The following is a 112,895-nucleotide window of genomic DNA, read 5'->3' as shown; positions in this document are numbered from 1 at the left end:
GGGCGTGGCTCCCCCGGCTCGCGGAGGGAGGCATCGCCCGCCTCGTGGTCGCGAAGCACCTCGGCGCGGACTCGCTGCAGCGCTGGATCGCCGCCGAGTTCCCCGAGCTCGACGTCGATCGGGTCGCGCGCGACAAGGGCTTCCACGTGATCCGGGCGCAGCGACCCTAGGCCGGGCGCAGCGACCCTAGGCCGGGCCACGGGCGGATTCCCGAGGGCGGGCCGGAGACCTCAGCGCTCGCTGACCCGGCCGAAGACGCTCGCGATGGGGGCGAGCACGAGGGGACGGGCGGCCCAGGTGGCGAGCGCGGTGACGAGCAGGCCTGCCGCGAACCACCAGAATCCGGTCCAGGTGGCGGCGTCACTGCCCGCGAACATGTGGTTCAGATTGCGCAGCGCACCGGTCGCGAACACGAGGAACACGTGCACGACGATGAACAGCACGAAGAACAGCATGACCGGGAAGTGGAGCGCACGCGCCAGCGGCGCCGGGTAGATCCGGTTCAGCCGCTCCGCCCGCTCGGGCCACCACGCGCTCATCCGCACCCCGGTGATCGCCGCGAGCGGGGCTGCGAGGAACACGACGACGCAGTACATCAGCTGCTGCAGCGCGTTGTAGTTGACCCACCCGTTCTCGAGCGGCCAGTCCAGCGTCAGATACTGGAGCCCCGCGGAGAGCGCGTTCGGGAACACCTCCCAGCTCGTGGGCACGATCCGCGCCCAGTGCCCCGTCGCGAACAGCAGCACCACGAAGACGACGCCGTTCGCGAGCCACAGCACGTCGAGCGAGGTGTGCATCCAGAGGTGGATCGACACCTTCCTCCCGCCCCGCCTCGGCGCGAAGAAGGCGTCCGGCCGCTGCTTCGTGCGCACGAGCAGGCCGGAGCGGATGATCAGGACCATCAGGAAGAAGTTGAGGAAGTGCTGCCAGCGCGCCCATGCCGGGAAGCCCTCGTCCACGGGCACGGCGGGGTGGTATTCGCCGGGGTAACGCTCCAGGAACGCGGGCACCCCCGGCAGGGTGGTCACCCCGCGCGCGGCGAGCACGATGATCGCGGCCGCGACGACCGCGCCCACCGCCCACAGCACCACGAGCTTCGCCCACTGGCCGAGCGTGCGCGAGCCGATCGTCACCGGCTCCCGCTTGGTGGCCGGTGCGGCAGCGGGAGCCGGTTTCCCGGTGGCCGCCGCCCGGGGTCCGGGATCGGAGATCTGAACGGCCCGGGCCTCCGCCTGCGGCGCGGACGACGGTCCGGGCTCCGGCGCAGCGGCGAGGCTGGCCGGGGCCTGCGCGACGGCGCGCTGCACGGTGACCGTGCCGGCGGGCGGCCAGGGCTCCCCGCCCGGCTTCCGCGGCAGTCCGCGCCGCAGCACGAGCTCCTCTGCCACCGTCGTGAAGCCGGCTCCCGGCTCCACGGCCGACACGCTCGCCGAAGCGGCGGGAGCGGGAACCGAAGACGGGGGCGCTGCGGCCGTGGCCGGAGCGAATCCGGGATCCGGCGAGACATCCTCACCCGGGGCGGTGACCGCGTGGGGCGCGGGCGTTCCGCGATCCCCCGCGACGGCACCGGCGGGCGGCCACGGCTCCCCGCCCGGCACCCGCGGCAGTCCCTGGCGGACACGTCCAGCCGCGTACCTCGCCACGGTCAGGCCCTCAGCTTCTCGATCTCGGCCAGCAGCGCGGGCACCACCGTGAAGAGGTCCCCCACGACCCCGAAGTCGGCGAGCTCGAAGATCGGCGCCTCGGCGTCCTTGTTGACGGCCACGATGAACTTGGCGGTCTGCATGCCCGCCCGGTGCTGGATCGCCCCCGAGATGCCGAGCGCGATGTACAGATTCGGCGACACCGAAACCCCTGTCTGCCCCACCTGATGTGACTGCGGGATCCAGCCCGCGTCCACCGCGGCCCGGGAGGCCCCCACGGCCGCCCCCAGGGCGTCCGCGAGCTGTTCGACCAGTTCGAACTGCTCCTTGCCGCCCAGCCCGCGTCCGCCCGACACCACGATCTTCGCGCCGCGCAGCTCGGGCCTGGAGCCTCCGGTGGCCGCCGGCTCCACCGACAGCACCTCGGCCGCCGGCGCGCCGCGCTCGGGCACCTCCAGCGGCACGACATTCACCGGCTGCGCTGCGGCACGGGCGTCGATCACGCCCTGCCGCACCGTGATCACCGGCGCCCCGTGGGTGACCGCGGACTGCACGGTGTACGCCCCGCCGTAGGCCGAGTTCGTCGCGACCACGCCCTCCGCATCGCGGGCGACCGCCACCGCGTCGGCGATGACCGCGGAGCGGGTGCGGGCGGCGAAGCGGGCCGCGGCCTCGCGCCCCTCGATCGAGTGCGAGACGAGCACCGCGTCGGGGCGCACGACCGCGGCGGCGGCCACGAGGGCGTCCGCTGCTCCCGCGCCGACCACGGCTGCGGCGTCGGCCCGGAACACGGCCGTCGCTCCGAACTCCGCTGCCTGCTCGGCGGCGCTCTCGGGTCCGACGACCACGGCGACCGGGGTCCCCAGCTCCGACGCCGCACCCAGCAGCGCCGCCGCCGACTTCGCCGGCTCGCCCTCAGGGGTGACGTCCACCAGCACCAGGATCGCGTCTGCCGCAAACTCCGTCATCGTCATGTTCCCTTCGGGCTCGTCAGATCAGCTTGTTCTCGGCCAGGAACGCTGCGAGCCGCTGCGCGCCGTCTCCCTCGTCGACGATCTTCACCCCGACCGTGCGCGGAGGCCGCTCCGCGAGCGAGAGCATGATCGCCCGCGAGGGACCGAGGTCGTTCGCATCGATGCCGTAGTCGCCGAGGCTCTTCACCTCGATCGGCTTCTTCTTCGCCGCCATGATGCCCTTGAAGCTCGGGAACCGCGCATCCGGCAGCGCCTCCGTGATCGACGCGACCGCGGGGAGCGGCGCCGTGACCCGCTGGGTCGCGCCGTCGCTCACCCGCGCACCGCTCACGCCATCGGCGCCGATCGTCACCTCGGACAGATTCGTCACCGCCGGCACCCCCAGCAGCTCGGCGAGCCACACGGGCACCATGCCGCCCATGCCGTCCGTCGACTGGTTGCCCGCGAGGACCAGATCGAAGCCCTCGGCCCGCAGCGCGGCGGCGAGCACCTCTGCCGTGAGACCGAGGTCCGCGCCCGCGAGCCCGTCGTCCACGATGTGCGTTGCGGCGTCCGCTCCCATCGCGAGCCCCTTCCGCACCGATGCCGTGGCGCCCTCCGGCGACATCGCGAGCAGCGTCACCTCGACGCCGTCGTTCGCGTCCGCGTGCGACAGCGCCACCTCCAGCGCTCGCTCGCAGATCTCATCGAGCACGTTCTCGCCGCCGGCGCGCACCGCGAGGCCGGTCTCCAGGCTCAGCTCGCGCTCGCCGTAGGTGTCGGGCACTTCCTTCAGCAGGACGACGATCTTCATCGGGCGCTCCACTCTGTTCCGTCAGGGCTCGGGGGTCACTTGGGTCACTTGCGGCCGGTGACCGCGCGGGCGACGATCTCCCGCATCACCTCGTTGGACCCGCCGTAGATGCGGTGGACGCGCGCGTCGAGGAAGGCGCGGGTGATCGGGTACTCGGTGATGTAGCCGTACCCTCCGTGCAGCTGGACCCCGGCGTCGAGCACCTCCCACTCGCGCTCGGTGCACCAGAACTTCAGCTTGGCCGCGTCGTCGGCGGTGAGCTCGCCGCGGCTGTAGAGATCCATGGCCTGATCGACGTAGGCCCACATCGCCTCGACCGTGGTGGCCATGTCGGCGAGCCTGAAGCGGCTGTTCTGGAAGTCGGCGACGGCCTGTCCGAAGGCGGTGCGGTTCGAGGTGTACTCCAGCGTCCATTCGAAGCCGGCCTGCGCGGCCGCGGCCGCGCAGACGCCGATGGAGAGCCGTTCGAGCGGCAGGTTCTGCATCAGCTGGACGAAGCCCAGCCCCTCCCGGCCGCCGAGGAGATTCGCCTCGGGCACGAACACGTCGCTGAAGCTCAGCTCCGCGGTGTCCTGACCGTGGAAGCCCATCTTGTCGAGCTTCTTGCCGTGCTCGAAGCCCTCCATGCCGTGCTCGATGACCACCAGGCTGAAGTCGCCCGCGCGATTGCCCTCGCCGGTTTTCACGAAGGTGACGACGACGTCCGCGGTCTTGCCGTTCGAGATGAAGGTCTTGGCCCCGTTGACGAGATACCCGCCATCGACCTTCTTCGCGGTGGTCGTCGCGCCGCGCAGATCGCTGCCCGCGCCTGGCTCGGTCATGGCGAGGGCGCCGAGCGCCTCGCCGGAGGCCATCTTCGGCAGCCACTTCTGCTGCTGCTCCTCGGTGCCGAAGTGCACGAGATAGGGCACTGCGAGATCCTCGTGGACGCCGAAGGTGCCCGCGAGCGAGCCCAGACCGGCTCGGATCGTCTCCTCGTTCACGACGGCGCGGAAGCGGTAGTCCCCGATCATCCCGGCACCGCCGAACTGCTCGGGCACCGACAGCCCGATGATCCCCTGCTCTCCAGCGGCGAGGATCGTCTGCCGGTCGATCTCTCCGTCGCGGTTCCACTGCTCCGCCCGCTCGTTTGTGGCGTACCGGCGGAGGAACTCCTTCACCACGTCGCGGAACGCCTCGTGATCCTCATCGTAGATTCTGCGCTGCATTGCGGTTCCTTTCCTTCTGCCCATCTTCGCATGCGGAACGCACACTCGGTTCATGCCGCACACATGAAGTATGACTGAGACGGAGTCTCACATCAAGAGCGAAGCAAGCGCCGGAACACTCGAAACCGTCGATACGATAATGATCGGCGTGCCTGACACCGCGTCGCATGAAGAGGGCGGGGCGGAGCTCCGCCCCGGAGGCTCAGTTCCACGGGCGAAGCTCCGCCCCGGAGGCTCAGTCCCGCGGGCGGAACAGGGCGCGACCGAGCAGCAGCGCCCGACGGCGGAGCTCCTCCGCGTCGGCCGGCACGAGGCCGGCTCCCATGTCGTACTCGTAGCCGTCGAAGAAGGCGAGGTACACCGCGACCGCGTCCTCGAGCTCGCCGAGCGGCGACAGCTCACCGCTGCGCACTCCCTCCCGGACCGCGCTCCGCACGTACTCCTCCCAGGACCGGTACACCCGCTCCAGGTGCGGCCGCAGCTCCGGATGCCCGGCCACGGCGGCGCCGAACGCGACCCACATGAAGCTGTGCTCCTGCAGCCCGGGGACCGAGCACAGCCGGTCGACCAGCAGCTCGATCCTCCCCCAAGCGCCGACGGGCGCGGCCGGAGGCTGCGCGAAGGCGGCGAGCAGTTCCTCGCTGAGGTGCCGGATCGCCTGCGCGAGCAGCTCGTCGCGCGTCTCGAAGTAGTGCTGGATGAGTCCGATGGAGACGCCGGCGCGCTTGCCGACGTCGCGCAGCCGCACCCCGTCGTACCCTTGCAGGGCGATGCACTCCGAGGCCGCGGCGAGGATCGCCTGGCGGCGCTCCTCGGCGACGGGATCGAGCGCACGCCCCTCCTCGCCCGTGGCCGCCTCGGTGAGCGACGTCGTCGACATAGCCTCACTCCTCACCGTCGCGGCATGCGCACCGCCCACTCCGTCCCAGACTACTCGTGCAAGCCCGCGAGCCGGGATCCGAGGCGGGCGAAGATCGAGGTCCGCGTCGCCCCGCGCCGCTCCTCGTCCCAGTCCGCGAAGGCGAACATCCGGTACATCGCGTGCACGCCGGCCCAGCGGATCGGCTCCGGCTCCCAGTTGCGCGTCTGGCGTCCCGCCCACGGCAGCGCGGCGTCTCCGTCGCGCTCCCCCAGCACCCGCTCGGCGAGGGTCTTCGCAGCGAGGTACGCCGAGGTGACGCCGTGACCGGCATAGCCCTGCGCGTGGCCCAGCCCGCTGGACGGGTCGAAGCGCACCGAGGCGCACCAGTCGCGGGTCACGCCGAGCACCCCCGACCAGGCGTGCGCGATCCCGTGCGCTGCCGTTGCCGGGAACATCGCGTGCAGCCGCGAGGTGAGCGCCTCGACGGTCGCGCGGTCCACGCGGCCGTCGCCGCCCGTTCCCGAGCCGAAACGGTAGGGGTTGCCCCGGCCGCCGAGCAGGATGCGCCCGTCGTCGGTGCGCTGCGAGTAGCTGAACACGTGCGCCGCATCGCTGAAGAGTTCCCTCCGATTCCAGCCGATCTCGTCCCAGACCTGCTGCGGCAGCGGCTCCGTGATGATGATCGAGCTGTTGATGGGGATGATGCGGCGCGGGTCATCGGCGAGGTCGACGGAGTATCCCTCGGTGCAGCGCAGCACCACACGGGCCCGCACCGATCCGGAGGCGGTGCGGGCCACGCCGGATGCGATCCCCGTGACCTCGCTGTGCTCGTGGATCACCGCGCCGCGGCGCTCCACCAGCGCCGCCAGCCCGCGCACCAGCCCGCCCGGGTCGATGCGGCCCACCGTCGGGTAGAACAGCCCTCCCACGGCGCCCCGCACGCGAATGCGCTCGGCGAGCTCCGCGGCGGAGAGCTCGGCGCCCTCGGCGACCGTATATCCCCAGGCGCGATCAGCGGCCAGGCGGTCCCTGAGGCGCTGCATCGCCGCCGGATTCCGCGCCACCACCACATTGCCGCTGCGGATGGCCGCAGCGTCGATGGACTCGCGTTCGACGATGCCGAGCACCTCGTCGACCGCCTCCAGCATGCGCCGCTGCAGCCGCACGCCCGCCTCCCGAGAACCGGCAGAGCGGGAGAACACGCGGCGATTCCCCGGGACCAGCGGCGAGAGCCACCCCGCATTGCGGCCCGAGGCCCCGTATCCCGCGATCTCGCGTTCGAGGATCACGATCCGGAGGGCCCGATCACGCAGCAGAAGGTGGTAGGCGGCCCACAGCCCCGTGAACCCGGCGCCGACGATGCACACATCGGCGTCCACATCGCCGTTCAGCTCGGCGCGAGCACCGTCGCGACGGCCGGAAGCGAGTCCGCGGGACTGCATCCAGTACGAGATCTCCCCGTTCCTCACGGCGTCCTCACCTTCCCGGCGCGAGGAGCTGGCGGGTCGCGAGCTCCTCCTCGCCGCCACGCGTCGCGCGCTCGTCCTCCGGGACGACGACGGCATGCTCCGGTCGCCAGTGTACGCGGACCCGGTCGCCACCGCGCACCGCGAGCGCGGCCTCAGAGCGCGGCGTGCGCACCTCCAGCTCCGCTCCGTCGTCGGTGCGGACGAGCGAGATCAGCGCCGATCCGACATAGATGACGTCGGCGACGGTGCCGGCGATGCTGTTCGCCGCGCCCGCTGCTCCCCCGGTGGCATCGTCGGGGGCGATGGTGAGGTCCTCGGGGCGGAGCACCAGCACGCCGCGTCCCTCGCGCAACTCCGCCCGCTTCGGCAGCGTGCCGTGCCAGCCGAGCCCGTGGCAGCTGCCGTCGGGCTCCGCGACGCAGGGCAGCAGCACGGACTCGCCGATGAAGTCGGCGACGAACCGGGTCCGCGGCGTTTCGTAGAGCTCGCGGCTCGTCCCCAGCTGCTCGATGGCGCCGTTGTTGTAGACCGCGATGAGATCGCTCATGACGAGCGCCTCCTCCTGATCGTGCGTGACGTACACCACCGTGGAGCCGAGCTTGCGGCTGATCCGCATGATCTCGATCTGCATCTGGGTGCGCAGCCGCTTGTCGAGAGCGCCGAGCGGCTCGTCCATGAGCAGCAGCGGCGGCTCGAACACGACCGCGCGGGCCAGTGCGACGCGCTGCTGCTGCCCGCCGGAGAGTTCGCGGGGCTTCGAGCCCGCGCGCGTGCCGAGCTCCACCATCTCCAGCGCCTCGCGAGCTTTCGCGAGGGCTTCGCGGCGGCGCACGCCCTGCATTTCGAGGGGGAAGGCGACGTTCTGCTCCACGCTCAGGTGCGGGAACAGCGCGTAGTTCTGGAAGACGACGCCGATGCCGCGCTGGTGGGGCGGGACGGCGGAGATGTCGCGCCCGGCGACCGTGATCGTGCCCTGGTCCTGCTGCGTGAATCCGGCGATCATGCTGAGCGTGGTGGTCTTGCCCGACCCCGAGGGGCCGAGCATGGTGAGGAAGGTGCCGGGTTCGAGTGCGAAGGAGACGTCGTCGACGGCGGCCTGCGAGCCGTAGCGCTTCGTCACCCCGCTCACTTCGAGCGCGAAGCGGGAGGCCTCGGTGCCGGGGCCGGGTCGGCCCCGCTGCGAATCTGGGGACATCAGTCGTTTCCCTTCTGGAGTCGGCGCATCGAGACGAGCGCGACGATGGAGAGGACGGTCAGGAACACGCCGACCGCGGCGAGCGTCGGCGTCAGCTGCGTGCGCACCTGCGTCCACATGAACACCGGGAGCGTGCGCGTCTGGGCGTCGGTGAGGAAGATGGACACCACGACCTCGTCCCAGCTCATGACGAAGGCGAAGAGCGCGCCGGCGAACATGCCGGGGGCGATCAGCGGCAGCGTCACGCGCCGGAAGCGCGTCCAGGGGCCGGCACCGAGGCTCGCCGCGGCCCGGTCGTAAACGGGGTCGAGCTGGCTCAGCGTCGCCGTCACGGTCACCACGACGAACGGGAGCGCGAGCACGGTGTGCGCGAAGATCAGGCCGATGACGGATCCGTCGAGGTACCACTTCAGGTAGAGCACGTAGGTGCCGATGCCGATGATCACCGGAGGGATGATCATCGGGCTGACGATCACGGCGGTGATCGGGAGCCGCCACCTCGCGGACACGCGCTGCAGTCCGAGCGCGGCCGCCGTGCCGATCGCGGTGGCGAGCGCGACGGTGCCCAGCGCGACCTGCAGGCTCGTCAGCGCGGTCCGCCCCCAGCTCGGCTCGGTGAGGATCTGCGAGAACCAGTCGAGCGTCCACCCCTCGCCGAAGACGCCGAGCACCGAGGACGCGTTGAGCGACATCGGGATGACGATCAGCGTGGGCAGCATGAGGTAGACGCCCACGAGCGCGGCGAACACGCCCAGCAGCACCCAGCGCGCATGAATCCGCTTCATCGTGCACTCCTTCGGCTCGATCCGAGGCGCTGCACCGCGAAGAGCAGCGCGAGCGAGATCAGGGTTCCCACGAGCAGGACCAGGCCGAGCGCGCTGGCCGTCACCGGGCCGTAGCGGGTGACCTCCTGCACGATCGTCTCGCCGATCATCGCGTCACGGGCGTCGCCGAGCAGCGCCGGCGTGATGTAGAAGCCGAGCGACAGCACCAGCACCAGCACGCAGCCCGAGAGGACGCCCGGCAGGCTCAGCGGCAGGAAGACCCGGACGAAACGACGCCACGGGCCGGCTCCGAGGCTGCCGGCGGCGCGCAGCACCGAGGGCTCGATCTGTCCCATCGTCGTCACCAGCGGCAGGACCATGTAGGGCAGCAGCACGTGCACCATGCCGATGAGCACCCCCAGCGGCGTGCGGATCAATTGCAGCGGCTCGTCGATCAGGCCGAGTGCGCGCAGGGCCCCGTTCACGATCCCCGAGTCCTGCAGCAGCCCCACCCAGGCGAAGCTGCGCACGAGCAGGCTCGTCCAGAACGGGAGCAGCACGACGCCCAGCATGACGAGCCGCATGCGCGGGCCCACCCGCGTCAGCACATAGGCGTAGGGGTAGGCCAGTAGCAGGCAGAGGAGCGTCGTGAGGACGGCCGTGCGGAGCGTGTTGCCGAGCACCAGCCGGTAGATCGGCGAGGTGAAGATCTCCGCGTAGGTGTCGATCCCGTCGCGCAGGCTCGTCTGGACCATCAGGCCCAGCGGGATCACGAAGAAGAGCGCCAGCAGCAGCGCGGCGGGGAGCAGCAGCAGCCACCCCGCCGACCGCGCCGCCGCCGGCCGGCGCACCGTCAGCTCAGCAGCCATTCCTGGAACTTCCGGTCGGTCTCCTCCTGGTGCTCGCCCCACCACTCGTCATCGATGGGCACCTGCGTGTCCAGGTGGTTCGTGGGCCGGTTCGCGTTTTCCTGCACCTCGGGGTTCTCGGCCGCCGCCGCGTTCACCGGGCCGTAGTCCGAGAGCTTCGCGAAGGCGAGCTGCGGATCCTCCTGCAGCAGGAAGCCGAGGGCCCGCTGGGCGTTCGCGGCGTTCGGCGCGCCCTTCGGGATGACCCAGTAGGCGTCGACCTGCAGCCAGGAGTCCCAGCTGATCCCGACCGGGGCCTCTTTGCCGGCGTCGACCGCGCGGCCGACCCAGGCGAGCCCCATCGAGGCCTCCCCGGAGGCGAGGAGCTGCTGCGACTGCGCCGAGGTCTCCCACCAGACGATGTCGTCCTTGATCGTGTCGAGCTTCTTCAGGGCCCGGTCCACGTCGAGCGGGAAGAGGTCCTCGGGGGCGACGCCGTCCGCGAGCAGGGCGGCTTCGAGGACCCCGCCCGAGACGAGCTTGTTGAACATGCGCTTGCCCGGGAACTTCTCGGTGTCGAAGAGGTCTTCCCAGCTGCTGGGGGCGGATGCGTACTCGTCCGTGCGGTACGCGAGCACGGTGGCCTCCACGTCGGCGGCGACGCGGTACTCCTGGGCGGCCCCGTCGATCAGCTGATCCGCATCGACCACCTCGTAGTCGATCGGCTCCAGGTAGTCGGCGTCGGCGGTGGTGCCGAAGTCGTTCGCGACGAGCACGAGATCCCAGGCGGGCCGCTCGCTCTCCACCATGCTGCGCAGCTGCGCGTAGTCGGTGGGACTGTCCTCGACGACCTCGATGCCGCTCTCCTCGGAGAACGGGGCGAAGAACGCGCTCGACTGCGCTTCCTGATAGGGGCCGCCGTAGGAGACGACGGTCATCGTCGTGCTGTCTCCGCCCTCCGCGGCGGGCCCGCCCGCGCAGGAGCTCAGGGCGAGCGCGCCGGCCGCGACGAGCGCGGTCGCCGTGAGGGCTCTGCTGATGGTGTTCATGGTGTTCTCCTTCATCACTCCGGTGTGGTGGGGATCGTGGTCGTGGCTGAGGTGGTGCGGATCGGGGGGGGCGGATGGGGGGCTGATCAGGTGCGCATCCGGTCTGGATCAGCTGCGGATCCTGCTGCCGGTCGAGGCAGCTGCGGGGGCGTCCGGCCGGCTCGGGGCCGGCGGAACCTCCGCTTCGGCGCGCGAGGAGGCGGGCGCCGAGCGGGAGGCGCGCGCTGGCCGGGCGCCGCGCGACAGGGCGGCGAGCCGCACCCCGGCGGCGCTGGCCTCGTCGAGCGAGTAGGCGGCCTCGCCGCGCGCCGAGCCGACGACGACGATGCGCTCGCCGCCCGCCCGGCTCACGGCGTCCGGAGCGGCCTCGGCGTCACTGCGGATCTCGTCGTGCGAACCCGAGTCGCCGTAGACGGCGTGCAACGAGAGCTCCTCGGCGGCGCGGCGCGGGCCGACGGCGCAGACCAGCTCGGCGCGGATGCGCCGGGGCAGCACCGCGTCTCCGGGCCCGGCTGCGCCGCGCAAGCGCACGCCGGTGGCGCGCGACCAGCCGGTGATGCGCTCCACCCGCTCGGCGGGCACGGTCGCGACGATCCGCACGCCGTGCGCGCCCAGCGCCGCGGCCACATCGCCGGCGCGCGGGTCTCCGTCGATCACCACGGCACGTCGCGCCGGGCGCACGCCCTCCACTTCGGCGAGCCTGAGCGCGCCGTCGGGGAGCATCACCCCGGGGAGATCGTGTCCGGGGATGAGCAGCGGCGTCTCGTAGCTTCCGGTGGCCAGCGCGATCGAGAACGGACGGACCTCGTGGCGCACCGGCCGATCCGCGTCGATCACCGGCACCAGCCCGTCGATGAGCCCGATCGCGGTGCCGCGCAGCATCGTGATCCGTGCGTGCGCCGAAGCCCGGCGCAGCAGTTCGCGCACCACATCTGCCGGGCGGGAGGCGGCGGATCCCACGCGCACCGCTTCCGTGCGCACGCGGCTGCGCCCGCCGATGAGCTCCTGATCGACGAGCAGCACGCTCGCGCCTGCGTCTGCGGCGGCGAGCGCCGCGGTGAGCCCGCTCGCACCCCCGCCGATGACGAGCACCTCCGGCTCGTGCCGCTCCACGCGGGCGATCTTCGCGGCGGCGGCGGCGGCCGCGTCGGGGGCCCGGCCGCCGCCGGCGAGCACGGCGAGCACGGCTCCGGCGAGCCGGGAGAGCCGCGGCTGCCGGGCGAACAACGTGAACTGGAAGCCCGCCCTGAGGAAGGGGCGCATGAGGTCGGCCGTGCGCAGCAGGTCGAAGCGGGTGCTCGGCAGCCCCGTCTCGCGCCGGACCCGCTCCCCGCCGCGCACCGGCGTGGTGCAGGACACCGTCGAGGGCATGCCATCGACGCGCAGCGGGCAGTCCCCGCACGCGCCGAAGCCGCAGGTGTATCCGCGCGGCCGGTGATACTTGATGCCGCGCGACAGGGTCCGGGTCCCCGTGGCGTGCAGCGCCCCCGCGATCGACTGCCCGGAACGCGCCGGGATCCGTCGGCCCTCGAAGGTGAAGCTCAGTTCTCGTTCGGTGCTCACGCGGTCTCCTCCGCAAGATCCATGTCCACCACAAGCGAGCCCTCGCGGATCCACGCGCCGCTCCGGGTGCGCTCGATGCCGAAGGGGGCCATCCGCGGATCCGTGTCACCGGACACGATGTGCCGGGCGAGCAGCTCCGCGGCGCCGGGGGCGCCCATGAAGCCATACACCCAGCCGACGCTCAGCACCAGACCGGGCACTTCGGGCACCGGGCCGAGCACCGGGGCGAGGTCGGGGGTCTGGCTGACGGTGCCCGCCCAGTGCCGCAGCAGGCGGACGCCCGCGAGCATGGGGAAGAGCCGCACGAACTTGCTCGCCATGTCCTGCAGCACCGTCCAGGTCCCGTTGAGGCTCGTGCTCTCGTCGACCCGGGCCAGCTCGGTCCCGCCGACGAACTCGCCGCGTCCGGTCTGGTGGCAGTAGCCGAGCAGTTCGAGGGCGGCGACCCCGGGCTTGAGGAAGGGGCGCACGGGCTGCGTGACGAGCATCTCCAGGCGGGCCGCGACGAGTGGCATCCGGAGGCCCGCCATCGCGTTGATCTCGAGCGCCTGCCCGCCGGCGGCGTTCACGACGGTGCTCGCGCGCACCTCCTGCCCCCGCGCGGTGCGGACGCCGATCACGGCGTCGCCGTCGCGCAGGAGCTCCACCACCTGCTCACCGGCCACGATCTGCACGCCGAGGCGCGCCGCGTTCTCCAGGTACGCCGCCACGACCGAGTCGTGGTGGGCGAAGCCGGCCTGTTCCTGCAGCACCGCACCGCGCACGAGATCGGGGTTCGCGGCGGGCAGCGCGCGCCGCGCCTCGCGCTCGTCGAGCAGCTCGGTGCGGATGCCGAGACCGTGCTGGAATCGGTGATCGGCGCGGCACTGATCCCACTGCTGCTCGGTCGAGGCGAGGACGGCATAGCCGCTCCGGTTGAAGAGCACGTTCATGTCGAGCTCCTGGGAGAGCCCGAGCCACTTCCGGCGGGAGAGCTCGAAGAGCTCGCACCACTCGCGGGAGCCGAATGCCGAGCGGATGAGTTCCCCGTTTCGGCCGCTCGCGCCGCCGCCCGGCCAGGAGCGATCCAGGACGAGCACGTCGCTGTGCCCGCGCTTCGCGAGCTCGTAGGCGATGGCGACGCCCTGCACCCCCGCTCCGATGATGATCGTGTCGTATCCGGAGCGGAGCGGGCTCGTCGAGACACCGGGCAGCGCCATCAGGCCGCCTCGCCCTCGGGGAGCTCGCGGGGAGCGGGTGCGCCGGTTCCTTCGCGCTCCGCGCTCGGGTCGACCTCGATCAGCGCACCCAGGGCGACCGGGGCGACGGGCACGCGGGCGGCGGGGCGGCGCTGCTCGCCGACACGCTCGACGCCACGCTCGGCGAGGAGTCGCTGGACGAGGGGCGAGCAGAACTTGCCCTGGCACGCCCCCATGTACACGGCCGTCGCGCGCTTGATCGTCTCGGGATCGGTGTGGCCATGCGCGATGGCGTCCTCGATGTCTCCGACCGTCACGTCGTGACAGGGGCAGATCACCGCCCTGCGCGCTTCCTTGCGTGTCATGTTTCCTGCTTCGTCGTCGATGCCTTCGCCCGGTATCACCATAATACAAACTTATTGCCAGTGCGCAAGAGGATCTTCGCGCAGGGCCACGGCGCCGCCCACGGCGGCGTGAACGGCAGCCCCGCCGAGTCAGGGAAGGGCGATCTCCCCCGAGAAGACGAGCTCGGCGGGCACCTCGCGGCCGCGAAATGCACAGCATTTCGCAGCGAGGTGAAAGCGCCGCCCACGGCGGCGAGAACGGCAGCCCCGCCGAGTCAGGGAAGGGTGATCTCCCCTGAGAAGACGAGCTCGGCGGGTCCATTGAGAGAAACGTGCTCCCCCTCCTCCGTGGGGAACATCCGCACCGCGAGGCGGCCTCCGGGCACCTCGACGCTCCAGTGGTGCGGCATGCCCTCGCCACCCCAGTGGCGGAAGGCGAGCGCGGCGGCCGCCGTGCCGGTGCCGCAGGAGAGCGTCTCGCCGGAGCCCCGCTCGTGCACGCGCATGCGGATGCGAGCGACGCCGTCGCGGATCAGCGGCTCCTCGGGGACGACGAACTCCACATTGGCGCCCTGGGCGGGGGCGGGCTCGATGGCCGGCGGACGGTGCAGATCGAGTCCTTCGAGCTCCCCGAGGTGGGCGAGCGCGACGACGAGGTGCGGGTTGCCGAGGTCGATCCCGAGCCCCGGCCGGGCCACGTCGAGGCCGTGCGCGGCGACGAGGCGCTCCTCGGAGAGCCGCCAGCGCCCGAGGTCCACGGTGTAGCCGCTGACTCCCGCCAGGACGTCCTTCACCCCGGCGCGGGTGCCGATGGGCAGCGTGTCGCGGCGCTCGGGCGCGACGAGCCCCTCGGCGATGAGGTAGTGGGCGTAGACGCGGATGCCGTTGCCGCACATCTCGGCCGGCGTGCCGTCGGCGTTCCAGTAGTCCATGAACCACTCGGCTTCCGGCTCCTCCTCGAGAATCGCGGCGCCCTCGGGGAGGGATCGGGAACGGACGGCGCGGATGACTCCGTCGGCGCCGACCCCGAAGCGGCGGTCGCAGAGGAAGCGGATCTGCTCGGGGGTGAGCGGCCGTTCGCCCTCGGGGTCGGTGAAGAGCACGAAGTCGTTGCCGGTGCCGTGGCCCTTGGTGAAGGAGAGCGTCGTCATCCCTCCAGTCTAGGGCGGGGCTCGCACGGGGCGTCAGCGCGCGTCGATCCACTCCACGCCGGGGTAGCGCTTGAACCAGCCGATCTGGCGGCGCGCGTAGCGGCGGGTGAGCGCCTGCGTCTGGGCGATGGCCTCGGCCTCGCTGAGGCGGCCGTCGAGCTGCGCGAGGGCCTGCGCGTAGCCGATGGCGCGGCTCGCGGTCCTGCCCTCGGCGATGCCGCGCGGGAGGAGGCCGCGCACCTCGTCGAGCAGGCCCTCCGCCCACATGCGCTCGACGCGCCGGTCGAGTCGTTCCACGAGCGCTGCGCGATCGCGGCGCAGGCCGAGGAGGCTGGTGTTCGGGTGCCACAGAGCGGGGGCGCTGGGCAGCGTGAGCTGCGGGTCTCCGCCGAGCAGCACGACCTCCAGCGCCCGCACCACGCGCCTGGGGTTGCGGGCGTCGACCTGTTCCGCGGCGGCGGGGCTGAGGGTGCGGAGCCGTTCGAGCAGCGGTTCGGTGCCGCCTGCAGCGAGCTCGGCCTCGAGCTCGGCCCGCAGGGCGTCGTCGCGAGGCGGGAAGCGGAAGTCGAAGATGACGCTCGACACGTAGAGTCCCGAGCCTCCGACGAGGATGACATCGGATCCGGAGGCCATGAGCTGGCCGATGACGGCGCGGGCGAGCGGCTGGTACCAGGCGACCGCGGCCTCCTCGGAGGGTTCGCGCACGTCGAGGAGGTGGTGCGGGATCCCGCGGCGCTCTCCGGGCGGCAGCTTGGCGGTGCCGATGTCCATGCCGCGATAGAGCTGCATGGCGTCGGCATTCACGATCTCAGCGGGCCGTCCCGAGGCTGCGAGCTCTTCGGCGAGATCGAGCGACAGCTCCGATTTGCCGGTGCCGGTCGCGCCGACCACCGCCCAGAGGCGCGGGCCTGCGTCGGCGGCTGCGGTCCCGTCCACGTCAGTTCGCGGCGACGGCGCGGATCGCGGGCATGCCGAGTCCGACCGCGCGTGGCGTCCCGGACGGCGCGGGCACCCCGCAGCTGTCGGCCTGGCGGCGATCCCAGGCGTCGCCGGCGCGGGTGCGGCGGACCGCGTAGCTGCCGCTGAGGTCTGCGATGAGGAAGTGCGGGGCGGCCGAGGTCACGGCGACGGTGACGACATCGCCGGGACGGGGCTCCGCGCCCCCTTCGGGGACGGCGAAGTGGACGAGGCGGTTGTCCTCCGCTCGCCCGGAGAGGCGCCGCGTCTCCGCGTCCTTCTTGCCCTCGCCGACGGAGACGAGCACCTCGACGGTGCGGCCGATCTGCGCCTGGTTCTCTTCGAGCGAGATGCGCTCCTGCAGCTCCATGAGTCGCTCGTAGCGTTCCTGCACGACGGCCTTGGGCACCTGCTGCTCCATGGTGGCTGCGGGGGTCCCGGGGCGGATGGAGTACTGGAAGGTGAAGGCGCTGGAGAAGCGCGACTGCTCGACGACGCGCAGGGTGTCTTCGAAGTCGGCGTCGGTCTCACCGGGGAAGCCGACGATGATGTCGGTGGTGATCGCGGCGTGCGGGATCCGCTCGCGCACGGCGTCGAGGATGCCGAGGAAGCGACGGGAGCGGTAGGAGCGGCGCATGGCCTTGAGCACCGTGTCGGAGCCCGACTGCAGCGGCATGTGCAGCTGCGGCATGACGTTCGGGGTCTCGGCCATTGCGGCGATGACGTCCTCGGTGAAGGCGGCCGGGTGGGGGCTGGTGAAGCGCACCCGCTCGAGCCCGTCGATGTCGCCCATGGCGCGCAGCAGCTTCCCGAATGCGAACCGGTCCCCGAACTCGACGCCGTAGGTGTTCACGTTCTGGCCGAGCAGGGTGACCTCGATCGCGCCGTCGTCCACGAGCGCCTGCACCTCCGCGAGCACGTCGCCGGGGCGCCGGTCCTTCTCCTTGCCGCGCAGCGAGGGCACGATGCAGAAGGTGCAGGTGTTGTTGCAGCCGACGGAGATCGACACCCATCCGCTCGAGGACGAGTCCCGCTTGGTGGGCAGCGTCGAGGGGAACACCTCGAGCGCCTCGAGGATCTCGACCTGCGCCTCGGCGTTGTGGCGGGCGCGTTCGAGCAGCTGTGGCAGGGAGCCCATGTTGTGGGTGCCGAAGACCACGTCCACCCAGGGGGCCTTCTCGACGATGACGCCCTGGTCCTTCTGCGCGAGGCAGCCACCGACGGCGATCTGCATGCCGGCCCGCTCGCGCTTCACGCCGGCGAGGTGTCCGAGGTTGCCGTAGAGGCGGTTGGCGGCGTTCTCGCGCACCGCGCAGGTGTTGATGACGACGACGTCGGCGTTCTCGGGATCGTCGGCGGCGACGTAGCCGGCGGCTTCGAGCGAGCCCGACATGCGCTCGGAGTCGTGCACGTTCATCTGACAGCCGAGGGTGCGCACGGTGTAGCTCCGCGGACTCCCGTCGGGACGCAGCGCGGCGGGCGACGGTGCGATCTCGGTGGGTGCGGAGGTGGCGGCAGTCATGCGATCCAGTCTACCGAGGGGAGCCTGGGCCGAGCCCCGCGGACGGCGCCGGGGACACGGCTGCAACGCTCCCGGCCGCGAGGCGCGCGAGCGGAACCGGCTCAGACGAAGCGCACTCCGCCTGCGCAGCCGCCGCGGCCCTCGCCTCCGACGCCGTCGAGCGCGTCGCGAGCTGCGCGGAGGGCCGGCTCACCCGACCAGCCGCGGCGGGCGAGGTAGCCGAGCAGTCGGCGCTCGGCGGTCTGGCGGTCCACCCCACCCAGCTTCCGCGCCCGCTCCGCGGCGGTCTCGCGCAGGATCGCGAACTCCTCTTCGGCATCGAGCTCGCCGACGGCCTCCTCGATGACCGCGTCGGGCAGCCTGCGCTCGCGGAGCTTGACCCGGATCTGGGATCGGCTCGCACGCTTGGCGTCGCGCAGCTTCTCGGTGAGGGCGCGGGCGAGACCGAGGTCGTCGAGATAGAGGCTGTCCGCGAACTCCGCGATGACCGCCTCCACCTCGCCCGGCTCGTGGTCGAGGCGCAGCAGTTCCTCCCGGAGCTCTCCGCTCGATCGCGCGCGGCGCGCCAGAATGCGCACACCGTCCGCTTTCGCGGTCGGCCGCTCGACCGAGCCGGGGGCCTCGCCGAGTTCCTCGGCTTCCTCCGCTTCGGAGGCAGCGCCGACGCGCTCGGGCGCCGTCGCCGCCTCGCCCGCCGACGACTCGCCGTCGTGGCCGGGCTCCCCCGCCGGCCGGTCCTCGGCCTCCCGGCCGCGGCGGCTGAGCAGCGACCGCAGTTCGATCACCTCGGCCAGGTCTTCCCGGTCCGGCGCGCCGTGCGCGGGTCGCTCGCCCGGGTCTGGCAGGAATCGGACAGCCATGCGCTCAGGCGCTCGCGCGCTGCGGGGCGGGCGCCACGGCCGGGGCCTCCGCCGCAGCCGCCTCCTCTTCGCCGCGGCCGTTGACGCCGAGCTTGGTGAGGATCTTCTCCTCGATCTCGGCTGCGACCTCCGGATTCTGGATGAGGAAGCGCCGCGCGTTCTCCATCCCCTGCCCGAGCTGATCGCCGTCGTAGGTGAACCAGGCGCCGCTCTTCTTGATGAAGCCGTGCTCCACGCCGTAGTCGATCAGCGAACCCTCGCGCGAGATGCCGACCCCGTAGAGGATGTCGAACTCGGCCTGCTTGAAGGGCGGAGCCATCTTGTTCTTCACGACCTTGACCCGGGTGCGGTTGCCGACCGCGTCGGTGCCGTCCTTGAGGGTCTGGATACGGCGGATGTCGAGTCGCACCGAGGCGTAGAACTTCAGCGCCTTGCCGCCGGAGGTCGTCTCGGGGCTGCCGAAGAACACGCCGACCTTCTCGCGCAGCTGGTTGATGAAGATACAGGTGGTCTTCGTGGCATTGAGGCTGCCGGTGATCTTGCGCAGCGCCTGCGACATGAGCCGCGCCTGCAGGCCGACGTGGCTGTCGCCCATCTCTCCGTCGATCTCCGCCTTGGGTACGAGGGCCGCCACGGAGTCGATGACGACGAGGTCGACCGAGCCCGAGCGGATCAGCATGTCCGCGATCTCGAGCGCCTGCTCGCCGGTGTCGGGCTGCGCGACCAGCAGCGCGTCGATGTCCACGCCCAGCTTGCGCGCGTACTCGGGGTCGAGGGCGTGCTCCGCGTCGATGAAGGCGGCGATGCCGCCCGCGCGCTGCGCGTTGGCGATCGCGTGCAGGGTCAGCGTGGTCTTGCCCGAGGACTCCGGGCCGTAGATCTCGATGATGCGCCCGCGCGGCAGGCCGCCGATGCCGAGCGCCACGTCGAGCGCGACCGAGCCGGTGGGGATCACCTCGACGGGCGCGCGCTCGACGCTGCCCATGCGCATGATCGCGCCCTTGCCGAAGTTCTTGTCGATCTGGGCGAGCGCGGCCTCGAGCGCCTTCTCGCGGTCCTTCGGTGCTGCCATGGTCCTGCTCCTTCGTCTCTGCGCGGCGGTCGCCGCCGGGTTGCTGCCTACCGACTGTCTCGACCCCGGTGCGGGGCAGACAAGGCATCGATGGCCGATTGCTTCTCACCCTAGGAGGGACCACTGACACTGACGATGCCGAGGGATCGATCTGTGGATGGGGAACAGTTCAGCTCACCTGTGGACGAAGATACCACCACTCGAACACATCTTCGAACACCGCTGCTCGGAGTGTCGGGGCGTGGCGCCGGCAGGGACAGGGGCGAGCACTGCGCAGAGGGCACCTCCCTTACCGCCGGGCGACCCACCGGGGCCGCAGGCCCGGCTCGGTCAGTCGCGCGGGTCGCGCAGGCCCCTGCCGTAGCGACGCTGCTCGGGCACCCCGAGATCGACGCAGAGCGCCTCCCACACCTCTCGGGCCGGCACCCCCCGCTCCAGCGCCTCCTCGGGGGTGCCCTGGAGACTCGCGAGCCAGTGATCCCGCAGCAGCACGCCGGAGTAGTCGGCGCCGAACTCATCGGCGCAGGCGCGCCGGAACTCGCTCAGCTTCACCGGGCGGCCCACCTCGCAGCGAGGTGCGGCGCCCGGGAGGAAACGCGCAGCCCTCCGGCGCCCCGCGGAGCGGACAGCGGAAGGGCGCCCGCATCCCGGAGGATCGAGCGCCCTGATCGCGGCGCCGCCGAGCGGCCGCCGCCGTTCACGCGCGGGACGTGCACCGCCCTACGACACCAGCTCGGTGGCGTACCCCGAGACGAGTTCCGCGGGAACCGTGTCGGGCACCCGGTCGCCGAGCGGCATCGTGAGCCCCTCGACCACGGCGAGACGCTCGCTCACCTCGCCCATGATCACCGAGAGCGGCGTGTCGAGGGCGTCCGCCACGGCGGCGAGGATCTCGCTCGACGCTTCCTTCTGCCCGCGCTCGACCTCGCTCAGATACCCGAGCGCGACGCTCGCCTCACCGGCGACCTGACGGAGCGTGCGGCCCTTCTGCAACCGGAAGTCCCGCAGCACATCGCCGATCTCCTGACGCATCAGCACCATGTGGGCCCTCCTTCACTCGCACGAACCCCTCGTGCGTCCACCATACCCGCTCACCGGCGGGAGTGCCGCTGCGGGGACACCGTCCAGTCTGACGGGCGTCACTGAGAGTAACCCCGGCGAGAGCGGCGGTATTCCTGATATTTCGCTGAACCTGAGCCGGGTCGACTCAACTATCCAGGAGCGCGGATACTTCGGCGGCGAGCAGTTCGACGGCGGCCCGGACGCTGGCTTCCCTGATCTCATCGCGATCGCCGGAGAAGTGGAACAAGCGCGCGAAGGTGCGGGCTTCGGAGCTCAGTCCGATCCACACGGTGCCCGCCGGTTCGCCCGTCTGGGGGTCGGGGTCCGGCCCGGCCACACCGGTGGTCGCAATGCCGAGCTCGGCGGGGCGGGGATCCTCCTCCCCCTCACCGGGCAGCGCGCAGGCGGCGCGCACGCCGGCGGCCATCTGCCGCGCGACCTCCTCGTCCACGGGGCCCGTCTCGCGCAGGCGGTCGGCGTCGACGCCGAGCATGCTGTGCTTCAGAGCCGTGTCGTAGGCCACGACCCCGCCCGAGAACGAGCGTGAGGCGCCGGGTACCGTCACCAGCGCGTCGGCGAGCAGCCCGCCCGTCAGCGACTCGGCGGTGGCGATGCGCAGCCCCCGCGAGGCGGCCCACTCGATGGCCGCCGCGGCAGCAGCGCGGTAGGCGTCGTCACTGACTCCGAGTTCGCTCATCGCCTTCCCTTCCCCGCCCGCGCGAAGGCGAGCACATAGTCGATGCCGCTCAGGATCGTGAGCAGCACGGCCGCCGTCATCGTCACGATGTTCGCCCATACGGCGAGCGGGGCCGCAGAGCCGAGCACGCTTGCCAGCGGGAGCAGCGCGAGCGTGATCGCGACCGACTGCGCCACCGTCTTCAGCTTGCCCATCCACGCCGCCGCCACGACGACGTCGCGGGCGACCATCAGGCGGTGGACGGTGATCCCGATCTCCCGCACCAGTACGACGATCGTCACCCACCACGGCAGCTCGCCCAGGACGGAGAGCGCGACGAGGGCCGCCCCGGTGAGCAGCTTGTCCGCGATCGGATCGAGCAGCTTGCCGAGATCGGTGATCAGGCCGCGCGAACGCGCGAGGTAGCCGTCCCACGCGTCGGTGGCGATCGCGACGACGAAGAACGCAGCCGCCGCCCAGCGCCAGGGCCCGTTCCGCCCGTCGTCGGCCAGCAGCATCCAGACGAAGAACGGCGTCGCGACCATCCGCGCGATCGTGATGAGGTTCGGCGCGTTCCAGTTGCTCGGCTTGGCTCGGGGCGCGCTCGCTCCAGGAAGGCTCACGGCGTCAGTCCCGTCCCGTCAGCTGCCACGCGTCCTCGTCGCCGTCGCCGTCGACCTCCTCCAGCGCGTCTTGATGACGCGCGATGGGATCGTCGTAGCGATCGTCGCCGAAACCGCCGTCGAAGGCATCCGTGGGGCTGTCCGCCCCGAGAGGCTCGATCACGTCGGTGGCCTGCTCGCCGCCGCTCACCGGGCCGGCCGCCGCCTGCGGCGCCGGCGTCGCCGGTGCTGCTGCAGACGGCGCTTGCGCGGCTGCGGGAGCCGCGAAGGGCGCCGGGGCCGCAGAACCGCCCTTGATCCGGGCCAGCACCTCGGGCAGCTGCTCAGGGGTGACGAGCACATCGCGCGCCTTCGAGCCCTCGGAGGGACCGACGATGTCGCGCGACTCCATGAGGTCCATGAGGCGCCCCGCCTTCGCGAAGCCGACGCGCAGCTTGCGCTGCAGCATCGAGGTCGAACCGAACTGGGACGTGACCACGAGATCGATCGCGGCGAGCAGCACCTCGAGGTCGTCGCCGATGTCCTCGTCGATCTCCTTCTTCTCCGCGGACTGCGCCACATCGGCACGATACTCCGGCTGCGCCTGCGCCTTCACGTGCGAGACCACCTGGGCGATCTCGGCCTCGTTCACCCACGCGCCCTGCACGCGCATGGGCGTCGATTCGCCGTTGAGCAGCAGCAGCCCGTCGCCCTGGCCGATGAGCCGCTCGGCGCCGACCTCGTCGAGGATGACGCGCGAGTCGGTCCCGGAGGCCACCGCGAAGGCGTAACGGCTCGGCACATTCGACTTGATCACGCCCGTCACCACGTTCACCGAGGGACGCTGCGTAGCGAGGACCAGGTGGATTCCTGCGGCGCGGGCGAGCTGGGTGATGCGCTGGATCGAGTCCTCGACGTCGCGCGGGGCGACGAGCATGAGGTCCGCGAGCTCGTCGACGACGACGAGGAGGTACGGGTAGGGCTTGAGCACGCGCTGGCTTCCCTCCGGAAGCACGATGGAGCCGGATCGCACCGCCTCGTTGAAGTCGTCGATGTGACGGAAGCCGAAGCTCGCCAGATCGTCGTAGCGCATGTCCATCTCCTTCACGACCCACTGGAGGGCCTCAGCGGCCTTCTTCGGGTTCGTGATGATGGGGGTGATCAGATGGGGCACCCCCTGATAGACCGTGAGCTCGACGCGCTTCGGATCGACGAGCACCATCCGCACCTCGGCGGGCGTGGCCCGCATGAGGATGCTCGTGATCATCGAGTTGATGAAGCTCGACTTGCCCGAGCCGGTGGCGCCCGCGACGAGCAGGTGCGGCATCTTCGCGAGGTTGGCCACGACGAAGCCGCCCTTCACGTCCTTGCCGACGCCGATCGTCATCGGGTGGGTGCTGCGCTGCGCCTTGTTCGAGCGCAGCACGTCGCCGAGCGCCACGTTCTCGCGATCCTTGTTGGGAATCTCGATGCCGATGGCGCTCTTGCCGGGGATCGGCGAGAGGATGCGCACCTCGTTCGAGGCCACCGCATAGGAGAGGTTCTTCGAGAGCGCCGTGACCTTCTCGACCTTCACGCCGGGGCCCAGCTCCACCTCGTACTGGGTGACCGTGGGACCGCGGGAGAAGCCGGTGACCTGCGCATCGACCTTGAACTCCGCGAAAACGCGCGCCAGCGCCGCCATGATCTGATCGTTGGCCTCGGTGTGGGCCTTCGGCGCGTCACCGGCCGACAGCGCGGACTGATCGGGCAGCCGGTATTCGGCGCGGCTCGCCGAGGGGTCGTGGGGAGGCGCGACCGCGAACGGCGTGGTCTGCGCCGGCTCTGCCGCGCGGGGCACCTCCTCGGCAGGCTCCGCAGCGGCGTCCCACGAGTCGTCGCCGAGCCCGGAGGCGCGCGGCGTCCCGGCGGCCTGCACGGCGGCCTCCGCCTGGTCCAGCTCGTCGAAGAGATCGGAGGGGAAGACGTCGGTGGCCGGGTCGGGGGTCAGCGCCGACTCGAAGGCGCCATCAGCGGGCTCCTGCGCGCCGCCGAGCGCGGAATCGAGCCCGGCACGGTCGCCGGCGTAGGCGGGGTCCTCCTCCCGGCCGGTCTCCGTCCGCCGCCACCACGGGAGCGAGCCGCCCTCGGGCTCCTGGTCCTCCAGGTCGAACAGCGCGTCGTCCTCGCGCTTCTTCCCGCGGCGCGGCTTCTTGCTCTCCGCCTGCTCCTGAGCAGGCGCGGGCTCCGGGCGATCGACCACGCCGAAGAGGAAGTCATAGGCCTCGCGCAGCCGCCGGAGGATCCTCCCCGGAGGCGTCTTGGTGACGATCAGCACCGAGAGCGCGAGCAGCAGCGAGAGCACCGGGACCGCCGCCCAGATCGTGAGGGCCAGCAGCGGCGTGCCGATCATCCAGCCGAGCAGCCCGCCCGCCTCCGCGAGCGCGGGCATGCCCTCGCGCGGCACCGGCTGCCCGCCGTACACGTGGCTCAGACCCGCGATGCTCGTGACCGCGAGGAAGAGCCCGATCGCGATCCGCCGGTTGTCGTTGACGCTCGACGGGTGGTTGAAGAGCCACAGGGCGAAGCCGGCCATGATGATGGGCAGGCCGAAGGCGACCCGCCCGAACAGACCGCCGAAGGTCCAGGCGTCGAGCTGCACGGCCACCGGCTGGCCGATGAAGAACCACTCGACCACCGCGCCCACCACGGCCAGCAGCACGAGCAGCATGGGGATGCCGTCGCGCCGGTCCTCCGGGGCGAGCGGTTCGACGCGGAAGGCTCGCGCGGCACCGCCGACGGCGTGCGAAAGCCCGTTCCAGGCGCGGACGATCACGCCGTCCGTGGGCTCGGGCTCGGCGAGCACGCGCGTCTTCGCGGTCGACCGGGTGGCCGTGGAACGGGTTCCCCGTGCCGCGGTCTTGCCCGATTTTTCGCGCGGTGAAGCTTTGCTGGCCATGCTACGAGGGTACGTGCGCCCTCCGACATTCGCGAGGTGACGCTCCGAGCCGGGGCGATTCGACGGTGCTCCAGCCGGGCGGCGGCGCACGGCTGGAGCCGGGAAGCGGCCGGAACGGGGCCGGAGCCGGGAAGCGGCCGGAACGGGACCGGAGCCGGGAAGCGGCCGGAACGTGCGCTCGCCGGGAAGCGGCCGGCTCAGCGCCGACGCAGCGCGCGGACCACCTTCTTGGCGAGCGGCAGGCCCTCCGTCCACAGCGTGTAGCCGGAACCCGGCCGATCCCAGGATCCCGCCAGCAGATCTTCGTGCGAGGCCCAGCCCTTCTTGAAGGTGGTCACGCCGTCGTTGATGAGCCCGCCGAAGTCGTAGCGCTCGATCCCGAGCTCCCGCATCTGCCGGATGACGTGCCACTTGAGCGCGTAGTTGGCCCGCAGCCGCTGACCGGTCTCGTTCATGCCGCCGTACAGCTCGAAGGCGGTGCGCGCCGACTTCGCCATGAACAGGAACGCGACGGGCCGCTCCTCGACGTAGGCGGCCCACACGGGCGCGTCGTCACCGAGCATGGTGAAGGCGTCGTGGTAGTAGGAGTCCTCGTGCAGCCCGAAGTCGGCCCGCTCGCTGGTCTCGCGGTACACCTCCAGGCACGCGTCGAGCTGCTCGATCGACTCGACGGGGCGGATCGACAGGGCCTCCTCGCGGCCGGCCTTGCGCACGTACTGCCGGTGCTTCTTCGACATGTCCGCGAGCAGCTCCTCCTCGCTGCGGCGGAGGTCGAGGATCAGGGTCCGCGCCGGGAGCACGGGCGTCTTCGCCTCCCGCCACCGCCCGTCGAGCGGGAAGGTCCCCGCCGGCTCGTCCGGCTCGATCGACACGGCGACCGCGCGCCGGGATCCGAGCACGTAGTCCGCCACCGCATCCGCCACCGCGCCCGCGCCAGGCGCCTCGGCCAGACGCGAAGGGTCGGCCTCCGAGCGCAGCACCACCGGCCCGCGCGGCGCATACACGAACCCGCCGAGCGGGCCGGGAAGGGCGCGGGTGAGCAGCTGACAGGCGCCGACCACGGGCGCCGAGACATCCGATCCCGAGCGCACCAGGACCCGCTCCGCGCTCCAGCGGTGCGCCGACTTCAGCTCGCCCCACCCCCAGAGCTGCAGCGGGTGGCCGCCGAGGGATCGAACGGTGGCGTCCCACTCGGCGCGATCTGCGCAGGGGGTCACGGTGAGGGTCACGTGCGGTTCCTTCCGAGTTTGCGGGAGACGAAGGCGGTCAGCTCGCCGAGCTCGGGCGACCGCAGCAGCGCGAGGAGCACGGCGTACACGGCCCCCGAGACGGCGGCGACGGCGAGCGCGAAGGGGATGGCGACGATCGCGTCGAAGCCCGGCACGGCCAGCCGGAGCAGCCAGCCGACGAGGAGGCCGGCGAGCAGGGCCGGGATGGCGGCCAGCACGAACTTCACGAGGCTCTGTGAGATCCGGCGCCCGTCGATCGCCCCGATCTTCCGGCGCAGCAGCCACGTCGCGAGCACGGCCTGCACGATCGTCGCGAACGACCAGACGAGCGCGAAGAGCATGCCCACCCGGGCCGGTGGCGCGAGGAGGAGCAGCAGCGACAGCGCCACGACCAATCCCATCTGCACGGAGGTGAAGAGGAAGGGGGTGCGCGTGTCGGAGAGCGCGTAGAAGGCGCGCTGCACCATGAACAGGAAGCTGTAGGCGGCGAGGCTGATGACGTACCCCTGCAGCGCCTCCGCGAACTGCTCGACCTGGAGCGGCGTGGCGCCGAAGTTGATGATGCGCGCCACGAACGGCGCCGCGGCGAAGAGCGCGACGGCGGCGAAGACCATCACGAGGGCGATCTGCCGGGCCGAAGCCGAGAAATCGGCGATGAACTCGCCCATCCGGCCGCTCTGCCCCCACTCGGAGAGCCGCGTGAAGTAGGCGGTGGCCAGCGACACCGCGATCACCGAGTGCGGCATCATGAAGATCAGCCAGACGTTCGCCATCGCGCTCGTCGAGGGCCCGGCACCCGATCCCGTCGCCACGATGTTGTTCGTGATGAAGCCGCCCAGCTGCATCACCGCGATCGTCGCGAGGCTCCAGGCGGCGATGCGGGCGGTCGCGCCGAGCCCCATGCCGCGCCACCGGAAGTCGGGACGGTAGCGCAGCCCCGCCTTCCGCCAGGAGACGAACAGGATGAGCGCCTGCGCGGCCACCCCCAGTGTGGCACTGCCGGCGAGCACCGCGATCGAGGCGGCGTTCCAGTCGAGGGTGGTGCGCGCCTCCCCCGTCGGGTCGCTCCCGAACATGAGCATGAACACCACGATGCCGGCGATCGCGATCACGTTGTTGAGCACGGGCGCCCAGGTGAACGGCCCGAAGACGCTGCGTGCGTTCAGCACCTCGCCGAGCACCGTGTAGAGGCCGTAGAAGACGATCTGCGGCAGGCACCAGTAGGCGAACGCGGTGGCGAGCGCCAGCTGCTCCGGCGGCCACGCGAGCGCCGTGGCCCACACGATCCAGGGCGCGGCGAGCATCGCGATCGCGGTGATCGCGAACATCCCGACCGAGATCAGCGTGAGGATCCGGTTGATGTATCCGGCGCCGCCGTCGGGGTTCTGCGCGGCCTTCACGATCTGCGGCACGAGCACGGCGTTCAGCATGCCGCCGAGCAGGATCATGTAGAGCGTGTTGGGCAGCAGGTTGCCGTTCTGGAACGCGTCGGCCGACTGCGAGCCGACGGAGCCGATGGCGTAGGCGAGCAGGATCGCCTTCACCAGTCCGAGCACCCGGGAGACCATCGTCCCCGAGGCCATGACCGCGCTCGCGCGCATGATTCCCGATGCCATCAGTAGTACGGATCCTTCTGCAGCGCCAGCGAGGCGCGGCGCGCGATCCGGTCGCCCAGCCGCACCCAGAACGCGTAGGCGGCGGGGCGCAGCGGCAGATCGAAGGCTCCGGCGTAGTCGGTGATCTCCGGCGAGAACGAGCGCTTGAACTGCCCCACCCCGAAGAGGGGGTGCTCGCGGTCGTCGGCGCGGTCCGCGGGGGGTGCACCGCACAGGTCGTGCACGCGCGCACCGCGATCCCGGGCCCAGCGGATCACCTCCCACTGCAGCGCGTGCGAGGCGCCGTAGGCGGTCTTGGCCCGTATCGAGGCGCCGTCCTTGTAGGTGGTCTTCTCGCCGAGCGCCATCGCGAAGGCCCCGGCAACGAGCTCCCGCGACCCCTCGCCGCCGTCGCGGCCGTCCCCCACCCGGTAGGCCAGGAACATCTGCCCGGCCCCCGCCGCTTCGAAGGACTGCCAGAACTCCCGGTAGTAGCGCTCGCTGCGCAGCACGAAGCGCCCCTCGGCGGTCTCGCTCAGCAGCCCGAAGAGCGCGGCGCAGTTGGCGTCGGTGGCGGGCACCCGCTCCGCCACGATGCCGTCGCGCCCGGCGCGGGTGATCGCGTTCCGGGCCTTCTTGCCGAGCCGCCGCAGCAGCTCGGCGTCGTCGAGGCGGGAATCGGGGCCGGATCCCTCGCCGGAGCCGAGGCCTGCCTCGCTGCCGGGATCGCGGGGATCCCCCAGCTCGACGAGCACCGTGGAGGGGTTCGGGATGATCCGGACCGTGTCGCGGTAGCCCGCGGCGTGGATCGCGTCGCGGGCGGAGGGATCGAGGCGCGGCTCGATCTTCAGCAGGAACGCACCCCGGGATCGCGCCAGGCGCGCCACCGCCGAGGCGAGCTCCAGCACCGCCTCGACGTCCTCACCGGCCGGGCCTGCGGGCAGATGCCACCACTCCCCCAGGAGCGGCACGCGCTTCGCGAGCACCCCGACCGCGACCGGCGGCAGCCCGTCACGCTCGACGATCACGCGATAGTCGCGGTATCGCCCCTCGCGTCGCTTCAGCGAGAGATAGGCATCGCCCATCCAGACCTCGCCGCCGCCGGGGTTCGCCGCGACGAGCGCGTCCCAGCGGGACGCCTCCCCCGCGCTCGCGAGGCGCGCGCGAGCCCCGCCCGGGGCCTGCGCCCCCGGCGAGCCTGCCCCCGAGCGGGATCCCGGCACTCGCTACACCACCACCACGACGGGCACGATCATCGCCTTGCGGCGCAGTTTCGTGCCGACCCAGCGGCCCACCGTGCGGCGCGTGATCTGCTGCAGCTGGTGATGATCGGTGACGCCGTCCTTCATGGCGGCCTCCAGGGCGTCGGCGATCTGCGGCTTGATCTTCTCGAAGACCTGCGCCTCCTCGGCGACGCCCTTGGCGTGGATGTCGGGGCCGGAGACGATGTGCGCGGTGGTGGGCTCGACCACGGTGATCACCGAGATGAAGCCCTCCTCCGCGAGCGTGCGGCGGTCGCGGAGGTCGTCGTCGGTGACCCGGCCGACGCTCTTGCCGTCGACGTAGATGAACTCGGTGTCGAGCTGGCCGACCGCACGCGCGACCCCGCCGGCGAGGTCGACCACGGTGCCGTTCTCGGCGATGACGGTGCGGTTCTGCGGCACGCCCGTCTCGATGGCGAGCGCCGCGTTGGCGACGAGCATGCGGTACTCGCCGTGGATGGGCATGACGTTCCTGGGGCGCACGATGTTGTAGCAGTAGAGCAGCTCGCCCGCGGCGGCGTGCCCGGAGACGTGCACCTTCGCGTTGCCCTTGTGCACGACGTGCGCGCCGAGCTTGATGAGACCGTCGATCACCCGGTAGACGGAGGTCTCGTTGCCGGGGATCAGGCTGGAGGCGAGGATGACCGTGTCGCCCGTGCCCACCTCGACCTGGTGCTCGCGATTGACCATGCGGCTGAGCACGGCCATCGGCTCGCCCTGGGATCCGGTCGACATGTAGACGATGCGGTGGTCGGGGATGTCCCCGCTCTTCTTCAGGTCGACCAGGACTCCCTCGGGCACGTCGAGATAGCCGAGGTCCGAGGCGATCTTCATGTTGCGCACCATGGAGCGGCCGAGCAGCACGACCCGTCGCCCGTTGGCCTGGGCGGCGTCGAGCACCTGCTGCACGCGGTGGACGTGGCTGGAGAAGCTGGCGACGACGACCTTGCCCGGCGTCTTCGCGATGACCTGCTCGATGACGGGGCCGATGTCCTTCTCCAGCGGCGTGAAGCCGGGCACGTCGGCGTTCGTGGAGTCGGTCATGAAGAGGTCGACGCCCTCCTCACCGAGCTTCGCGAAGGCGCGCAGATCGGTGATGCGCCCGTCGAGGGGAAGCTGGTCCATCTTGAAGTCGCCGGTGCCGATGACCAGGCCGGCCTCGGTGCGGATCGCGACCGCGAGCGCATCGGGGATGGAGTGGTTGACGGCGACGAACTCCAGGTCGAAGGGGCCGTACTCCACGCGGTCACCCTCGGCGACGACGCGCGTGACGGGGCGGATCCGGTGCTCCTTGAGCTTCGCCTCGACGAAGGCGAGGGTGAGCTTGGAACCGACGAGGGGGATGTCCTCCCGCATCTTCAGCAGGTAGGGCACGCCGCCGATGTGGTCCTCGTGCCCGTGGGTGAGCACGACCGCGACGATGTCGCCGAGGCGGTCCTCGATCTTGGTGATGTCGGGCAGGATCAGGTCGACCCCGGGGTGCTGGACCTCGGGGAAGAGCACGCCGCAGTCGACGATCAGCAGCTTGCCGTCGATCTCGTAGACGGTCATGTTGCGGCCGACCTCTCCGAGACCGCCGAGCGGCGTGATGCGAAGGGTGCCCGGTTCGAGCGCGGGCGGGGCGTAGGGAGGATTCGTCATGTGTTCTTTCCCCGCCGGCAGCGCCGGGGCGTGGGCCAGGGATCGTGCGGCCCGACGGCCCCGATCCCCTCCCCTGCTCCCGAGCTGCACGGCGGTTTCATTGTTAGCGGGTGGTGCCTGCGATCTTCGGCAGGGCACCGCCGGCAGCCGCGTTGCGGTCCGGCCTGAAGTTGGAGAGCTCGATGCCGGGCACGTCGCCGACGAGCGCGAGTTCGTCCTCGATGAGGGCCGCCTCCCACTCTTCGGGTCCGACGAGCGGCAGACGCACGCGGGGGCTGCCGATGCGGCCCAGCCCGTGCAGGATGTACTTGGCGGCGACCGTGCCCGGCACGTGGGTCATCACGGCCCGCACGAGCGGCTCCAGCCGCTGGTGCATGTCGCGCGCCGTGCGCAGATCGCCGGCATTGACGGCGTCGATGATCGCGCGGTAGGGGGCGGCGGCGATGTTCGCGGTGACGCCGATGAGGCCGGTCGCCCCGATGGCGAGGTGCGGCAGCACATTCGCGTCGTCGCCGGAGAAGTACATGAGATCGGTCTGGTTGAGCACCCGGCTGACCTCGCTGAAGTCGCCCTTGGCGTCCTTCACGGCGAGGATGTTCGGGTGCTTCGCGAGGCGCAGGATCGTCTCGTAGGTGATGGGGACGCCGGTGCGGCCGGGGATGTCGTAGAGGATGACGGGCAGCTCGGTCGCGTCGGCGACCATGCGGAAGTGGGTGAGCAGGCCCGCCTGCGTGGGCTTGTTGTAGTAGGGGGTGACGATCATGACGCCGTCCGCCCCGGCCTTCTCGCTGGCCTTGTAGAGCTCGATGGCGTGCGCGGTCTCGTTGGATCCGCCACCGGTGATGACCTTCGCCCGGCCCCCGGACACCGACTTCGCGACCTCGACCAGCTTGATCTTCTCGGGGTCGGTCAGCGTCGAGGTCTCGCCGGTGGTGCCGGTGACCACGATGCCGTCGGCTCCGCTCGCGATGCAGTCGTCGATGTGCTGCTCGGTCGCGGCCCAGTCGACCTCGCCGTCCGCCTGGAACGGCGTGACGAGGGCGACGAGCACCTGACCGAAGGGGTTCTCCTGGTTTGCCACCTCACTAGGCTACCGGACTCCCCCGCAAAGACCGCTTCGCGTCCGCGACGGAGCCGCGAAGCCCGCGCGGTGCCGGGGGCTCCCTCAGTCGCGCGTCCAGCGCTGGAAGCGATACCGGAGACCGGTGGCCGAGCGCGCTTCCTCGCTCTCCTCGACGTGAGCGAAGGCCCCGGGGATCTCGGGCGCGAAGGTGTCGGCGTCGGGCACGTCGAGCTCGATGCGGGTCACCGAGAGCTCCGCGGCGAGCGGCATGGCGGCACGGTAGAGCTGCCCGCCGCCGATGATCCAGGCGCGCTCGGCCCCGCGATCCCGGACCACTCCGAGCGCGCCGTCGAGGGAGCGCGCGATCTCCGCTCCGGGCGCCGCGAGGGCCGCATCACTCGTGACGATCACGTTCTCGCGGCCGGGCAGCGGCCGGAAGCGCTCCGGCAGGGATTCCCAGGTGCGCCGGCCCATGATCACCGGCGCGCCGCTCGTGACGCGGCGGAAGTGCGCCAGATCCTCCGGCAGATGCCAGGGCATCTCCCCGCCGCGGCCGATCGCGCCGCCGCGGGCCTCGGCCCAGATCATCCCGATGCGCATGAGCGCGCCCGCAGCCTAGACCGCCACCGGGGCCTTGATACCCGGGTGGTGCTGGTAATCGAGCAGCTCGAAATCCTCGAGGGTGTAGTCGAAGATCGAGGCGGCCTTGCGGATCTCGATGCGCGGGTAGGGGTACGGGGCACGTGCGAGCTGCCGTTCGACCTGCTCCACGTGGTTGTCGTAGATGTGGCAGTCGCCGCCCGTCCAGACGAACTCACCGGGCTCCAGGCCCGTCTGCTGCGCGAGCATGAGCGTGAGCAGCGCGTAGCTGGCGATGTTGAACGGGACGCCGAGGAACATGTCCGCCGAGCGCTGATAGAGCTGGCACGAGAGCTTGCCGTCGGCCACGTAGAACTGGAAGAAGGCGTGGCACGGCGCCAGGGCCATCTGATCCAGTTCGGCGACGTTCCACGCCGACACGATGATGCGCCGGGAGTCGGGCGTGTCGCGCAGCTGATCGACCACCTTCGCGATCTGGTCGATGTGCTCGCCGTTCGGCGCCGGCCACGAGCGCCACTGCACCCCGTAGACGGGGCCGAGCTCGCCCTGCTCGTCCTCCCACTCGTCCCAGATCGTGACGTCGTGCTCCTTCAGGAAGGCCGTGTTGCTCTCCCCGCGCAGGAACCACAGCAGCTCGATCGCCACCGACTTGAAGTGCACCCGCTTCGTGGTGATCAGCGGGAACGACTCTGAGAGGTCGTAGCGGATCTGACGTCCGAAGAGGCTGCGGGTGCCGGTGCCGGTGCGGTCGGATTTCGCCGCTCCGTGCTCGTAGACCTCGCGGAGCAGTTCTTCGTAGGGGGTCGGGATCGCGTTCGCACTCACACCCTCGAGTCTACCTTCCGAGCCCGCGCGATCCGGCGCGCGGGCCCGAGGCGGCCCGCCACACCCTAGCTGCCGAGCCCGTCGTCGAAGAGCTCCACGGCAGAGGTGTCGCTGCTCGCGTCGGCCTTGGCCAGCACGCGCCCGCGGAAGAAGTCAGGAGCGATGCGCGAGTAGATCAGCATGAGCACCACGCCGAGACCCAGCACCACCACGCCGATGATGCCCACGAGGCCGACGCCGCCGATGTTGCTGCCCGAGCCGAAGGCCGGATCCATGCTGTCGATCGTGGTCTGCACGAAGACGATGAGCAGCAGGACGCCGCCGATGAGCGGCAGCACGATCTTCGAGAGGCCGGCGCCCAGGCCCTCGCGGAACGCCGTCTTGCGGAAGTACCACGGGCTCGCGAGGGCCGTGATCCCGTAGTAGAAGCAGACCATCATGCCGAGCGCCGTGATCGTGTCCCACAGCACGTCCTCGCTGATGAAGCGCATCACGGCGTAGAACGCCGAGGCGATGATCGAGGACCACAGCAGCGCGACGTAGGGCGACTTGTACTTCGGGTGGATCCGCTTCATGGACTTCGGCAGCGCCCCGTAGTGCGACATGGCGAGCAGGGTGCGCGCGGGCGAGATCGCGGTCGAGTTGATCGAGGCCATCGCGCTGACGAGGATCGCGATGGAGAGCAGGATCGCTGCCGGACCCATCACCGGGTGAGCGAGGGCCGCGAAGACGTTCTCGGCGATGTCGGGGTTGTTGAGACCCGTGGGACCGTCGCCCAGGCCGGCGAAGGCGACCGTGGCGGCCGCGGTGCCCACGTAGAGCACGACGAGGATGAGCACGAGGATCATCGCGGCCTTGCTCTCGGTCGAGAGGCGGCCCTTGGAGGGCTTCGTCTCCTCGCCCATGGTGAGCACGGTGTCCCAGCCCCAGTAGACGAAGATGGAGACGGCGATGCCGGCGGCGAAGGCGCTGAAGCTGTCCACCTCGAGCGGGTTGAACCAGGACAGCTCGGGCAGCTTGCCCTCGGTGTTGGCGGGATCGCCGGCGCCCACGAACATCGCGATGATGAACCACACGAGCACCGCCATCTGGAAGATCACGGTGATGTACTGGAACACCTTCGTGGAGGTCATGCCGCGGTAGGAGATGACCGTCGCGACGGCCATGAAGCCGAGGCACACGACGATGTTGATGAGGCGGTTCGAGGCGATCTCCGCGATCGCGGGATCCCCCACGGCGATGCTGATCGACTGGAACAGGAACTCGACGGCGATGCCCGCGAGATTCGAGAGCACGAGCACGGTGGCCGCGATGAGGCCCCAGCCCGCCATCCAGCCGATCCACGGGCCGAAGGTGCGGGTGGCCCAGGTGAAGGAGGTCCCGGAGTCGGGCATCGCCGAGTTCAGGGCGCGGTAGCCGAGCGCCACCAGCAGCATCGGGATGAAGCCCATGAGGAAGATCGCGGGCGTCTGGTAGCCCACCTCACTGGCGGCCGGGCCGACGGCGGCGGTGAGGGTGTAGGCGGGGGCGCAGACCGACAGCCCGATCACCAGCGCTCCCAGCACGCCGACGGTGCCGGAGGGAAGCCCCTTCTTGCTGATACCTGTGACGGAGTCGAGGGTGCGCGTCGCCGGTTCCGGGGACGTCAGGTCGTATTTGGTCATGTGTTTCCCGTAGCTTTCCCCGGCGAAGCCGCCCGTTGCGCATCGCGATCTCGCGTTCCCCCGTGGGGGTCATACGGACCCCCAGCGACGATCGTCCGCCGATGATTGTAGGCCGGGGGTGCGGTGAGCACCTAACCGGCCGCAGAATCTTCAGCCGGCGCCCGCACCGGCGCCCGCACCGGCACCCGAGCCTTCGGCGCCGTCAGAGTTCCCGCGCGCCGTCGGCTGCGCGGCGCTCCGCGCGCTCCCGCGCGATCGCCTCGCGGATCGCGGCTCGTGCGCGACGCCGGTCCCCGCACGCGTCGTACACGATGCCGAGGCGCAACCAGCTCTGCCACGCCTCCGGCTCCGCCTCGGCCTCCGCCCGGTAGCGGGGGAAGGCGGCCTCCGCATCTTCCCGCATCGCCCGTCCGGAGGGGTGCGTGGCGACGGGCTCGTCGGGCATGCGGCCCTCGGCTTCGAGCCGGTCGGCGAGCCGCGTCGACTGCACGCCGAATCGCAGCTCACGCACCAGGGCCCAGACCCCGATGAGCGGGAGGACGAGCAGCGCGGCCCCCATCACGACCGCCAGCGCCTCGCCGCTCGCGAGCAGCGTGAACGCGAGGACACCCGCGAATACGAAATAGAGCGCCAGCAGCGCGCTCATGATCGCGACGCCGAGGATCGCCCGGAGGCGCGGCGTCACGCGCCGATCCCCAGCACGCGGTCGAGGCCGACGGTGAGCCCCCGCTGCGCCTCAGCGGCTTCGAGCGCGGCCCGGATCCCCGCCCGGTAGGCCTCGTTCGAGTGCGTGTCGTGCGTGATCGTGAGCACTTCGCCGGCTCCGCCGAAGCGCACCTCCTGCTTCGCGACGACGCCCGCGAGCCGCAGGCTGTGCACGGGGATCCCGGCCACCAGCTCGCCGCGCGCGGGCTGCTCGGCGAAGGGGGCCTCGACGGGACGCCCGGCGCGCGCCTCGGCCATGAGCTCCGCGGTGCGCACCGCGGTGCCGCTCGGCGAGTCGACCTTGCCGGGGTGGTGGGCTTCGATGACCTCGATGGCGTCGAAGTAGCGGGCGGCGAGCGCGGCGAGTGCCGTGCCCAGCACCGAGCCGAGCGAGAAGTTCGGCACGACGATGACGCCCGCACCCGGGGTGGCCGCGATCCGCTGTTCGATCCGCGCGAGGCGATCGGCCGACCAGCCGCTCGTGCCGACGATCACCTTCTGGCCCCGGCCGATCGCGCGCTCGACGATGCCGGGTGAGGCGTCCGGGTGGCTCACGTCGACGAGGATCCCGGCACCGGCTCCCTCCTCCGGCCCCGAGGCGCTCGTGAGGCGCGCGACGAGTTCGAACCCGGGGTGCTCCTCGACGACCTCGCAGACGAGGCGTCCGAGCCGGCCGGTGGCCCCGGCCACCGCAACACTCACAGACATGCGTCCAGCCTAGGGCACGGCGCCCGGGGCCCTCGGGGAGGCGCCTCAGGCGGAGAGGCCGGAGCGGCCGAGCTCTCCGACCCCGACCACGGTGAGCGGCCGCGCGGCGAGCACGCCCGCGATCTCCCGGATCTCCTCGGCGGTGACCGCGGCGAAGCGTTCGAGCGAGGCGTCGAGGTCGTAGAGTTCGCCGCTGCCGAGTTCCGCCCGGGCGAGACGGCCCATCCGCGTGTCGGAGTCCTCGAGCGCGAGCGCGGAGGAGCCGGCGATCTGCCCGAGCGCGCGCTCGCGCTCCTCCTCGGTGATGCCCTCTGCGGCGACCCGTTCAAGTTCGAGCCGGGCGAGCTCGATCACCTCGGACGCCTTCTCGGGCGCGGTCCCGGCGTAGATGCCGAAGACGCCGCCGTCCGAGTAGCTCGCTCCGAAGGAGTAGGCGGTGTAGGCGAGGCCGCGCTTCTCGCGGATCTCCTGGAAGAGCCGGCTCGACATGCCGCCGCCGAGCACGGAGTTCATCACCCCGAAGGCGAAGCGCCGAGGGTCGGCCGAGCACAGGCCGCGCGTGCCGATCATCAGGTTCAGCTGCTCCGAGGGCCGGTCGGTGAGGTGCAGGGCGGGGGCGGCCGCGTCCTGCCCGGCGGACACCGCTTCCGTGGCCGCGGCGTCGTCGAGCCGCTGGACGCGGCGCGCGGGTTCGGCGCTGCGGTCCGTGCGCCAGCGCTCGTCGGGCGCCAGCTGCAGCGCCGCGAGGACCTGGGCGACGAGACGGTCGTGATCGACGGCGCCCGCCGCAGTGATCACCAGCGTGGACGGATCGTAGCGCTCGCGGTAGTGCAGCTCGACGTCGTCGCGCCTGGCGGCGCGGATGGTCTCGGGGTTGCCGCCGATGGGTCGGCCGAGCGGGTGCTCCCCCAGCACCGCCTCGAAGAAACGCTCGTTGGCGACGTCGCCGAGGTCGTCTGCGGCCATCGCGAGCTCCTCGAGGATCACGCCCCGCTCGGTCTCGAACTCGCCGGGGTCGAGCACCGAGTTGGTGACCATGTCGGCGAGCACGGTGACGGCGTCTTCGAGGTCGGCGTCGCGCACCTTCGCGTAGTAGCAGGTGTACTCCTTGGCGGTGAGCGCGTTGTGCTCGGCGCCGATGCGGTCGAAGCTGGTGGCGATCGCGTAGGCGTCGCGCGTGGGCGTGCCCTTGAACAGCAGGTGCTCGAGGAAGTGCGTGGACCCGAGGCTTCCGGGAGCGTCGTCGCGCTCGGCCTGCTCGTCGCGGGAGCCGACGCCCACCCAGAAGCCGATGGAGGCGCTGCGCGCGCCGGGCATGCGCTCGGTGAGCACGCGCAGGCCGCTCGGGTGGACGGTGCGCCGGACCTGGCCGCCGCTCAGGTCGACGTCGAGCTCGGGGAGATCGAGGGGCAGCAGGATCGGTTCGCGCATCCCCTCACACTATCGCCGCCCGCCTGTGCGCCCACTGGCTCCCCCGCCGGGCGACGGACCGCGCCGGGTCAGCGGGCGGCGCGGCCCGCGAGGCGGGCGCGGCGCAGCAGCAGGTAGAGCTCGCAGCCGAGGCAGAAGGCGAAGGCGGCGTTGAGGAACGCCGCGATGAAGGCGGCGGCCGCGGCGACGGGCAGCGCCCAGGGCACCCCGGCGAGGTGCAGCGCGAGACCCGCACCGGTGACGACCGCCCCGACGCCCTGCGCGAAGGTGGGCGGCGCCGCGGCCTCGAACTCAGCCGGCGGTGCGAGCCGGGGACGCACGAGCCGGGCGAAGATCAGCCCGAAAGGATGCCGTTTCACGCCGGCCGCGGCGCCCCAGACGAAGAGCGCGAAGAGCACGAGCAGCAGCAGGGAAGCCGGCTCGACGAGGCGCTGCAGCGGGCTCAGGGCGGCGAGCGCGGCAGGGTCCGTCGCGGTGCCCGTCAGCAGCGCCAGGGCGACGGCGGCGAAGAGCAGCGTCGCGGTGATGGCGGCGGCGAAACGCGGGCCGCGCGGATCGACGGCGTCGGCGGGCGGGGTCTTCGTCGCCGGCGCCTGGCCCCCGCTCCGAGGGCCAGTGCGGCCTGCGGCAGCGGTCGAACGGTCGGTCATCTCCGGCTCCCTTCGAGGGCGTGCGGCGCGGCGAGGTGTTCGTCGAGCAGGGCACGGGCCTGCGCGGTGCCGACGGGCCCCGAAACCCGCGTCAGCGGGCGGCCGTCCGCGTCGAGCACGAGCAGCGTGGGGGTGCGCATGATCGAGAACCGCGCGATGAGCTCGTCCCGGCGGGTCACGTCGATCTCGACATGGGCGGCCCCGTCGCGCTCGGCCACGGCCGCGGCGAGCACCCGGGCGGTGCCGGGGCAGCGCGCGCAGCTCTCCGTGCTGAACTGCAGCACCGTGAGCTGCTCGCCGAAGCGCGGCGCGGGCTCCCCGGCGGCCGCGAGCTCAGCGGGGACGACGGGATCCGGCCCGCTCGTGGCGCGCGGAACCCCGCCTCCGTCACCGTCCCGGCGACCCGGGGCAGTCTGCGGCGCCAGCCGTCGCACGCGGGTCTGGGTCCGGCGGAGCACGACGCCGAGCGCCGATGCGAACGCCACCAGTCCGAGCAGGATCAGCGCAACGACCACAGGATTCATAATGCGACCCATTATGCCCCCGAATGCGTCGAGCGTCGTTCTCGTCGCCCGGATATGACGCCGCATGTCGCATCTCGCTTCGGCGCGCTCCTTCGGAAGCGGCGCACACCGCCAGGAACGACGCAGCGCCCGCCGCACCTTCTCGGGTGCGGCGGGCGCTGCGGGAGCCGGTCAGGCTCCGACCGGCTCGGGGGCCGGAGCCGTTTACTCGGCTGCGCTCTCCACGGTCTCAGCAGGCGCGGCCTCGGCGGCCGGGGCCTCCTCGGCGGCGGACTCCTCGATCACGGGCTCCAGCGAGAGCTTGCCGCGGTCATCGACCTTCGTGATCTTCACGAGGATCTTCTGGCCGATCGAGAGCACGTCGTCGACCGAGTCGATCCGCTTGCCGCCGGCGAGCTTGCGCACCTCGCTGATGTGCAGCAGGCCGTCCTTGCCGGGCAGCAGTGAGACGAAGGCGCCGAAGGCGGCGTTCTTCACGACGGTGCCGAGGTACTGCTCGCCCACCTCGGGGTTCTGCGGGTTCGCGATGGCGTTGACCTGGGCGCGGGCGGCCTCTGCCGAGGGGCCGTCGACAGCGCCGATGTACACGGTGCCGTCGTCGTCGATCGAGATGTCGGCGCCGGTCTGATCCTGGATCCCGTTGATCGTCTTGCCCTTCGGGCCGATCAGCTCGCCGATCTTGTCGACGGGGATCTGCACCGTGATGACGCGGGGCGCGGTCGGCGCCATCTCATCGGGAGCGTCGATCGCCTGCGAGAGCACGTCGAGGATCGTCGTGCGCGCCTCCTTCGCCTGCGAGAGCGCACCCGCGAGGACGTCCGAGGGGATGCCGTCGAGCTTCGTGTCGAGCTGCAGCGCGGTCACGAACTCGGAGGTGCCGGCCACCTTGAAGTCCATGTCGCCCAGCGCGTCCTCGGCGCCCAGGATGTCGGTGAGCGTCGCGTAGCGGGTCTCGCCGTCGACCTCGTCGGAGACGAGGCCCATCGCGATGCCTGCGACGGGGGCGCGCAGCGGCACGCCCGCGTTGAGCAGCGACAGCGTCGAGGCGCAGACCGAGCCCATCGAGGTGGAACCGTTGGAGCCGAGCGCCTCGCTGACCTGGCGGATCGCGTAGGGGAACTCCTCGCGGCTGGGCAGCACCGGCACGAGCGCGCGCTCGGCCAGGAAGCCGTGACCGATCTCGCGGCGCTTCGGGCTGCCGACGCGGCCCGTCTCACCGGTCGAGTAGGGCGGGAAGTTGTAGTGGTGCATGTAGCGCTTCGACGTGGTCGGCGACAGCGAGTCGATCTGCTGCTCCATCTTGAGCATGTTCAGCGTGGAGACGCCCAGGATCTGGGTCTCGCCGCGCTGGAAGATCGCCGAGCCGTGGACGCGCGGGATGACCTGCACCTCGGCGTCGAGCGCGCGGATGTCGCGCAGGCCGCGGCCGTCGATGCGGGCGCCCTCGGAGAGGATGCGGCCGCGCACGATCTTCTTCGTGACCGACTTGTAGGCGGCGGAGACCTGGCCCTCTGCCTCGGCCGGCAGCTCGCCAGCGGCGACCTTGGCGGCGATGGCCTCCTTGACGCGCGCCTTCAGCGCATCGTCGGCGTCCTGGCGCTCCTGCTTGTCGGCGATCTGGTAGATGCCCGAGAGCTCGGCCTCGGCAAGCTCGGCCACCGCGGCGTAGGTCTCCTCGGCGTAGGGCAGGAACACGGGGTACTCCTGCACCTCCTTCGCCGACTGCGCGGCGAGCTGCTCCTGTGCCTTGACGAGCTGGGTGAGGAACGGCTTGGCGGCTTCGAGGCCCTGGGCCACGACCGCCTCATCGGGCTTGGTGGCGCCGCCCTGGATGAGGTTCCAGGAGCCCTCGGTGGCCTCGGCCTCGACCATCATGATCGCGACGTCCTCGGAGCCGTCGGCCTTCGTGACGACCCGGCCGGCGACCATCAGGTCGAAGACGGCCTCCGTGAGCTGCTCCTCGTTGGGGAACGCAACCCACTGATCGCCGATGAGCGCGAGGCGCACGCCCGCGATGGGACCCGAGAACGGCAGGCCCGAGATCTGGGTCGACGCCGACGCCGCGTTGATCGCGAGCGCGTCGTAGAACTCGCCGGGGGCGATCGAGAGCACGGTCACGACGATCTGCACCTCGTTGCGCAGGCCGTCCACGAAGGACGGGCGCAGGGGGCGGTCGATGAGACGGCAGACGAGGATCGCCTCGGTGGAGGGACGGCCCTCGCGGCGGAAGAACGAGCCGGGGATCTTGCCCGCGGCGTAGGAGCGCTCCTCGACGTCGACGGTCAGCGGGAAGAAGTCGAAGTGATCCTTCGGCTGCTTGGAGGCGCTGGTGGCCGAGAGGAGCATCGTCTCCTCGTCGAGGTACGCGGCAACGGCGCCCTGCGCCTGCTGCGCGAGGCGACCGGCCTCGAATCGGATGGTGCGCTTGCCGAACTTGCCGTTGTCGAGCACGGCCTCGGCGAACTTGATCTCAGGACCCTCCACGGGTTCTCCTTCGCGTCGGTGAGCGCGCGGCGGCAGCTCGAAGTGCTGCGAGCCTTCGCTGCGGAGCACCGCGGGTGCTGATGTTCAGTAGAAGGTCACCCTGCGCCTTCCCGACGCCTGAGCCATGCGGATCACGCGCGGGCGGTCAGGGGAATCCACTACCGAAGACCAGCCCGCCGGCCGGCGCGCTCGGTTCTTCTGTGCGGGCGGATGCCCGCAGTCCCCAGGATAGCACCGGAGCAGCCGGATGCCGGGGAATACGGCTCGCGGGCGGGATCGCCCGGCGCCCGTGGCCGCTACTCCCCCAGGGGCCGCTGCTCGCCGACGAGGTTGAGGCGCAACAGCAGCGCGAGCCGCTCGCCGGTATAGCCCGCGCGCAGCAGCGCGCGGAGTTTCGCGATCGCCGCCTCGGCGGTGAGATCGGAGCCACCGATCACCCCGGCCTCCGCGAGCGCCGCCCCCACGGCGTAGCGCTGCAGCTCGACCGCGCCGTGCGCGCAGCGGGTGATCGCGAGCACGGGCGTGCCACGATCCCTGGCGCCGAGCAGCACCTCCCTCGCGTCACGGCCCGAGAGCGGGGCGGTGCCCGCCCCGTAGCACTCGAGCACGAGTCCGTCGGGGAAGGCCAGCAGGGCCGCCTCGACGAGCGCGGGAGGCAGGCCCGGCACGGCGGTGAGCATGCCCACCCGCGGCGGGATCGCTCCCGCTGCTCCGGCGAGCGCTGCGGCGAGGCCCGGCACGGAGGTCGTGGGCTCGGCGAGCGGGCGCGTGGCGGCGAAGGCCTCATCCGCCTCACTCGAGCGCTTCACCGCCCGCACGGCGGGCAGATCCGCGCTCCCGAACACCAGCCGCACGCCGGGACCGCCGCCGGCGAGCGCGGCGGCGAAGGCGCGCGCGAAGTTCCGCTCGGCGTCGCCGCCGGGCGTGCCCAGAGGGTGCATCGCGCCCGTGTAGACGACGGGGGTGCGCAGATCCGCGAGGGCGAACGCCGCCTGCGCGGCGGCGTGGGCGAGCGTGTCGGTGCCGTGCACCACGAGCACCCCGGCGAACGGCGAGCCGGCACGGTCGGCTGAGCCGAGCCGCTCGCGGATCAGGTCGGCGATGGAGAGGGCGGTCCCGTGCCCGGCCTCGGCGCTGTCGATGATCTCCGGCGGCTGCGCCAGCTCCCAGTCGACGTCCCGGCTGCGCTGCGCGGAGCACTCGCGCACGAGCTCGCCCAATACGCCGCCGAGATCCCGCTGCGCGACGAGCCCGCGGCCAGAGTCGCGCATGCCGAAGGTTCCGCCGCAGTAGACGAGGAGCAGCCTCTCGGCTCCGTCGGCCCCGGTCATCGGGGCCTGTGCTCCGAGCCCGGCTCGCCCTCGCCCGAGCCGGCGGTGCCGGGTCCGGCCCCGGTGGAGGATCCCGGTCCCGATCCCGATACGGATCCCGATGCGGACGCGGATCCGGCGTGCGGCACGGCCCCCGCGCCCGCCCAGACGGGCTCGGCCGCGTCCTCCGGGATGGTGAACACCGAGGTGAAGGCCTCGGGGTTGATGCGTCCGCGCACCGCGAACCAGCCGACCACCATGAGCACGACGACGCCCAGGAAGACGAGCAGGGTGATCCGGCCGATCGCGGCGTCGAGGGCCATGAGGATCACGATTCCCGCGAGGAAGACGAGCGTGACCGCATTCGTGAGCGGCGCGAAGGGCAGCCGGTAGCCGGGTCGCTGCTCGCCGGTGCGCCGGGTGCGGCGCACGTACAGCCAGTGGCAGAGCATGATGGCGGCCCAGGTGCCGACGATGCCGATGCCCGCGAGGTTGAGCACGATGTCGAAGGCGCGCGCGGGGACGATGAAGTTGAGGCCGACCCCGGCGACGCCGATGGCGGCGGTGATCATGATGCCGCCGTAGGGGGCGCCCGCGCGGTTGAGGCGCTTGGCGAAGGCGGGAGCGGTGCCGGCGACGGCCAGGGAGCGCAGCGTGCGACCGGTCGCGTAGAGGCCCGCATTGAGGCTCGACATCGCGGCGGTGAGGACGACGAGGTTCATGATGTCTCCGGCGTAGGGCACGCCGATCGAGTTCATCACGGTGACGAAGGGGCTCTCGCTGCCGGAGTAGGCGTTCCACGGCAGCAGCAGCGTGAAGAGGATCACCGATCCCGCGTAGAAGAGGATGATGCGCCACATGATCGAGTTCACGGCGCGAGGGATCGCGGCCCGCGGATTCTCGGACTCTCCCGCGGCCACGCCGACCATCTCGGTGCCGCCGAAGGCGAAGACCACGCCGAGGGCGATCACGAACATGGCGCCGACGCCGTTGGGGAAGAATCCGCCGTTCTCCGCGATGAGGTGGAAGCCGGGGGTCTGACCGCCGACCGGCGTCTGGGTGACGAGGAGGAAGATGCCGATCAGCCCGAAGATCACGATCGCGCCGACCTTGATGATCGCGAACCAGTACTCCATCTCGCCGAAGAGCTTCACCGAGGCGACGTTCATGGCGAACACGATCGCGAGCGCGATGAGGGCGAGCACCCACTGCGGGATCGGCACGAAGACGGCCCAGAAGTGCATGTAGAGCGCGACGGCGGTGATGTCGGCGATCACGGTCGTCGACCAGTTGAGGAAGTAGAGCCAGCCCACGGTGTAGGCGCCCTTCTCCCCCATGAACTCCCGCGCATAGGAGACGAAGGCGCCCGATGAGGGGCGGTACATCACGAGCTCGCCGAGCGCCCGCACCACGAGGAAGGCGAAGAGCCCGCAGATGATGTAGACGAAGGCGAGGGACGGGCCGGCGATCTCCATGCGCCCGCTCGCGCCGAGGAAGAGGCCGGTGCCGATCGAACCGCCGATGGCGATCATGGTGAGGTGCCTGCGCTTGAGGCCGCGGTGGTAGCCGTGGTCGCCCTGGTCCACGGCAGTGGCGGGCGCGGTGCCCTCGGGATCCCGATGCGGGAGAACTCCGTCGTTCATGTGTGAGGTCCTTCTGTCTGGCGTGGGCCGGAGCACGAATGATCTGTCCGGCTGTCCGACAGATTACCCGAATCTTCGAAAATCTCAATACGCTGTTCTCGGAAGATCCCGCCCTCGACGACGCCGGCCTCGCGCGGCGCTCCGACACCGCGCCCCCGAAAGGCCCACGCCATGCACTCCCCCGTCCAGCGCGTCAGCGCCACCGAAGCCGCATTCCAGGCGATCCGCGCGCTCATCGACGACGCCGAGCTCACAGTGGGCGACCGCCTCCCAGGCGAGATCGCCCTCGCCCGCCAGTTCGGCGTGAGCCGCTCCGTCGTGCGCGAGGCGCTGCACGCCTGCGCCACGCTCGGACTCACCGAGACGCGCAGCGGCAGCGGCACCTACGTCGTCTCGAAGACCCCCTCCGGGGTCTCCGAGTTTGGCGGCTTCGACCCCGACGAGCTCATGGAGGCGCGCATCCACGTCGAGGTCCCCACCGCCGGCCACGCCGCAGAGCGACGCACCGAGGCCGAGCTCGACGCCATGCGGCAGCTCGTCGCGCGCATGGTCGACACCGTGTCCCTGCACGAGTGGGTGCGCCTCGACCGCGACTTCCACACGCTCATCGCCGAGGCCAGCCACAACTCCGTGCTCGTGAGCATCACGGCGTCCATGCGGCGGTCGCTCGACCTGCAGTCGGAGTTCCTCAACATCACCCAGGCCCGGCAGCGCGACTCCGACGTGGAGCACGCCGAGATCCTCGCCGCCGTGGAGGCCGGGGACCGCGCGGCCGCCGAGCGCGCCGCGCGGCACCACATCGACGCCGTCGCCGCCGCCATCCGCGCCGGGCGGTAGGCCCCGCCTACAGCGCGTCGACGTCGATCGTGACGAGGCGCTCCGCCCCGATCGCACCGCGCAGCGCGCCGATCAGCGACTCCTCGACGGGAGCGTCGACGGCGAGCACCGACAGGGCGGTCCCCTTCTTCTCGTCGCGGGCGATCTGCAGCCCGGCGATGTTGACGCCCGCCTCCCCGAGGATGCCGCCGTAGGTCGCGACGATGCCCGGCCGGTCGACGTAGCTGAAGACGATCAGGTGCTCCGGGATCGGCAGCTCCAGATCGTAGCCGTTGATCTCCACGATCTTCTCGACCTGCTTGGGGCCCGTCAGGGTTCCCGACACCGACACCTGCGTGCCGTCGGTGAGGGCGCCGCGCAGCGTGATGACATTGCGGTAGCTCTCCGAGACGCCGTCGACGGAGAAGCGCACCTCGACGTTGCGCTGCTCGGCGAGCAGCGGCGCGTTCACGTAGGAGACCGGCTCGCTGACCACCTGGGAGAACACGCCCTTGAGGGCCGCGAGGCGCAGCGCCTCGACATTGCGCTCGGCCAGCTCGCCGTGCACCTCGATGTCGAGCGAGGCGATGGGGCCGTCCGCGAGGCCGGCGAAGATCTGGCCGAGCTTCTCGGTGAGCGGGAGACCCGGGCGCACGACCTCGTCGATCACGCCGCCCGCCACGTTCACCGCGTCGGGGACGAGATCGCCGGCGAGCGCCAGGCGCACCGACTTCGCAACCGAGACGCCGGCCTTCTCCTGCGCCTCCTCGGTGGAGGCGCCGAGGTGGGGCGTCACGTTCACGTTCGGCAGGCCGGTGAGCGCGGTGTCCGCCGGGGGCTCCTGCACGAAGACGTCGAGCGCCGCGCCGGCGATCTCGCCGGCGGCGAGCGCGGCGGCGAGCGCCTCTTCGTCGATGAGCCCGCCGCGCGCGACGTTGACCACATAGGCGCTCGGCTTCATCGCGCGCAGCTGCTCCGCGCCGATCATGCCGAGCGTCTCGGGCGTGCGGGGCATGTGGATCGTGAGGAAGTCGGCGCGCTCGACGAGCTCGTCGAGCGTGACGAGCTGCACGCCGAGCTGCTGCGCCCGGGCCGCGGTGACGTAGGGGTCGTAGGCGATGAGCTCGACGCCGAAACCGCGCAGGCGCTCGGCGACGAGGGCGCCGATCCGCCCCAGCCCGATGATGCCGACGGTCTTCTCGTAGAGCTCGACGCCGGTGAAGGAGGACCGCTTCCAGGCGCCGGAGGAGAGGGAGGCGTGCGCGCGGGGCAGGTGGCGCGCGAGGCCGAGGATGTGGGCGACGGTCAGCTCCGCCGCGCTGATGATGTTCGAGGTCGGGGCGTTGACGACCATGACCCCGGCCTGGGTGGCCGCCTTGATGTCGACGTTGTCGAGGCCGACGCCGGCACGGGCCACGATCTTCAGCTTCGGCGCCCAGCTGAGCGCCTCCGCGTCGATCTGCGTAGCGGACCGCACGAGCACCGCGTCCGCGGTCGCGAGCGACGAACGCAGCGCGTCGCGGTCCGTTCCGTCGACGTGCACCACCTCGAAGTCGGGGCCGAGAGCGGCGATGGTGGCGGGCGAGAGTTGTTCGGCGATCAGCACGACCGGCGCAGACATCAAGCGGTTCCTTCGGAGTCGTCGGAGGGGAGGATCCGGCGCGGGGCACCGGGATTCCATCCTAGCGCTCGCCCGGAGGGCCGGAATCCTCGCCCCAGAGAGGACGGGCGGCGACGCGAGGGACGGGTGCGGGCCCCGGACGGGCGGATCCGGACCGTCGCGGCGGGCTCAGGACGCGAAGTAGCTGAACTGCGGCACCAGGTGCATCACCTCGAGCTGCCACGCCGCAACGACCCCGAGCCCGGCGGCGAGCACCAGGATCCGCAGCCCGGCGGTCCTGCGGCGCCCGATGACGAGCGCGATCGCGAACACCGCCACCGGCATGAGCACCCCGAAGCTCAGCCAGAACCAGCCGAGCGGCGACATGCCGAGCCCCAGCTGCGCGGCCAGCTGCGGCAGCAGCACGAAGTTGCCGACCGCGGCGACCACGGTCGAGGCGTAGAGCGCGGTCAGCACCGCGCCGACGGCCCAGGCTGCGATCCGACGGCCCATCAGGCGGCACCCCCCAGGAAGAGCGGCAGCGGGACGAGCACGACGGCGCCGATGGCGATCCAGAGCGCCGTCCAGCGCAGCCCGCGCCCGCGGTTGAGCCACAGCGCGGCAAGGAACCAGAGGATCGGGGCGAGCGGCGCCGCCCAGAAGACGATCTGCTGCAGCACCGCGCCGAGGGAGCCGCTCGTGGCCGCCTGCTCGGCGTTGACGCCGGCGTAGTACTGCGCCCAGCTCAGCCAGATCCAGGCGTAGAGCAGGTAGAGTCCGCCGGTCACGCCCAGCAGCACGAGCGCGCCGTTGCTCAGCTGGGGCCGAGGCCCCGCGTCGGCTCCCGGCTCGTCGGCGCCGGCCGCGGTTCCGTCGGCGGCAGCAGAGCCTGCGGCGTTCTCCGCGGCAGGCTCGGCCTCCGCTCCGGTGATCTTCGGCCCCGGCGCCGTCTCGGGCGCCGCCTCCGGGGGCGCCGCGGACTCGGGCGCGGGGTCTGCCTCCACGGTCCAGCCGCTCGCGAGGGCGCTCTCGCGCGCCTCACGCGGGGTCTTCTTTCGCATGTGCTCCAGCCTAGCGACCCGAAGCTTCACGCCTCCTCCGCTCCTAGGATGGTGGGGTGACGGCACATCGTTTCGAGCTCGGGCGGATCGGCGAGGGGTTGCCGGTCGCCGCGGCGGCGCCGGAGCTCCTGCGCGCCGCGGGCTCGGGCGCGATGGTCGTGTCCGCGCCGCCGGGGACGGGCAAGACCACCTTCGTGCCGCCGCTGGTGGCGAACATGCTCGCCGAGCGGACCGCGGAGCTCGCGGAGGGCGCCGAGGGCGCGGATGGCTCCGTGCAGGCCCGGGTGCTGCTCACCCAGCCGAGGCGCGTGGCGGTCCGCGCCGCGGCCGCCCGCCTGGCCGCGCTCCAGGGCGAGCAGCTGGGCGGGGCGGTCGGCTACACGGTGCGGGGCGAGCGTCGCGCCGGCTCCGGCACGCGGGTGGAGGTGCTCACCCCGGGGGTGCTGCTGCGGCGCCTCCTCGCAGACGCCGAGCTGCCCGGCGTGGGTGCGGTGATCCTCGACGAGGTGCACGAGCGCTCGGTCGAGGGGGACCTCCTGCTCGGCATGCTGGCCGAGCTGCGCGCCCTGCGCGAGGATCTGATCGTGGTCGCCATGTCTGCGACGCTCGACGCCGGCGCGATCGCCGCCCTGCTCGGCTCGGGGCCGGGGCCGGGATCGGGATCGGGACCGGGATGCGCTCCCGCGCCCGTGGTCGAGATCCCCTCGCCGCTGCACCCGCTGCGCACCGACTACGCGCCCTTCGCCGGCGCGCGTCTCGACGCGCGCGGCGTCACCCGCGAGTCCCTCGCGCACCTCGCGGAGCTCGCGGCCGAGGCGCAGCGCGCCGAAGGCTGCGACGCGCTCGTGTTCGTGCCCGGCGCGCGGGAGGTGGACGAGGTGGTGCGGCTGCTGCGGCGGCGTGTCGCTCACGGAGGCGCCGAGACGCACGGCGGCTGCGGGGAGGCCGATGACGGCGCTCCCGAGATCCTGCCACTGCACGGCCGCCTGCCGGCCCGCGAGCAGGATCGTGCCGTCCGCGGACGCGCTCCCGGCGATCCGCCCCGGATCGTGGTGAGCACCCCGCTCGCGGAGAGCTCGCTCACGGTGCCCGGGGTGCGGCTCGTGATCGACTCGGGTCTCGCGCGTGAGGTGCGGCGCGACCGGGCCCGCGATATGAGCGGCCTCGTGACGGTCAGCGCCTCGCGGGCGAGCGCCGAGCAGCGCGCGGGCCGGGCGGCGCGTCAGGGGCCTGGTCGCGTGATCCGAGCGTATGCGCAGGCCGACTTCGCCCGGATGCCCGCCGAGGCCGCACCCGAGATCCTGGCCGCCGAGCTCACCGACGCGGCGCTGCTGCTCGCGGTGTGGGGCACGCCGCGCGGCGAGGGTCTCGCCCTGCTCACCCCTCCCCCGGCGGCGGCCATGGACGATGCCGAGCGCCTGCTGCGGGCGCTCGATCTCGTCGATGCGGCGGGGCGCCCCACCGCCCTGGGCGCCCGCGTGGCGGCGCTGCCGGTCGGGGTGCGTGAGGCGCGTGCGCTGCTGGCCGGGACCGCCGGGCTGGGCGACCCCCGCCTCGCGGCCGAGGTGGTGGCGGCGATCTCGGACGACCACCGGGATCCGGGTGCCGAGCTGCCGCGGCTGCTGCGCGAGCTGCGCGCGGGCCGCTCCCCCGGCTCGCAGCGCTGGCGACGGGAGGCGGACCGCCTGGAGCGCATCGCCGGCACGCAGCCACCCCAGGGCGCCTCCGCCACCCTCCGCGCCCGCACGGCCCACCGCTCCGAGGCCGCGGGCATCGTCGTCGCGCTCGCGCGCCCGGAGTGGATCGCGCGGCGCACCGCCGAGGGCTCTCGCAGCTATCTGCTGGCGAGCGGCACCCGGGCCGCGCTCCCCGAGGGCAGCGGCCTGCTCGGCGAGGAGTGGATCGCGGTGCGGGAGGTGCAGCGGGCGGAGGGCCGCGTGGCGGAGGGCACGGGCGCGGTGATCCGCCTCGCCGCTCCGCTGCGGCGGCCGACGCGCTCCGCCTCGGCGCTGGCCTGCTGAGCCGCACGCGCGAGGCGCACGTCGCGGAGGGACGCGTGCGGGTGCGCGAGGAGCAGCGGCTCGGAGCGATCCTGCTCTCCTCCACGCCGGTCGCGCCCACCGCCGAGGACGCCCGTCCGGCCCGCACGGCCCAGCTGCGTGAGGAGGGTCTCGCCGCGCTGCACTGGACGGATGCGGCGTCCGCGCTGCGTGCTCGCCTGGGGCTCGTGCGCCGGATACTCGGCGAGCCGTGGCCCGCGGTGGACGAGAGCTCATTGCTGGCGTCGCTCGACGACTGGCTCGGACCGGATCTCGCACGGCTGGGGCCGGGAGAATCGCTCCGCGGCATCGACATCGCGGGGGCCCTGCGGCGGCTCCTGCCGTGGCCCGAGGCGGCCCGGCTCGACGAGCTCGCCCCGGAGCGGCTGCGGGTGCCCTCGGGATCGATGGTGCGGATCGACTATCCGCGGCTGGGGCCGGCCTCCGGGCGGGGATCGGCCCTCGTGGCGGACGGGGCGGACGGCGCTTCCGGGGCAGACGCCGACGACTCCGCCGGGGACGCCGACCCGGGCGGGGCGGGCGACGGCGATTCGACGACGCCGCCGGTGGTGGCGGTGAAGCTGCAGGAGCTGTTCGGGCTCGCCGAGACGCCGCGGCTCGTGGAGGGCCGCGTGCCGGTCCTCTTCCACCTGCTCTCGCCCGCGCGGAAGCCGCTGGCGATCACGGACGATCTGTCCTCGTTCTGGAACGGCCCGTACCAGCAGGTGCGCCGTGAGATGCGGGGCCGCTACCCCAGGCACCCCTGGCCCGAGGATCCGTGGACCGCGCAGGCGACCGCCCGCACCTCCCGCGCAGCCCGCGGCGGCGGTCGCTGACAGGCCGACCGCCAGGAGGCGCGCGGGAACGCCGAAGGGCCCCGGGATCCTCTCCCGGGGCCCTTCGCCCGATCAGCCCATCAGGACTCCGTGGGCGTCAGCGCGCAGCGCTGCCGTCGACACCCGAGGATCGCTCGCGATCCTCGGCAAATCAGCACTGCCCCTCAGAACTCCGTCGGCATCAGCGCGCAGCGCTGCCGTCGACACCCGAGGATCGCTCGCGATCCTCGGCAAATCAGCACTGCCCCTCAGGACTACGTCGGCGTCAGCGCGCAGCGCTGCCGTCGACGTAGTCCTCATCCTGCTGCTTCCACGCGAAGAGCTTGCGCAGTTCGCGGCCGGTGGTCTCGATGGGGTGCTGCTCGGCCTTGGCGCGCAGCTCCGTGAACTCGGCGCCGCCGTTGTCCTGGTCTTCGATGAAGCGCTGGGCGAATGCTCCCGACTGGATGTCGGCGAGCACGGCCTTCATGTTCTCCTTGACGCTGGCGTCGACGACGCGCGGGCCGGAGACGTAGTCGCCGTACTCGGCGGTGTCGGAGACGGACCAGCGCTGCTTGGCGATGCCGCCCTCCCACATGAGGTCGACGATGAGCTTGAGCTCGTGGAGCACCTCGAAGTAGGCGATCTCGGGCTGGTAGCCGGCCTCGGTGAGCACCTCGAAGCCGTACTGCACGAGCTGCGAGGTGCCGCCGCAGAGCACGGCCTGCTCGCCGAAGAGGTCGGTTTCGGTCTCCTCGGTGAAGGTGGTCTTGATGACGCCGGCGCGGGTGCCGCCGATGGCCTTGGCGTAGGACTTGGCGGTGTCCCAGGCGGTGCCGGAGGCGTCGACCTCGACGGCGATGATGTCGGGGATGCCGCGGCCGGCTTCGAACTCGCGGCGCACGGTGTGGCCGGGGGCCTTGGGGGCGACGAGGATCACGTCGACGCCCTCGGGGGCCTCGATGTAGCCGAAGCGGATGTTGAAGCCGTGGGCGAAGGCGAGGGTCTTGCCAGCGGTGAGCTTGTCCTTGATGGAATCGTTGTAGATGGCTCGCTGGTGCTGGTCGGGGGCGAGGATCATGATGAGATCTGCCCACTCGGCGGCGTCGGCGACGGTCTTGACGGCGAAGCCGGCCTCCTCGGCCTTCTGGATCGACTTCGACCCTTCCTTGAGGGCGATGACGACCTCGACGCCCGAGTCGCGCAGGTTCATCGCGTGGGCGTGCCCCTGGGAGCCGTAGCCGACGACGGCCACCTTCTTGCCCTGGATGATCGACAGGTCGGCGTCGGCGTCGTAGTACATCTCTGCCACTGGGTTCTCCTTATATTGTGCGGTTCTGGGTGATCGGGATCCTGCGGCTGGCGCGCGGGGTGCGTGCGGCCGGGGCGGATCAGTTCTTGAAGACGCGCTCGGTGATGGATTTCGATCCGCGCCCCATGGCGATGAGGCCGGACTGGGCGATCTCCTTGATCCCGTACTGGTCGAGCACCTTGAGGAAGGCGTCGATCTTGCCGCTGTCGCCGGTGACCTCGATGGTGAGGGCGTCGGGCACCACGTCGACGACACGGGCGCGGAACAGGGTGACGGCTTCGAGCACGTGCGAGCGGGTCTGGTTGTCGGCGCGCACCTTGATGAGGACGTGCTCGCGCTGCACCGAGGTGGTCTCGTCGAGCTCGACGATCTTGATCACGTTGACGAGCTTGTTGAGCTGCTTGGTGACCTGTTCGAGGAGGGTTTCGTCCTCGTCGACGACGACGGTGATGCGGGAGAGGCCGCGCATCTCGGTGGGGCCGACGGCGAGCGATTCGATGTTGAAGCCGCGGCGGGCGAAGAGGCCGGCGACGCGCGTGAGCAGACCGGGCTTGTCTTCGACGAGGAGGCTGAGAACGTGGCGGCTCATGGTTACTCTTCCTCCCACTCGGGGGCGTGCTCGAGGGCGTACTGGATGTCGCTGTTGGAGGTGCCCTGGCGCACCATGGGCCAGACCATCGCGTCGGCGCTCACGACGAAGTCGATGACGACCGGCCGGTCGTTCGTCTCGAGCGCGAGCTTGATGGCGTCGTCGACCTGGTCTTCGCGTTCGACGCGGATCGCGAGGCAGCCGTAGGCGTCGCCGAGCTTCACGAAGTCGGGCACCCGCCGGGAGCCGTGGCCGGTGTTGAGCTCGGTGTTGGAGTAGCGGCCGTCGTAGATGAGGGTCTGCCACTGGCGCACCATGCCCAGCGAGGAGTTGTTGATGATGGCGACCTTGATGGGGATGTCGTTCACCACGCAGGTGGCGAGCTCCTGGTTGGTCATCTGGAAGCAGCCGTCGCCGTCGATCGCCCACACGACGCGCTCGGGCTCGGCGACCTTGGCGCCCATAGCTGCGGGCACGGCGTAGCCCATGGTGCCCGCACCGCCGGAGTTGAGCCAGGCGTTGGGCCGCTCGTACTTGATGAACTGCGCGGCCCACATCTGGTGCTGGCCGACGCCCGCGGCGAAGACGCCTTCGGGTCCGGTGAGCTCGCCGATCCGCTGGATGACGTGCTGCGGGGAGAGGTGTCCATCGCTGGTGGGCTGGTACCCGAGGGGGAAGCGTTCCTGCAGGAGGTGGAGGCGCTCCCACCAGGGCGCGAGGTCGGCGCATTCGCGGCTGAGCTTCGCGGTGGAGACGGCGGCGATGAGGTCGGAGATCACGTCGGCGGCGTCGCCCACGATGGGCACGTCGGCGGCGCGGATCTTGCCGATCTCGGCCGGGTCGATGTCGGCGTGGATGACTTTCGCATCGGGGGCGAACAGGGCGGCCTTGCCGGTGACGCGGTCGTCGAAGCGCGCGCCGAGGGTGATGAGCAGATCGGATTCCTGGAGGGCGAGGACGGCGGGGACGGTGCCGTGCATGCCGGGCATGCCGAGGTGCTGCGGGTGGGAGTCGGGGAAGGCGCCCCGGGCCATGAGCGTGGTGACGACGGGCGCGCCGACGAGCTCGGCGAGCTGCAGCAGCTCTTCGGACGCGCCGGCGCGCACGACGCCGCCGCCCACGTAGAACACGGGACGCTGCGCTGAGGCGATGAGCTCGGCGGCGGCCTGGATCTGCTTGCTGTTGGCCTTGGTGATGGGCCGGTAGCCTGCGAGGTCGACCCGCGGATCCCACACGAAGTCGAACTCGCCCTCCTGCGCGTCCTTGGTGATGTCGACGAGCACGGGGCCGGGGCGCCCGGTGGAGGCGAGGTGGTATGCGGCGGCGATGGCGCCGGGCACGTCCTCGGGTCGCTTCACGAGGAAGGAGTGCTTGGTGATCGGCATGGTGATGCCGACGATGTCTGCCTCCTGGAAGGCGTCCGACCCCATCAGGTGCGAGAACACCTGGCCGGTGATGGCGAGGAGGGGCACCGAGTCCATGTAGGCGTCGGCGATGGCGGTGACGAGGTTCGTCGCGCCGGGGCCGGAGGTCGCGATGCAGACGCCGACCTTGCCGCTGGCGGAGGCGTAGCCCTCGGCGGCGTGCCCGCCGCCCTGCTCGTGGCGGACGAGGATGTGGCGGACCCGGTCCGCGTCCATGATGGTGTCGTAGAGGGGCAGCACGGCCCCGCCGGGGAGCCCGAAGACGTCTTCGACACCGAGCGCTTCGAGGCTGCGGAGGACGGCCTGCGCTCCGGTGAGTCGCTCGCCGCGTTTCGCGGCTGCCGCGGGCGTGGGAACTGCACTCGATTCCGAGGTCATTGCACACTTTCTCAGTTGGGGGTGACGGGCGTGTGGTGCGCGGTTCGGGTGGTGCGCGCGGCGCGCGGCGGGTGCCGGCGGCCGTGTTCGGCCGCCGTCGGACCCGTCGGCGGGGTTCAGCCGGTGATGGCGCCTTCCGATGCTGAGCGCACGAGCTTCGCGTACTTCGCCAGAACTCCGCGCGTGTATCGCGGGGGAAGCGGGGCCCAGTGTTCGCGTCGGGCCTCGAGCTCAGCGGGGTCTACCAGCAGATCGAGCGTTTGTGCGGCGATATCGACCCGTATCAGGTCTCCGTCGCGTACCAGGGCGATCGGACCTCCGTCCGTCGCCTCAGGGGCGATGTGGCCGATGCACAGGCCGGTTGTGCCGCCCGAGAATCGTCCGTCCGTCAATAGTAGTACATCTTTTCCGAGCCCCGCGCCCTTGATGGCTCCGGTGATCGCGAGCATCTCGCGCATACCGGGGCCGCCCTTGGGGCCTTCGTAGCGGATCACCACGATGTCGCCCTTGCCGATCTTCCCCTCGGTGAGGGCGTCCATGGCAGCGCGCTCGCGTTCGAAGACCCGCGCGGGCCCCTCGAACACCTCGGCGTCGAAGCCCGCGGTCTTCACGACGGCGCCCTCGGGGGCGAGCGAGCCGTGGAGGATGGTGAGCCCGCCGGTCGCGTGGATGGGGTCGTCGAGCTGGTGGACGACCTCGCCGTCGAGCGGGTCGGGGTTCAGCTCGGCGAGGTTCTCGGCCATCGTCTTGCCGGTGACGGTGAGCGCGTCGCCGTGCAGGAGGCCGGCGTCGAGCAGCGCCTTGAGGATGACGGGGACGCCGCCGTGGCGGTCGATGTCGGCCATCACGTACTTGCCGAAGGGCTTCATGTCGGCGAGGTGGGGCACCTTCGCGCCGATGCGGTTGAAGTCTTCGAGGCTGAGCTCGACCTCGGCCTCGCGGGCGATGGCGAGCAGGTGCAGCACGGCGTTGGTGGAGCCGCCGTAGGCCATGAGCAGGGTGATCGCGTTCTCGAAGGCCTTGCGGGTGAGGATGTCACGCGCGGTGATGCCGAGGCGGAGCATGTTGACGACGGCCTCGCCGGAGCGGTGGGCGAAGTAGTCACGGCGGCGGTCGGCGCTGGGCGGGGCGGCGGAGCCGGGCAGGCTCATGCCGAGCGCCTCGGCGATGGAGGCCATGGTGTTCGCCGTGTACATGCCGCCGCAGGCGCCTTCGCCGGGGGCGATGGCGCACTCGACGCGCTTGAGGTCTTCTTCGCTCATGGTGCCGGCCTTGCAGGCGCCGACGGCTTCGAAGGCGTCGATGATGGTGACTTCCTTCTCTGTGCCGTCGCTGAGCTTGACCCAGCCGGGGGCGATGGATCCGGCGTACAGGAAGACTGAGGCGAGATCGAGTCGCGCTGCGGCCATGAGCATGCCGGGCAGCGACTTGTCGCAGCCGGCGAGCAGGACGGTGCCGTCGAGGCGCTCGGCCATCACCACGGTCTCGACCGAGTCGGCGATGACCTCGCGGGAGACGAGCGAGAAGTGCATGCCCTCGTGGCCCATGGAGATGCCGTCGGAGACGGAGATGGTGCCGAACTGCAGCGGGTAGCCGCCGCCGGCGTGGACGCCCTCCTTGGCGCCCTGAGCGAGCCGGTCGAGGCTCAGATTGCAGGGGGTGATCTCGTTCCACGAGCTCGCGATGCCGATCTGGGGCTTGTCCCAGTCCTCATCCCCCATGCCGACGGCCCGGAGCATGCCCCGCGCGGCGGCCTTCTCGATCCCGTCGGTGACGTCGCGGCTCCGCGGCTTCATATCGATCTCTGACATACGCGCCATTCTAGTCTCCCACCCCATACCGCGTCTGCGCGCGAGGCGTTAGGCTGGCCGCATGTCTATCGGGAAGTACGTGACCAATCCCGGCGTCGTCGGGGCAGCCTTCGGCGCCGTGGGGACCGCGCGTCGCACCCAGAACATGCGGAAGGACTGGCGCCGCTTCCTGGTGTGGGGCGTGTGGCTGGCCGGGCTCGCCCTCGCGGTCGCGAGCGTGGCGATGCAGGACGAGGACGAGGAGTTCTCGGGGAAGGGCCGCAAGCGCCTGAAGAAGTAGCGGTTCGCATGCGGGCCGGGGCGCAGGGTAGGCTGGTCTGCGGTGCGCCGGGAAGTCTGGTCGGCAATGTCCTTGCCGAGCGACAGCGAAAGGCTCCCATGCCCAGCATTCCCGCACAGCGCGGCCGTACGCGCCGCATCCTCACCCTCGTCAATCGGCGCGAAGCCGCGCGGGTCAGCCGCCTGCTGCGCGCCGAGCTGCCGGGCGGCATCCTCGTCATGCTGGCTGCGCTCGCAGGCTTCATCGCCGCGAACAGCGGGCTCGCGGAGGGGTATTTCGCGCTGCGGGACACCCGCGTGGGCCCCGAGGCACTGCACCTCGATCTAACGCTCGGACACTGGGCGGCAGACGGGCTGCTCGCCATCTTCTTCTTCATGGTGGGCCTGGAGCTGAAACGCGAATTCGTCGACGGGGCGCTGCGCCGCTTCTCGACGGCGATCGTGCCGGTCGCGGCGGCGTTCGGCGGGGTCGCGGTGCCCGCGCTCATCTATGTGGCGTTCACCGCGGGCACGCCGGCGGCGCACGGCTGGGCGATTCCCACCGCCACGGACATCGCCTTCGCGGTCGCGGTGCTGGCGCTCATCGCTCCACGCATCCCCCCGGCGCTGCGCATGTTCCTGCTCACGCTCGCGGTGGTGGACGACCTCATCGCGATCACGATCATCGCGCTGTTCTACACGAGCGGGATCGAGCTGTGGGCCCTCGCCGCCGGTCTCGCGGTGATCGCGGTGTACGGGCTGATCGCGCGGCGCTTCGCGCCGGGCCTGGCGCGTTCGGGGTGGGCGCCGTGGCTGGTGCTGCTGCCGATCGGGGTGGTGGCCTGGGCGCTGTTCCACGCCTCGGGCGTGCACGCGACGATCGCGGGGGTGCTGCTGGCGTTCACGGTGCCGGTGTCGGGGCGGGGCGGCACCCAGCTCGCGGAGGTCTTCGAGCGGCGCTTCCGCCCGCTGTCCAGCGGCATCGCGGTTCCGGTGTTCGCATTCTTCGCGGCGGGCGTGGCCGTGGGCGGGGATTCCCGCTTCCCCTTCGATCCGATCGCGCTCGGGATCATGGCGGGCCTGGTGATCGGCAAGCCGCTCGGGATCTCGCTGGTGACGTGGCTGCTGACCCGCTTCACGCGGGCGGAGCTGGACGGCGCGGTGCGGTGGCGGGAGCTGATCGGCGTGGGCGCGCTGGCGGGGGTGGGTTTCACGGTGTCGCTGCTCGTGACGGAGCTGAGCTTCGACGATGCGGCTTCGGCCGACACGGCACGGCTGGCGGTGATGGCCGCCTCGCTGCTGGCGGTCGGGGTGGCGGCTGCGTTCCTGCTGCGCCCGCGGCGGGCGCGCGGATAACGGGGCGCCGCGCCACGCCCGGGCCGCGCCGGCGGATTTTCTGCCCGCCCGCCTCTCGTGCTAGGGTATGTATCTGTTGCCGCGAGCGCAGCGAGCGCCTCTAGCTCAATTGGCAGAGCAGCTGACTCTTAATCAGCGGGTTCGGGGTTCAAGTCCCCGGGGGCGTACGACAGAAAGGCCCGGCACTCATGTGCCGGGCCTTTCGCGTATCCGGGCCGAGCTTCGGCCGATCCCCGAAAGGCGTCCTCGATGGCTCAGGATCCTCCCGTCCCCTCCGCCGATCTGGAGTTCGCGCTTGCGCTCGCGGATCTCGCGGACGGCGTCTCGCTCCCCCGCTTCCGCGCCGCCGATCTGACGGTCGAGACGAAGCCGGATCGCACCTTCGTCACGGACGCGGATCGCGCCGTGGAGGCCGCGATCCGGGAGCGGATCGCGGCGGAGCGGCCGAGGGACGGCTTCTTCGGCGAGGAGTCGGGACGTGAGGATCGCGGATCGCGGCGCTGGATCGTCGACCCGATCGACGGCACCTCGAACTTCCTCCGCGGCGTGCCGAACTGGGCGACGCTGATCGCGCTGGAGGTGGACGGCGTGCCGACGGTGGGCGTCGTGTCGGCTCCCGCCTTCGGCGCGCGCTGGTGGGCGGAGCTGGGCGGGGGCGCCTGGGGCCGCCGCGAAGGCGAGGAGGCCCGCCCGCTGCGCGTCTCCGGGGTGCAGCGGCTCGAGGACGCCTCGCTGAGTTTCCAGAGCATCGAGCAGTGGGATCTCGCCGGCTACCTGCAGCCGCTCATCGCACTCAGCCGCGCGGTGTGGCGCGACCGCGCCTACGGCGACATGTGGTCGTACATGCTGCTCGCCGAGGGCCTCGTCGACATCGTCGCCGAGTTCGACGTGAAGCCCTACGATCTGGCCGCGCTCGTGCCGATCGTGCGCGAGGCGGGGGGTCGCTTCACCGACATCGATGGCGCGGAGAGCGCCTGGAACGGCAGTTCGCTCGCCACGAACGGAGCGCTGCACGAGGCCGTGCGCGAGACGATCGCCGCGGCGCGGGAGGCCTGAGATGACGCATCAGGGAACGGAACCGCTGCGCCGCAGCGCGAGCCTCACGGTGGTGGCGGCCGCCTTCGCGGCGGATGCGGCGCTCGTCGTGCTCTTCGCGGGGCTGGGACGCAGCGAGCACTCCCGCGCGGCGACGCTGGCGGGCCTGGTGGAGACGGCCTGGCCGTTCCTGGCGGGCCTCGCGATCGCGTGGATCGCCGCGCTGGCCTGGCGCGCCCCGCTCGCGGTCGTGCGCGCCGGCATCCCCGTCTGGATCGGTGCCGTCGCACTCGGCATGCTGCTGCGGGCGCTCACGGGAGCGGGCACCGCGCTCCCCTTCGTGATCGTCGCGACGCTCACGCTCGGTGTCTTCCTGCTCGGCTGGCGGACGCTCGTCGCGCTGGTCTCGCGGCTGCGCTCCGCGAAGCGCTGAGCTGCGGCGGTCCGGCGTACACGGCAGGACGCGCCCTCGGCGCGCACGGTGTTCACGAGCCGGCGCCCGACGCTCGGCGCCCGCCCCGCCTCCGCACAGCCGCGCCCGCGGCCCCGAGGGGACCGCGGGCGCATCCGGCGAGCGGCGCGGCTCAGCTCGCGAGCTTGCCGAGCATCTGCGCGGCGCGGTTGGAGAAGCCCCACTCGTTGTCGTACCAGGCGACGACCTTGACGTAGCGGCCACCGGCCTGCGTGAGGTCGGAGTCGAAGATCGAGGAGTACGGGTTGCCGATGATGTCGGAGGAGACGAGCGGATCCTCGGAGTACTGCATCACCCCGGCGAGCGGGCCGTCCGCCGCCGCGCGGTAGGCGGCGAGGACCTCGTCGAGGGTGACGTCGCGCGAGACGGTCGCGTTGAGCTCGACGATGGAGCCGACGGGCACGGGCACGCGGATCGAGGTGCCCTCCAGCTTGCCGTCGAGCTGCGGGAGCACGAGGCCGATGGCCTTGGCCGCTCCGGTGGTGGTGGGCACGATGTTGAGGGCGGCGGCGCGGGCGCGGCGCGGATCCTTGTGCGGGCCGTCGATCAGGTTCTGGTCCTGGGTGTAGGCGTGCACGGTGGTCATGAAGCCGTGCTCGATGCCGGCGAGCTTGTCGAGCACGTCGGCGAGCGGCGCGAAGGCGTTCGTGGTGCAGGAGGCGTTGGACACGATGACGTGCTGCTCGGGATCGTAGAGCTCGTCATTGACGCCGTAGACGACGGTGAGGTCGGCACCGGTGGCCGGGGCGCTGATGAGCACGCGCCGCGCGCCGGCCTCGACGTGCTTGCGCGCGTCCTCGGCCTTGGTGAATCGGCCGGTCGATTCGAGCACCACGTCGACGCCGAGCTCGCCCCAGGGCAGCTCGGCGGGGTCGGCGGATGCGAAGACCTTGATACGGCGATCGTCGACGCGCAGCTCGCCGTCGGCGAAGGAGATGTCGCGGTCGAGGCGGCCGTAGACGCTGTCCCACTCGAGCAGGTGGGCAAGGGTGGCGCCGTCGGTGAGGTCGTTGATGGCCACGACCTCGAGATCGCTGTCCTGGGCGAGCAGGGCGCGGAGCACGCCGCGTCCGATGCGTCCGAAGCCGTTGATTGCTACACGATCGGTCATGGGTTCTGGTTCCCTTTCAGAGGCGGTTCGGCTGGTCTGTCACTCCAGCCTGACGCACGCGCTTCCGAGATGCCAGTGGCTCAAATGCCATAGTTCGAACGAATAGCGCCAATCTGCTCTTCGGGGCCTCACGCCTCGGAGAAGGTGCGGCGATACTCCGTCGGCGTGGTCCCGAGCACGCGGCGGAAATAGCGCCGCAGATTCGTCGCGGTGCCGAGCCCGGTCGACGAGGCGATCTCATCCACCGCGAGATCCGTCTCCTCCAGCAACTCCCGCGCGCGGTCCACCCGCGCACGCATGATCCACTGCATCGGCGTGTACCCGGTCTCGTCGCGGAAGCGACGCGAGAGCGTGCGCGGCGAGACCGCGGCGTGCTCCGCGAGCCGCTCGATGGTGATCGGCTCGCCGAGGTGCCGGAGCGCCCACTCGCGCGTCCGGGTGAAGCGCTCGCCGTGCGACTCGGGCACGCTCTGCGGCACGTACTGAGCCTGCCCGCCGCTGCGGTAGGGGGCCGCGACGAGCCGCCGCGCGGCGTGGTTCGCAACCGCCATGCCGGCTTCCTTGCGGAGGATGTGCAGGCACAGGTCGATGCCGGAGGCGGCGCCGGCGGAGGTCAGCACGGAACCCTCGTCGACGAAGAGCACGCGCTCATCCACCCGGATCGCGGGATAGCGCTCGGCGAGCGCGCGGACGTAGTGCCAGTGCGTGGTCGCCCGGCGGCCGTCGAGCAGCCCCGTCTCGGCGAGGGCGAAGGCTCCGGTCGAGATCGCCGCGAGCCGGGCGCCCCGCGCGTGCGCGCGGCGCAGGGCGTCGGTCAGCTCCGCCGGCGCCCGCTCTCGATCCGGGTTGCGGTAGCCGGGGACGAAGACGAGATCCGCGTCCTCGATGGCTTCGAGGCCGTGCTCGACGCGGTACGAGAGCCCGTCACCGCCCGCGATGGGGCCCGGCCGCACCCCGCACACCGACACCGAGTAGGGCATGCTGGCGCGCGTGGTGAACACCTGCGCCGGGATCCCCACGTCGAGGGGCTTCGCCCCCTCCAGCACCACGACTGCGACCCGCCTCATGCTGCACGATCCTAGTGCCCCGCAGCTGCTCCACCGCGCGCCGCCCGCTACAGCTCCGGGTGCCGCGCGTGGTGATCCGTCGCTCCCTGGAACGCGGCGGCGAGGCGCACGAGCCTGGCCTCCGTGCAGCCGGCGCCCACGAGCTGACCGGCGACCGGCAGCCCCTCCCGCTCGGTGAATCCGATGGGGAAGGTGATCGTGGGCACCTGGCTCATCGTGAACGGGACGGTATAGCGGTGCACCTCCGCGAGCTGCTGCGCCCCCATCCGGACCGTGTCGGCGGCCGGCGGGGCCTCGTAGGGCAGGCCCGGGATGAGGAGCGCGTCGACCCCGGAGAGCAACCGCGCGACGCGGCCCTTGAAGGTCTCGCGACGCTGCAGCACCTCCTGGTAGCCGATCCCGCTCGTCCCGCGCCCGATGGAGATGAGCTCGTGCAGCGCGCTGCCGTAGCTCGGCTCGTGACGGTCGAACCAGGCGCCGTGGGCGGCCGCCGTCTGCACGCCGCACACCACGAACCAGTCCTCGTTGATCTGCTCGGGATCGGGGAAGCGAACGGGAACGAACTCGGCGCCGAGCCCCTCGAACACGTCCATCGCGCGCAGCAGGCTCACTCGCACGGTCTCCGAGACGTCGCCGAGCGCCCAGTCCGCATCGAAGCCGATCCGCATCCCGCTGAGATCTCCGGAGCTGCGCGCGCCGTAGGCGTCGACGGGTGCGGAGAGGGACGTCGGATCCAGCGGATCGTAGCCGGCGATGGCCTCGAGCATGATCCCCGTGTCACGGGCCGAGCGGGCGATGGGTCCGACGTGGTCGAGGGTGGCGGCGAGCTCGAAGACGCCGTAGCGGCTGCAGCGGCCCCAGGTGGGCTTGAGGCCGGTCACGCCGTTCGCGGCGGAGGGCATGCGGATCGAGCCCCCGGTGTCCGAGCCGAGGGTCGCGAAGGCGAGGCCGCCCGCCGCTGCGGAGGCGCTCCCGCTCGATGACACGCCGACCCAGCGGTCGAGCCCCCAGGGGTTGCGCGGCGCGACGAACGGCGCAGTGTGCTCACCGTAGACGCCCTCCGTGGTGTGCACCCGTCCGACGATCACCGCCCCCGCTTCGCGCAGCCGCCGCACGACCGTCGCGGTCTCGGCGGCGACCGCGCCGATGCGGCTCGGCATGCCGACCTCCAGCGGCTGGCCGGCGTCCGCGTAGATGTCCTTGACCGCGATCGGGACGCCGTGCAGCGGTCCCCGCCACTCCCCCGCAGCGAGCTCCTCGTCGAGTCGCGCTGCGGTGGCACGGGCGGCCTCGGCGTCCACGTGGGCATAGGCCCCGAGCACGGGATCGACGGCGTCGATGCGCGCGAGCAGCGACGCCGTCAGTTCGGCCGAGCTGAGCTCCCGCCGCACGATCCTCCGCGACACCGTCTCGATCGAGTCGTAGTGCAGCATCTCGTCAACCATGGTTTCTCCCCCCGGGTCAGGCCGCGACCGGCACGGGCGCGACCGCGTAGAAGCGGCCGCGCGTGGCCGCCGTCAGTGTGACGTGAATGATCGGGCCGATGAGCATGGCCGCGAATGAAGCGTAGTAGACGGGGTACACCCCGAAGAGCCCGAGCGCACCGACGAGCACGGCGACGGCCATGGCGATCATGCCGCAGGGGTTCCACTGCCGCACCTCGTGGTCCTCGTACTCGATGCGGTCGGTGGAGGCGAAGCGGAGCAGGCGCCGGCACACGAAGTAGTCCGCGAGGAGGATGAAGATCCACGTGTTCGTCATGATCCCGGTGACGGCGAGGAAGGTGTCCGTGTACTGCAGCACATTGACCGGGTAGAGCAGGATCCCGAGCACGAGCAGCCCGACCATCCAGTGGGTGCGCCGGATGGGGCGCTTCGCGAAGGCGTCCCAGGTGTTCGCGAAGGCCAGCGATCCGGAGTACAGGTTCATGACGTTGATGCGGATCTGAGTGATGATCGTGAAGACGACCCCGAGGAAGCCCATGACGAGCGCGAAGACGAAGCCCGGGTCCGTCGCCCACAGCTGCGGGTTCTCCTGGCTCAGCGTCGGGTAGAGCGTGAAGGCGAGCAGCGATCCGAGGATCATGACGACGGCGATCATGACGAGCTCCCCGAACATGATCGCCGCGGTGCCGCGATAGCCGATCTGCGGCCGGGAGAACCTGCCGTAGTCGGTGGCGAGGAGCGCCTGGAAGACGATCTGGCCGTTCGCGAGCGAGAACGCCTGCGCCATGACGGTCGGATCCCCCGGTGACAGCGACTCCCACTGGCCGGGGCCCACGAGCGCGTGCCCATCGGCGAGCATGAGCATACCGACGATGAAGAGCCCGATGAAGATCGGCATGCCGAAGCGCTGCAGGATGTTCATGGAGTGCATGCCCCGCCACGCGAAGAAGAGCGCAGCGGCTCCCACCAGCGCGAAGATGACGCTCGCCACGGCGGATCCCTGTCCGATGCCGAAGTACTGACTGAGCGCGTGCGAGACGATGCTGCCCTCGAAGATGAAGTAGAAGATGTAGTTGATCCCGTAGACGAAGGATGCGACCGCGGATCCCTTGGCGCCGAAGCCGAGCCCCCGCGTGAGGAGCACGAGGCTGAGCCCCTCCTTCGAGGCGATCCGCATGATGAGCGCGCCCAGGATCGTGGAGACCACGACGAGGTAGCCGATCGGGAGCAGCATGCCCGGCCACCCGACGAGGAAGCCGATCTGCCCGCCGAGGGTGAACCAGAACATCGCGGTGACGTTGCCGGTGAGGATCAGCAGGATCGCGAACGCCGGCCACCGCTGCGCATGCGGCACGCGGCTCGTCGCGTAGCTCTCCATCTGATCGTCCAGCGAGGTCGCCGGGCTCCTGAACGCGTCCCTCAGTGACATGGTGAGGCTCCTTTGCCGTCGGTGTTGGGGGGAGGTGCGGAGCGGCCTGCTGGCAGGCCGCTCCGCCGCTGGATCACGCGGCCTGGGCGTAGATCCGCCGGTACAGTTCCTCGATCTCGCCGCGGCTCGGCACGCGCGGATTGTTCGCGGGCGAGCCGGAGGCGAGCGCCTGCTCGGCCATGGTGCGGAGCGCGGCTTCCCAGTCGTCTGGCGCGATCCCGAAGTCCGCGGGCGCCGGGACGGCGAGCTCGGCGCGCAGGCGGTGGAGCTCGGTGACGAGTGCTCTCGCCGCCTCGGCGTCGGCGTCCTGCTCCCCTGCGACGCCGAGTGCCCGCGCGCAGTCCGCGTAGCGGGCGTCCGCCGCCCCGAGCGAGAACTCGGTGACCGCGGCGAAGAGCATCGCGTTGGCCATGCCGTGGGCGATGCGGAAGCGCGCCCCGAGCGGGCGGCTCATGCCGTGCACGAGAGCGACCGAGGAGTTGGAGAATGCGATCCCGGCGAGGGTGGCGGCCTCCATCATCGACTCGCGGGCCCCGGCGTCGCCGCCGTCCGCGTATGCGCGCCGCAGGCTGCCGCCGATCTGCCGGATCGCCTGCAGGGCGAGGGCGTCGGAGAAGCCGGAGGCGCGGCTGCTCACATAGGCTTCGACGGCGTGGGTGAGCGCGTCGAGGCCGGTGTCGGCGGTGAGGCGCGGGGGCATGCTGAGCGTCAGCTCGTAGTCGACGATCGCGGCCGAGGGGAGGTAGGCGGGTCCGCCGCACAGCATCTTCTCCCCGGAGGCCGAATCGGTGATGACGGTGAACTGCGTCGCCTCGGAGCCGGTGCCCGCGGTGGTGGGGATCGCGATGACGGGCAGGGCGGCTCCGTCGTACTGCACGGGCGCCTTGAGCTCGCGCATGGCGCCGCCGCGCACCGCGAGCACCGCGAGCGCCTTGGCGCTGTCGATGGCGCTGCCGCCCCCGAGGCCGACGACCACGTCGGCGTCGTGGTCTGCGACGGCGCGGATGCCCGCTTCGAGGGACGCCGTGGTGGGATCCGGAACGGTCTCGTCGAAGACGGTGGCGGGCACCCCGGCGGCGTCGAGCGCCCGCGCGATGTCGGCGGCGACGCCGGTGCCCGACAGGAAGGCGTCGGTGACGATGACGGCGCGCGAGGCGCGCAGTCCGCGCACGGTGTCGGGCAGTTCGGCGAGGGCGCCTCCGCCGATGCGCAGGACTGGGGGGACTGAGATGCGATGCACCATTGCGCGACTGACTCCTCGTCGATGGCCTGGTCTGCGTGGACGAACGCGACACCCCGAGTCTGGCCTGACAATGTTGCGGAATCAACGGCTATCTGCGCAGACTTAACTGCACAATTGCAGTTACACGGAAGGAGCTCCATGCTTGAGCACATCGGGGTGTTCCTGGAGCTCGCGCGCGCCGGCTCGCTCCGCGGCGCAGCGTCGCGGCTGGGCCTCGACGAGACGACCGTCTCCCGGCGCCTGACCCGCCTGGAGGAATCGCTGGGCGTGCGGCTCATGGATCGCGGCCGCGAGCGGTGGCGGCTGACCGAGGCGGGACGGCGGCTGCTGCCGCACGCGGAGGCCATCGACTCGGAGGTCGTCGCCGCCACGCAGGAGGTCGTTCCGGGCTCCGGGGAGCTGTCGGGCGCGCTGCGCGTGGTGACCTCGGACGGCTTCGGCGCCTATGTGCTGATGCCCCAGCTGCAGGAGTTCCATGAACGTCACCCCGCCCTGCGGATCGAGGTGTCGACCTCGACCACCCACGCCGCGGCGACCGAGCGTGACTTCGATGTCGCGATCACGCTGGAGCGCCCCTCCTCGCGTTTCGCCGAGGTGCGCGCCCTGACCGACTACGAGCTGAAGTTCTACGCGACGCAGGAGTACCTGGACACGCACGGCACTCCCGGGAGCGCGGCGGAGCTGCGCCGAGATCACACGCTCATCTGGTATGTGGACGCGCTGCTCGACGTCGAGCAGCTGCGCCTCCTGGACATCGTGGTGCCGCACGCCACCGCGATGATCCAGACCAACAACATCGCCGGCCACCTCGAGGCGGCGCGGGCGGGTCTCGGCGTCGCCCTCCTGCCCACGTACATCGGGGAGCGGGCGGCGGAGCTGCGGCCCGTGCTCCACGATCAGCTGTCCGCACGTCGCCGCTACTGGGTCGCGGTGCCGCGGGCCACCCTGCTCCTCGCCCGCGTGACGGCCTTCTGCTCAGCGCTGGACGCGATCGTGTCGCGTCACCCGCAGCTGCTGCCGGTCGCCGGCTCGCGCGCGCCCGGCTCGCGCCGCGCCGCGAGCGGGCCGGGCCGGCAGCTGCGGCAGGGCGAGCCTCGCTGAGCCGCAGCGACCGGCAAGCGAGCCCGACCGGGCCTGCCCGCCTTGCTCCTCGACGGACTCACCCGCCCCGGTGAGCTCGCCCGCCTGTTTCCGCGGAGCTCATCGGTTTCCGCCGAGTCCGCGCACTTCTGCCGCGGCCCAGCGTGCGGACTCACCGGGAGCACGCGGACTCGCCAGACAGCCGCACACCATGCGCTGCGTCCTTCCGAGACGCAGCGCTACGATGGGGAGCATGTCCGTTCCTGGCGCGCATCATCTTCCGGACGGCTCCGCCGAGCAGCAGCGGGAGAGCGTTCCTCCCGGCTTCTACTCCTATGCCGATGTGCGAGCGCAGCTGCGGTGGTGGAACGGGAGCACCTGGGAGGACCGCTGGCAGCAGGTACCTGCGCCGGGGCATCGCTTCACGTGGGGCACGGGGAACGGCCGTGCCCAGGTGATCGGCGGCAGCGTCGTCGCCGGCTTCATGGGTGTGCTGTTGCTGCTCGGCCTTCTGCGCCTGTTCGCCATCGAGACCGCAGTGGACGTCCTGATCGCTGGGCTCGGGGTCGTCGCACCGCTGCTGATGCTGGGGGTGGCGGTGGTCGTGATCGTCAATGGCAACGTCGCGCTCCAGCGCAAGCGCGACCGGGAACGCGTCGGGTCCTTCTGAGCTGATGCCCGGCAGCCCGGACATTCCGAAGACTCGTGCGGTGGGACGGTGGAGCGGACGACCTTTCTCGTTCCCACAGCGTGCAATGCGAATGCGTACGTGGAGCCGCGGGGAATCGAACCCCGCCCGGCCGCTCGAAGCGAAGGCCCAGTGGGCCTTCGCGCGGCCACGGCGCTGGCGCCGCCCCGGCGCCAGTTCGAGGGGTCACGGAGATTCCCCGCACCACGGAACACCACGAGAGAGACCGCCCCGAGGGGCGGCCTCTCTCGTTCCCACAGCGTGCGATGCAAATGCGTACGTGGAGCCGCGGGGAATCGAACCCCGGTCCACTTCGACGATTCCGTGCCTTCTACGAGCGTAGTTCGTGCAAGCGTTCTGCTCGGCCCCGTTCATTGTCACGAACACCTTGAACGACAGGCCCAGCCTCAGTGAAAGTCCCGGCGCGCCCTGAGACACGACGCGCCAGCAAGCCTCCTAGATGACGCCAGGAAACCGGGGCGGAGGCCCACCCGACCTGACGGACTCGGTCTCGTGCTTAGGCAGCGAGAGCGAAGTCGGTGCGCTTAGCGTTGGCACCTATGGTTTGCGAAGGGCGTTTACGAGATAACTCCGCGTCCTCGGCCCGCTTCTCACAGTCTCAAATCGACGTGTCGAAACCGATCGGCCCCTGAGCACCCTGGGGTGCGCGCACCCGCGGGTGCGGTCTGGGGCATTCGCATCACACGCTGTGGAATTGTCACTCCGGGCGAGCCCGGCGCTCCAGAATACCACCACGGAGCCCCGAAGCCAAGGACCCGCCCTCCGCGCCTCCCCCGCCGAGAGGGGAAAAATGCAGGCCCCGAAGAGGTCGAAGGATACGCTTTTCCCCTCTCGCCGGCGGTGGGATCCGGAAGGATTCACGCGCGGGCCGCGCTCAGGACCCGGCCAGCAGCGCGCGCAGGGTCCCGGGGCGCAGTCCGAGCGCCCATTCGGCGACGTCGGCGACGAAGTGCGCATACGCCTCGTGGGCGATGAGCGAGGGGTTGTTGGCGTAGGCGCCGAAGCCGTCGACCGCGAGGAAGATCCGCACGCACGCCGCCTCGGGGTCCTCCGCCGCGAACGCCCCGGCGGCGCAGCCCTCGGCGATGAGCGCGGTGAGCCGCTCGCGATCCAGCCGCTCCTGCTCCTGCACGGCCTCCGCGAGCGCGGGGGTGAAGCGCGCGAGGTGCTTGGCGTTGAGCCAGAGGCGCGAGAGCTCTTCGCCATCGCGCTCCACGAGCCGCACGAAGGCGGCGAGGCGTGCGAGCGGCCCGCCCGCCGCCGCGTGGAGTTGCTCGCGCTCCCGCGAGGCGGCGAGCTGGAAGGCGGCGATCACGAGCTCCTCCGCCGCGGGGAAGTAGTGGGTGATGAGGCCGGGCCGCACGCCCAGCCGCTCGGCGACCGCGCGCAGCGTGATCCGTTCGAGCCCCTCTTCGAGCGCGATCCGGGAGGCGGCCGAGATGATCTCCGCACGCCGCTCCGCGGGCGCCTTGCGCACTCGGGTCGCTCGCTCTGCGGCCACGCGGGGCGCTACTCCCCCAGCCGGTTGCGCGAGCGCATGGCCCGCTCGGCCTCGCGCTTGTCCTGCCGTTCGCGCAGCGTCTGCCGCTTGTCGTATTCCTTCTTGCCCTTGGCGAGCGCGATCTCGACCTTCGCGCGGCCGTCGAGGAAGTAGAGCCGCAGCGGCACGATCGTCATGCCGCCCTCGCGGGTCTTCTGGTAGAGCTTGTCGATCTGCTGGCGGTGCAGCAGCAGCTTCCGCTTCCGGCGGGGGGCGTGGTTCGTCCAGGAACCGTTGAGGTACTCGGGAATGTATGCGGCGTCCAGCCAGGCCTCACCGCGCTCGATGAAGACGTAGCCGTCGACGAGGGATGCGCGGCCCATGCGCAGCGACTTGACCTCGCTCCCGCTGAGCACCATCCCCGCCTCGTAGGTGTCGAGGATGTGGTACTCGTGCCGTGCCTTCTTGTTGGAGGCGATCAGCTTCTCGCCGGTCTCCTTGGGCATGGTCACATCCTCTCTCGGGGTCGGGTTCTGGCGCGAAGAACCAGCTTACACCCGGACGCGCGCTCGCCGGCCCCACCGCTACACCCGCAGGTACCGCCCCTACACCCGCAGGTACCGCCCCTACACCCGCAGGTATCGCGTGATCGCGATCTTCGCGGCCAGCGCCGAGAGCAGCACCCCCACCAGGATCAGGACCGGCGGGACGACGAGGGATTGCTCGACGGTGATATAGCTCGTGAAGGGCACCTCGCGCGCGAGGAAGCCCTGCACGAAGAACCGCACGATCGCCACCGAGGCGACGCTCGCCAGCACCGCCCCGACGAGCGCGGCGATGATTCCCTCCAGGATGAACGGCGTCTGGATGAAACGGTTCGAGGCGCCGACGAGGCGCATGATGCCGATCTCCCGCCGTCGGGAGAAGGCGGAGAGCCGGATCGTGGTGGAGATGAGGAGCATCGCCGCGACGAGCATGAGACCCGCGATCGCGATCGCCGTGTAACTCGCGACGCCGAGGAAGAGGAAGATGCGGTCGAGCAGGCTGCGCTGATCCGAGACGCTCTGCACGCCGGGGATGCCGGAGAAGGTCTCGGTGATGATGTCGGAGCGCGAGGGATCGTTGAGCTTCACCCAGAAGGTCTGATTGAGCTGCTCGGGCTTCGTGATGTCGACGATGGGGTTGCCTTCGAACTGCTGGGTGAACTCCTCGTAGGCCTGGTCGTGGGAGACGAAGAAGAAGTCGTCCACATAGGGGGCGAGCGTGTCGGACTGCAGCGCCGCCTCGACCGCGGCGATCTCGTCCTCGCCGGCGTCCTGACCCGAGCAGGTCGCGCTCTGGTCGAAGTCGGTGCAGAGGTAGATGGCGACCTGTGCGCGGTCGTACCAGAAGGTCTTCATCTGCTGGATCTGCAGCTGCATGATGATGGCCGCGCCGACGAAGCTCAGCGACACGAAAGTCACCAGCACCACCGAGATGACCACCGAGAGATTGCGGCGCAGGCCGTTCCAGACCTCGCCGAGCACCAGCCCCGCCCTCATCGCACCGGCCCCACATCCGTCTGATCGTCGTCCTTGCGGCGCAGTCCGAGGTGCTCGGCAAGGCTGCCGGTCTCGGACATGCGCACGGGGTCCAGAGGCCGGTCGGGGTCGAGGAAGGCGGGGATCCGCCGGTCCTGCGGTCCGCCGGGTCGCACCGTCTCGTCGTCGATGTCTGCGGCCTCGTCGCCGAAGGGCCGGGGCTCCTCGAAGACCGAGGCCTCGTGCTGCGGCTCCGTCTCGGGCGGCACGATCTGGGCGACGCGATCCTGCAGCGCGGCGAGCACCTCATCGGCGCCGGCGGGCTCGGACGCCGCGGGGGCCGAGGCGGCGGGGCCGTGCGCCTCCGCGGCGGTCGCCGCCTCGACGGTCTCTGCGGGTTCCGTCTCGGCGGTGTCGGCGGGCGAGAGCGCGGCGCGCACGACCGCCTCCGTGGTGCGGAGGACCTGGACGCCCTCGGCGGAGAGATCCGCCACGGGGATCGAGGCGGTCTCGCCGTAGCCGCCCCCGACCTCGTCGCGCACCACGACGCCCTGGGAGAGCTCGACCACGCGCTGCTGCATGATGTCCACGAATGCTGCCTCGTGGGTGGCCATGACGACGGTCGTGCCCGAGGCGTTGATCGCGCGGAGCAGCTGCATGATCCCGAGGCTCGTCGCGGGGTCGAGGTTGCCGGTGGGCTCGTCGGCGAGCAGGATCGCCGGCTTGTTCACGATGGCGCGGGCGATGGCGACGCGCTGCTGCTCACCGCCGGAGAGCTCGTGCGGGAAGCGCTTCGACTTGCCGGCGAGGCCGACCATCTCGAGCGTGTCCGGCACGGCCTCCTGGATGAAGCCGCGCGACTTGCCGATGACCTGCAGCGAGAACGCCACATTGTCGTAGACCGTCTTGTTGGTGAGGAGGCGGAAGTCCTGGAACACGGTTCCGAGGTTGCGGCGGAAGTAGGGGACCTTGCGCGAGGAGATCTTGCTGAGGTCCTGGCCGAGCACGTGGATCCTGCCGGCGCTCGGCTGATCCTCGCGCAGGATGAGCCGCAGGCAGCTGGACTTCCCCGATCCCGAGGCGCCGACGATGAAGACGAACTCGCCGCGATCGACCGAGAGGTCGATGCCGTCGAGCGCGGGCTTCGCCGTGCCCCGGTACTTTTTGGTGACGTTCTCGAAGAGGATCATGACGCATCGACCTTACGCCCTGTGCGCGGTCCCCCTCCCCAGGCGCGCGGTCCGCGCCCGCCATTTCTGAGGGAAGTCGCAGCTTCACCTGCGGGGGCGGGGATCACTCCGGGGCGGGTCGTGGTCAGGCGAGGCGGATCGTGGTCAGGCGTCCTTGTTCAGCGAACGCCAGCGGATCCCCGCCGCGATGAAGCCGTCGAGTTCGCCGTTGAAGACCGCGTCCGGCTGCGAGGACTCGTGGCCCGTGCGCAGATCCTTCACGAGCTGCTGCCCGTAGAGGAAGTAGGAGCGGATCTGATCGCCCCAGCTCGCCGTGATCGATCCGGCCAGCTCCTTCTTCTTCGCGGCCTCCTGCTCCTTCTGCAGCAGCAGCAGCCGGGTCTGCAGCAGGCGCATGGCCGCGGCGCGGTTCTGGATCTGCGACTTCTCGTTCTGCATGGAGATGACGATCCCCGTGGGCAGGTGGGTGATGCGCACCGCCGAGTCCGTCGTGTTGACCGACTGGCCACCGGGGCCGCTGGAGCGGAACACGTCGACGCGGATGTCGTTCTCGGGGATGTCGACCTCGGTGGCCTCCTCGAGCAGCGGGATCACCTCGACGCCGGCGAAGCTCGTCTGGCGCTTGTCCGCGGAGCCGAAGGGGCTGATGCGCGCGAGGCGGTGGGTGCCGGCCTCGACCGAGAGCGTGCCGAAGGCGTAGGGCGCGTCCACCTCGAAGGTGGCCGACTTGATGCCGGCGCCCTCGGCGTAGGAGGTGTCGAGCACCTTCGTCGCGTAACCGTGCTGCTCGGCCCAGCGCAGGTACATGCGCAGCAGCATCTCGGCGAAGTCCGTGGCGTCGTCTCCGCCGGCGCCCGAGCGGATGGTGACCACCGCGGCGCGCTCGTCGTACTCGCCGGAGAGCATGGTCTGCACCTCGAGCTCCTGGACGACCGCCTCGATGGCGGCGAGTTCCTCGGCGGCTTCCGCCGCGGAGTCCGCGTCCTCGGCCTCCTGCGCCAGCTCGACCAGCACCTCCAGGTCGTCGATGCGCTGCTCGACCCCCCGCAGGCGCTTGACGCGCGCCTGGCGATGCGAGAGCCCGCTCGTCACCTGCTGGGCCGCCGCCGGATCGTCCCACAGATCGGGCGCTGCGGCCTGCTGCTCGAGCTCTGCGATCTCACGATCGAGCTTCCCGAGATCGGTGACCGCGGCGATGTCGGCGTAGGTGGCTCGGATGGCGCGGATGCGGGCGGCGAAGTCGATGTCGAGCATGATCCCCCAGCTTAGCGGCTCGGCGGCTCACACGACCGCGGCCTCGCGCTCCGGCACCGGTGCCGCGGAGGGCTCGGCCTCCCAGGCTTCGGCCAGCCGGGACACGGCGTCGACGAGCTGCCGCTCCGGCAGGCTGAACGGCAGCCGCACGAAGCGCTCGAACACCCCGGGGCTCCCGAATCGCGGTCCGGGTACGAGCCGCACCCCCCGCCGCGCGCTCTCACGGCTCAGCGAGCTGCTGCGGTGCGCGCCGAGATCGACCCAGACACTCGCACCGCCGCGGGCGGGCGAGGGCCGCCAGCCCGGCAGCGCCGCCCGCAGCTGCTCCGTCAGCGCGCGGTGGCGGGCGGTCAGCGCCCGGGCGCGGGCGGCGAGCACCTGCTCGTACTGCTCCAGGGCGAGCGTCGCGAGCACCTGCTCCCAGCTTCCCGTGCCCAGATCGCCGATGCGGCGGGCGACCTCCAGGCGGGCGATCAGCTCGGGGCTCGCCCGGATCCACCCGATGCGCAGGCCGCCCCACACGGTCTTGCCGAGCGAGCCGACGGTGAGGATCGCGTCCTGCTGGTGGGCGCGCTCGGCCGATGCGGCGAAGGGCAGCACGGACCGCGGCTCCCCCAGCGCGAGCTCCGCGGTCGTCTCGTCGGCGATGACGTGGCTGCCGCGCGCGCTGAGCTCCGCGATCAGCGCGGCGCGCAGCTCGGGCGGCATGCTGAGCCCGCTCGGATTGTGGTGGTCGGGGATGAGATAGGCGAGGCGGGGCGAGGTGCGCGCGACGGTGTCGAGCATGGACGCCGGGTCGTAGCCCTGGTGGCCCACGGGCAGCTCCGCGACGAGCGCGCCGGTGGCGGCGAGCGCCTCGCGGGCGTGCGGGTAGCTGGGCGATTCGATGAGGCTGCGATCCCCCCGGCTGAGCAGTGTCCGGGCGATGAGGAAGATCGCGTGCTGTGCGCCGAGCGTGATCATGATCTGCCCGGGGGACGTGGGGAGACCGCGGCGCGTGTAGCGCTCCGCGACCGCGGTTCGCAGGGCCGGGAGGCCGAGGGTGTCGTAGCCCGGCAGCAGGAAGGCGTCGGGGTGCTCGCTCATGGCCCGGGCGGCGATGCCACTCAGTCCCTCCCACGGCTCCGGGCAGGCCGTCGACAGGTCGATCTCGACGGCGCCCGCCTCCGCGCCGGCGGCCTCGGACAGGCTCCGCGGGGATCGCACCACGGTGCCCGAGCCCTGCCGTGAGAGCGCCAGGCCGTGCTCGCGCAGCCGACGGTAGCAGGCCGCGATGGTGGTGCGGCTGACGCCGAGGGCCTCGGCGAGGGCGCGCTCGGGGGGCAGCGCCGTGCCGGGGGCGATCGCGCCGTCGCGGAGGAGGAGTTCGATGCTCTCGCTGAGCTCCAGGTAGCCGTGACCGGTGCCGCGCCAGTTGCCGAGCAGGCCGAGCAGCTTGGCGGCGGAGAGTCGGTGCGCGATCATCAGGCCAGTCTAGGCGATTGGCATCTTGCAGAGCAGTCCAATATGCAGTGGACTGCTCCTGTGACCCTCCGCATCCTCCGCCTCATCCCCGGCCTCATCCTCTACGGCGTCGCCGACGCCTTCATGATCCGCGCCGCCATCGGCGTCGACCCGTGGACGGTCTTCGCACAGGGCGTCTCCCTCCACAGCGGCTTCGGGATCGGGATCCTCACCAACGTCATCGGACTCCTCGTGCTGCTGCTCTGGATCCCGCTGCGCCAGCGGCCCGGCATCGGCACGATCCTCAACATCCTGCTCGTGGGCCCCGGCATCGAGCTCGGACTGTGGCTGCTGCCCGTCCCCGTCACGCTGTGGGCGCGGATCGCGTTCTTCGCCGTCGGGCTCGTGCTGCTCGCCGTCGCGAGCGGCATCTACATCGGCGCGCACCTCGGCCCCGGGCCGCGCGACGGGCTCATGACCGGCATCCACCGCCGCTTCGGCACGCCCATCTGGGTCGGGCGCACCGCGGTCGAGGTGACGGTGCTCGCGATCGGCTGGGTGCTCGGCGGCAACGTGGGCGTCGGCACCGTCGCCTTCGCGCTGCTCATCGGCCCGCTGTGCTCCGTCACCCTGCCGCCCTTCGACCCCGAGCACCGGCGGCGGCGCGCCCGCGAACGGGCGGCCGCCGCCGAGCCGGCCGGGGCGGCCTACTCGGCGGGAACCTTGTTGTAGCCGGTGACCGGCTGGTTCTCGTCGAAGGCCGCCACCTTGCGGGTGAAACCGCGGGTCAGGAACAGCAGGTAGACGAGGCCGAGAGCAAGCCACACCAGACCGCCCACGAGGGCGTCCGCGTGCAGGTTCGCCCACAGGATGCCCGTGAGCACCATGCCGATGCCGGGCATCACGATGTAGGAGAAGATGTCGCGCGGGGTGCGGCGGCGGCCCTTGCGCACCGCGAACCACGCGATCACCGACACGTTCACCGCGGTGAAGGCGATCAGCGCACCGAAGTTGATGAACGCCGCGATCATCTCGAGCGTGAAGGCGATCGCGAACATGCACACGACGCCCGTCAGCACGATGTTGAAGGTCGGGGTGTGCGTCTTCGGATTGACGTAGCCGAAGAAGCGGCGCGGCAGCACATTGTTGCGGCCCATCACGAGCAGCATGCGCGACACCGAGGCGTGCGAGGCGAGGCCCGAGGCGAGCGTCGCGCAGAAGCCCGCGGCCGTGAGGATCGCCTGCAGCGCCGGGCCGCCCACGAACTGGCCGATCAGCGGCAGCGTGCTGTCCTCCACGAACTGCATGTCGCCGCCAGGCGCGAAGACGTTCCAGTCCGGGAAGCGCAGCTGGGTGAAGTAGGCGGCGACGAGGAAGATCCCGCCGCCCAGGATCACCGTGAGCAGGATCGCGCGCGGCATGATCTTCGGGCTCTTCGCCTCCTCCACGTACATGGTGACGGCGTCGAAGCCGATGAACGAGAAGCACACGATCGTGGCGCCCATCAGCACCGCGCCCATGGTCACGCCGTCGTGCAGGAAGGGCTGCACCGAGCCGACCGTGCCCACGCCCTCGCCGCCGGCGAGCTGCACCCACACCATCACCACGAACACCGCCATCACGACGATCGAGATGACGAGCAGGATCATGTTGACGTTCGAGGTGCCGCGCATCGTCAGGTAGATGATCCCCGTCGTCAGCACGCAGTAGAGCACGACCCAGATCCAGCCGGGCACCCCCGGGAACACGGCCTCCAGGTAGCTCCGGATGATGAGGCAGTTCACCATCGGCAGCAGCATGTAGTCGATGAGCGAGGTCCAGCCGACCATGAATCCGACATTGGGGTGGATCGACTCGCGCACGTAGGTGTAGGCGGATCCGGCGCTCGGGATCGCACCCGACATCTTCCCGTAGCTCACCGCCGTGAAGATCATGACGATCAGCGCCACCAGATACGCGAGCGGCACCACGTTGTTCGTGTCGCGCGCGACCATGCCGAAGGTGTCGAAGATGACCGTCGGGGTCATGTACCCGAGCCCGAGGCCCACGATGGCCCACAGGCCGAGGTTGCGCTTGAGTGTGCCGCCGCGCTTCGCCGCGGGCACGAACGTCTTCGTCATGCGATCTCCAAGACTTCCGGAGTCGCCCGCGCTGCTGCGCCGCGGCGGCTCTCCCCAGTGCGGCTCCTCTGCCGCCAGGGGACCATCATTCTCCCCTCGCACACGCAGCGCAAAGAGCGGGCGCCCCCGCCGCAGAATCTGCGGCGAGGGCACCCGGGCAGGCGGCGACGGCCGAAGCTATGCCCTCGAAAGCCGCTTCTGCTTGTTGATGTTGATGACCTGGACGACGATCACGAGCAGCAGCGCGCCGAAGAACACGATCGAGGCGAGCACGTTCGCCTGAGCCGGAACGCCCTTCAGCGCCGACACGTAGATGAACTTCGGGAAGGTCGTGGCCGTGCCAGAGTTGAAGTTCGTGATGATGAAGTCGTCGAAGGACAGGGCGAAGCTCAGCAGCGCCGCGCCGATGATGCCAGGCATGAGCATCGGCAGCGTGATCCGCCAGAACACCTGGGCCGGGGAGCCGTAGAGATCCCGCCCCGCCTCCTCGATCGAGGGATCGAGCGAGGCGACGCGCGCCTTCACCGCCACCACGACGTAGGAGATGCAGAACATGGTGTGCGCGAGGATGATCGTCCCGATCCCCTTCTCGACGCCGAGCAGCAGGAACTGCGCCGCGAGGCCGGCGCCCAGCACCACCTCGGGGGTCGCCATCGGCGTGAACAGCAGCAGGCTGACCGTCGAGCGCCCCTTGAAGTGGAAGCGCACGAGCGCGATCGCGATCATGGTGCCCAGCGTCGTCGCGACCACCGTCGCGACCACCCCGACCAGGATGCTGTTGCCGAAGGCCTGGCACACCTGAGGCGCGCCGCACGGATTCTGCCAGTTCTGCAGCGAGAAGCCGTTCCAGGTGATGTTGTTGCGGCCCCGCTTCTCGTTGAAGGAGAACAGGATCACGTGCGCGATGGGCAGCAGCAGGTAGATCAGCGTGATGCCGGCGACGACGGGCACGAGGAGCTTGCCGAGGCTGAACTTGTTCACAGCAGATCCTCCGCCCCGCTCTTGCGCACATAGGTGGCGACCACGACCAGGATGACCGCCATCAGGATGATCGAGAGCACGGCCGCCATCGGGTAGTTCTGCGTCTGCAGGAAGTTCGACTCGATCACATTGCCGATCATCGCCGTGCCCGTGCCGCCCAGGAACTCCCGGGAGGCGTTCACGTAGTCACCCGACATCGGAATGAAGCTCAGCAGCGTCCCCGACACCACCCCCGGCATCGACAGCGGCAGCGTCACCCTCCGGAACACCGTCACCGGGGACCCGTAGAGATCCGAACCCGCCTCCACGAGCCGCAGATCGAGCGCCTGCAGCGAGGCGAACATCGGCAGCACCATGAACGGGATGAAGTTGTAGATCAGGCCGAAGACCACCGAGAAGTGCGTGCCGATCAGCTCGTCCGGAAGGATCGACTTCCAGGCGAGGGTACGCAGCAGGAAGCTGATGAAGAACGGCGCGACCACGAGGATCAGCAGGATGCCCTGCAGCATCGGCCGGTGACGCACCTTCACGCCGATCAGGTAAGCCAGCGGGTAGCTGATCAGCAGGCCGACGATGGTCGCGATGATCGCGTACACGAAGGACCGCAGCAGCTGCGGCCAGTACTCCTGCACGCCCGCCCAGTAGTTCGAGAACTGGGCGGCCGCCACGTACTGCCCGATCCCGGCCCCCTCCGCAGGCGCCTGCAGCGAGGTCAGGATCAGCTGCACGAACGGCGCCACGAAGAAGAGCAGCATGTAGGCGATGCCGGGAGCGAGGAGCACCAGGGCGATGAGGCCCTTCTTAGCGGGCTTCTGCTCGACGAGCTGCGTGCTCGCGGAAAACGCGGTGAATGCCATGTGCGCCCCTACCCGCCGAGATCCGCCTGCGCCGCGATCACCTGCGTCGAGAGATCGGCGGTGAGGGCGCCGGTCTCCAGGTGATCGTCCGCGAGGCCGAAGGTGTGCTCCACGTGCCAGCTCACCCAGACCTCCTCGCCCAGGCTCGCCGCGGGACCCGCCTCGACGTTCTGCGAGAACACCTCCACGGAGCCGACGCCCGGCAACTCGACCGTGTACTCCGTGCTCACCCCGATGAAGGACACATCGGTGATGCGCCCCGGACCCAGCACATTGCGCTCGGCGGTGCCCACGGGCGCCTCCCGGTGCAGGCGCAGCTTCTCGGGCCGCACGCCGACCGTGATCGAGCCGCCGTCCCGCTCGCTGCGCGCCCGCGGCAGGCTGATCCGCGTCCCCGCGAGATCGGCGTGGATCATCCGATCCGAGCCGCCGGTCACCTGCACCGGGAACAGATTCGACTTCCCCAGGAAGTTCGCCACGAACACCGTCTTCGGCAGCTCGTAGAGCTCCTCCGGGGCGCCCATCTGCTCGATCCGGCCCTTGTTCATCACCGCCACCGTGTCGGCCATCGTCATGGCCTCCTCCTGGTCATGGGTGACGTGCAGGAAGGTCAGCCCGACCTCCTGCTGGATCTGCTTGAGCTCGTGCTGCATCTGCCGCCGCAGCTTCAGGTCGAGCGCGCCGAGCGGCTCGTCCAGGAGCAGCAGCGCCGGCCGGTTGACGACCGCACGGGCCAGCGCCACGCGCTGCTGCTGACCGCCCGAGAGCTGCGCCGGCTTGCGATCGGAAACGTGGTCCAGCTCCACGAGGCGGAGCGCCTCGTGCGCCTTCCCCACGGGATCGCCGATCCTGCGCCGCCGCAGGCCGAAGGCCACGTTCTCGAGCACCGACATGTGCGGGAAGAGCGCGTACGACTGGAACACCGTGTTGACCGGACGCTTGTGCGGCTTCCGCGAGGTCACGTCCGTGCCGCCGATCAGGATCCGGCCCGCGGTCGGATCCTCCAGGCCGGCCACCATCCGCAGCGTCGTCGTCTTGCCGCATCCGGAGGGGCCGAGCAACGCGAAGAACGAGCCTGCCGGAATGCGCAGGTCGAGCTCCTCGACCGCAGTGAAACCCGGATACCGCTTCTGCACTCCCGCGAGCTCGAGATCCGCACCCGCCTCCGCGAAGGAGTTCTGTGCCTCTGCGCCCATCTACAGCCCCATCACCTTCTGGAACATCTCCGAGTAGCGGTTGTCCTCCTCGGCGGTGAGCGTGCGGAACGCGTGCAAGTGTTGCCAGTCGGTCTCGCTCGGGAAGATGGCCGGATTGTCCACGTTGTCGGGGTTCACCTGCTCCATCGCCTCCTGCGCCCCCTGCACCGGCGTGACGTACTGCACGTAGTCGGCGACCTGCGCGGCGATGTCGGGCTGGTAGTAGAAGTTGATGAGCTCCTCGACGAGCTTCTTCTGCTCGGCGCTCGTGCCGTTGGGCACCGTGAAGGAGTCGGAGGCGATCATGCCGCCCGACTCGGGGAACTCGACCGTCCACTGATCGTCCTGCTCGGCGTTCAGCATCACCACGTCGCCGGTCCAGACGAAGGCGGCGAGCGTCGCCCCGGTCTCCAGATCCTGCGTGTAGCTGTTCCCCTTGACCTGCGTGATCTGCCCGCTCTGGATCGCGTCGTCCAGCCAGGCGATCGCCTCGTCGTACTCCTTGTCGCCCCACTTCCCCGAGGGGTCGTAGCCGAGACCGGAGAGGATCAGCCCCATGGTGTCGCGCATCTCGGTGAGCACGCCCACCTTGCCCTTGAGCTCGGGGGCGAGGAAGTCGTCGAGGGTCTTCAGGCCGTTCGGCACCGCCTCCTTGTTCCACGCCCAGCCCGTCGTCGGCATCTGCCACGGGATCGTGTACTTGCGGCCCGGATCCACGTCGAGCGCGTCGCGCTGAGCCGGGATCAGGTTCGCCTCCACATTCGGCAGATTGGCGTAGTCGAACTCCTGCACCTGCTCGGCGAGCACGAGCCTGCCGTTCATCCAGTCGGTGAAGGTCACCGTGTCGTAGCCCGTGTCCTGCCCGAGCTGCAGCGCGTCCTTGATCTTCCCGAAGAAGGTGTTGTTGTCGTCGATGTCTTCCAGGTAGTCGACCGCGATCCCGGTCTCCTTGCTGAACTGCTCCAGCGAGGGCCAGGTGCCGCTCGCCTCGTCGAAGTCCATGTAGTAGGTCCAGTTCGCCCAGGTCACGGTGCCGGCCTCCCCGCCGCCACCGCCGCCGCCCGTCCCGCAGGAGGCCAGGCTCAGGGCACCGGCTCCGGCGGCGCCGACGGCGGCACCCCTGAGAAGCTGGCGGCGACTGAGCTGGGCGCCGCGGATCATGCTGACGATGCTGCGGACGATCGGATCTTCGGGCTGGCGTGGCATGAGGTATCTCCTTCGGTACTCACTGCTCGATACCCGGCCCGCGCACGGCGACGGCGCCGGTTCGATGACACGAACTATGACACAACTCGAAAGAGACACCAAACCCTCACACGCGCCGTCACGATTTCTTCATGAAACAGTTATGAAAACGGGTGTTCGCTACGAAAACTACTGTGGAATTCGGCACAGTGCGCGGTATCCGGCAGTTCGCCCGCCGGGACCCCGGCACTGGCGCCGGCTCCGGGGTATACAGCGCTGTATTTCTCTGAATCGAATCCGTATATCTACGGATTCCTTTGCTTTTTCTGCTCTTCACTGCAACAATCAGTGGCGTGAGCAGCAAACGCACGTCTCCGGCGCTCGACTCCACGTCGAAGGCGATCATCGAGCAACTCCAGCGCGATGGCCGCCGTTCGTACGCGGAGATCGGCAAGGCGGTCGGCCTCAGCGAGGCCGCCGTGCGCCAGCGGGTGCAGAAGCTCACGGATGCCGGGGTCATGCAGATCGTTGCCGTGACCGACCCGATGCGACTCGGCTTCAGCCGACAAGCGATGCTCGGCATCCGCGTTTCCGGCGACACGCGGGTCGTCGCCGATCGTCTCGCAGAGATGCCGGAGACCAGCTACGTCGTCCTCAGCGCCGGCTCCTTCGACATCCTCGTCGAGGTCGTCTGCGAGGACGATGACGGGCTGATCGAGCTGCTCAACGAGAAGATCCGCGGAATCGACGGAGTGGCCTCTACCGAGACCTTCGTCTACCTCCAACTCACCAAACAGAAATATGACTGGGGAACACGATAACCATGTCTTTTGATCCCACCGCAGCGGTCGACACCGCCGCCCTGCAGGCCTCGGCCAAACGCCACATGTGGCCGCACTTCACCAACCGGAAGGTGCTGAACGACGGCATCCCCGTCATCACGCGTGCCGAGGGCCACCACATCTACGATGCGGCCGGCAAGCAGTACATCGACGGCCTGGCCGGCCTGTTCGTCGTGAACGCGGGCCACGGCCGCCAGCGCATCGTCGAGGCCGCCGCGAAGCAGATGCAGCAGCTCGACTTCATGCCGCTGTGGTCCTACGCCCACCCGGCCGCGATCGAGCTCTCCGAGCGGCTCTCCTCCTACGCGCCCGGCCAGATGAACAAGGTGTTCTTCACCACCGGCGGAGGCGAGGCCGTGGAGTCGGCGTTCAAGCTCGCCAAGCACTTCTGGAAGATCCAGGGCAAGCCGATGAAGCACAAGGTCATCTCGCGCTCCGTCGCCTACCACGGCACCCCCCAGGGCGCCCTGGCGATCACCGGCATCCCCGACATGAAGAAGTTCTACGAGCCGCTCACCCCGGGCGGCCACCGTGTGCCGAACACGAACTTCTACCGCGCCGAGGAGATGGGCGCCCCCTCGAACGATCTCGAGGCCTTCGGCCAGTGGGCCGCGAACCGCATCGAGGAAGCCATCCTCTTCGAGGGCCCCGACACCGTCGCCGCCGTCTTCCTCGAGCCGGTCCAGAACTCGGGCGGCTGCTTCCCGCCGCCCCCCGGCTACTTCAAGCGCGTGCGCGAGATCTGCGATCAGTACGACGTCCTGCTCGTCTCGGATGAGGTCATCTGCGCCTACGGCCGCGTCGGCGACTTCTTCGCCTCGAAGGCCCTCGGCTACGAGCCCGACATCATCACCTCGGCGAAGGGCATCACCTCGGGCTACGTGCCCCTGGGCGCCATGATCGTCTCGGACAAGGTCTCCGAGCCGTTCAACTCGACCGAGAACACCTTCTACCACGGCTTCACCTTCGCGGGTCACCCCGCGGCGGCGGCTGCGGCCCTCGCGAACCTCGACATCTTCGAGGAGGAGAACCTCAACGGCCGCGTTCGCGAGAACAGCCCGCTGTTCCGCGCCGAGCTGGAGAAGCTGCTCGACATCGACATCGTCGGCGACGTCCGCGGCGAGGGCTACTTCTTCGGCATCGAGCTGGTGAAGGACAAGGCCACGAAGGAGACCTTCAACGAGGAGGAGTCGGATCGGCTCCTGCGCGACTACCTGTCGCCCGCGCTGTGGGACGCCGGCCTGTACTGCCGCGCCGACGACCGTGGGGACCCCGTCATCCAGCTCGCTCCCCCGCTGACCATCGGTCCGGCGGAGTTCGCGGAGATCGGCGGCATCCTGCGCAGCGTGCTCAAGGACGCCTCCTCGAAGATCTGAGTCTTCGAGACCGCCGCGTGTGGCCCGTCCTGCTTCGGCAGGGCGGGCCACACCCGTCTCTCCTGCCCCTTGCCCCATTCGGCCCCGTCCGTCCGCCCCCGGATGCCCCTTCTCGGTCGAGCCCGCCCATTTCCGCTGAGTCCGCACGGTTCTGCGGCCCTGAAACGTGCGGACTCAGCGGAAACGTGCGGACTCAGCGACGTGGGCAGAACGGCGCAGCCCGGGGATCGGCACGCCGAAGGCGCGGAGCCGCGCGGCCAGGGCCTCGGGCGTCCGGGCCTCCTGAAACCCCCAGCGCACGACGCGCTTTCCCGTCACGCCCCGGATCCAGTCCTCCCGCGCCTTCTCCGCGAGCACCACCTCACGAGCTTCGCGACCAGCGAGCAAGCCCTCGTCCGTGTACTTGTAACGACCGTCGACCTCGCCGAAGACCCCGAGCCCGACGAGCTCGAAATCCACGCGATAGGCACCCCCTGAGGGCGAGGGGACCTCCACCTGGCTCTCCACCTCGTAGCCGAGCCGGTGCAGCTGCAACCGGCTCAGACTCTCCGCGACGGAGTCGGAGCGCGGGTCCGCGATCCCCAGCAGTTGCCGCGCCTGCCCCACCCCGCGCTGGCCGCGCAGTCGCCCGAGTTGTTCTCCGAGCTCCCCGGCCCAGGCTTCCCCGCCCGCCCCGTTTTCTGCCGAGGCGAAACGGAGTCCGGCATCGAGAATGGGGAGAGCCTGCTCAGTGGATGCGAACCTGGCGACGTCGAGCAGCGTGCGCTGCAGCGTCGTGCACAGGAGCCCACCGCGCTCCACGATCTCCTCGGGTGCGTGCGCTCCCAGGTGCCGCCGCACAGTGGCGCTGCTGTCACCCGTGCGCCGGCCCCGAGCGAGGACGTCGACCCGTCCGTAGCCGACGCCATAGAGCGGCAGACCCCAGAGGGCGGCCGCCGTGACCCTGCAGAAGAGCGGAGGCCGCCTCCGCGCGTGATGATCCGCCGCAATCGCAACCGCCAGGTGACGGTCTTCCCGGCTCAGGCTCGTCCACGCCTCGGCTCCGGCATATGCGCCGGCAGCGACGCGGACGAGCGAGCCGTCGCGCAGCTCGCTTCGGAGCTTGTTCTCGGTCATGCCGCGCAGGAGGGCGGCGCGGAAGGCGATCGTCTCACGCAGGCGGTGTATTCGTTCGTCGGAGTTCATGACGACAGGCTGGCATCCCGCGGCTCCCCCGGTTTCGATACGCGGCATGATGTGCACAACTCGTGTGGCTCCCGAGCAATTCGCGCCCTCCGGGCGAAGCACGAATCCCCCGCCGGCTCCCCTCGCCCGCCTCGCCCACCTCGCCGCCCCTGCCCTGCCTCGCCCAGCTCGCCCGCCCTGTGCGGCACGCCCTAGGGTCCGTGAGTCCACGCATTTCCGCTGAGTCCGCACGCTTCATTTGTGTTGTTTTTTGTACCGACGGGCGCCCCCACCGCGACCCACCCGCCTGCATGCCGTCGGCGGCTTCGGATGTGTATAAGGGACGGGTCGAGGACGGTGCCGAGGAGCGGATTGCGCGCCCTGGCGTCGATCCAGTGCCGGCCCGTCACCTCGTCGAATCCCTGAGCCAGATCGGCCTCGACGCCGAGAAGCCGAGGGAGCGGGATCCGGATCCGTCCCTCCCGGCCGAGACGCAGCCGAGCCGCAAGCGAGCGCATGCGGAAACCGCCCTCGGGGCTCGCCTCGCAGCGCAGCAGCAGCTCCACCCGGCCTCGCTCTCCGAGCCGGTTGCGCAGCGTGCCCGGCCGCGGCCCCGGCGTGAGGAGATCGCTGAAGACCTCCGTTCCACCGGGAAAGCGCAGCGAACGCGTGGCGCGCAACGCCGGCTCCCCGCCTGCTCCGCCGTCTCCGGCCCCGAAGCGGTTCGTCAGCACGAACGACACGTTCCGGCCTCGCCGCGCGATGAGCGCTCCCGGGCCGAGCAGCGGGCGGGCGAGCCGCAGCAGCGGCGCCCACGGGCTCCCGACCGCCTCGAACACCCCCACGATCCGCTGTGCACCCGCGGTGTCGGCCCCCGCACCCGCCGCATAGGCCAGCACCTCGGGGTGCAGCGACGCGGTGCCGCGCTCCCCCAGCGCCCCCAGGAACACCGATCCGCTCCCGCTCACTCGCGCAGCTCCTCCCGGTAGGGCTTCACCGTCTCGGGGACCGGCACTCCCGAGAGATACTCGCAGCTGAAGACACCGCGATATCCGAACAGCCTCCCCACGAAGCGATTGCGCACTTCGAGATCGATGACGAAGCATCCGCGGTCCTCGTCGTAGTGCTCGTGCAGCTCCGCGAACCCGCTCAGGAGCATGGGGAAGCGAAAGCCGATCAGACCCTCGTAGAAGCGCTGCGCTCCCGATCGCAGGCGCAGTCCACCGCCCGGGGTGACCGACAGTTCCAGGTCGACCGCGAGGTGCTGGTGGGTGCCGAGATAGTCGACCACCCGGCCACGCCGCTCGCTGTACACCATCGTCGCGTCGAATCTGCGTCGCCGCCCCCGGCTCACCCGCATCGTGCGGACGAAGCTCACCGTCTCGCGGCCGAAGCCGTCGAGGTAGGCGTAGTTCTCGATCGTGAACGGGACGTTGCGGCCGCGCTCCGGGAACATGATGTTGCGGAGCGCTCCGAAGGCGAGGAACAACGACACCCAGCGCGGACCACTGCGAATCTCCTCCATGACGCCGCGACCCACGCAGGCGTAGCCCGCGGCGATACCCACGCCGAACCGCCTCTGCATCTCGGGGTGCAGTCGCGCGAAGTCGTCACCGAGCGCCCGGCGAAAGACCCCCTCCCCCTGCATCCCGCTCACCTCAGGCGCCCCAGGGTGGCGGGAGCCGAGTCCATGACCTCGCCGCCGCGGCCGGGCGGCCGCGTCAGGCACCGCCGGGCTCGTGGCCGGGGATGTCGCCCCGGCAGCAGCGTCCGCCACCACCCGAGCCGTTCCGGAGGCGTGCCCGTCTCGATCCAGATCCGGAGACGATCAAAGCTCAGCGCCGTGAGCCAGCGGATGACCGGCCGGGTGATCACGGGGTCCAGCAGCCGGCCGATCACCCCCCAGCCCGGCGTGTAGTCATAGCCCGTGAGGAAGCGCACACCGCCGTCAACCGGCAGGTAGCGCCAGTACCCGCGTCCCCGTGCGATCGGCGAGAGCCGGCTCTGAGCGGAGAACACGAGCGCAGAGGTGCGTCCTCCATTCGCAGCGCGGCGCTCACCCAGGGACACACCGGTTCCCCGGATCGTTCCGACGGGGAGCCGAAGCTCGTATCGGAACTCCTGTGCCCCGTCCTCGCGCGCCAGCGTGGGCACGATCTGAGTGAAGCGCGCATCCCAGCGCACATGCTGGGCAGGATCCTGCGTCAGCTCCCAGACGCGCGACATTGGTGCAGCGATCAGGCACTCAATATACAGCGGGGCGCTTCCGCGGGGCGAGTCTCCTCGGCGTTCCGGCATGTTCCGACCCTATCGTCACGACGACGAGCGGGTGCGTCCGCTGCTCCGCATCCTGCGATCCTCCTCGCCGTCGGACCGCGGGTGGTGCGGGATCGCCCGGACACGCCCTATGCTTCGCTCATGAGCATCAATGATCCCGCCCCAGGGGCGCACGACGGCCCCGAGTTCCCCCGCTACGCCCCGCCGCAGCCCGAGCCCGGGCCGGCGCAGCCGCAGCCCGGGCCGGCGCAGCAGTGGGCGGCGCCGCCACCAGGCGCTGCACCGCACTACACCGCTCCCCTGCCCGGGGGCGCGGCACCGCAGTACCTCCCGGCTCCGCAGTACGCGGCGCAGCAGTACGCCTCGGCGCAACCGCAGTACGCGCCGGGAGCCCCAGCGTTCGCGACGGGAACGGCACGCGCAGCGGGCGGCCCTCTCAACGTCCTCGGCCTCGTCGCGCTGATCCTCACCGCGACCACCGCGGTGGTGTGGACCAGCGTCCTGCCGGCCATCAACCGTGAGCTCTTCCGCCAGGCCACGATCTCCTTCGAGCCCGGTCAGCTCTTCTGGGCGCAGTGGCTGGACCTCATCGTGGGCGGCCTCCTGTACCTCGTCGCGCTCGGCCTCGCGCTCGGCGGCACGCTCACCCGCAGCCGGCCCCGGGGCCGGGTCCTCGCGCACATCGCCCTCGGGGGTGCGGCGGTGGGCCTTGCGACGACGGTCATCACGACGCTCGCGAACGCCCTCGCCTACGGTCCCGGCTTCTTCTGAGGCCGCGGGATCGGGCCGCACAGGCAACGCAGAGGCCCCCGTCACCGACCGGGTGACGGGGGCCTCGCAGCGTGAATCCGGCGATCACCGGACCCTGGGCGGCACCTTAGCGGCGCAGGCCCAGGCGCTCGATGAGCGAGCGGTAGCGGGTGATGTCGACGTCCTGGAGGTAGCCCAGGAGGCGGCGACGCTGGCCGACGAGCAGCAGCAGACCGCGGCGCGAGTGGTGATCGTGCTTGTGGGTCTTGAGGTGCTCGGTCAGATCCTTGATCCGCTGGGTGAGCATGGCAACCTGCACCTCGGGGGAACCGGTGTCACCGGGCTTGGTCGCGTACTCTTCGATGATCGCCTTCTTGACGTCTGCTTCCAGTGCCATAGGGATCCCCTCTCTCTTGCTGCGCGGCGCCTTCAGCGGGATGCTGGGGCTCTCTTTATCCGCGGCCGTTCTGACGGCAACCTGTGCATCTTAGCACCCTTGCCGGCCGGCGCGCGCCGGAGGCGCTGCACGCGGGTGGGACGGACGGCGGGCGGGGCGGGCGAGCCGGGACGCCTGCGCCGGGCGGGCGAAACGAGACCGTCACACACATGTGATGGGGGCGAAACTGCGGCGAGACGGCGGGGTAACAGCCCCGGCGCACACTGGCCACACGACAGCGATCTCGGCCGGCCCGAGAGAAAGGCGGCAGGATATGGAACTCACCACAGGAGACGTGTGGACGCTCGCGAGCACCGCACTCGTCCTCATCATGACCCCGGGCCTCGCGCTGTTCTACGGCGGCCTGGTGCGCGTGCGCTCCGTCGTCAACATGATGCTCTTCAGCGTCAGCGCGATGGGCGTCGTCGGCGTGCTCTGGATCCTCTTCGGCTACAGCATGAACTATTTCGCCGAGGGCGAGAGCGGCTTCGCCGGCAGTCCCTTCAAGGACTTCGGCCTGCTGAACACGCTGCCCGAGGACTACATCGGCGTCGGCTTCGGGGCCGTCTTCGCGATGATCACCACCGCGCTCATCTCGGGGGCGATCGCCGACCGCGTCGGCCTCGGCTCGTGGGTGCTGTTCTCGGGCGTGTGGGCCACCCTCGTCTACTTCCCCGTCGCGGCATGGGTGTGGGGCGGCGGCTGGATCCAGAACCTGGGCGCGACGCTGGGCACCCCCGATGTCATCGACCTGGCCGGCGGCACCGTGATCCATATCAACGCGGGCGCCGCGGCGCTGGCGCTCGCGATCGTCGCGGGCAAGCGGATCGGCTTCGGGCCGGGATCGCACCAGCCGCACAGCGTGCCGCTCGTGACGATCGGCGCTGCGCTGCTGTGGTTCGGCTGGATCGGCTTCAACTCGGGCCTCGCGACCGAGGCGGGCGAGGCCGGACTGATCCTCGTGAACACGCTGGGGGCGCCGGCGGCCGGAATCGTCGGCTGGATCCTCGTCGACGTGCTGCGGGGGAAGAAGCCGGGTGTGGTGGGCGCCGCCTCGGGCGCGGTCGCCGGCCTGGTGGCGATCACCCCCTCGGCGCTGAACCTCGCGCCGATGTGGGCGCTGCTGCTCGGCCTCATCGCCGGCATCGCCTGCGCCTTCGCAATCGAGCTGAAGTACCGCTTCGGCTACGACGACTCGCTCGATGTGGTGGGCCTGCACCTGGTCGCCGGCGTGATCGGCTCGATCTACCTCGGCTTCTTCGCCTTCGACGACGGTCTCTTCACGGGCGGCGACGCCGGCCTGCTGCTCGTGCAGACGATCTCGGTGCTCGCGGTGGCGGTCTACTCCTTCGTGGCCTCGCTGATCATCGCGCTGGGCGTGAAGCTGGTCACCGGCCTGCGGGTGCCGCAGACGGTCGAGGAGGCCGGCATCGACTTCGCGGCGCACGGCGAGAACGCCTACGCGATCGATCCGACGGAGCCGGTCGGAGCCCGCTGACGGCTCCGCGTCTCCCTCCCGCACCCGAACGGGGGTCCGCCGCGCGGTGGGCCCCCGTTTCCGCCTGCGTGCGACAGGGGGTCCTGGCCGCCTCCGGCTCCGTGCGGGCTGGGGCACGGAGCCGGGGACGGGTCGGGGACGGGCGGCGGCAGGCTCGGTCTCGCCGCCCGGCGTGCCCTAGGCTCGGAAGCATGACTGCGCCGAACGCCCACGACCCCGAGTCCCTCGCCCGCCTCGCCGCCGGGGTGGCCACGCGCGCCGGTGAGCTGATCGTCCGGATGCGGGATCGCGGCGTTACGGTGGCCGCGAGCAAGTCGAGCGCGATCGACGTGGTCACTGAGGCAGATCGCGCGGCCGAGCGCCGGATCGTCGACGAGCTGCTCGCGGCACGGCCCGAGGACGGCGTGCTCGGTGAGGAGGGGGCCGGCGTGGCGGGCACGAGCGGGATCACCTGGGGGATCGACCCGATCGACGGCACCACGAACTACCTCTACGACATTCCCGCCTTCGCGGTGAGCATTGCCGCGACCGTCCCGGGCGACGCCTACGCGGACCGACGGCGCGCGGTCGCCGCCGCGGTGTGCAACCCGCGGACGGGCGAGTTGTTCGAGGCGTGGGAGGGCGGCGGCGCCCGACTCGGCGGCACGCGGCTGCGCTTCGCCGGGCGCGCGGAGCTCGGCGCGCTGCTGGTCGGCACCGGCTTCGGCTATACGGAGGAGCGCCGGCGGGAGCAGGCCGAGGCCGCTGCACGACTGATTCCGCACGTGCGCGACATCCGCCGCATCGGCTCGGCCGCCCTCGATCTCTGCAACCTCGCGGCGGGGCGCCTCGACGCCTACTACGAGCGCGGACTGCAGCCGTGGGACTACGCCGCGGGCGCGCTCATCGCGACGGAGGCCGGGGCGGCGATCATCGGCCGTGACGAGGCGACGCCTCCCGGCGAGCCGTACCTCTTCGCGGGCGACGCAGCCGTGGTGGACGAGCTGCGCTCCGTCGTGCTCGGCGGCTGACGCCCGCGCACGCAGCCGTCCGGGTCCGGGTGGGGCGGCGCGGACCGGCGCTCACCCTCCCTCGGCGGCCTTCCACTCCGCCGCGCGGGCGGTGATCGCGTCGGCCAGGCGCTGCAGCGCCGCGGGGTCGCCGGAACGGCCGACCGCGAGACCCAGCAGGAAGGTGCTGAGCGGGGCCGCGGGGCGCGCGACGTCGTGCGCCACATCGCGCGCGACGTCGAGCACGGTGCCGATGGGCACCTCTGCGGCGTCGAGCTGCAGGGTCTCGGCGGCGGCGGCGAGCCACGCGTCCAGGGCCTGTGGCGGCAGATGCTTCGGGGTGTCGTTCATGCGTGCTCCTCTGAGTCGGCGGGGATACTGACGTTCGCTGCGGCGGCGGTCGGCGGGCCGCTGCCGGGCGGGCCGCTGCCGGGCGGAGCGGCGCCGGGCGGCGAGGCGCCCGGCAGCGGGGCGGGCTCGGCAGCCCGGGCACGGGCCAGGTCCTCCGGCGCGTCGATGTCGTCGCTCGCGGAGGGAGGCGCCTCGACCTCGCGCAGCCGCAGCTCGCCGAAGACGAGGCGCAGAGGCGCGTGCTCCGGACCACCGCGCAGGCGGCGCAGCCCCTCGCGCAGCGCCGCGGTGCGGTAGAGCCCCGCGAGCCACTGTGCCCGGCCGTTCTCGTCGCGCAGCAGGATCCCGTCGCCCATCTCCGCCTCCCCCGGCTTCCCGAGGACGGCGGCCTCGGCGAGCAGCGCGGCGCAGACCCGCTCCGGGTGGACGAGGTCGCAGCTGAGCAGCAGCAGCCAGTCTGCGCGGACGCTCGGCAGCGCGGCGGCGAGCGCGGCGAGCGGTCCGGTGAAGGGCGGATCCTCGCGCACCAGCAGCGCCCCGGGGACGCGAGCCGAATCCGGCCCCGCCACCACCGCGAGCTCCGCGCCGGCAGCCCGAGCCGCGCCGACCGCTCGGTCCACCAGCCGCTCGCCGCCCAGCTCGATCCCGGCCTTGTCGACGCCGCCCAGCCGACTCCCGCGGCCTCCCGCCAGCACCACCGTGTCTAGGGTGTGTTGCCAAACCCCGCGCGCGCTGCGGCGCGGCTCCGCACCCATCACGCACCCACCAGGATCACCGGCACGTCCTCGCCGGAGGCTACATCGCCGCGCTCGGCCTCGACGAGGGCGTAGCCGTTCGCGCCGCCGTGCCCGCCGACCGCGTGCGAGACCCCGCGCAGATTCACGGCGGGCACGCACAGCAGTCCGTCGCCTCCCTGGCTCACCACGACCGGAAGCACCTGCAAGCGCCCCGGCGCCCCGCGCCACCCCTCGGCCGCTCGCGCGCTCAGGCGCAGGCGGCCGGTGTCGCTGCGTCCCTGCATGGCGAGCAGGGCGGGACGCACGAACAGCTCGAAGGAGACCGCGGCGCTCACGGGGTTGCCGGGCAGCGCGAAGAGGAAGGCACCGCCGGCGAGCCGCCCCGCGCACTGCAGCTGGCCGGGCCGCATCGCGACCCGCACGGCGCGCACCCCGGGCTCCTGCTCGGCCGCGATCCGCACCACGTCGTGGGTGCCGGGCCCCACTCCCCCGGTGGTCACCACGGCGTCGCAGCGCTCGCCGAGCTCCCGCAGCGTGCCCGCCAGGCTCACCGCGTCGTCCGCGCTGCGCCGCACCTCGACGGCGTCGATGCCCAGCTCACGCAGCAGCCCCGCGATGAGCAGCGAGTTGGACTCGGGAATCTGCCCGCGTCGCAGGGCCTCACCCGGACCGCGCAGCTCCGAGCCGGTGGCGAGCACCACGACCCGGGGCCGCTCGCGCACGCGCAGCCGCTCGACCCCGGCGGCGGCGAGCGCGGCGAGGCGCGCGGCGGGGAGCGGCGATCCGGCCGCCGCGATCCTGCCGCCCGCCGGGGTGTCCTCGCCGCGGCGGCGCACATTCGCCCCGGGCCCCACCGCCCGGAGCACTCGCACGGCGCCGTCGGACCAGGCGCCGGCGTCCCATCCGCTGCCGCGCCGCCCCTGCGTCGCCTCGACGGGCACCACCGCATCGGCGTCGCCGGGGAGCGGGGCGCCGGTCATGATCCGCACCGCCTCGCCGGGGGCGATCGCGGGGTCCTCCGCGCTGCCGGCCGGCACCTCCCCCGTCAGCCGCAGCTCGACGGGAGTCTCCGCCGAGGCACCGGCGACGTCGGCCGCGCGCAGCGCGTAGCCGTCCATTGCGGAGTTGTCCCAGAGCGGGATCGCATTGCGGGCGCGCACCTCCTCGGCGAGCGTGCGCCCGTGCGCTTCGGCGAGCGGCAGCGACCGCACCGGCAGCGGCTCGAGCGCGCCGAGGATCCACGCGCGGTGCGCCTCGACCGTGGTGCTCACGCGAGCGCCTCCCTCCGTTGCGACTTCACGAACTCGTGCCCCCAGTCTGCCCTGAACCACCGGCACTCGGCCACGGCGCCCCGCCCCGCGCGCCGACCTTGCCCGCGCCGCCGTTCGGTGCTATCCAGGGAGCATGTCACGCATCGCAGCCCGCCGCCGGGTGACGCGCCTCACCGCAGGCGGCGCACGAACCGAGCGGGCGGACTACCTCGCCGTCGAGGAGCCGCTCGAGATCCGCGTCTTCGGCCGCTCGCTGGCGGTGACGATGCGCACCCCCGGCAACGACGTCGACCTCGCCGCGGGCTTCCTCGTCTCGGAGGGCGTGATCCACCGCGAGGGCGATCTGGCGGCCGCCATCCACTGCTCCAGCGACGGGGAGCCCAACACCTACAACGTGCTCGACGTCGGCCTCGCACCCGGCGTCGCCCCGCCCGATCCGAGCCTGCAGCGCAACTTCACGACGACGAGCGCGTGCGGCCTGTGCGGCAAGGCCAGCATCGAGGCGGTGCACACCGCGAGCCGCTTCACCGTCGCGGAGGACCCGCTGACGGTCGACGCGACCGCGCTGACCGCGTTCCCCGAGACGCTGCGCGCGGGGCAGGCCACCTTCGAGCGCACGGGCGGCCTGCACGCCGCCGCGCTCTTCGACGGGCGCAGCGGCGAGATGCTGGTGCTGCGGGAGGACGTCGGCCGCCACAACGCGGTCGACAAGGTGATCGGCTGGGCGCTGCGCGACGGCCGGCTGCCCGGGCGCGGTCTGGTGCTCATGGTGTCCGGCCGCGCGAGCTTCGAGCTGACCCAGAAGGCGCTGATGGCGGGGATCCCGATGCTCGCGGCCGTCTCCGCGCCGTCCTCGCTGGCGGCCGAACTCGCGGAGGATGCCGGGCTCACCCTGGTGGGATTCCTGCGCGGACCCTCGATGGTGGTCTACAGTAGGGCGGACCGGATCGTCGACCTGGGCACCGACGATCACCCGGCAGATCCTGCAGACGCAGCAGACGCACCCGCGGACGCGGCAGACGCAGACACAGCAGAGGCATCAGACGCAGCGCACGCGCGGGAGCGTGCGCCCGAGTTTCAGAAGGCGGTTCGCCCATGACACCCCAGGCCCCGAAGGAAGACTTCTCCGACGCCGAGATCGAGGTCACCGAGCCCAAGCGCTACGCGGCGGGCCTCGGCGGCGTGTTCCACTCGATGGAGCCCGCGATCACGCAGATGGGCCTGGGCCGCACCGCCCGGCTCATGACGAAGATCAACCACAAGGACGGCTTCGACTGCATGAGCTGCGCGTGGCCCGATCCCGATCACCGCAAGATCGCGGAGTTCTGCGAGAACGGCGGCAAGGCGGTCACCTGGGAGGCGACGCCGCTGAAGATCGAGCGCTCCTTCTGGAGGGAGCACTCGCTGAGCTCGCTGGAAGACAAGACCGAGTACTGGCTCGGGATGCAGGGCCGCCTCATCGAGCCGGTGTACAAGCCGAAGGGCGCCGACCACTACGAGCCGATCTCCTGGGACGCCGCCTACGCGAAGATCGCCGAGCACCTGAACGCGCTCGACAGCCCCGACGAGGCCGCCTTCTACACGAGCGGCCGCGCCTCCAACGAGGCGGCGTTCCTCTACCAGCTCTTCGCCCGCGTGCTCGGCACGAACAACCTGCCCGACTGCTCGAACATGTGCCACGAGTCGACGGGGACGGCGATGCTGCACACCGTCGGCATCGGCAAGTCGACGATCCGGTACAACGACTTCCTCGAGTCGGACCTCATCATCATCATGGGCCAGAACCCGGGCACCAACCACCCGCGCATGCTCACGGCGCTGCAGGAGGCGAAGGAGAACGGGGCGAAGATCGTCGCCATCAATCCGCTGCCCGAGGCGGGCCTCATCGGCTACAAGGATCCGCAGCGCGTGCGCGGATACCTGGGCAAGCCGACGCAGATCGCGGACCAGTTCATCCAGATCCGCTCCGGCGGGGACATGGCGCTGCTGCAGGCCGTGTCCAAGCGGGTGCTGGAGGCCGAGGCGAAGGCGCCGGGGACGGTCCTCGACCACGACTTCATCGAGCGGCACTGCGACGGCTTCGGGGCCTTCGCCGAGCACATCGCGCGGCTCGACGAGCGCGAGGTGGCGCGGGCCACCGGCGTGCCCGAGGCGGAGATCGAGGAGCTCGCGAACCGCTACCTCGGCGCGCAGAAGGTGATCGTCTGCTGGGCGATGGGGATCACCCAGCACCGCAAGGGCGTCGACACGATCCGCGAGATCATCAACCTGCTGCTGCTGCGCGGCAACATCGGCAAGCCCGGCGCCGGCGCCTCCCCCATCCGCGGCCACAGCAATGTGCAGGGCGACCGCACGATGGGCGTGTGGGAGCAGATGCCCGACTCCTTCCTCGACGCGCTCGGCAAGGAGTTCAACTTCGAGCCGCCCCGCCATCACGGGGTCGACGCGGTGCACGGGATCCGCGCGCTCGACGAGGGCCGGATCAAGGTGTGGATGGGGCTCGGCGGCAATCTGCTCGGCGCGATCTCGGACACGAACCTCGCGGAGTCGGCGATGCGGAAGACCCGCCTCAGCGTGCAGCTCTCGACGAAGCTCAACCGCTCGCACGTGATCACCGGCGAGGAGGCGCTGATCCTGCCCGTGCTCGGCCGCACCGAGGTCGACATGCAGGAGACCGGGCCGCAGTACGTCACCGTGGAGGACTCGGTGTGCGCGGTGCACGCCTCGCACGGGCAGATCCCGCCCCTGTCGGATCAGATGCGCTCGGAGACGGCGATCATCGCGGGCCTCGGGCACGCGACCTTCGGCGACCGGCACGGCATCGACTGGCTGGGGATGGGCCGCGACTACGACGTGATCCGCGACCACATCTCGCGCGTGGTCCCCGGCTGCGAGAACTACAACGAGAAGACGCGACGCAAGGACGGCTTCGTGCTGCCGAACGGGCCGCGGGACGAGCGCCGCTTCGACACCGAGACCGGCAAGGCCCGGATCACCGTGAACGAACTGGAGCACGTGGAGTGCCCGCCCGGGCGCCTGCTGCTGCAGACGGTGCGCTCGCACGACCAGTTCAACACGACGATCTACAGCCTCAACGACCGCTACCGGGGCATCAAGAAGGGGCGCTACGTCATCTTCGTGAACCCCGACGACCTGGCCGAGCTGGGCCTGGCCGACGGGCAGACGGTCGACATCTTCTCGGAGTGGAAGGACGAGCCGGATCGCGTGCTGCGCGGCTTCCGCGTGGTCGCCTTCCCCACGGCCCGCGGCTGCGCGGCGGCGTACTTCCCGGAGGCGAACGTGCTGGTGCCGCTCGACAGCACCGCGCTCGAGAGCAACACCCCCGTGTCGAAGGCCGTGGTCATCCGGCTGGAGCCCTCCCGGGAGCCGGCGGGCGTGGGGCGCCCCGCGGTCGTCTGAGCCCCGGCCGGCCGCGGAGGGGGTGCGGGCCGCGGCCGGCGGCCGGCCCGCACCCCTTCCGCGCTGCCGCTACCGGTTCGCCGCGGAGGGCGCGCCGATGCCCGGGTCGATCCGGTGCGGGCCGTCCGCCGAAGGCCGCACGTCGAAGTCGAAGATCTCGACGGGCAGGTAGACGGTCGAGCAGGAGTTCGGGATGTCGACGACGCCCGAGAGGCGCCCCTCGATCGGTGCGGCGCCCAACAGCAGATAGGCCTGCTCGGGGCTGTAGCCGAACTTGGTGAGGTACTCGATCGCGTGCAGGCAGGCCCGCTGGTATGAGAGGTGCGAGTCGAGGTACCTCTGCTCGCCGTCGAGCGTCACCGAGGTGCCCGAGAACGCGAGCCAGTGGCTGTACTGGGGCTCGACATTGCCGGGCATGAAGATGGCGTTCTCGCTGACGCCGTATACTTCCATCCCGTTCTTGATGATGTCGACGCGCAGATCGATGAAGCCGCCCATCTCGATGGCCCCGCAGAAGGTGATCTCGCCGTCGCCCTGCGAGAAGTGCAGATCGCCGACCGAGAGGTTCGCGCCGTCCACGAACACCGGGTAGAAGACGCGGGAGCCCTTCGTGAAGTTCTTGATGTCCTGGTTGCCGCCATTCTCCCGGGGCGGGGCGGTGCGCGCGGCCTCGGATCCGACCCGCGCCCACTGATCGCGCGGCAGCCCGCCGAGGATCGCGTGCTCCGCCTCCGGCGGCAGCGCGAGCGGCGGCACGCGCTCCGGATCGGTGGCGATGAGCGCGCCCTCGCGATTGTTCCAGGTGGCGAGCAGATCGGCGGACGGCGCGGTGCCCATCAGCCCCGGGTGCGTGATCCCGGTGAAGGACACCCCGGGCACGTGGCGCGAGGTGGCCGTCTGCCCGGAGAAGTCCCACACCGCCTTGTAGGCGTCGGGGAACTGCTCGGTGAGGAAACCGCCGCCGTTGCCCCGCGAGAAGATGCCGGTGTAGCCCCATCCCTGGCCGGCGAGCGGCCCCGAGTCCTCCTGCGGGATCGGGCCCACGTCGAGGATGTCGACGACGAGCAGGTCGCCCGGCTTCGCCCCCTCGACGCGGAAGGGGCCGCTGAGGGTGTGGACCGTCAGCAGCGGGGCGTTGAGGATGTCCTCGGCGGAGTCGTCGTTCTTGATCGCGCCGTCGAACCACTCGCGGCAGTCGACGCGGAAGCTGTCGCCGGGCTTGACCGTCGCGACCGGCGGGATCTCGGGGTGCCAGCGGTTGTGGCCGAGCTTCTCCTGCTCGGTGAACTTCTTCGAGGAGTCGAGCTTGAAAAGGTGTTCGGGCATCGGTGTCTCTCCTGTCTTCGGGATCGGCTGCCTCGCCGGTCCGTCTTCTTCGGGGCTTCGGTGGATCAGGGCCGCGGCAGCTTCGCGTGCAGCGGATGGGAGGTCACCCGCTGCGCCCGGCCGGGAGCGCGGGCGGGCAGACGGTCCACCACGGCCGGCTCGTGGGCGCTGCGGGCGGAGTGCTCGATGAGCCCGTAGGCCGAGGATCCGGCGGCCGAGAGGTGGGGCGCGGTGATCGCGCGCCGTGCCGGAGCGCCGCAGCGGCGGCAATCGGTCTCACGGGGCACCTCGGACATGGCGTAGAGGGCGTCGAAGCGGCACCCCTCGGAGCACTGGAACGCGTAACTGGGCACTGCGCGGCCTTTCTCTCGGGACTGGGCGGGGGGGTGTGCGCCGGGGCGAATCCGGCGGTATCGGACGATCAGCTCGGCGCCGGATCCTGCCGGGACGCCGCCGCGGGAACGGCGGGAGCCGCGGGAGCCGGATCGGCCACGGGGGCAGGACCCGCCGTGACTGCGGGGGCGACGGGAGCCGCGGGAGCCGGGTCGGCGGACGCGGCAACGGCGCCGGTCCCCCGCGTGCGCACCGCGCCGGGCCTGCCGAGCACCCACGAGATCCCGAACAGCGCGATCCCGGCCACCGCGGCGACGATCCCCTCGATCGCGCCGGTGACGTAGCTCCCCGTGAGCAGGAGCATCGCCGGGACCGCGCCCGTGAAGATCCCGAGCAGCAGCGTGAACCAGCCGGTGAGCCGGGTGAGGGCCTCCCGTCCGAGCGCGAGCACCAGGAAGAACAGGAACCACAGCACGGCCCAGGAGAACCAGATCACCCCGAACACGGGGTCGGCGAAGATGCTGAATTGCAGGGAGCCGTAGACGACGGCGCAGCCCGCGACGAACAGCGAGAACCAGCCCAGGCCCTCGCCGCCGGCGCCGGTGAGCTCGTTCCACGCGACGTAGAGGTAGGTGAAGCCGAAGAGGTAGAGCCCGGAGGCGGCGAGCACCGTCGCCGGATCGCCGCCGGAGCCGAGGATGATGAGGGTGGGGAAGATCACCTGCATCCCGCCGACGAACAGGTTCATGGCGGCCGCGGCCTTTCCCGGCACGAGGCCCAGCAGCATGAGGCCGTTGATGAACAGCACCGCGCCGACGTACAGCAACCCCACACTGCTCATCACTCCCCCGCCCTCGCGTCACTGCGCTGGATCTGCCGGGGTGACCCTGAGCACTCCCCGTTCGTGCGGTGCCGAGCCGACTCGGTCAGGTACTCGGGACGCTAGTGGACCGCCTCGGCTTCGTCAACGCACCGCCTCGATTTCGCCGCAGATGCGGATATAGAGTGAGTCTCATGACGCATTATCGGATCAGTGAGGCCGCGGCGCTCATCGGAGTCAGCGACGACACCGTGCGCCGCTGGGTGGCGGACGGTCACCTGGAGAGCTCCCTCGACTCCGCCGGCCGGCAGGTGGTCTCCGGGCGCTCGCTCGCGGCGCGCGCCGTCGCGATCGCGCCGGCGGGCCACGGCGAATCGGGCGTGAAGCGCAGCGCGCGCAACCGCTTCACCGGGCTGGTCACCGCCGTCGAGATCTCGGGACTGGTCGCGCAGCTCGAGCTGCAGTGCGGACCCCATCGCGTCGTGTCGCTGATGACCTCTGAGGCGGCGCGCGAGCTGCGGCTCGAGGTCGGCTCGCGGGCGACGGCCGTGGTGAAGGCCACGACCGTGATCGTGGAGACCGAGGAGCGGTGAGCGGCCCGCGCTCCGATGCGCGCCCGCGCCGCGCCCTCGCCGCGTTCGCGCTCGCGGCCACGGCGGCTCTGCTGCCTGCTTGCGCGGGGCAGGCCGGGAGCGCGACGGAGGCGGGCGGAGCGGCAGGATCGGCCGCTGATGCCGGTGCGGTGCGCGGCGAACTGTCCGTCTCGGCCGCTGCCTCGCTGCAGCCCGTCTTCGAGCCGCTCGCGGCGGAGTTCACGCGGCAGCACCCCGGGGTCTCCTTCGCGCAGACCTTCGACGGCTCCTCCGTGCTCGCCGCGCAGATCGTCGGCGGCGCCCCCGCCGACGTCTTCGCCTCCGCAGACGAGGCGAACATGCGGACGGTGGTCGAGGCCGGGCTCGCCGCCGGTGAACCGCTCGCCTTCGCCACGAGCGAGCTGGTGATCGCGGTCGCGCCCGGAAACCCGCTCGGCATCGAGACGCTCGCGGATCTCACCGCGGCGGGCGCGAACGGCAGCAGCCCGGTCGTGGTCGTCTGCGCCGCCGAGGTGCCCTGCGGCGCCGCCGCGCGCACCCTGCTCGAGCGAGACGGGGTCGCGCTGCGGCCCGCGAGCGAGGAGCAGAACGTGACCGCCGTGCTCACCCGCGTGCGCAGCGGCGAGGCCGACGCCGGGCTCGTCTACGCCTCCGACGTGGTGCGGGCCGACGGCGAGGTCGAGGGGATCCCCATCCCGGGCTCCGAGGCGGCCGCCGGGAGCTACCTGATCGTGCCGCTCACCGGATCGGACGCCCCCGAGGCGGCTCGGGCCTTCGCGGAGTTCACGCGCTCCGAGGAGGCCCGGCGCCTCCTCGACGAGCTCGGATTCGGGGCGGCGTGAGCCGCGCGGGGATCGCGGGTGCGGCGCTGCCGCGCGCCGTCCTGCTGCCCGCCGCCCTCGCCGCGACCCTGCTCCTGCTGCCGCTCGCGGCACTGCTGCTCCGCGTCGACTGGGCGCTCGTACCGACCACGCTCGCCTCGCCCGAGGCGCTCAGCGCGCTCGGGCTGTCGCTCGGCACGGCCGCCGTGGCGACGCTGCTGTGCCTGCTGCTCGGGGTGCCGCTCGCGCTCGTCATCTCGCGCGCGAGCGGTGCGCTCGCCACCGTGCTGCGCGCGCTCACCACGCTGCCGCTCGTGCTGCCGCCGCTCGTCGGGGGCCTCGCGCTGCTCTCCCTGCTCGGGCGCGGCGGCCTGCTCGGCGACGCGCTCGCCGGGCTCGGCGTGCGCGTGCCCTTCACCACGGCGGCCGTGATCATCGCGCAGACCTTCGTCTCGCTGCCGTTCCTCGTGATCGCGGTGGAGGGGGCGCTGCGCGGACTCGACGGCGCCTACGAACGCACCGCAGAGAGCCTGGGCGCGGGGCCGTGGACGGTGCTCCGGCGGGTGACGCTGCCGCTGCTCGCGCCGAGCCTCGCCGCCGGCACGATCCTGTGCTTCACGCGCGCGCTCGGCGAGTTCGGCGCGACCGCGCTCTTCGCGGGCAACAGCCCGGGCACCACGCGCACCGTCCCGCTCGCGATCTACACGGCGTTCAACGGGGCGGGGGTGAGCCAGGACACGGCGCTCGCGCTCTCGCTGCTGCTCGTGCTGCTCGCGGTCGCGGCCCTGCTGTGCCTGCGATCCCGCTCGCCGCAGGCGGCGGCATCGTGAGCGGGCGGATCGTGAGGCGGGACGCCGGCGGGGCCGGAAGCAGGAGCGCGGCCCGAAGCGGGGACCGGAGCGGGGCTGAGGGCCGGAACGGCGCAGGGGGCGGGCAGCCGGGCCAGCCGGGCCTCGACTTCGAACTGCGCGTGCGACGCGGCGGCTTCGCGCTGCGCGCGGCCGCGGCGGTGCGCCCCGGCGAGGTGCTCGGGATCATCGGCGCCAACGGCTCGGGCAAGTCGACGCTGCTCGGCGCGATCTCGGGCACGCACCGGATCGAGGCCGGCCGGGTGGTCCTCGACGGGCGCCCGCTCGTCTCCCGCGCAACGGGCGTCCGAGGCGTCGAGGTGGCGCGGTCCGGACGGCGCATCGCGCTGCTCGATCAGCGATCCCGGCTCTTCCCCCACCTCGGCGCGCGCGCCAACATCGCCTTCGGCCCGCGTGCTCAGGGCGTCCCGCGCCGCGAGGCGGACGCGGTCGCAGAGGAGTGGCTCGGCCGGATCGGCCTCGCCGGCCGCGGCGGCGCACGGGAGCCGCAGCTCTCGGGCGGACAGCAGCAGCGCGTTGCGATCGCCCGGGCCCTCGCGGCGGGACCCCGAGCGCTCCTCCTCGACGAGCCCTTCGCCGCGCTCGACGTGACGAGCCGGGCGGAGCTGCGGTCCCTCGTCGCGCAGGAGCTGCGACGGCTCGGGATCCCTGGCGTCATCGTCACCCACGACCCCACCGATCTGCTCGCGCTCGCCGACCGCGTGCTCGTGCTCGAAGCCGGTGAGGCCGCTCAGCTCGGCACGGTCGCGGAGGTGCTCGACGCACCCGCCACCCCCTTCGCCGCCGAGCTCACCGGCCGCGTGCTGCTCGCCGGGACCGCCACCGGGGCCGGCACGCTGCGACCCGCTGCCGCCCCGCTCGACGAGCTGCGCGGCGTCGGGGAGTTGCCCGCTCCGGGAGAACCGGCCGTCGCGAGCTATCCGCCGGGCGAACTGCGGATCGCGCCGCTCGCCCCGCAGTCCGGCGCCGTCCCCAAAAGCCGCGATCGGGGATCAGCCGGGGTTTGGTGGGTCGGGGAAGGGGAAAAAGAGAAAGCCCCCACCCCGGCCCCCGCCCTCGAGGCCGCGGCAAACAGGGAGGCGGGGGGGGGCAACCCGCGCACCAACGCCTGGACGGGCACGATCGGCGCCGTCTCCGCCGAGGCCGCCGGCCTGCGCGTCGACTGCGCCGAGTGGCCCGGGGCATGGGCGCGCCTGCCGCTCTCGGGTGCGCCTCCCGCCTGGATCGCGCCGGGAACGCGCGTGCGCTTCGCGCTCGATCCGGCCGTGGTGCGCTTCGCCGCGCCCGGAGGCTGAGCCGAGCCCGCTCCACGGTCGCGGTGTTAGGGTCGGGTGGGGAAAGCCGGCGCGCGTGCGCGGCAGCAAGGCGGGAGACGAGGGGGTGCGCAGATGCTGAGAGATCCGCGCCCCGATCGCGCCCCCGCCGCATCCCACGCATCGACGCCGCAGCCCGAGCGCCCCGCCCGGGCCGCGATCCGCCGCCTGCCCGCCACCGGCACCCGGGACGCCCGCGGCCGAGCGCTGCGCGATCTCCGCATCTCGGTCACCGACCGCTGCAACTTCCGCTGCGTCTACTGCATGCCGCGCGAGATCTTCGGCCGCGACTACCAGTTCCTCGACGGGGATCAGCTGCTGAGCTTCGAGGAGATCGTGCGCATCGCCCGCATCGCCGTGGGGCTCGGCGTCCGCAAGCTGCGGCTGACGGGCGGCGAGCCGCTGCTGCGCCGCGGGATCGAGGGCCTCATCGCCGAGCTCGCCGCGCTCCGCACTCCCGAGGGCGAGCCCCTCGATCTGGCCCTCACCACCAACGGCTCGGCGCTGCCCGTGAAGGCTGCGGCGCTGGCCGAGGCGGGGCTGCGCCGCGTGACCGTGTCGGTGGACTCGCTCAGCGAGCAGCGCTTCCAGGCGATCAACGACGTGCGCTTCCCGCTGTCGCGCGTCTTCGACGGGATCGCGGCCGCCGAGGCGGCCGGGCTCGGGCCGGTGAAGGTGAACGCCGTGATCAAGCGGGGCGTGAACGACGACGAGGTCGAGGCGCTCGCCGAGCACTTCCGCGGCACCGGACGTACCCTGCGCTTCATCGAGTACATGGACGTCGGCACCTCGAACGGCTGGGTGCTCGACGAGGTCGTGCCCTCTGCCGAGATCGTCGCCCGCATCGACGCGATCCACCCGCTCGAAGCGCTGCCGGCCAGCCATCCCGGAGAGACGGCGAAGCGCTGGCGCTACCGCGACGGCGGCGGCGAGATCGGCGTCATCTCCAGCGTCACCGGCGCATTCTGCGGCTCGTGCACGCGCGCCCGCATCTCTGCGGAGGGGCGGCTGTTCACCTGCCTCTTCGCGAGCTCAGGCACCGATCTGCGTGCGCTGCTGCGCGACGGCAGCGACGATGCGCGCCTCACGGCAGCCCTTGCCGGGCTGTGGAACGAGCGCGACGACCGCTACTCCGAGCTGCGCGCCAGCGGCGCCGCCGCGGCACCGGGCCCCGACGCCCCCGCCCGCATCGAGATGTCGTACATCGGCGGCTGAGCCCGCCGCAGCGCCACCCGGCCCCTGCCCTAGAGACCGACCCACTCGGAGGTGTCGTCGGCGAAGTGCTGGCGCTTCCAGATCGGGATCTCGGCCTTGATGCGCTCCACCAGGCGCTCGATCGCGGCGAAGGCCTCCGCGCGGTGCGCCGCCGCGGCGGCCGCGACGAGCGCAGCGTCGCCGATCCGCAGCGCCCCCACCCGATGCGCCGCCGCGAGCCGCAGCCCGCTGCGCGCGGCCTCGTCGGCCACCAGCTCGGCCAGCAGGCGCTGCGCCTCGGGGTGGGCGCTGTAGTCGAGCGCGCGCACCGCCGCTCCCCCGTCGTGGTTCCGGATCACCCCGTGGAACACCACCACGGCCCCGCTCTCGGGCGAGTCGACGGCCGCGCGCACGGCTGCTTCGTCGATCGGCTGCTCGTCGACGCGGGCGTAGGGCTGGGTCATCGCCGTCCTTCCTCCGCCCGCGGCGCTCGCGCCGGGGTCCCATCGAGCGTAGCGCGATCCGTATCCGCCTCGCCCGCGAGCAGCTGCGGCGCCGTCGCCGCGAGCGCGCGGATGCCACCCCGCAGGTAGCGCACCCCGGTGTGCCCGCGCTCCTGGAGCAGCCGGGCGGCGCGGATGGACCGCGGATCGCGTTCGCAGTGCACCACCACCGGGCCGGGAGCGATCTCCCGGCCCGCCTCCAGCTCGTCGAGCGGCACGGACTCGGCGCCCGGCACGAAGCGCTGCGCGTGCTCCTCGGCCGTGCGGACGTCGATCAGCCGCGGCGGCTCGCCCGCCTCCATGAGGCGCGCCAGCTCGGCGGCGTCGAGGGCCTCGGGCATGGCGGGGCCGCCGGGGCCCGCGCAGAACAGCTCGTAGTCGATGAGCCCCGTGACGGGCTCCGCCCGCGGATCCCGCGCGAAGGGCAGCTCCCGGGTGCGTGCCGCCAGCGCGTCGTACACGAGCACGCGGCCCAGCAGCGGCTCGCCAACGCCCGCGATGAGCTTCATCGCCTCCGTGGCGAGCAGCGAGCCGACCGTGCCGCAGAGGCCGGGCAGCACGCCCCCGGTGCCGCAGTCGAGCACCTCCTCGGGCGGCGGCGGCACCGGGAAGAGGTCGCGGTAGCCCGGATGCTCGGGCCGCCACGACACCCCCACCTGGCCGTGGAACTGCAGGATCGAGCCCCACACCAGCGGCACGCCCAGCAGCTCGGCCGCGTCGGCCACGAGGTAGCGGGTGGGGAAGTTGTCGCTGCCGTCGATCACGAGGTCGTATCCGCGCATCACCTCGAGCGCGTTCGCCGCGGTGAGCCGCAGATTGAGGGCGTCGAAGCGGACGGCGGGATCGAGCGCGGCGACCGTGCCGGCGAGCGAGGCGACCTTGGGGCGGCCGACATCGGCGGTGCCGTGGGCGATCTGCCGGTGCAGATTCGAGAGCTCCACGCGGTCGTCGTCGACGACGCCGATCCTGCCGATCCCGGCACCAGCGAGGTAGGGCACGCTCGCGCTGCCGAGCCCGCCGGCGCCGATGACGAGCACGCTCGCCGCGGCGAAGCGGCGCTGCGCGAGCTCGCCGAAGCCGGGCAGGGCGATCTGCCGCAGCGCGCGCTCGCGCTGCTCGCCGCTGAGCGCCGCACACGGTTCGACGAGGGCCCCCGGGGCGCCCCTCTGCTCGGGATCCATGCGGCCATTGTAGGGGTTTCCCCGCCGCTCGGTTGCGGGCTACGATGGCTGATATGTCAGTGATCACCGTGCGCTTCTTCGCGGGGGCGGCCGAGGCCGCGGGCCGCGATGAGGAGCAGTGGACGCCGCCGGCGGCGGCCACGCTCGACGCGCTGCGGGCGGAGCTCGCCGAGCGGCACGGGGAGGCGATGCGCCGGGTGCTGCGCTCGGGCTCCTTCCTGGTCGACGGCACGGTGCGGCGCGACGGGGGCGAGATCCGCGGGGCCGTGGTCGACGTGCTGCCGCCCTTCGCGGGCGGATGAGCGGCGGACCCGCGGCGGCGCGGCGGCGCAGTGTCGAGCAGCACCGCGCCGAGGTGCTGAGCCTGCTCGCGGCGGTGGAGCACCGCATTGCGGCGGAGGGCGCCGAACGGCTGCCCGTCGACGACCCCGGGCTCCTCGGACAGGTGACGGCGGAGACGCTGAGCACCGATGGCCCGCTGCCACCCTTCGACAACTCGCAGATGGACGGTTACGCGGTGATCGCCGCGGAACTCGCCGCGGCGAGCGCCGAGCACCCGGTCCGGCTGCGGCTCGGGCGCGCCACTGCGGCGGGCGCTGCCCCGCTCGCGCACGAGCCGGGCAGCGCCTCGCCGGTGATGACGGGCGCCCCCCTCCCGCTCGGCGCCGACGCCGTGGTGCCCGTCGAGCGCACGCTGCCGCCCCGCTTCCCGGCGCTCAGCCGCGCGGGCGGGCCCGCACCGGACCGGGACGCCGAGGTGGCGTTCGCCGAGCCGAGCGCGGCGGGCCGCTTCGTGCGGCGGGCGGGAGAGGACCTTCCTGCCGGGTCGCCGGTACTCGACCCCGGGACGCGGCTCACCGCCGCCCGCATCGGCCTGATCGCGGCGGCCGGGATCGCGGAGGTGCCGGTGCGGCGGAGCGTGCGCGTGCTGCTGTGCTCCACGGGCGACGAACTGGCGGAGCGATCCGCGGGCGGTGACGGCGGATCGGGCGACGCGCCGCTCCGGGCCGGGCTGATTCACGACGCCAACACCCCCATGCTCGCAGCCGCCCTCCGCGCCGCGGGCGCGAGCGTCGGCACGCTGCGCACCGGCGACACCCCCGAGCGCTTCCGCGCGGCGCTCGCCGAGGCCGCCCCCGGCCACGATCTCGTGGTCACCACGGGCGGGATCAGCGCGGGCGCCTTCGAGGTGGTGCGGGAGGCGCTCAGCCCGCTCGGCGTGCGCTTCGCCCCGATCGCGATGCAGCCGGGCGGGCCGCAGGGGCTCGGCACGCTGGGCGCCCTCGCCGGAGCCGATCGCGGCGGCGCCGTCGGCGACGCGGCTCCGGGCGGGGCCCCGGGCGCAGCCGCGGCCCCGGGCGGGGCTGCGGCGGGGATCCCGGTCCTCTGTTTCCCCGGCAACCCGGTGAGCGCGCTCGTCTCCGCCGAGATGTTCCTGTTGCCCGAGCTGCGACGCCTCGCCGGACTGCCCGCCGAGCGCCGCCGCGAGAGGCGCCCGCTGGCGCACGCCGTCGAGAAGCCCGCCGAGAAGCACCAGGTGCGCCGCGGCCGCATCGACGCCGACGGGCGCGTCTCGCTGAGCGCCCCCGGCTCGCACCTGCTCGCGGACCTCGCCGCGGCCGAGCTGCTGGCGCAGCTGCCGCCCGGCCCCGCCGAGCTGGCGGAGAACACCCCCGTCGAGATCTGGAGGATCGATGACTGACACTTCCCCCGCGCCCGAGCACGCGCCCGAGCACGCCCCCGAGACTCCGGGAACTCCCACGGTCCCCGAGCCCCAGCGCCTCACGCACCTGCGCGGCGACGGCAGCGCGCACATGGTCGACGTCACCGAGAAGGCGGTGACCAAGCGCACCGCGCGCGCCGAGGCGACCCTCGTCACCCGCTCCGACGTCGTCGAGCTGCTCGTCGCCGGCGAGCTGCCCAAGGGCGAGGCGCTGGGAACGGCCCGCGTCGCCGGCATCATGGCCGCCAAGCGCACCTGGGAACTGATCCCGCTCTGTCACCCCCTCCCCCTCACGAAGCTCGCCATCGACTTCGAAGCCGCCGCAGACCGGGTGCGGATCCTCGCCGCGGTGACCACGAAGGGCGTGACGGGCGTGGAGATGGAGGCGCTCACCGCGGCCAGCGTGGCCGCGCTGACGCTCTACGACATGATCAAGGCCGTCGACAAGCACGCCACGATCACGGACACCCGGGTGCTCGCGAAGTCGGGTGGCAAGAGCGGCGACTGGGCGATCGGATGAGACGGGCCGCGGTCATCGTCGCCTCGACGCGGGCGGCCGCCGGGACTGCGGAGGACCGCACCGGGCCGGTGATCGCGGAATGGCTCGCGGAGCGGGGCTTCGAGACGCCATCGCCCGCGGTCGTCGCCGACGGGGCACCGGTGGGAGAGGCGGTGCGAGCGGCGATCCGGGATCGCTGCGCGGTCGTCGTGACGACGGGCGGCACCGGGGTCTCCCCCGACGACCGCACCCCCGAGGAGGTGGCACCCCTGCTGGAGGTGCAGCTGCCCGGCTTCATCGAGGAGCTGCGCCGCCGCGGCGCCGCAGCGATGCCGGCCGCGCTGCTCACGCGCGGAGTCGCGGGCTTCGCGCGCGGCACCTTCGTGATCACGCTGCCCGGCTCGCTGGGCGGCGTACGCGACGGCCTCGCGATCCTGGACCCGCTGATCGATCACCTGCTCGGGCAGCGCAGCGGCGGCCCCGGCGGGCAGCACGACTGACGCACGCGTGCCCGGGCGGCAGCACCGCGCCGCCCGGGCACGCCGAGCAGGCGAGCGCTACGCCCCGAACAGCGCCTCGATCGGCCCGCGGGCGAAGAACACCACGAAGCCCGCGGCGACCACCCACAGCAGCCAGTGGATGCTGCGCGCCCGGCCGCTGAGGGCGTGCACGAGCACCCAGGCGACGAAGCCCGCGCCGATGCCGTTCGCGATCGAGTAGGTCATCGGCATCACGGCGGCCGTGAGGAACACGGGCAGCAGCACCCGGAAGTCGCCGAGGTCGATGTGCTTGATCTGCGCCATCATCAGCGCGCCCACGATCACGAGCGCCGCCGCGGCGACCTCGGTGGGCACGATCTGGGTGAGCGGCGTGAAGAACATGGCGAGCAGGAACAGCGCCCCCGTGACGAGGTTCGCGAAGCCGGTGCGCGCGCCCTCGCCGATGCCCGCCCCCGACTCGATGAACACCGTGTTCGAGGAGGCGGACGTCGCTCCGCCCGCGATCGCGCCGATGCCCTCGACGACCAGCGCCGACTTCAGCCGCGGGAAGTTGCCCTTCTCATCCGCGAGCCCCGCCTCCCGCGAGAGCCCCGTCATCGTGCCCATCGCGTCGAAGAAGTTGGTGAAGAGAAGGGTGAAGACGAGCATCACGACGGTCACCACGCCGACGCGGCTGAGGTCGAAGCTCACCGCGCCGACGAGGCTCAGGTCGGGCAGGCCGAAGGGCGCGGATCCCAGCTCGGGCACCGTCAGCCCCCAGCCGCCCGGATTCGCCACACCGCCGTCCTCGCCGGCACGCGGCCCGAGGTGCCAGATCGCTTCGACGATCACCGAGATCACCGTGCCGCTGACGAGGCCGATGAGCAGCCCGCCCTTCACCTTCGCCGCGACGAGCACTCCCGTGAGGACGAGCGTCACCACGAAGATGAGGGTCGGGATCGTGACCACCGAGCCGCCGATGCCCAGGCCGACGGGCGGCGAGCTCTGGCCCGTCGAGGTGACGAAGCCGGCGTTGACGAAGCCGATGAAGGCGATGAAGAGGCCGATGCCGACCGTGATCGCGAGCTTCAGCTCGACGGGCACCGCGTCGAAGATCATGCGGCGCAGGCCGGTGGCGGCGAGCAGCACGATCAGCACGCCGTTGATCACCACGATCGCCATCGCCTCGGGCCAGGTCACCTGGCCGACGACGGAGAAGGCGAGGAAGGCGTTGATCCCGAGCCCGGCGGCGAAGCCGAAGGGAAGCCGCGAGACCACGCCGAAGAGGATCGTCATCACGCCGGCGGTGAGCGCGGTCACGGCGCTGACCGCGGGGAAGGCGAGCGTGTTGCCCTCGACGTCGACCCCGCTGGTGAGGATGATCGGGTTGAGGATCACGATGTAGGCCATCGTGACGAAGGTCACGAGGCCGCCGCGGATCTCCGTCGCGAAGCTGGAGCCGCGCTCGGTGATCTGGAAGTAGCGGTCGACGGCGCCCACGCCGCCCTCCCGAGGCCGGTCCGTCCCCGTCTGCTGCCCGCCGCCCTGCTGCCGCGCCTCTGCCACCGGCCACTCCGTTCTGTGCTGCCTCATCCCCGAGTCCGGGGCTCCCCTGAACAGCAGTACGCTACCACCCCGCAGCGGGCGCCCCGCCCGAGTCCGCAGCTTTCCGCCGAGGCCGCACGCTTCTGCGCGACGGTTCGGTGCGGACTCGGCCGAAATGCGCCGACCCGGCGGAAAGGGGGGCGGGACGGGCGCGGCGGGGACGGCGCAGGCCGGGGCGCGGTTCGGGTGAACCGCGCCCCGGCCTGCGGAGGGACGTCCCGGGTCGGCTCAGCTGACGCCGAGCAGATCGATCACGAAGATCAGGGTCTTACCGGAGAGCGGGTGCCCGCCCGAGGTGCCGTAGGCCTGGGCCGGCGGCACGATCAGCTTGCGGCGACCGCCCACCTTCATGCCGGGGATGCCGGCCTGCCAGCCCTGGATCAGCGAGCGCAGCGGGAAGTTGATCGACTCCCCGCGGCTCCACGAGGAGTCGAACTCCTCGCCGGAGTCGTACTCGACGCCGAGGTAGTGCACCTCGACCGTCGAACTGGCGAGAGCCTCCTCGCCGCTGCCCTCCACGATGTCGACGATCTGCAGCTCGGCGGGGGCGGGCCCCTCCGGGAACTCGATCTCGGGCTTGGTCATGGGTGATTCGCTCATGCCTTCATTCTTCCCGATCCGCGAGGGGCGGCGGCACCGCGTTCGCTCTCAGGGGAGCGCGGCGCGCCCCCGGGCGCAGTACGGTTCGCACAAAGAAGCGCGGCCGCTCGTGTGGGAGGCGGACGCAGGGGGCTGAGCCGCTTCGACTAGGCTTGAAGGTGTGAGATTCGCGCATCTGTCCCTCTCCCCCGATTCCGCTCCCGAGCTCGCGGTGGTACGCGACGACCGCTTCGTGCCGGTCCGGGCGCTCGCATCCGGATACGCGACGCTGCAGCAGCTCATCGAGGCGGGGCCGGACGCGCTGCAGGTGGTGCGCGAGTCCGCCGGGCGGCTCGAGGACTCCGCCTGGCGCGAGCTCGCGGGCGTCACCTACGCCCCGGCGGTGATCGGAGCGCCGATCGTCCTGGCCGTCGGCCTCAACTACGACGAGCACGCGAGCGAGCTGAGCCTCGACAACGATTCGGGCCCCGTGCTCTTCTCGCTCTTCCCCAACTCGCTCGGCGCGCACGAGGGCAGCGTGCCCCTCAACGCGGAGATCAGCGAGGAGGTCGACTACGAGGGCGAGCTCGGCGTCGTCATCGGCCGCGCGGCGAAGGACGTGACGGCGGAGGAAGCGCTCGACTACGTCTTCGGCTACACGGTGATCAACGACATCACCGCGCGCAACATCCAGTTCCAGGAGCCGCAGTGGTCGCGCTGCAAGTCCTTCGACGGCTTCACGCCGATCGGCCCCGTCGTCGTGACCGCGGAGCAGATCCCGGATCCGCAGGCGCTCGCGATCACCACGGACGTCGACGGCCTGCGCGTGCAGGACTCGACGACGGGCTTCATGATCCGCAGCGTCGCACAGCTGATCGCCTCGATCTCGCAGTCGCTCACGCTCCTGCCGGGCACCGTCATCTCCACCGGTTCCCCTGGCGGGGCCGGCCGCTCGCGCAAGCCCCCGCTCTATCTGAAGCCGGGGACCGAGGTGACCGTCACCATCGAGGGCATCGGCGCGCTCACCTCCCACTGCATCACCGCCTGAGCGCTCAGAACGCGGAAGGGGGACGGATCCGGGATCCGTCCCCCTTCCGCGTGTGCGGACCGCCCGCCCGGGTTACTCGCCGTCTTCGAGCTTCTGGGGCGCCGGGGTCTCGCTCGTCTCGGTGATCGTCTCGATCGTGCCGGTTTCGGGTGCGAGCCCGGCGAGCTTCTGCGGCTGCAGGATGTCGTCGAGCTGGGCCTGATCGAGCAGCCCGTGCGACACCACGAGATCCGAGACCTTCTCCTTGCCGGCGAGCGCCTCCTTGGCGAGCTTCGCCGCCGCGGCGTAGCCGATCACGGGCGCGAGCGCGGTGATCACGGTGACGGAGCGCGAGACGGTGTCGGCCAGGTGCTCCTCGTTCGCGGTGATGCCGTCGACGCAGTTGACGCGCAGCGTCCGGCAGGCGCGCTCCAGCCAGGTGATCGACTGGAAGAGGGAGTGGGCGATGATCGGCTCGAAGGCGTTGAGCTGCAGCTGGCCCGCCTCCACCGCCATGGACACGGTGACGTCCGCCCCCGCGACCGAGTAGGCGACCTGCGACACCGCCTCCGGGATCACCGGATTCACCTTGCCGGGCATGATCGACGAGCCCGCCTGGCGCGCCGGGAGGTTGATCTCGCCCAGGCCCGCCTGCGGGCCCGAGGAGAGCAGCCGCAGGTCGTTCGAGATCTTCGACAGCTTGAGCGCGCTGCGCTTGAGCGCCCCCGAGAAGGTCACGAACACGCCCGTGTCGCTCGTCGACTCCACGAGGTCGCCGGCCGTGACGAGCTCCAGCCCGGTGATCTCACGCAGATGGCGGATCACCGCCTCCTTGTAGCCGCGCGGCGCGTTGATGCCGGTGCCGATGGCGGTCGCGCCCATGTTCACCTCGCCCAGTAGGGTGACGGCCTCGCGGAGCCGGTCGATGTCCTCGCGCAGCGTCACGGCGAAGGCGTTGAACTCCTGGCCGAGGGTCATCGGCACCGCGTCCTGCAGCTGCGTGCGGCCGACCTTGATGATGTGGGAGAACTCGCGCCCCTTCGCCGCGAAGGAGTCCGCGAGCAGTGCGAGCTCCTCCAGCAGGCTGCCGAGCGAGAAGGCGAGCGCGATCTTGATCGCCGTCGGGTAGGTGTCGTTCGTCGACTGGCTGTGGTTGGTGTGGTCGTTCGGGTTGATGAAGGCGTAGTCGCCCTTCTCGTGACCGGCCAGCTCCAGGGCGCGGTTCGTGATGACCTCGTTGGCGTTCATGTTCGTGGAGGTGCCCGCGCCGCCCTGCACGACGCCGACGACGAACTGATCGTGGAGCATGCCCTCCTTGATCTCCTCGCACGCGCGGTCGATGAGGGTGGCGCGCTGCTCGTCGAGCGCGCCGATCTCGAGGTTCGCCCGCGCGGCCGCCTGCTTCACGCAGGCGAAGGCGCGGATGAAGTCCGGGTAGACGGAGATGGGACGGCGCGCGATGGGAAAGTTCTCGTGCGCCCGGGCGGTGTGCACCCCCCAGTAGGCAGAGGCGGGAATCTCGACGCTGCCGAGCGAATCGGTCTCGGTACGGGTCTGCGCTGACAAGAAGTCACTCACCGGTATCTGGGCTCCACTACTCGAAGAACACGCGGCCGCGGCCGCACAACATCGACCAGCCTACCCCGCGGAGGCACCGCGGCACGGCCCGCGACGCCGGGGCGCCGGGCGCCGTCCGGCACCCCGGATCCGGGAGCCGAACGGACGCGGCACCGCAGCCGCAGCGCCCCGGCCACAGCCGGGGCCGAGCACGGCAACGCACGTCCGGGAACAGGACCCTCAGCACTCGACCACGTTCACGGCGAGTCCGCCGCGAGAGGTCTCCTTGTACTTCGACTTCATGTCCTCGCCCGTCTGGCGCATCGTGGTGATCGCCTGGTCGAGGCTCACCCGGTGGGAGCCGTCGCCCGCGAGCGCGAGCCGCGCGGCGTTGATCGCCTTCACCGAGGCGATCGCGTTCCGCTCGATGCAGGGCACCTGCACGAGACCGCCGACCGGATCGCAGGTGAGCCCCAGATTGTGCTCCAGGCCGATCTCCGCCGCGTTCTCCACCTGCTCGGGCGTGCCGCCGAGCACCGCGCAGAGCGCACCCGCCGCCATCGAGCAGGCCGATCCGACCTCCGCCTGGCAGCCCAGCTCCGCACCCGAGATCGAGGCGTTCCGCTTCATCAGCGTGCCGATCGCTCCCGCGGTCAGCATGAACTCGATCACGCGGTCCTCGTTCGCGTCGCGGATGAAGCGCGTGTAGTAGTGGAGCACCGCGGGAATGATCCCGGCGGCCCCGTTGGTCGGCGCCGTGACGATCCGGCCTCCCGAGGCGTTCTCCTCGTTCACGGCGAGCGCGTACAGATTGACCCACTCCAGGGCGTGCAACGAGCCGTCCTCGCGGTCCTCCGCGCGGAGACGGGCCAGCAGGCCGGGGGCGCGGCGCCGCACGCCCAGCTTGCCGGGCAGCAGTTCCTCCTGTCGCGTGCAGCCGTTCTCCACGCACTCCTCCATCACCGCCCAGATCCGCAGCAGGCGCTCGCGCAGCTCCGCCTCGTCGCGGTGCGCGGTCTCAT

General features: G+C 71.5%; 105 protein-coding genes, 2 tRNA genes, 1 other RNA gene and 1 pseudogene (2 of these 109 cut by a window edge). 28 read left to right on the top strand and 81 right to left on the bottom strand.

What is annotated here, in order from left to right; translation table 11 throughout:
* Nucleotides 1–170, top strand: partial view of a class I SAM-dependent methyltransferase gene (locus B4915_RS07650; RefSeq protein ID WP_105805227.1) — the 3' end only. 487 nt of this gene lie to the left of the window's left edge; the window shows 170 of its 657 coding nt (coding positions 488–657); the start codon falls outside the window, past its left edge; the stop codon is at nt 168–170.
* A gap of 60 nt (nt 171–230) precedes the next feature.
* On the opposite strand, the gene B4915_RS07645 is transcribed toward B4915_RS07650, so the two are convergent.
* The 39 genes from B4915_RS07645 to B4915_RS07455 all read right to left on the bottom strand — a co-directional run bounded on the left by B4915_RS07645 (nt 231) and on the right by B4915_RS07455 (nt 44,064).
* Nucleotides 231–1,415 (bottom strand): cytochrome b/b6 domain-containing protein, encoded by a 1,185-nt coding sequence (locus B4915_RS07645; RefSeq protein ID WP_245907398.1) that lies wholly within the window; start codon nt 1,413–1,415, stop codon nt 231–233.
* A 230-nt stretch (nt 1,416–1,645) separates the two neighbouring features.
* On the bottom strand, nt 1,646–2,611 hold the full coding sequence (locus B4915_RS07640) for an electron transfer flavoprotein subunit alpha/FixB family protein (protein ID WP_105805225.1): 966 nt from the start codon (nt 2,609–2,611) through the stop codon (nt 1,646–1,648).
* 22 nt (nt 2,612–2,633) lie between these two features.
* Complete coding sequence (locus B4915_RS07635) at nt 2,634–3,410, bottom strand: electron transfer flavoprotein subunit beta/FixA family protein (protein ID WP_105805224.1); 777 nt, start codon at nt 3,408–3,410, stop codon at nt 2,634–2,636.
* A gap of 44 nt (nt 3,411–3,454) precedes the next feature.
* Nucleotides 3,455–4,618, bottom strand: a complete 1,164-nt coding sequence (locus B4915_RS07630; RefSeq protein ID WP_105805223.1) for an acyl-CoA dehydrogenase family protein — start codon at nt 4,616–4,618, stop codon at nt 3,455–3,457.
* Nucleotides 4,619–4,853: 235 nt separating this feature from the next.
* The gene (locus tag B4915_RS07625) at nt 4,854–5,498 is read right to left on the bottom strand and encodes a TetR/AcrR family transcriptional regulator (RefSeq protein WP_105805222.1); all 645 of its coding nucleotides are present in this window, start codon (nt 5,496–5,498) and stop codon (nt 4,854–4,856) included.
* 50 nt (nt 5,499–5,548) lie between these two features.
* Nucleotides 5,549–6,949 carry an NAD(P)/FAD-dependent oxidoreductase gene (locus tag B4915_RS07620; RefSeq protein ID WP_181158496.1) on the bottom strand — a complete coding sequence of 467 codons (1,401 nt, stop codon included), beginning with the start codon at nt 6,947–6,949 and terminating at the stop codon, nt 5,549–5,551.
* A 7-nt stretch (nt 6,950–6,956) separates the two neighbouring features.
* Complete coding sequence (locus B4915_RS07615; protein ID WP_105805220.1) at nt 6,957–8,144, bottom strand: ABC transporter ATP-binding protein; 1,188 nt, start codon at nt 8,142–8,144, stop codon at nt 6,957–6,959.
* Nucleotides 8,144–8,929, bottom strand: a complete 786-nt coding sequence (locus B4915_RS07610) for an ABC transporter permease (protein WP_105805219.1) — start codon at nt 8,927–8,929, stop codon at nt 8,144–8,146. The genes B4915_RS07615 and B4915_RS07610 overlap by 1 nt, the downstream gene beginning before the upstream one ends.
* Nucleotides 8,926–9,777: an ABC transporter permease gene (locus B4915_RS07605; protein ID WP_105805218.1), complete on the bottom strand. Its 852-nt coding sequence runs from the start codon at nt 9,775–9,777 to the stop codon at nt 8,926–8,928. The genes B4915_RS07610 and B4915_RS07605 overlap by 4 nt, the downstream gene beginning before the upstream one ends.
* Nucleotides 9,762–10,805, bottom strand: a complete 1,044-nt coding sequence (locus B4915_RS07600; RefSeq protein WP_181158495.1) for an ABC transporter substrate-binding protein — start codon at nt 10,803–10,805, stop codon at nt 9,762–9,764. Before B4915_RS07600 ends, B4915_RS07605 begins: the two co-directional genes overlap by 16 nt.
* 108 nt (nt 10,806–10,913) lie before the next feature.
* Nucleotides 10,914–12,368: a 2Fe-2S iron-sulfur cluster-binding protein gene (locus B4915_RS07595; RefSeq protein ID WP_181158494.1), complete on the bottom strand. Its 1,455-nt coding sequence runs from the start codon at nt 12,366–12,368 to the stop codon at nt 10,914–10,916.
* Entirely contained in the window at nt 12,365–13,567 is a 1,203-nt protein-coding gene (locus B4915_RS07590) for an NAD(P)/FAD-dependent oxidoreductase (RefSeq protein WP_105805215.1), read from the bottom strand. Before B4915_RS07590 ends, B4915_RS07595 begins: the two co-directional genes overlap by 4 nt.
* Nucleotides 13,567–13,911 carry a (2Fe-2S)-binding protein gene (locus B4915_RS07585; protein WP_181158493.1) on the bottom strand — a complete coding sequence of 115 codons (345 nt, stop codon included), beginning with the start codon at nt 13,909–13,911 and terminating at the stop codon, nt 13,567–13,569. The genes B4915_RS07590 and B4915_RS07585 overlap by 1 nt, the downstream gene beginning before the upstream one ends.
* A gap of 254 nt (nt 13,912–14,165) precedes the next feature.
* Nucleotides 14,166–15,041 carry a diaminopimelate epimerase gene (gene dapF / locus B4915_RS07580; RefSeq protein ID WP_105805213.1) on the bottom strand — a complete coding sequence of 292 codons (876 nt, stop codon included), beginning with the start codon at nt 15,039–15,041 and terminating at the stop codon, nt 14,166–14,168.
* Between the two features lie 33 nt (nt 15,042–15,074).
* Nucleotides 15,075–15,977, bottom strand: coding sequence for a tRNA (adenosine(37)-N6)-dimethylallyltransferase MiaA (gene miaA / locus B4915_RS07575; RefSeq protein ID WP_105805212.1), 903 nt, complete (start codon nt 15,975–15,977; stop codon nt 15,075–15,077).
* A gap of 1 nt (nt 15,978) precedes the next feature.
* The gene (gene miaB, locus B4915_RS07570; protein WP_105805211.1) at nt 15,979–17,520 is read right to left on the bottom strand and encodes a tRNA (N6-isopentenyl adenosine(37)-C2)-methylthiotransferase MiaB; all 1,542 of its coding nucleotides are present in this window, start codon (nt 17,518–17,520) and stop codon (nt 15,979–15,981) included.
* Nucleotides 17,521–17,621: 101 nt separating this feature from the next.
* Complete coding sequence (locus B4915_RS07565) at nt 17,622–18,380, bottom strand: regulatory protein RecX (protein WP_105805210.1); 759 nt, start codon at nt 18,378–18,380, stop codon at nt 17,622–17,624.
* Between the two features lie 4 nt (nt 18,381–18,384).
* Complete coding sequence (recA, locus tag B4915_RS07560; protein ID WP_105805209.1) at nt 18,385–19,452, bottom strand: recombinase RecA; 1,068 nt, start codon at nt 19,450–19,452, stop codon at nt 18,385–18,387.
* Between the two features lie 330 nt (nt 19,453–19,782).
* Nucleotides 19,783–20,004 (bottom strand): DUF3046 domain-containing protein, encoded by a 222-nt coding sequence (locus B4915_RS07555; protein WP_105805208.1) that lies wholly within the window; start codon nt 20,002–20,004, stop codon nt 19,783–19,785.
* A 168-nt stretch (nt 20,005–20,172) separates the two neighbouring features.
* Nucleotides 20,173–20,493 carry a helix-turn-helix domain-containing protein gene (locus tag B4915_RS07550; RefSeq protein ID WP_105805207.1) on the bottom strand — a complete coding sequence of 107 codons (321 nt, stop codon included), beginning with the start codon at nt 20,491–20,493 and terminating at the stop codon, nt 20,173–20,175.
* A gap of 166 nt (nt 20,494–20,659) precedes the next feature.
* A complete protein-coding gene (locus B4915_RS07545) occupies nt 20,660–21,211 on the bottom strand; it encodes a CinA family protein (protein ID WP_105805206.1) in 552 nt (183 codons plus the stop codon).
* The gene (gene pgsA / locus B4915_RS07540; protein ID WP_105805205.1) at nt 21,208–21,813 is read right to left on the bottom strand and encodes a CDP-diacylglycerol--glycerol-3-phosphate 3-phosphatidyltransferase; all 606 of its coding nucleotides are present in this window, start codon (nt 21,811–21,813) and stop codon (nt 21,208–21,210) included. Before pgsA ends, B4915_RS07545 begins: the two co-directional genes overlap by 4 nt.
* A 4-nt stretch (nt 21,814–21,817) precedes the next feature.
* Nucleotides 21,818–24,730: a DNA translocase FtsK gene (locus tag B4915_RS07535; RefSeq protein ID WP_105805204.1), complete on the bottom strand. Its 2,913-nt coding sequence runs from the start codon at nt 24,728–24,730 to the stop codon at nt 21,818–21,820.
* Nucleotides 24,731–24,927: 197 nt separating this feature from the next.
* Nucleotides 24,928–25,959, bottom strand: a complete 1,032-nt coding sequence (locus tag B4915_RS07530; protein ID WP_105805203.1) for a lipid II:glycine glycyltransferase FemX — start codon at nt 25,957–25,959, stop codon at nt 24,928–24,930.
* Nucleotides 25,956–27,575, bottom strand: coding sequence for a murein biosynthesis integral membrane protein MurJ (gene murJ, locus B4915_RS07525; RefSeq protein WP_105805202.1), 1,620 nt, complete (start codon nt 27,573–27,575; stop codon nt 25,956–25,958). Before murJ ends, B4915_RS07530 begins: the two co-directional genes overlap by 4 nt.
* On the bottom strand, nt 27,575–28,777 hold the full coding sequence (locus B4915_RS07520; protein WP_105805201.1) for a lipid II:glycine glycyltransferase FemX: 1,203 nt from the start codon (nt 28,775–28,777) through the stop codon (nt 27,575–27,577). The genes murJ and B4915_RS07520 overlap by 1 nt, the downstream gene beginning before the upstream one ends.
* 3 nt (nt 28,778–28,780) lie before the next feature.
* The gene (locus B4915_RS07515) at nt 28,781–30,457 is read right to left on the bottom strand and encodes a ribonuclease J (RefSeq protein WP_105805200.1); all 1,677 of its coding nucleotides are present in this window, start codon (nt 30,455–30,457) and stop codon (nt 28,781–28,783) included.
* A 103-nt stretch (nt 30,458–30,560) separates the two neighbouring features.
* Nucleotides 30,561–31,538, bottom strand: a complete 978-nt coding sequence (gene dapA / locus B4915_RS07510) for a 4-hydroxy-tetrahydrodipicolinate synthase (RefSeq protein ID WP_105805199.1) — start codon at nt 31,536–31,538, stop codon at nt 30,561–30,563.
* An 84-nt stretch (nt 31,539–31,622) separates the two neighbouring features.
* A complete protein-coding gene (locus B4915_RS07505) occupies nt 31,623–32,120 on the bottom strand; it encodes a dihydrofolate reductase (RefSeq protein ID WP_105805198.1) in 498 nt (165 codons plus the stop codon).
* Nucleotides 32,121–32,135: 15 nt separating this feature from the next.
* The gene (locus tag B4915_RS07500) at nt 32,136–32,945 is read right to left on the bottom strand and encodes a thymidylate synthase (RefSeq protein WP_105805197.1); all 810 of its coding nucleotides are present in this window, start codon (nt 32,943–32,945) and stop codon (nt 32,136–32,138) included.
* A gap of 65 nt (nt 32,946–33,010) precedes the next feature.
* On the bottom strand, nt 33,011–34,609 hold the full coding sequence (locus B4915_RS07495) for an APC family permease (RefSeq protein WP_105805196.1): 1,599 nt from the start codon (nt 34,607–34,609) through the stop codon (nt 33,011–33,013).
* Between the two features lie 202 nt (nt 34,610–34,811).
* Nucleotides 34,812–35,294 (bottom strand): hypothetical protein, encoded by a 483-nt coding sequence (locus B4915_RS07490; protein WP_181158492.1) that lies wholly within the window; start codon nt 35,292–35,294, stop codon nt 34,812–34,814.
* A complete protein-coding gene (gene dapB, locus B4915_RS07485; RefSeq protein WP_105805195.1) occupies nt 35,291–36,022 on the bottom strand; it encodes a 4-hydroxy-tetrahydrodipicolinate reductase in 732 nt (243 codons plus the stop codon). Before dapB ends, B4915_RS07490 begins: the two co-directional genes overlap by 4 nt.
* Nucleotides 36,023–36,067: 45 nt before the next feature.
* On the bottom strand, nt 36,068–37,453 hold the full coding sequence (locus tag B4915_RS07480) for a M16 family metallopeptidase (protein WP_105805194.1): 1,386 nt from the start codon (nt 37,451–37,453) through the stop codon (nt 36,068–36,070).
* A 68-nt stretch (nt 37,454–37,521) separates the two neighbouring features.
* Entirely contained in the window at nt 37,522–38,103 is a 582-nt protein-coding gene (locus B4915_RS07475; protein WP_105805193.1) for a DUF4395 family protein, read from the bottom strand.
* A complete protein-coding gene (locus B4915_RS07470; RefSeq protein ID WP_181158491.1) occupies nt 38,100–38,627 on the bottom strand; it encodes a thioredoxin family protein in 528 nt (175 codons plus the stop codon). The genes B4915_RS07475 and B4915_RS07470 overlap by 4 nt, the downstream gene beginning before the upstream one ends.
* A gap of 204 nt (nt 38,628–38,831) precedes the next feature.
* Complete coding sequence (locus B4915_RS07465; protein ID WP_105805191.1) at nt 38,832–41,111, bottom strand: polyribonucleotide nucleotidyltransferase; 2,280 nt, start codon at nt 41,109–41,111, stop codon at nt 38,832–38,834.
* Nucleotides 41,112–41,407: 296 nt separating this feature from the next.
* Nucleotides 41,408–42,442: an asparaginase domain-containing protein gene (locus B4915_RS07460; RefSeq protein ID WP_105805190.1), complete on the bottom strand. Its 1,035-nt coding sequence runs from the start codon at nt 42,440–42,442 to the stop codon at nt 41,408–41,410.
* The gene (locus B4915_RS07455) at nt 42,439–44,064 is read right to left on the bottom strand and encodes an amino acid permease (RefSeq protein ID WP_105805189.1); all 1,626 of its coding nucleotides are present in this window, start codon (nt 44,062–44,064) and stop codon (nt 42,439–42,441) included. The genes B4915_RS07460 and B4915_RS07455 overlap by 4 nt, the downstream gene beginning before the upstream one ends.
* 171 nt (nt 44,065–44,235) lie before the next feature.
* Here B4915_RS07455 and B4915_RS07450 point away from each other — a divergent pair, with 171 nt between their 5' ends.
* Nucleotides 44,236–44,901: a FadR/GntR family transcriptional regulator gene (locus tag B4915_RS07450; RefSeq protein ID WP_105805188.1), complete on the top strand. Its 666-nt coding sequence runs from the start codon at nt 44,236–44,238 to the stop codon at nt 44,899–44,901.
* 7 nt (nt 44,902–44,908) lie between these two features.
* Here B4915_RS07450 and serA read toward each other — a convergent pair whose 3' ends face one another.
* The 3 genes from serA to B4915_RS07435 form a co-directional block, all read right to left on the bottom strand.
* A complete protein-coding gene (gene serA / locus B4915_RS07445) occupies nt 44,909–46,501 on the bottom strand; it encodes a phosphoglycerate dehydrogenase (protein WP_105805187.1) in 1,593 nt (530 codons plus the stop codon).
* Nucleotides 46,502–46,669: 168 nt separating this feature from the next.
* Entirely contained in the window at nt 46,670–46,993 is a 324-nt protein-coding gene (locus tag B4915_RS07440; RefSeq protein WP_105805186.1) for a hypothetical protein, read from the bottom strand.
* Entirely contained in the window at nt 46,993–47,541 is a 549-nt protein-coding gene (locus tag B4915_RS07435; RefSeq protein ID WP_105805185.1) for a hypothetical protein, read from the bottom strand. Before B4915_RS07435 ends, B4915_RS07440 begins: the two co-directional genes overlap by 1 nt.
* 56 nt (nt 47,542–47,597) lie before the next feature.
* On the opposite strand from B4915_RS07435, the pseudogene B4915_RS07430 reads away from it, so the two are divergent.
* Nucleotides 47,598–50,416, top strand: a pseudogene (locus B4915_RS07430) (ATP-dependent RNA helicase).
* Nucleotides 50,417–50,681: 265 nt separating this feature from the next.
* On the opposite strand, the gene ilvC reads toward B4915_RS07430, so the two are convergent.
* The 4 genes from ilvC to ilvD all read right to left on the bottom strand — a co-directional run bounded on the left by ilvC (nt 50,682) and on the right by ilvD (nt 55,909).
* Nucleotides 50,682–51,698 (bottom strand): ketol-acid reductoisomerase, encoded by a 1,017-nt coding sequence (gene ilvC, locus B4915_RS07425; protein WP_425436362.1) that lies wholly within the window; start codon nt 51,696–51,698, stop codon nt 50,682–50,684.
* An 88-nt stretch (nt 51,699–51,786) separates the two neighbouring features.
* The gene (gene ilvN, locus B4915_RS07420) at nt 51,787–52,296 is read right to left on the bottom strand and encodes an acetolactate synthase small subunit (protein WP_105805183.1); all 510 of its coding nucleotides are present in this window, start codon (nt 52,294–52,296) and stop codon (nt 51,787–51,789) included.
* Between the two features lie 2 nt (nt 52,297–52,298).
* Entirely contained in the window at nt 52,299–54,098 is a 1,800-nt protein-coding gene (locus tag B4915_RS07415) for an acetolactate synthase large subunit (RefSeq protein WP_105805182.1), read from the bottom strand.
* A 116-nt stretch (nt 54,099–54,214) separates the two neighbouring features.
* Nucleotides 54,215–55,909 (bottom strand): dihydroxy-acid dehydratase, encoded by a 1,695-nt coding sequence (gene ilvD / locus B4915_RS07410; RefSeq protein WP_105805181.1) that lies wholly within the window; start codon nt 55,907–55,909, stop codon nt 54,215–54,217.
* 61 nt (nt 55,910–55,970) lie between these two features.
* On the opposite strand from ilvD, the gene B4915_RS07405 reads away from it, so the two are divergent.
* The 5 genes from B4915_RS07405 (at nt 55,971) to B4915_RS07380 (ending at nt 58,991) form a co-directional block, all read left to right on the top strand.
* Nucleotides 55,971–56,189, top strand: coding sequence for a hypothetical protein (locus tag B4915_RS07405; RefSeq protein WP_105805180.1), 219 nt, complete (start codon nt 55,971–55,973; stop codon nt 56,187–56,189).
* Between the two features lie 98 nt (nt 56,190–56,287).
* Nucleotides 56,288–57,523, top strand: coding sequence for a Na+/H+ antiporter NhaA (gene nhaA, locus B4915_RS07400; RefSeq protein WP_105805179.1), 1,236 nt, complete (start codon nt 56,288–56,290; stop codon nt 57,521–57,523).
* Between the two features lie 94 nt (nt 57,524–57,617).
* A tRNA-Lys gene (locus B4915_RS07395) sits at nt 57,618–57,690 on the top strand.
* Nucleotides 57,691–57,772: 82 nt separating this feature from the next.
* The gene (locus B4915_RS07385; RefSeq protein WP_105805178.1) at nt 57,773–58,579 is read left to right on the top strand and encodes an inositol monophosphatase family protein; all 807 of its coding nucleotides are present in this window, start codon (nt 57,773–57,775) and stop codon (nt 58,577–58,579) included.
* A 1-nt stretch (nt 58,580) separates the two neighbouring features.
* Complete coding sequence (locus B4915_RS07380) at nt 58,581–58,991, top strand: DUF3054 domain-containing protein (RefSeq protein WP_105805177.1); 411 nt, start codon at nt 58,581–58,583, stop codon at nt 58,989–58,991.
* A 151-nt stretch (nt 58,992–59,142) separates the two neighbouring features.
* Here the strand turns inward: B4915_RS07380 and gap are convergent, their stop codons facing one another.
* From gap to B4915_RS07355, 5 genes are all read right to left on the bottom strand, one after another.
* Nucleotides 59,143–60,141, bottom strand: coding sequence for a type I glyceraldehyde-3-phosphate dehydrogenase (gap, locus tag B4915_RS07375; protein WP_105805176.1), 999 nt, complete (start codon nt 60,139–60,141; stop codon nt 59,143–59,145).
* 128 nt (nt 60,142–60,269) lie between these two features.
* Entirely contained in the window at nt 60,270–61,208 is a 939-nt protein-coding gene (locus B4915_RS07370) for a GlxA family transcriptional regulator (protein WP_105805175.1), read from the bottom strand.
* 47 nt (nt 61,209–61,255) lie between these two features.
* Nucleotides 61,256–62,653, bottom strand: a complete 1,398-nt coding sequence (locus B4915_RS07365; protein WP_219845097.1) for an amidase — start codon at nt 62,651–62,653, stop codon at nt 61,256–61,258.
* Between the two features lie 16 nt (nt 62,654–62,669).
* The gene (locus B4915_RS07360) at nt 62,670–64,082 is read right to left on the bottom strand and encodes a purine-cytosine permease family protein (protein WP_105805174.1); all 1,413 of its coding nucleotides are present in this window, start codon (nt 64,080–64,082) and stop codon (nt 62,670–62,672) included.
* A 73-nt stretch (nt 64,083–64,155) separates the two neighbouring features.
* Nucleotides 64,156–65,325, bottom strand: coding sequence for an iron-containing alcohol dehydrogenase (locus tag B4915_RS07355; RefSeq protein ID WP_105805173.1), 1,170 nt, complete (start codon nt 65,323–65,325; stop codon nt 64,156–64,158).
* A 138-nt stretch (nt 65,326–65,463) separates the two neighbouring features.
* On the opposite strand from B4915_RS07355, the gene B4915_RS07350 reads away from it, so the two are divergent.
* Nucleotides 65,464–66,426, top strand: coding sequence for a LysR family transcriptional regulator (locus B4915_RS07350; protein WP_105805172.1), 963 nt, complete (start codon nt 65,464–65,466; stop codon nt 66,424–66,426).
* A gap of 232 nt (nt 66,427–66,658) precedes the next feature.
* Complete coding sequence (locus B4915_RS07345) at nt 66,659–67,075, top strand: cation diffusion facilitator family transporter (protein ID WP_105805171.1); 417 nt, start codon at nt 66,659–66,661, stop codon at nt 67,073–67,075.
* Between the two features lie 100 nt (nt 67,076–67,175).
* On the opposite strand, the gene B4915_RS14665 is transcribed toward B4915_RS07345, so the two are convergent.
* From B4915_RS14665 to yczR, 8 genes are all read right to left on the bottom strand, one after another.
* Nucleotides 67,176–67,254, bottom strand: a tRNA-Ser gene (locus B4915_RS14665).
* Nucleotides 67,255–67,371: 117 nt separating this feature from the next.
* Nucleotides 67,372–67,743: a transfer-messenger RNA gene (ssrA, locus tag B4915_RS07340) on the bottom strand.
* A 245-nt stretch (nt 67,744–67,988) separates the two neighbouring features.
* Nucleotides 67,989–68,615 (bottom strand): TetR/AcrR family transcriptional regulator, encoded by a 627-nt coding sequence (locus tag B4915_RS07335; protein WP_105805170.1) that lies wholly within the window; start codon nt 68,613–68,615, stop codon nt 67,989–67,991.
* Between the two features lie 8 nt (nt 68,616–68,623).
* A complete protein-coding gene (gene smpB / locus B4915_RS07330; RefSeq protein WP_105805169.1) occupies nt 68,624–69,100 on the bottom strand; it encodes an SsrA-binding protein SmpB in 477 nt (158 codons plus the stop codon).
* Nucleotides 69,101–69,220: 120 nt separating this feature from the next.
* Nucleotides 69,221–70,135 carry a permease-like cell division protein FtsX gene (gene ftsX / locus B4915_RS07325; protein ID WP_105805168.1) on the bottom strand — a complete coding sequence of 305 codons (915 nt, stop codon included), beginning with the start codon at nt 70,133–70,135 and terminating at the stop codon, nt 69,221–69,223.
* A complete protein-coding gene (gene ftsE, locus B4915_RS07320; RefSeq protein WP_105805167.1) occupies nt 70,132–71,304 on the bottom strand; it encodes a cell division ATP-binding protein FtsE in 1,173 nt (390 codons plus the stop codon). The genes ftsX and ftsE overlap by 4 nt, the downstream gene beginning before the upstream one ends.
* A 144-nt stretch (nt 71,305–71,448) precedes the next feature.
* Nucleotides 71,449–72,558, bottom strand: a complete 1,110-nt coding sequence (prfB, locus tag B4915_RS07315; RefSeq protein ID WP_105805166.1) for a peptide chain release factor 2 — start codon at nt 72,556–72,558, stop codon at nt 71,449–71,451.
* Nucleotides 72,559–72,585: 27 nt separating this feature from the next.
* A complete protein-coding gene (yczR, locus tag B4915_RS07310; protein WP_105805165.1) occupies nt 72,586–74,022 on the bottom strand; it encodes a MocR-like transcription factor YczR in 1,437 nt (478 codons plus the stop codon).
* A 60-nt stretch (nt 74,023–74,082) separates the two neighbouring features.
* Here yczR and yczE point away from each other — a divergent pair, with 60 nt between their 5' ends.
* A complete protein-coding gene (gene yczE, locus B4915_RS07305) occupies nt 74,083–74,733 on the top strand; it encodes a membrane protein YczE (protein WP_181158490.1) in 651 nt (216 codons plus the stop codon).
* On the opposite strand, the gene B4915_RS07300 is transcribed toward yczE, so the two are convergent.
* The 5 genes from B4915_RS07300 to B4915_RS07280 all read right to left on the bottom strand — a co-directional run bounded on the left by B4915_RS07300 (nt 74,709) and on the right by B4915_RS07280 (nt 80,361).
* Nucleotides 74,709–76,121 carry an APC family permease gene (locus B4915_RS07300; protein ID WP_181158489.1) on the bottom strand — a complete coding sequence of 471 codons (1,413 nt, stop codon included), beginning with the start codon at nt 76,119–76,121 and terminating at the stop codon, nt 74,709–74,711. The genes yczE and B4915_RS07300 overlap by 25 nt on opposite strands.
* Nucleotides 76,122–76,298: 177 nt before the next feature.
* Nucleotides 76,299–77,102 carry an ABC transporter permease gene (locus tag B4915_RS07295; RefSeq protein ID WP_105805164.1) on the bottom strand — a complete coding sequence of 268 codons (804 nt, stop codon included), beginning with the start codon at nt 77,100–77,102 and terminating at the stop codon, nt 76,299–76,301.
* A complete protein-coding gene (locus B4915_RS07290; RefSeq protein ID WP_105805163.1) occupies nt 77,099–77,959 on the bottom strand; it encodes an ABC transporter permease in 861 nt (286 codons plus the stop codon). Before B4915_RS07290 ends, B4915_RS07295 begins: the two co-directional genes overlap by 4 nt.
* Nucleotides 77,960–77,967: 8 nt before the next feature.
* Entirely contained in the window at nt 77,968–79,155 is a 1,188-nt protein-coding gene (locus B4915_RS07285) for an ABC transporter ATP-binding protein (RefSeq protein WP_105805162.1), read from the bottom strand.
* A complete protein-coding gene (locus B4915_RS07280; RefSeq protein ID WP_105805161.1) occupies nt 79,156–80,361 on the bottom strand; it encodes a polyamine ABC transporter substrate-binding protein in 1,206 nt (401 codons plus the stop codon).
* 332 nt (nt 80,362–80,693) lie between these two features.
* Between B4915_RS07280 and B4915_RS07275 the strand changes: the two genes are divergently transcribed.
* On the top strand, nt 80,694–81,161 hold the full coding sequence (locus B4915_RS07275) for an Lrp/AsnC family transcriptional regulator (protein WP_105805160.1): 468 nt from the start codon (nt 80,694–80,696) through the stop codon (nt 81,159–81,161).
* 2 nt (nt 81,162–81,163) lie between these two features.
* On the top strand, nt 81,164–82,558 hold the full coding sequence (locus tag B4915_RS07270) for an aspartate aminotransferase family protein (protein ID WP_105805159.1): 1,395 nt from the start codon (nt 81,164–81,166) through the stop codon (nt 82,556–82,558).
* A gap of 174 nt (nt 82,559–82,732) precedes the next feature.
* Here B4915_RS07270 and B4915_RS07265 read toward each other — a convergent pair whose 3' ends face one another.
* From B4915_RS07265 to B4915_RS07250, 4 genes are all read right to left on the bottom strand, one after another.
* Nucleotides 82,733–83,743, bottom strand: coding sequence for a hypothetical protein (locus B4915_RS07265; RefSeq protein WP_105805158.1), 1,011 nt, complete (start codon nt 83,741–83,743; stop codon nt 82,733–82,735).
* Between the two features lie 191 nt (nt 83,744–83,934).
* On the bottom strand, nt 83,935–84,690 hold the full coding sequence (locus B4915_RS07260; RefSeq protein WP_181158488.1) for a DUF4166 domain-containing protein: 756 nt from the start codon (nt 84,688–84,690) through the stop codon (nt 83,935–83,937).
* Nucleotides 84,687–85,370, bottom strand: a complete 684-nt coding sequence (locus B4915_RS07255) for a DUF4166 domain-containing protein (RefSeq protein WP_105805156.1) — start codon at nt 85,368–85,370, stop codon at nt 84,687–84,689. Before B4915_RS07255 ends, B4915_RS07260 begins: the two co-directional genes overlap by 4 nt.
* A gap of 5 nt (nt 85,371–85,375) precedes the next feature.
* Nucleotides 85,376–85,948 carry a hypothetical protein gene (locus tag B4915_RS07250; RefSeq protein WP_105805155.1) on the bottom strand — a complete coding sequence of 191 codons (573 nt, stop codon included), beginning with the start codon at nt 85,946–85,948 and terminating at the stop codon, nt 85,376–85,378.
* 192 nt (nt 85,949–86,140) lie between these two features.
* Here B4915_RS07250 and B4915_RS07245 point away from each other — a divergent pair, with 192 nt between their 5' ends.
* Nucleotides 86,141–86,770 carry a hypothetical protein gene (locus B4915_RS07245; RefSeq protein ID WP_105805154.1) on the top strand — a complete coding sequence of 210 codons (630 nt, stop codon included), beginning with the start codon at nt 86,141–86,143 and terminating at the stop codon, nt 86,768–86,770.
* A 106-nt stretch (nt 86,771–86,876) separates the two neighbouring features.
* Here B4915_RS07245 and rpsO read toward each other — a convergent pair whose 3' ends face one another.
* Nucleotides 86,877–87,146, bottom strand: coding sequence for a 30S ribosomal protein S15 (gene rpsO, locus B4915_RS07240; protein WP_105805153.1), 270 nt, complete (start codon nt 87,144–87,146; stop codon nt 86,877–86,879).
* A gap of 313 nt (nt 87,147–87,459) precedes the next feature.
* Here rpsO and B4915_RS07235 point away from each other — a divergent pair, with 313 nt between their 5' ends.
* Nucleotides 87,460–88,683, top strand: a complete 1,224-nt coding sequence (locus tag B4915_RS07235; protein WP_105805152.1) for an ammonium transporter — start codon at nt 87,460–87,462, stop codon at nt 88,681–88,683.
* Between the two features lie 191 nt (nt 88,684–88,874).
* Nucleotides 88,875–89,693 (top strand): inositol monophosphatase family protein, encoded by an 819-nt coding sequence (locus B4915_RS07230; protein ID WP_105805151.1) that lies wholly within the window; start codon nt 88,875–88,877, stop codon nt 89,691–89,693.
* A 51-nt stretch (nt 89,694–89,744) separates the two neighbouring features.
* Here the strand turns inward: B4915_RS07230 and B4915_RS07225 are convergent, their stop codons facing one another.
* The 3 genes from B4915_RS07225 to B4915_RS07215 are packed head-to-tail and all read right to left on the bottom strand — an operon-like array spanning nt 89,745 to nt 92,031.
* Complete coding sequence (locus B4915_RS07225) at nt 89,745–90,023, bottom strand: DUF6457 domain-containing protein (protein WP_181158487.1); 279 nt, start codon at nt 90,021–90,023, stop codon at nt 89,745–89,747.
* Nucleotides 90,020–90,721: a molybdenum cofactor guanylyltransferase gene (gene mobA / locus B4915_RS07220; protein WP_181158486.1), complete on the bottom strand. Its 702-nt coding sequence runs from the start codon at nt 90,719–90,721 to the stop codon at nt 90,020–90,022. The genes B4915_RS07225 and mobA overlap by 4 nt, the downstream gene beginning before the upstream one ends.
* Before the next feature lie 56 nt (nt 90,722–90,777).
* Nucleotides 90,778–92,031, bottom strand: coding sequence for a molybdopterin molybdotransferase MoeA (locus B4915_RS07215; RefSeq protein WP_105805149.1), 1,254 nt, complete (start codon nt 92,029–92,031; stop codon nt 90,778–90,780).
* 133 nt (nt 92,032–92,164) lie between these two features.
* On the opposite strand from B4915_RS07215, the gene fdhD reads away from it, so the two are divergent.
* Nucleotides 92,165–93,130 (top strand): formate dehydrogenase accessory sulfurtransferase FdhD, encoded by a 966-nt coding sequence (fdhD, locus tag B4915_RS07210; protein ID WP_105805148.1) that lies wholly within the window; start codon nt 92,165–92,167, stop codon nt 93,128–93,130.
* Nucleotides 93,127–95,451, top strand: coding sequence for an FdhF/YdeP family oxidoreductase (locus B4915_RS07205; protein ID WP_105805147.1), 2,325 nt, complete (start codon nt 93,127–93,129; stop codon nt 95,449–95,451). Before fdhD ends, B4915_RS07205 begins: the two co-directional genes overlap by 4 nt.
* Before the next feature lie 69 nt (nt 95,452–95,520).
* Here B4915_RS07205 and fmdA read toward each other — a convergent pair whose 3' ends face one another.
* From fmdA to B4915_RS07190, 3 genes are all read right to left on the bottom strand, one after another.
* Nucleotides 95,521–96,777, bottom strand: coding sequence for a formamidase (fmdA, locus tag B4915_RS07200; protein WP_105805146.1), 1,257 nt, complete (start codon nt 96,775–96,777; stop codon nt 95,521–95,523).
* 65 nt (nt 96,778–96,842) lie between these two features.
* The gene (locus B4915_RS07195) at nt 96,843–97,130 is read right to left on the bottom strand and encodes an FmdB family zinc ribbon protein (protein ID WP_105805145.1); all 288 of its coding nucleotides are present in this window, start codon (nt 97,128–97,130) and stop codon (nt 96,843–96,845) included.
* A 68-nt stretch (nt 97,131–97,198) separates the two neighbouring features.
* Entirely contained in the window at nt 97,199–97,951 is a 753-nt protein-coding gene (locus B4915_RS07190; RefSeq protein WP_219845095.1) for an AmiS/UreI family transporter, read from the bottom strand.
* A 173-nt stretch (nt 97,952–98,124) separates the two neighbouring features.
* On the opposite strand from B4915_RS07190, the gene B4915_RS07185 reads away from it, so the two are divergent.
* The 5 genes from B4915_RS07185 (at nt 98,125) to moaA (ending at nt 102,741) form a co-directional block, all read left to right on the top strand.
* Nucleotides 98,125–98,523 (top strand): TOBE domain-containing protein, encoded by a 399-nt coding sequence (locus B4915_RS07185; protein ID WP_105805144.1) that lies wholly within the window; start codon nt 98,125–98,127, stop codon nt 98,521–98,523.
* Nucleotides 98,520–99,365, top strand: a complete 846-nt coding sequence (gene modA, locus B4915_RS07180) for a molybdate ABC transporter substrate-binding protein (RefSeq protein ID WP_105805143.1) — start codon at nt 98,520–98,522, stop codon at nt 99,363–99,365. Before B4915_RS07185 ends, modA begins: the two co-directional genes overlap by 4 nt.
* Entirely contained in the window at nt 99,362–100,174 is an 813-nt protein-coding gene (locus tag B4915_RS07175) for an ABC transporter permease (RefSeq protein WP_245907397.1), read from the top strand. Before modA ends, B4915_RS07175 begins: the two co-directional genes overlap by 4 nt.
* On the top strand, nt 100,135–101,508 hold the full coding sequence (locus tag B4915_RS07170) for a sulfate/molybdate ABC transporter ATP-binding protein (RefSeq protein WP_105805142.1): 1,374 nt from the start codon (nt 100,135–100,137) through the stop codon (nt 101,506–101,508). Before B4915_RS07175 ends, B4915_RS07170 begins: the two co-directional genes overlap by 40 nt.
* A 93-nt stretch (nt 101,509–101,601) precedes the next feature.
* Nucleotides 101,602–102,741: a GTP 3',8-cyclase MoaA gene (gene moaA, locus B4915_RS07165; RefSeq protein WP_105805141.1), complete on the top strand. Its 1,140-nt coding sequence runs from the start codon at nt 101,602–101,604 to the stop codon at nt 102,739–102,741.
* 29 nt (nt 102,742–102,770) lie between these two features.
* On the opposite strand, the gene B4915_RS07160 is transcribed toward moaA, so the two are convergent.
* Both B4915_RS07160 and B4915_RS07155 read right to left on the bottom strand, forming a co-directional pair.
* Nucleotides 102,771–103,184, bottom strand: coding sequence for a molybdenum cofactor biosynthesis protein MoaE (locus tag B4915_RS07160; protein ID WP_105805140.1), 414 nt, complete (start codon nt 103,182–103,184; stop codon nt 102,771–102,773).
* Complete coding sequence (locus tag B4915_RS07155; RefSeq protein WP_105805139.1) at nt 103,181–104,404, bottom strand: ThiF family adenylyltransferase; 1,224 nt, start codon at nt 104,402–104,404, stop codon at nt 103,181–103,183. The genes B4915_RS07160 and B4915_RS07155 overlap by 4 nt, the downstream gene beginning before the upstream one ends.
* 53 nt (nt 104,405–104,457) lie before the next feature.
* Between B4915_RS07155 and B4915_RS07150 the strand changes: the two genes are divergently transcribed.
* The 4 genes from B4915_RS07150 to B4915_RS07135 are packed head-to-tail and all read left to right on the top strand — an operon-like array spanning nt 104,458 to nt 107,126.
* The gene (locus B4915_RS07150; RefSeq protein ID WP_105805138.1) at nt 104,458–104,706 is read left to right on the top strand and encodes a MoaD/ThiS family protein; all 249 of its coding nucleotides are present in this window, start codon (nt 104,458–104,460) and stop codon (nt 104,704–104,706) included.
* Entirely contained in the window at nt 104,703–106,106 is a 1,404-nt protein-coding gene (locus B4915_RS07145) for a molybdopterin molybdotransferase MoeA (protein WP_105805137.1), read from the top strand. The genes B4915_RS07150 and B4915_RS07145 overlap by 4 nt, the downstream gene beginning before the upstream one ends.
* Entirely contained in the window at nt 106,099–106,647 is a 549-nt protein-coding gene (gene moaC / locus B4915_RS07140; RefSeq protein ID WP_105805136.1) for a cyclic pyranopterin monophosphate synthase MoaC, read from the top strand. The genes B4915_RS07145 and moaC overlap by 8 nt, the downstream gene beginning before the upstream one ends.
* Nucleotides 106,644–107,126 carry a MogA/MoaB family molybdenum cofactor biosynthesis protein gene (locus B4915_RS07135; RefSeq protein WP_105805135.1) on the top strand — a complete coding sequence of 161 codons (483 nt, stop codon included), beginning with the start codon at nt 106,644–106,646 and terminating at the stop codon, nt 107,124–107,126. The genes moaC and B4915_RS07135 overlap by 4 nt, the downstream gene beginning before the upstream one ends.
* Before the next feature lie 57 nt (nt 107,127–107,183).
* Here B4915_RS07135 and B4915_RS07130 read toward each other — a convergent pair whose 3' ends face one another.
* Complete coding sequence (locus B4915_RS07130; RefSeq protein ID WP_425436332.1) at nt 107,184–108,698, bottom strand: NCS2 family permease; 1,515 nt, start codon at nt 108,696–108,698, stop codon at nt 107,184–107,186.
* A 240-nt stretch (nt 108,699–108,938) separates the two neighbouring features.
* A complete protein-coding gene (locus tag B4915_RS07125; RefSeq protein ID WP_105805134.1) occupies nt 108,939–109,310 on the bottom strand; it encodes an FKBP-type peptidyl-prolyl cis-trans isomerase in 372 nt (123 codons plus the stop codon).
* Nucleotides 109,311–109,470: 160 nt separating this feature from the next.
* Here B4915_RS07125 and B4915_RS07120 point away from each other — a divergent pair, with 160 nt between their 5' ends.
* On the top strand, nt 109,471–110,337 hold the full coding sequence (locus tag B4915_RS07120; protein ID WP_105805133.1) for a fumarylacetoacetate hydrolase family protein: 867 nt from the start codon (nt 109,471–109,473) through the stop codon (nt 110,335–110,337).
* Nucleotides 110,338–110,409: 72 nt separating this feature from the next.
* On the opposite strand, the gene B4915_RS07115 is transcribed toward B4915_RS07120, so the two are convergent.
* Both B4915_RS07115 and B4915_RS07110 read right to left on the bottom strand, forming a co-directional pair.
* Nucleotides 110,410–111,894 (bottom strand): aspartate ammonia-lyase, encoded by a 1,485-nt coding sequence (locus B4915_RS07115; RefSeq protein ID WP_105805132.1) that lies wholly within the window; start codon nt 111,892–111,894, stop codon nt 110,410–110,412.
* Nucleotides 111,895–112,113: 219 nt separating this feature from the next.
* Nucleotides 112,114–112,895 carry the 3' portion of an L-serine ammonia-lyase gene (locus B4915_RS07110; protein ID WP_105805131.1) on the bottom strand. Its footprint extends 589 nt past the window's final position, so only the last 782 of its 1,371 coding nucleotides appear in the window; its start codon lies beyond the right edge, outside the window; its stop codon occupies nt 112,114–112,116.

This window comes from Leucobacter massiliensis (assembly GCF_002982315.1).
GTDB classification, from domain to species: domain Bacteria; phylum Actinomycetota; class Actinomycetes; order Actinomycetales; family Microbacteriaceae; genus Leucobacter; species Leucobacter massiliensis.
The sequence above is the reverse complement of the archived record's forward strand: the minus strand, read 5'-3'. Positions and strand labels throughout refer to the sequence as shown.

Excerpts from the sequence above, each read along its gene's own strand:
- B4915_RS07640 (WP_105805225.1), bottom strand. The coding sequence starts at position 2,611 with ATGACGGAGTTTGCGGCAGACGCGATCCTGGTGCTGGTGGACGTCACC.
- B4915_RS07635 (WP_105805224.1), bottom strand. The coding sequence starts at position 3,410 with ATGAAGATCGTCGTCCTGCTGAAGGAAGTGCCCGACACCTACGGCGAG.
- B4915_RS07630 (WP_105805223.1), bottom strand. The coding sequence starts at position 4,618 with ATGCAGCGCAGAATCTACGATGAGGATCACGAGGCGTTCCGCGACGTG.
- B4915_RS07625 (WP_105805222.1), bottom strand. The coding sequence starts at position 5,498 with ATGTCGACGACGTCGCTCACCGAGGCGGCCACGGGCGAGGAGGGGCGT.
- B4915_RS07615 (WP_105805220.1), bottom strand. The coding sequence starts at position 8,144 with ATGTCCCCAGATTCGCAGCGGGGCCGACCCGGCCCCGGCACCGAGGCC.
- B4915_RS07610 (WP_105805219.1), bottom strand. The coding sequence starts at position 8,929 with ATGAAGCGGATTCATGCGCGCTGGGTGCTGCTGGGCGTGTTCGCCGCG.
- B4915_RS07605 (WP_105805218.1), bottom strand. The coding sequence starts at position 9,777 with ATGGCTGCTGAGCTGACGGTGCGCCGGCCGGCGGCGGCGCGGTCGGCG.
- B4915_RS07600 (WP_181158495.1), bottom strand. The coding sequence starts at position 10,805 with ATGAACACCATCAGCAGAGCCCTCACGGCGACCGCGCTCGTCGCGGCC.
- B4915_RS07590 (WP_105805215.1), bottom strand. The coding sequence starts at position 13,567 with ATGGCGCTGCCCGGTGTCTCGACGAGCCCGCTCCGCTCCGGATACGAC.
- B4915_RS07585 (WP_181158493.1), bottom strand. The coding sequence starts at position 13,911 with ATGACACGCAAGGAAGCGCGCAGGGCGGTGATCTGCCCCTGTCACGAC.
- dapF (WP_105805213.1), bottom strand. The coding sequence starts at position 15,041 with ATGACGACGCTCTCCTTCACCAAGGGCCACGGCACCGGCAACGACTTC.
- miaB (WP_105805211.1), bottom strand. The coding sequence starts at position 17,520 with ATGACTGCCGCCACCTCCGCACCCACCGAGATCGCACCGTCGCCCGCC.
- B4915_RS07565 (WP_105805210.1), bottom strand. The coding sequence starts at position 18,380 with ATGGCTGTCCGATTCCTGCCAGACCCGGGCGAGCGACCCGCGCACGGC.
- recA (WP_105805209.1), bottom strand. The coding sequence starts at position 19,452 with ATGGCAGCACCGAAGGACCGCGAGAAGGCGCTCGAGGCCGCGCTCGCC.
- B4915_RS07550 (WP_105805207.1), bottom strand. The coding sequence starts at position 20,493 with ATGGTGCTGATGCGTCAGGAGATCGGCGATGTGCTGCGGGACTTCCGG.
- B4915_RS07545 (WP_105805206.1), bottom strand. The coding sequence starts at position 21,211 with ATGAGCGAACTCGGAGTCAGTGACGACGCCTACCGCGCTGCTGCCGCG.
- B4915_RS07535 (WP_105805204.1), bottom strand. The coding sequence starts at position 24,730 with ATGGCCAGCAAAGCTTCACCGCGCGAAAAATCGGGCAAGACCGCGGCA.
- murJ (WP_105805202.1), bottom strand. The coding sequence starts at position 27,575 with ATGGCATCGGGAATCATGCGCGCGAGCGCGGTCATGGCCTCGGGGACG.
- B4915_RS07515 (WP_105805200.1), bottom strand. The coding sequence starts at position 30,457 with ATGACGAATCCTCCCTACGCCCCGCCCGCGCTCGAACCGGGCACCCTT.
- B4915_RS07505 (WP_105805198.1), bottom strand. The coding sequence starts at position 32,120 with ATGCGCATCGGGATGATCTGGGCCGAGGCCCGCGGCGGCGCGATCGGC.
- B4915_RS07495 (WP_105805196.1), bottom strand. The coding sequence starts at position 34,609 with ATGACCAAATACGACCTGACGTCCCCGGAACCGGCGACGCGCACCCTC.
- dapB (WP_105805195.1), bottom strand. The coding sequence starts at position 36,022 with ATGTCTGTGAGTGTTGCGGTGGCCGGGGCCACCGGCCGGCTCGGACGC.
- B4915_RS07480 (WP_105805194.1), bottom strand. The coding sequence starts at position 37,453 with ATGCGCGAACCGATCCTGCTGCCCCTCGATCTCCCCGAGCTCGACGTC.
- B4915_RS07475 (WP_105805193.1), bottom strand. The coding sequence starts at position 38,103 with ATGACCGACCGTTCGACCGCTGCCGCAGGCCGCACTGGCCCTCGGAGC.
- B4915_RS07470 (WP_181158491.1), bottom strand. The coding sequence starts at position 38,627 with ATGAATCCTGTGGTCGTTGCGCTGATCCTGCTCGGACTGGTGGCGTTC.
- B4915_RS07460 (WP_105805190.1), bottom strand. The coding sequence starts at position 42,442 with ATGACCGGGGCCGACGGAGCCGAGAGGCTGCTCCTCGTCTACTGCGGC.
- B4915_RS07455 (WP_105805189.1), bottom strand. The coding sequence starts at position 44,064 with ATGAACGACGGAGTTCTCCCGCATCGGGATCCCGAGGGCACCGCGCCC.
- B4915_RS07450 (WP_105805188.1), top strand. The coding sequence starts at position 44,236 with ATGCACTCCCCCGTCCAGCGCGTCAGCGCCACCGAAGCCGCATTCCAG.
- serA (WP_105805187.1), bottom strand. The coding sequence starts at position 46,501 with ATGTCTGCGCCGGTCGTGCTGATCGCCGAACAACTCTCGCCCGCCACC.
- B4915_RS07440 (WP_105805186.1), bottom strand. The coding sequence starts at position 46,993 with ATGGGCCGTCGGATCGCAGCCTGGGCCGTCGGCGCGGTGCTGACCGCG.
- B4915_RS07435 (WP_105805185.1), bottom strand. The coding sequence starts at position 47,541 with ATGCGAAAGAAGACCCCGCGTGAGGCGCGCGAGAGCGCCCTCGCGAGC.
- ilvC (WP_425436362.1), bottom strand. The coding sequence starts at position 51,698 with ATGTACTACGACGCCGACGCCGACCTGTCGATCATCCAGGGCAAGAAG.
- ilvN (WP_105805183.1), bottom strand. The coding sequence starts at position 52,296 with ATGAGCCGCCACGTTCTCAGCCTCCTCGTCGAAGACAAGCCCGGTCTG.
- B4915_RS07415 (WP_105805182.1), bottom strand. The coding sequence starts at position 54,098 with ATGACCTCGGAATCGAGTGCAGTTCCCACGCCCGCGGCAGCCGCGAAA.
- ilvD (WP_105805181.1), bottom strand. The coding sequence starts at position 55,909 with ATGTCAGAGATCGATATGAAGCCGCGGAGCCGCGACGTCACCGACGGG.
- B4915_RS07405 (WP_105805180.1), top strand. The coding sequence starts at position 55,971 with ATGTCTATCGGGAAGTACGTGACCAATCCCGGCGTCGTCGGGGCAGCC.
- nhaA (WP_105805179.1), top strand. The coding sequence starts at position 56,288 with ATGCCCAGCATTCCCGCACAGCGCGGCCGTACGCGCCGCATCCTCACC.
- B4915_RS07385 (WP_105805178.1), top strand. The coding sequence starts at position 57,773 with ATGGCTCAGGATCCTCCCGTCCCCTCCGCCGATCTGGAGTTCGCGCTT.
- B4915_RS07380 (WP_105805177.1), top strand. The coding sequence starts at position 58,581 with ATGACGCATCAGGGAACGGAACCGCTGCGCCGCAGCGCGAGCCTCACG.
- gap (WP_105805176.1), bottom strand. The coding sequence starts at position 60,141 with ATGACCGATCGTGTAGCAATCAACGGCTTCGGACGCATCGGACGCGGC.
- B4915_RS07370 (WP_105805175.1), bottom strand. The coding sequence starts at position 61,208 with ATGAGGCGGGTCGCAGTCGTGGTGCTGGAGGGGGCGAAGCCCCTCGAC.
- B4915_RS07365 (WP_219845097.1), bottom strand. The coding sequence starts at position 62,653 with ATGGTTGACGAGATGCTGCACTACGACTCGATCGAGACGGTGTCGCGG.
- B4915_RS07360 (WP_105805174.1), bottom strand. The coding sequence starts at position 64,082 with ATGTCACTGAGGGACGCGTTCAGGAGCCCGGCGACCTCGCTGGACGAT.
- B4915_RS07355 (WP_105805173.1), bottom strand. The coding sequence starts at position 65,325 with ATGGTGCATCGCATCTCAGTCCCCCCAGTCCTGCGCATCGGCGGAGGC.
- B4915_RS07350 (WP_105805172.1), top strand. The coding sequence starts at position 65,464 with ATGCTTGAGCACATCGGGGTGTTCCTGGAGCTCGCGCGCGCCGGCTCG.
- B4915_RS07345 (WP_105805171.1), top strand. The coding sequence starts at position 66,659 with ATGTCCGTTCCTGGCGCGCATCATCTTCCGGACGGCTCCGCCGAGCAG.
- smpB (WP_105805169.1), bottom strand. The coding sequence starts at position 69,100 with ATGCCCAAGGAGACCGGCGAGAAGCTGATCGCCTCCAACAAGAAGGCA.
- ftsX (WP_105805168.1), bottom strand. The coding sequence starts at position 70,135 with ATGAGGGCGGGGCTGGTGCTCGGCGAGGTCTGGAACGGCCTGCGCCGC.
- ftsE (WP_105805167.1), bottom strand. The coding sequence starts at position 71,304 with ATGATCCTCTTCGAGAACGTCACCAAAAAGTACCGGGGCACGGCGAAG.
- prfB (WP_105805166.1), bottom strand. The coding sequence starts at position 72,558 with ATGCTCGACATCGACTTCGCCGCCCGCATCCGCGCCATCCGAGCCACC.
- yczR (WP_105805165.1), bottom strand. The coding sequence starts at position 74,022 with ATGATCGCGCACCGACTCTCCGCCGCCAAGCTGCTCGGCCTGCTCGGC.
- B4915_RS07300 (WP_181158489.1), bottom strand. The coding sequence starts at position 76,121 with ATGACGAAGACGTTCGTGCCCGCGGCGAAGCGCGGCGGCACACTCAAG.
- B4915_RS07290 (WP_105805163.1), bottom strand. The coding sequence starts at position 77,959 with ATGGCATTCACCGCGTTTTCCGCGAGCACGCAGCTCGTCGAGCAGAAG.
- B4915_RS07285 (WP_105805162.1), bottom strand. The coding sequence starts at position 79,155 with ATGGGCGCAGAGGCACAGAACTCCTTCGCGGAGGCGGGTGCGGATCTC.
- B4915_RS07280 (WP_105805161.1), bottom strand. The coding sequence starts at position 80,361 with ATGCCACGCCAGCCCGAAGATCCGATCGTCCGCAGCATCGTCAGCATG.
- B4915_RS07270 (WP_105805159.1), top strand. The coding sequence starts at position 81,164 with ATGTCTTTTGATCCCACCGCAGCGGTCGACACCGCCGCCCTGCAGGCC.
- B4915_RS07265 (WP_105805158.1), bottom strand. The coding sequence starts at position 83,743 with ATGAACTCCGACGAACGAATACACCGCCTGCGTGAGACGATCGCCTTC.
- B4915_RS07255 (WP_105805156.1), bottom strand. The coding sequence starts at position 85,370 with ATGCAGGGGGAGGGGGTCTTTCGCCGGGCGCTCGGTGACGACTTCGCG.
- B4915_RS07250 (WP_105805155.1), bottom strand. The coding sequence starts at position 85,948 with ATGTCGCGCGTCTGGGAGCTGACGCAGGATCCTGCCCAGCATGTGCGC.
- B4915_RS07245 (WP_105805154.1), top strand. The coding sequence starts at position 86,141 with ATGAGCATCAATGATCCCGCCCCAGGGGCGCACGACGGCCCCGAGTTC.
- rpsO (WP_105805153.1), bottom strand. The coding sequence starts at position 87,146 with ATGGCACTGGAAGCAGACGTCAAGAAGGCGATCATCGAAGAGTACGCG.
- B4915_RS07235 (WP_105805152.1), top strand. The coding sequence starts at position 87,460 with ATGGAACTCACCACAGGAGACGTGTGGACGCTCGCGAGCACCGCACTC.
- B4915_RS07230 (WP_105805151.1), top strand. The coding sequence starts at position 88,875 with ATGACTGCGCCGAACGCCCACGACCCCGAGTCCCTCGCCCGCCTCGCC.
- B4915_RS07225 (WP_181158487.1), bottom strand. The coding sequence starts at position 90,023 with ATGAACGACACCCCGAAGCATCTGCCGCCACAGGCCCTGGACGCGTGG.
- fdhD (WP_105805148.1), top strand. The coding sequence starts at position 92,165 with ATGTCACGCATCGCAGCCCGCCGCCGGGTGACGCGCCTCACCGCAGGC.
- B4915_RS07205 (WP_105805147.1), top strand. The coding sequence starts at position 93,127 with ATGACACCCCAGGCCCCGAAGGAAGACTTCTCCGACGCCGAGATCGAG.
- fmdA (WP_105805146.1), bottom strand. The coding sequence starts at position 96,777 with ATGCCCGAACACCTTTTCAAGCTCGACTCCTCGAAGAAGTTCACCGAG.
- B4915_RS07190 (WP_219845095.1), bottom strand. The coding sequence starts at position 97,951 with ATGAGCAGTGTGGGGTTGCTGTACGTCGGCGCGGTGCTGTTCATCAAC.
- B4915_RS07185 (WP_105805144.1), top strand. The coding sequence starts at position 98,125 with ATGACGCATTATCGGATCAGTGAGGCCGCGGCGCTCATCGGAGTCAGC.
- moaA (WP_105805141.1), top strand. The coding sequence starts at position 101,602 with ATGCTGAGAGATCCGCGCCCCGATCGCGCCCCCGCCGCATCCCACGCA.
- B4915_RS07160 (WP_105805140.1), bottom strand. The coding sequence starts at position 103,184 with ATGACCCAGCCCTACGCCCGCGTCGACGAGCAGCCGATCGACGAAGCA.
- B4915_RS07155 (WP_105805139.1), bottom strand. The coding sequence starts at position 104,404 with ATGGATCCCGAGCAGAGGGGCGCCCCGGGGGCCCTCGTCGAACCGTGT.
- B4915_RS07150 (WP_105805138.1), top strand. The coding sequence starts at position 104,458 with ATGTCAGTGATCACCGTGCGCTTCTTCGCGGGGGCGGCCGAGGCCGCG.
- B4915_RS07145 (WP_105805137.1), top strand. The coding sequence starts at position 104,703 with ATGAGCGGCGGACCCGCGGCGGCGCGGCGGCGCAGTGTCGAGCAGCAC.
- moaC (WP_105805136.1), top strand. The coding sequence starts at position 106,099 with ATGACTGACACTTCCCCCGCGCCCGAGCACGCGCCCGAGCACGCCCCC.
- B4915_RS07135 (WP_105805135.1), top strand. The coding sequence starts at position 106,644 with ATGAGACGGGCCGCGGTCATCGTCGCCTCGACGCGGGCGGCCGCCGGG.
- B4915_RS07130 (WP_425436332.1), bottom strand. The coding sequence starts at position 108,698 with ATGAGGCAGCACAGAACGGAGTGGCCGGTGGCAGAGGCGCGGCAGCAG.
- B4915_RS07125 (WP_105805134.1), bottom strand. The coding sequence starts at position 109,310 with ATGAGCGAATCACCCATGACCAAGCCCGAGATCGAGTTCCCGGAGGGG.